The organism is Romboutsia lituseburensis, from assembly GCF_024723825.1.
GTDB lineage: Bacteria > Bacillota > Clostridia > Peptostreptococcales > Peptostreptococcaceae > Romboutsia_F > Romboutsia_F lituseburensis_A.
Genome location: NZ_JANQBQ010000001.1, coordinates 2,768,237 through 2,883,579, shown reverse-complemented (window position 1 = coordinate 2,883,579; position 115,343 = coordinate 2,768,237). Strand labels below are relative to the sequence as shown.

Here is a 115,343-nt window from a genome sequence, read left to right as displayed (position 1 = left end):
TATTTTTTGTAACCAATTGTTATTCGCATCTTTAGTTTTTAGCTATAATTTTTATATTTAATTTACATCTAATAATATAAATACATTAAATTCTTCATCATTATAGTCTACTCTTATATCTCCATTATAATTTTCTATACTATTTATTACACTATCTATACCTATACCATGGTTCTCTTTATCTTTTTTTATTGTTATAAATTTATTTCCACTTTTTATTACTTCTTTCATTAAACTGTTTTTTATGTTTATAAATAAATACTGCCCTTTTATACCACTTTTAATTTTAATATATCTTAAATCTTCATATTGTATATTTTCACATGCTTCTATGGCATTATCTAATAAATTTCCAAGTATAACAGATATATCAAAATCACTTATATTTATCTTTGATGGAATTTTTATATCTAAATCAACTTTAATACTTTTTAATTTGCAAACTTCAAGCTTAGATGTTAATATCGCATCAATAATCTTATTATTAGTAATCACTCTAGTTTGCGCATTTGTTATTTGAATATCTAGTTCATTTATATAACTTTTTACATCTTTATATTCTTTCTTATCTATCAATTCATAAAGTATGCTTATATGATTTTTCATATCATGCCATATACGTCTAGTTTTTTCCTGACATTTTTTTATATTTTCATAATAATTATATTGATACTCTAATTGATGATTTAAAATTTTCATATTTTCTTCTAAATGTTTTTTTCTTTTGTTTATACTTATGGCAAATAGTATAACTATCGTGGTCATCATGCCTAAAATAATAACTATATAATTAGAATTATATTTTTGGAGCTTTAATATCTCAATATTAGAATTTGCAACTTGCAAATCTGTGTCTATTATTTCACTCATTAAATACTGAGTATTTTTATAATCTTCTAAATCATTTACTTTGTCTCTATAAACTTTAAACCATTTAATAATTTCATCTTTATTATTTTCTTTAGTATAAACTTTAAGTATGTCATTTAGTACCACAAGTTGCTTTCTATTCATCGTGGTATCTTTTATTTCATTATATGCCATTTCTAAATACTTTATTTGACTTTCGGTTTGGCCATAGTGTTCATATATCATTGCATATAATGTATATAAATTACACCTATGATGTTTAGGAAGTTTATCATCTTCACTTTTTATCCCATTTGCAATTTGTATGCATTTATCAATACTACCTAATTTTAAATAGGCTTTAGCAAGTATAATATTAGTAGATATATACGTATTATATTGAATTACACTATCTTTAGTTAATTTTAATATTTTATTTGCATATTTTATCATTAAGTCAGCATTTTCTTTGTTTTTATAGTAAAGTAAAATATTGTAATATATATCAATTTTTTCCTTACCTTTGTATTTACTCCTTAAAATTTCTGCTTCTTTGAATACTTTATCAGCTTCATCCTCCATACCTATTTCATGTGCTATAGTAACCTTTAGGTATCTTATGGCTATAAGTTCAGATAACATATTTTCATTTTTATATTTTTCATAAAGTTCTTTTGCTAACTTTTCACCTTTATATATGAATATGTATGACTCTGTATATTTTTCATAGGTTACATATATGCCTGCTAGCATAGAATATAAATATAATAATTCTTCTTTCATCCCATATTTTAAAAAATAACGCTCTAAACTATCATAGTTTTCAATCACTTCCTGATAATTTTTATTAGCATAATTATAATGCTGATATAATAATAAGTTTCTACCATAATCATATTTACATAATCTAGTTTCATTTATTTCCTGTTCTAGTTTTTTTAATATTTGATTTATATCTTTATTATATTTCTCTTCTAAAATACCTATGTACTCTTTATATCTTATAAATTCATGTTTAGTGTCCGTATTTATAATCAAAATAGTTGCTATATAAATTATAATTAACAATATAATTTTTTTTATATTTATTTTCACATTATATCCTTTCTTAAAACCTGTAATTTCTCAATTAAAATATCTCTTTGCTAATACATTATATAATCTTTTTATTATATATTAAATTTTTAATCATTAGATTATAACTTTTCACTTAAAAAAGAACAAAGAGATATATTTTATCTCTTTGTTCTTTTTTCTTAATATAGATTAATTTTTATCCTGACAAATAATCCATGAAACTATATTTTATCTCTTCAATCTTACTTCGACTAATAGGTACTCTTTCTCCTGTAGATGTTACTATGTCTTTTGATTCTATTTTTTTTATAAAATCTTGATTTACAATATAACTTCTATGGCATTTTAAAAAGCCTTTATATTTTAGTGTTTGATATGAATCCTTTAGCTTCTCATACGTTTCATATTTTCCACTTAAAGTATTAATAATGATCTTTCTTTTATTCGACTCTATATATACAATTTGACTTAATCTTATTTTTTCAATTCCAGATTGATTACTTATAATAAAATATTCCTCTAATTTTTCATATGAATATTTTATTGCTTCCTTAATTTTATCTTCCATATTATCAGAGTTTTTAATTATATAATTAAATGCCTTTACATCATATCCTTCTAAAGCATATTCTTTGCTATTAGTCAAAAATATTATTTCTGATGTTATATTTAGCTCTCTTATTTTTTTAGCTGTTTCTATTCCATTCATGCCTTTCATGATAATATCTAAAAATATAATATCTACATTAATATATTTTTTACTCAAAGTATTTATTAATTCATCTCCAGAATAGAATTTTAATACGTCTATATCATAACCGTATATTTTTTTTATTCTAATCATCATATCATAATAATTGTTTAAATATATTTCTTCATCATCACATATTGCAATCTTTATCATACAAACTTATTTTATACAATAGTCTAAATAACATTATTGCATAAAACATACTCCTTTCTTATGATACGATTTTTAATACATATTTTCTAAGTATAAAAAACCTCAGACAAGATTTTAATTATAATAAATAATTTTAAATCTCTTTTTAAATTTTACGTATAATACAATAATTTTTTAATATGAAAAATAAAATTAATATTTATTTTCATTACTCTTCTCTATTTATACTGTCTTGCTGAGAAAATCCATTTGGATATCTATTTTTTAGTTTTTGAATATTTCCAAATGCAATATCTTCTAACTTTATATCTAATATATTGCATATATTCCCTAGGTACCAAAGTACATCTCCTAATTCTGATTTTACTTTTTCTTCATCTAATTCATGACCATGGAATAGGTGCTTTTTTATCAAATCTCCAAATTCTCCAGCTTCACAAACCAATCCTAATGTGTAATTAGCAAGCTCCGTTTCATTAAAACTTCTCGTTCTTTGTATTTGTTCTTGATAACTTTCAAATTTCTCTATATTCATTAGATCACCTCATATTAATTCAATATCTTACAATTTCACTTATTATATCATGAAATACGATTTAAAACATATTTATTCCACTGAATTGACTAATAATATAATCAAAAAAAATACATATATAAATACATGTATTTTTATTAATCTTTCTTATATAAAAATTTTAATTTTTTAATATATATACATACTAGTAATATATTTGATATTGGTATTGAAAAAAATATAGCAATCTGCGGTGTTAAATTCATAATATCGTATCTATAAAACAATTCAGGAAGAAGTATAACTAAAGGTATAAGGAATAATAGTTGTCTTACTAGCTCTAATCTACTCGCACTATTCTCATCTCCAGATACTTGCATGAATGTAATTAAAGTATATATTATACCTAAAAATGGAAATCCCGTTACTATTATTTTCATTATAGGTACTGATATATTAGCTAATTCAGTATTATCTGTAAATATTTTTGCTATGTTATAAGTAAATAAATATACTAAAACAGTTAAGGTTATAGAGTAAATCAAACTATATTTTACTATTTTAGACTTTACTATATGCTCTTTTTCTATATCATTTTTCCCAATAAAATATGCTATTAATGCCTGAACTCCTTGGGTTATTCCTATTAGCGGTAATAAAATAACCATATTTATATTGCTACAAATAGACCACGCACCTACATATGACATACTCCCATATCTTATCAAAACCTTATTAATAATAAATCCACTAACACTATTTAATGATTGCATCAAAAACTGAACAAATCCTATCTTAACTAAACATAATAATATTTCTTTTCCTTCTATCAGCTTTAAATTACTTTTTTGTATCCATAGTCCTTTATTTATTAAAAATATCATAGCAAATGTAAAATAAAATATTTCACTAACTAATGTAGATAATGCAATACCCTTTATTCCCATATTAAAAATAAAAGTAAATAATACATTAAATATTATATTAATTGCCGTTGATGAAACACCTACTATAATTTCAACTTTAGGATATCCAAAAGCTCTAATGTTATTAACTAGCATATATCCAACTGAACTAAAAATATTAAATATTATAGCTATATTTAAATAATCTTTTGCAAGCTCCATTACTAGCCCATTTGCCCCAAGTACCTTTAATATAATATCTTGAAATAAAAATATTATTATAGATATCATAGTGCTTGATATAAAACTTGCATACAGTCCCACTTTAAATGTATTATTTATCTTTTCTTTGTTATTCTCACCTAATTTTTTTGATATGACTATACTTGTAGATACTCCAAATATTAATTGCGCAGCAATTAGAAGTAATAGTACTGGACTTAATATTCCCATGGCTGACAAAGCTTCATGACTCATATTACCTAAATGACCTGCAAATGCAGTATCTATCATAGAAGATAGTGATTCAAGAACTAAAGAGCATATAGCTGGAAATGAAAATAAAATGATTAAATTAGATATTGATTTATCTTCAAAAATATTTGCTTTAATCATTCAAATTCTCCATATTATCTAAATTTATTACCATTACTTTTTCGCCTTTTAAATCAACGTCTCCATTAAAATCAAAGCCTATTTTTTTATATAAACCTATAGCATTTTTGTTTATATCATATACGCTTAGGTATATTTTTTTATATCCATATTCACGATATAATTGTTTTATTAAAAGTTTAATGCCATTCTCACCATATCCTTTGCCTTGATGTTCTTGTGAGATTAAAAATCTATCTAGCCATACCCTTCCATTTTTACCCTCATCTAAAAATAAAGCATACATAGCAAAACCTACTGCTATATCTTCATCATATATTCCAACCGTTCTCCATTTTGAATCTTCACTTGCTTCATCTAAACATTCTTCTATAGTTTCTATAAAATTCTCCTGTGATTTCAATACTTTTAGCCCTAAGATGTCTTCTCTATTTTTTTCATTAATATTTTTTATAGTTAAACTCATACTTTGAACTTCTCCTAATTTAGTTAATTATTCAATACTGCCTTCATGTTTTAAAAGCCATGATTTTCTGTGAAGTCCTCCACCATATCCAGTTAAACTTTTATTTGCTCCAATTACTCTATGACAAGGAACTATTATATTTATAATATTTTTACCATTAGTACTACCTACTGCCCTTACTGCTTTTTCATTACCTATTTTCGTAGCAATATTTTTGTATGAAACAGTCTCACCATATGGTATGTCCGTTAATGCAGTCCATACCTTTTTTTGAAATTCAGTTCCTTTTAATTTGAATTTTATATCAAAATCTTTTCTATCTCCATTGAAATATTCATCTAATTGTTTTATAACCTCTTGTAAAATCTCTGGACATTCTGAAGATTCGTTTGCATCCTCTACGTATAACACTGAAATCAATTCATTTTCTGTTGTACATATTTCTAAAATACCCACAGGTGAATCATAATAAGCAAAAAATTTTTTATCCATATCTATCCTCCAAAATAAATTAGTTTATACTCTATACCATTTTGTTCATTATATCATATCAGTGACATTACTTTTTTAATATATCCTATAAAATTATCTTTATAAACGTTTCTTGAGTATAATTCAATTTATATATCTTCAAATATATATAAAAGATCCCTTAAAATATTAAGGGATCTCTTTCTCTAATAAGCTATTTTTAGTTTAACATAAATCTATAACTTGAACTTGATATACTACTGTTATAATTTGACCTGGCGTCATTGTATTTAAGTTAAATCCAGCAGATGGATTGTAATCTGGGTATGCTACACCATTTATAGTTACTGATCTTAATACAAATATAGAGTTTTGAGGAGTTGGGTCTAAGAATACAACATTAGTTGCATTTATATTACCTACATTAGTAACTACAACTGTATAAGTTATCGTATCTCCTATCGTAGCAAATTGTTTGTTTACTGATTTATTTACGCTTAAATTACCATATGCAATATTTGTTGTTACAGTATTTGAATAACTTGTGCTACTGTACGGATTTTGTTTTGGATCAACTACATATTGGAAAGGAATAATAGCTTGGTTTGTTACTTGATTACTTGAAGGTACTGACTTCACAGTTACAGTAAATATTACAGTTACGACATTACCTATTCCTATATTACCAAGGCTAAATCCAGCTGTTGGATCATATGTTGGCTGGCTAGTTCCATTTACAGTTACACTTCCTTTATTAAATGTTACTCCGGTAGATGGTGTATCTTGGAATAATACATTATTATCTATAACATTCCCTACATTAGTCAATGTTACTGTATAAGTTAAAATATCTCCTAGTGTAGCTATTGGTTTATCTACAGCTTTTGTAGTATTTATCTTACCTAAAACAACGTTAGTTGTTACAGTATTACTGTTTTGAGTCTTAGTTATTATAGCTGTATTAGGGTTTATATAATAACTAAATTGAGCACTAGAAGTATTTGTTACATATGGTGGTGTTGGTAGCGAATTTATCTTAGCACTGAATACTACCGTTACTGTTTGACCTGGAGCTAAGTCTGACAATGAGAATCCAACTGTTGGGTCTAATGATGGATATACTACTCCATTTATAGTTACAGTCCCTGATACATAAGTCAATGCTGATTGTAATGAATCTATAAATTGTATACTGGTAGCATTTATGTTACCTGTATTAGTTATCGTTGAAGTGTAAGTTACTGTATCATTAACGCTAGCATACATCTTATCTACAGTTTTTGTATTAGATAAACTACCTAAGTTTATATTAGTAGTTACTGTATTTGATGTTGCACTTATCGGATAAGTTGATCCTTGAGGATTTACATAATATACTCCATTAACTAATGCATAATTCGTTACTTGTGGTGGTGATGGAAGTGCTGTTACTGTTGCTTGGAATTGAACCAAAGATGTATTTCCAGCTATAAGGCTATTTGGCAAATTAAATCCAACAGTAGGATCATAATTTTGATAACTTACTCCATCTATTACTAAAGTTCCTGATTTAAATACTGCACCATTAGATAAGAAATCTGTAAAGAATAATTGTGATATAGTTGTATTCCCTGTGTTTTGAACTGATACATTATAGTTTAGAGTATCTCCTATAGTTGCATACGCTTTATCTACTACCTTAGTTGCAGTTAAGCTAGGTATTACTATAATAGTTGATACTGTATTAGATTGAACTGAGTTGCTATAATATTGACCATTAGGATCTACCTTATAAGAGAATGTTCCTACTACAAAGTTTAGTACTGTGCTCTGAGTTGGTGCAGGTATAACAGTAACTGTAAATGATACAGTAGCATAGCCTAATGTTGATATTGTTCCTATGATAAATCCTTTAGTTGGATCATAAGTCGGCTCAGACTTACCATTAACTATTACAGATCCCTCATTAAATGTAACATCCATTTGTAAGTTATCTGTAAATATCACATTACTTGCATCTACGTTACCAGTATTATTTATTACAACTGTATAAGTCAATATATTACCCATAGTAGAATATGATTTGTCTACGCTCTTTGTAAGTGTTATTGTTCCAACATTTATTTGAGTAGTTACTGTATTAGAGTTAACTTGCGCTACTATAATAGATCCACTTGGATTTACATAATATGAGAAAGTTATATTTGCTGTATTGCTTACTAATGATGGAGTTGGTAAAGATGCTACAGCGGCATTAAATGTAACAACTACAGTAGCACCAGGTGATATATTACCTAATGTGAAACTTGCATAAGGATCATACGTTGTATAAAATGTTCCATTTATAGTCACTGACCCTGTTACAAAAGTTAATCCAGTTGGTATAACATCTCTAAAGTTTATAGAACTAGCCACTACATTACCTGTATTTACTATATTTACTGTATAAGTCAATATATCTCCTACTGTTGCGTATGCTTTACTAACTGATTTAGTAGCTGTAAGTAATCCTATATTTATCATTGTCGTTACTGTATTACTTGTTGATTGTGTTGTTATAATAGGGTTATTTGGATTTATATAGTAACTATAAGATGTTGTAGCTGCATTGTAAATAATGTAGCTTGTTGGTAAAGTCTGAACTGTTACTGCAAATGTTACCGTAGTAGTTCCATATCCAGGTATATCAGATAAAATAAATCCTTTATTTGGATCATAAGTTGATTGAGTTGTTCCATTTATTTTTACAGATCCACTAACAAATGTAGCATTTGATTGAATCATATCTTTGAATACTATATTAGTAGCATTAGCATTTCCTGTATTATTTATAGTTATACTATAGTTTAAAGTATCCCCTATCGTTGCATATGACTTATCTACTACTTTTGCAAGATTTAACATACACACTTCTATATATGTTTTAACAGTATTAGAAGGAGTTGTCGTTGTAACAGGACTATCTGATGGAGTTAACTGATAAGTGAACGTTACATCAGCAGTATTATCTATTTCTCCACTTGCTGGTAATGAGCTAACATTAACACTAAATACCACTGTATGAGATTGATTTGGTATCAAGTCACTTAAATTAAATCCTGTATTCGGATTAAATGTTGATTGAGATATACCATCTATAACTACTGAACTTGTGTTAAAAGTAGCTCCATTTGGTATTAAATCTTGGAATGCTAACTTAGTTGCATTTACTGAACCTGTATTTGTTATAGTTACGCTGTATGATAAGTTATCTCCAACTGTAGCATATATCTTATCTACTGATTTAGCAATTGTTAACTCTCCAACTGCAACATAAGTTTGAGTAGTATTAGTATTTATAGCTGCTTGTGTAGTTTGTTGACCTACAGTATATTCATAATTAATTACAGCATAGTTGTAAACTATATTGTTAGCCGGTCTGGTTTTTACTGTAGCCTCGAAAGTTACTGTTGTAGTTGAACCTGCCTCTATATCTTGTAATGAGAATCCTTTATTAGGATCATACCCTTTTTCTTGATTTCCATTTATATATACTGAATCAGTAACAAATGATATATTTAAATCTAATATATCTTCAAATAATACTTGTTTAGCTGACACATTGCCTTCATTACTTACATTAATTGTAAAGTTTAAAGTATCTCCAATTTTAGCTATTGATTTGTCTACTGATTTATTAGCAGACATTATAGTATCATAAACATAAACTGTCGTTTGGTTAGATGTTGCTGTCTTTGTTGTAGGGCTTCCTTTAGGATCTATATGATATGAGTAAGTTACACTACCAGTATTTAATAACTCATTATTTAATGGTATTGAATTAGCTGTTACTGTAAAACTAATTGTAGTTTGCTGTCCTACAGGTATATCACTTAAACTAAATCCATTGTTAAGATTTAAGCTTGGTTGATTAACTCCATTTATATATACTGATCCTGTATTAAATGAAGATTCTCCCTGGATTGTATCCTTGAAAGATAAATTAGTAAGATTTGTGTTACCTGTATTAGTTACCACAAAATTATAAGTTATAACATTATTTAATTTAACTATGCTTCTATCTGCAGCTTTAGTTATTGTCAAATTACCCATATTTATATAAGTTGTTACAGAGTTACTAGCTACATTTGCTGATATAGGTGGTAAATTTGGATTTAATTGATATTGGTAACTAATATTAGAGGTATTTGTTACATATCCATTACTTGGAACACTTGCTACTGTTACTTCAAATACTATTGTTGCTGATGATCCTGGAGTTATAGTTTCTAAAGTAAATCCAACAGTTGGATCATAACTCGAATAAGGTGTTCCGTTTATTTTTACCGATTCTTTTACAAATGTCGTATTACTCGGTATATTATCTATAAAATTAGTATTTGTTATATTTATATTACCATTGTTAGCTATTACTGAAGTATAAGTCAAAGTATCCCCAACCGTTGCATATGCTTTGTCTACACTCTTAGTATTGGTTACTGACATCATACTTATATTTGTAGTAACTATGTTACTTGTCAAGCTACCATTTACATAAGGTGATGTTGGAGTTAATTGATATACAAATGTCATATTAGCTGTGTTGTTTATTGTTGGAGGTGTTGGAACAGTTGTTACAGTTGCTTGGAATGTTATAACTTCACTACCTCCTGCACTAATATTACCTATAGAGAAACCTGTATTCGGATTAGCACTTGGGTTGTTTACGCCATTTACATATACTGAACCCGGCACAAACGTTGCACCATTAGCAATAATATCTATAAAGTTAACATTCGTTAAAGATACTGTACCAGTATTATTAACTGTGACAGTATAATTTAAAGTATCTCCTATCGTTGCATATAATTTATCTACACTCTTAGTTAATGTTGCTGAATAACTATTTATTGTTGTTGTGACAGTATTACTTGTTGCAGTTTTAGTTACAGGTTGTTGAGATGGATCTACATAATAGCTAAATGCTGTTGTAGCACTATTTTTAATAACATTAGGGTTTGGTAACTTATTTATAGTCGCTTGGAAACTGACAGTTACAACTTGACCCATATATATTGTTCCTAATGTAAAACCTTTATTTGGATCATATGAAGGTTGGCTTATTCCATTTACCATAACAGATCCTGTTGCAAATGTTGCTTCTGCTTGAAGTGTATCATTAAATAGAGTGTTAATTACAGTAGTATTTCCTGTATTTGTAGCTGTAAATGAGTAAGTTAAAGTGTCTCCTACTACTGAGTATGATTTATCTACACTTTTAACTAAATCTATTGTCCCTAGAGGGTCATACGTTACAACAGTATTAGAAAATATAGTTTTAGTTACTACAGGAGAAGTTGGATTAACTTGATATGTTATATTCGCTTCTGACATATTTGGTATATATCCAACTGGTGGTGTTTTGACTATCGTAGTTGCAAAAACTATGGTCGCTATCTCTCCAGGATGTAAATCCTCTATAGAGAATGATTGACTTGGATCATAGCTTGGATAATTAACACCATTTACATATACAGTTCCTGGATATAAATTCATCCAAGCACCAATATAGTCTGCAAATATAATATTTGTTAAATGTACTGTACCTGTATTCTGTATAGTTGTTGTATAAACAAGTATATCACCCAATTGTGCATAAGTTTTATTTACACTTTTTGTTATAGTATATAAGGCTTGATTTATAGTAGTTTGAACAGTATTACTATAGACTGTATTAATTAATGTACTAGCATTAGGGTCTGGCTGATAATTGTATAATAAACTTGCATGGTTATATACTATATTTGGATTAGGAACAGAATTAACTGTAACTTTAAAAGTTATTTCTACTATTTCACTTGGACATATAGTTCCTATAGTAAATCCTTGCGTTGGATCATAATTTGGATAGGATACTCCATTTATATATACTGATCCTGATACAAGTGATATCTGGGATTGTAAGCTATCTAAAAACATTGTATTAGTAGCATTTATATTACCGCTATTACTTACATTAATTGTATAGTATAAAGTATCGCCTATACTTGCATAAGCCTTATCTACACTTTTAGATATATTCATACATACATAATTTGCTATAGTATCAACTTTATTAGAATCTTTTTCTGAACTTATAATACTACTGCCTTGTGATATTTGATATTTGAATGGAACTTGAGCAATATTTTCTATTGTATTTGCAGGATTAAGTTGATTAACTAAAACTTGATAAGTTACAGTTGTAGTCTGCTGAGGGTTGATAGGATTTGTTAGCGTAAATCCAGTGAACGGATTTAAGTCTGATTGTGATGTTCCATTTATTTTAACACTACCTGTAACAAATGATACTCCTGGTATTGGTGGCTCTTGTACTTGAACATTAGTTGCAGACTCATTTCCTATATTTGATAAGCTTAATGTATAAGTCACTGTATCTCCTATATTAGGATAATTATTACTATTACATCTTTCTCCTATAACATCTACATAATTAACTTGTATAGACGTACTATTACTAAATATAGTTTGCTCTCTTAGATATCCATATTGATTATATATATATCCAAATGATACACAAGATAAGTTATTTACTTTTGTTGATGGAGATAGCGAATTTACTTTAGACTCAAATACTATCTGGGTACTTGCTCCAACATTCATATCAGGTAAAGTAACTCCTACTGTAGGATCATCATCTGGGTAATTTGTTCCATTTATATATAAACTTCCATCTACAAATGAACAATATTGATTAACTTTATCTTGGAACAATATATTTGTTGCTGATATTGAACCTATATTGTTTATATTTATTGTGTAAGTAACAGTATCTCCTACACTAAGAGATGTTGTAGAAGCTGACTTTGTAATGCTTAATAATCCTTCTTGTACTATTACTTGAACTGTATTAGTTGAATCATAGTTTGTAATAGTATTTTGGCCTGATGTAAATTGATAGCTATAGTTCACTGTTTCATATAATAATACTCCATTATACTCTATTGGCCCTGATGGTAATTTATTCACTATGACAGTAAACGTTACATCTACTATACCATGTGTAGGAACACTTCCTATATTAACACTCTTAGTTATATCCGCACCATTCATAACAGTTCCATTAACTACAACAGAGTTAGTAACAAATGTACAACTTTGATCTAATACCGTAGATAACATAACATTATTAGCTGCTACAGATCCATTATTAGTAATCTGAATTCCATATACCATCTGCTCTCCAACTTCAACATTATATTGACCATCACCATCTATATCATATAACATCAAAGAAGCTGTTAGGTCAGGAGCTTGAGCAAGTACTTGAGCACCTAATGCTACTAATTGAACTCCATCGCCCACGGTACCTTCAGTTATTTGTCCTGCTAATAATGTTTGATTCGGAATCAGCGTGCTAGATATATCTACATCTGTTATATCCCATTTATTTCTTCCTCCTAATGTTTGAATAGGAGCAAAACCATCGTTATTATTAGTCCCGTTAGTACCATTTATATTTAAAAGTCCATTACTAGAGTTAGTTTGGTCGGCTACATTTATTATCCCTGCAAAAAAGTTATTTCCTGGGTTGTTTGGAGCGGTTCCTGGGTTTATATTCGGACTATTTACAGTATTACCAATATTACTTAATTGTGCAAAAGATGGACCTAGTGATACACTCTCTATCCCACTTAAAGGTTCTCCATTTGCCGCAGCTATGAAAACATTTCCTTTTAAATTTGATGGAGTTGAAGGGGTTGTAAATCCTGATATTGTTGTTTGTAAAGGTGTACTTGGAGTTGCTACGGATATACCTGATTCATAAATAATTTGCTGTGGCTTAAATGAATCATTTCTATATATTACTGTTAATGACCATCCAGCTCTTGAATTACTTAATCCTGTACGAGGAACACTTATAGGAACACTAGCTACAGTGTAACTACCTGACAGTGCAGATTGTACATAAGTTGTTACATCAGCTGCTCTATATCTATCTATGGTTCCAGACGTACCAGTATAACTATCTGTATATTGAGGTGTTATTTGATAACTTCCTTTTGAAGTGGCAAATGTTATTGGATTATCTTGTATACTTCTAAGATCTAAAGAACCTGATACATTGCTATATACAGTAGAATACCATACAAGTTCTGCATAAAGAATTGTACTATTAGATAGTATATTTAAATTAGCTGTACTTCCTGATTGACTCCAATCTCTAGTTGTTGTACCATCTGTTTTTATAAGGTCAGAAGTATTTACATCTGGAGCAGTTGTACTTCCACATACTACTAAACTATTTCCAGTAGATACTAATATTGCCTTATCAATTGCTGAGAAATGTTGTGTTAGTGCCACTTTATTTCCTCCTATTTACTAAATTTAATAAGCCTAAGTCTTCCTATAAAAAGACCTTAGTATATAATACTAAATTTCTATTTTTTGGTTACTATTTTTAAATTAATATTTAAAATTTGTCTAATTTTGACGTAACACAATATAAAATTTTTAATATAATGTAGAAAGTAAATTTTAAGGAGCGATACTATGCCCTCTAGTATACTAAGTATGAGTATTGTTGAAACTCAAAATGTTCCAATTATAATAGGAAACACTTCTTCTTTTAATGTAAGTATCCAAAATCTTAGTTCTAGCCAAAGATTATATAATTTAGGTATTTCTCTAACATTACCTGATGGTATGGTTCTTTCATCATCTACTATTCCTCAAACTTCTAGCATTACAAATGTAGACAACAGCGTCACGTATTCCTGGATAAATATTAAGGACCTTGCTCCTATGGAAATAAATTTTAGCTTTAGTATAACAGTAAAATGTAATACTAAATTTAAAAATGGATCTACTATTCCTTTTGGATATAATTTTTCTGGAATAAATGTAGAATGCCAAGTGGACACCATGCCTAGGGGAGCCTATGATATAGGAAATGAAGTGATTACTCAACAAATATCCATGACTTACGTAACTGTTAGATTTGCTAGTACTATAACAACTTCTGAAAAAGTTTTAAAGGGTGCTGGAACTTCAGCTTCTTTAAATGATTATACTCAAGTAACTACTGCTACATGTAAAGTTTTAAATAACTCAATCTCAACTTCTTTAGTAAATATATCAATACTATTACAGGATGGTATAAGATATATTGGAAATATTACCATATATGGTACTGATGCCTCTAAATTTTCTAGTCCTACTATAAGTACAGTTAATATTAATGGCACTATATATACTCAGCTTTATTATGGAAATGTTAATCTATCTATAAATAGTAATACTACATTAACATTTAGCTACGCAGTGTGGAACCAGTATAATAACAATCAAGGAAGCTTTATAGTACATGGAACTATGCTAAATATGTTAATTAACATGACATCTGCTGATCCTCTCATTACTTCCTCTTCAAATAGTAGTACTAGTTTTGCTGCTATGGATTTAATAATAACAACTTCCACAAATAGGCCTACGGTAGATGTCCAAACAAGCTTCACTTACACCTATGTTTTTAAGGTTGGCCAATACTATAATATTCAAAACATTATAGTTAATTATTTCATCCCAGATGGTATACTTTATTTGTCTAGTGCTCCATCTCCAACTTCAGCTGTAAATAATCCTACCTTGCAAGGTTATTATTTAACGTATAATTTTTCTTTGGCAACTCAAAATTCTACTAAAACTGTTGCTATTTACGCTAAAATAGATAGCTACTATAGATATAAATTAGATATCCAATCTTTAAATTTACCTGTAGTAGCTTATGATCCATTTTTAGCTACAGCTAATATTTTAGGAACTCTTGTTGGCCCATTTACTCAAGTTAGCGATAGCTCTAGTGTTAGTTCCAACATAGGAGTAGGAACTATAACAAAACAATTTATAAAAGGGTATTATAAAGATGGAACTCCTAAAACTATAAATACGTTAGCTCCAGGTGATTTTGCAGAATATCTTCTAACTTATAATGCATCTACATTACAAGCAACGCAAAAAGGAATTTATATAGATGATTTTTTCCCACTATCTGCAGATCCGATTGATAGTCTTAACTATGTATACACTAATATTACCCCTATAAAGCCGCCACAATTGATTAGCCCTCATGGAGTAGATTTCTATTATGGAGATTTGTCAGGATTATCAACATGTACTATTGATTTTAAAATTCCTATAGCATCTCTTGGATCATCAGCTCGAAATGCTAATTTAATGAAATTAAAAGGGATAAATACTTATGGATATGCTTATAGTAACCGATCTCAAGTAAATATTAATATAGGAAGTCCAAACTTAAGTTTAACAAAATCCGTATCAGGTCCTAATAAAAGTGCTATTCAAGCAAATGAAATTTACACTTACACCGTTACTATAAGTAATTCAAATAATCTTGGTAGTGAAACAGATGCCTTTGATTTTACCCTAAATGATACTTTATCATCTTCTTGGTCCGCACTTAATCCTAACAGTATAAATGTGACTGGAACAGGAAGTTATAATTCTCCAATCATTCAAAGTAACAACATCGTTGTATATATAAATAAATTATCCCCAGGCCAATTTATAACATTAACATATCAAGTAAATATAAGCTCTATTTTAGCTCCTGGAGTTAATATTACTACTACCGCTACAAATACTAATCCCTATTCACAGATTTATAATGCAAGTTCAACTAACTTTCAATATAGTAATCTAAATAAAAGTGTTTCAGTTACTTTATCATCATCAGCTATAGATATTACAAAAACTAACTTTCCTAATACTTTCAAAGTTGGTTCTCCTATAACTTATACTCTTACAATTACAGTTCCTCAAGGGACTATAGCTTATGGACTATATGGAAAAGATATTTTACCAAGTGGAGGGCAATTATATTTAGGGCCTTCGTATAAAAATGGTATTCTTATTACACCTACAGTTTCTTCAAATACTATCACTTTACCAACTGAGGGAACTGTTGATGCTAGATTATCTGTTCAAACAATATCATATATAATTACAGCTAAAATAAATAATGCTAATAAAAGTATCAATACTACAACATCAACACAAACAAATACGTTCCAATGCTTATATCAGCAAATCCAAAGTGGAAGCTTTAGTACTATAAGTAAGAGCCTAACTGTAACAATAAATCATCCGAATTTATTAATGACACTAAGCGCAATAGATAAAACAACATCTACTTTATATACTAAAACAGCCACTATAAATACTAACTCTATAGTACAATTTAAATTAAATTTTCAAAATAACAGTTTAATTAATTTATCAAACGGAACTATACAAATTCCTATAAATAGCAACTTTTTATTTTATTCAATAGATACGACAGTACTATGTAGTGCGACATATAATATCTCTTCAAAAACAATTATTATAACTGTTCCTAGCTTAAATCCATCAGTTTCAGGTTATATTGCTTTCACTGTTATACCTCTATCAACATTGAATTCAGGAACTACTATAAACACCCAAGCAACAGCTATTTCATATTATAACGATATATCTCCTACTAAAGTCTATTCTGGAGAACAAAGTAATGTATTAAGCTGTTTATTGCAACCAGGTGTTTCCTTATTGCCTGATCCTTTATACAAGATAAATGACTCAACATCATTCTATGTCACACCTCCTGGAAATACAGCTATAATTTTGAATTATTTTAAAAATACTGGTGGTGGATATGATAGCTTTACTTTAGAAATACAAAAAGTTAATATTAATTATAGCCTATATATAAATGATATTAAGATAGCAGATATTCCATCAAATACACTCTATCAAGAAGACTTGCCTCAAATAGCAAATTTAGCACCTAATGAAACTGCTATAATAAAGATTACTGCTGCAATTCCTGCAGATCAACCATTAGGTATAGGATATAATTTTATTGTTACTGCCATATCTAAAACTAGTCCTTATCCAAGTCAAACTGTTTTAAATATAGATCCTAATCCATTTTAAATAAATAAAAAACATCGATTAATCTAAGATAATCGATGTTTTTTAATAATATAATAACAAACTTATATTCATAAATATTTTATTGTTATTTATTAAATTAGATGATGCATACTCAATCGTTCCTTTTATATCTTCTTTATTAGTAAAAGTTATGCCAATAGGTACCAACATATCTGTAGAGAACCCAAATACACCTTTTATAAATCTATTATTACATTTATACCTATAACATATTTCATATTCTATTTTTCCTATTATTAAGAGAGTAAATAAATTTAAATGTGGACTATTTATAAGCTTAATTTCAATTATTTGCAATTTATACCTATCATTTATTATTTCATCTATATTTATTTCTAGAGTATTTTCTAATAATACTTGTTTAAATAACTTATCTTCACATATTGTTTTAACATAATTACTTTTTTTTATATCTCTATATGGAGGTTTCTCTACATTATATATATAATCATACCCTACAGTAGAGTAGTTAATTATCGGCTTACAAAAGTATATCGGCAATACCAATACTTTAAAAGTTATTTTTATTTTTTCTTGTGATTTTAAACTTCCCAAACGAAAGCCATTTTCTGGATTTAAACATCTTTTTTTAACTTCATTCACTGTTATGGAATTTTCAATAAAGTCGGTACCCATTGGAATGTTATCTTGAAAGAATAAATTATTTGTAGTTACTTTTCCTATATTGCTGATAATAATTGTATATATTAGTACGTCAAATGGGTATGTCTGCTTTTTATTTACAGATTTACTAATCTCCAATGTGTCTTTTATAATCTGTGTAGACACAGTATTACTAAACATAGTCTTGCTGATTATAGGTGCTTGCGATGATAATCTGTATTTATAATTTATCCTGCATTCATTTATTACTTTCATAAAATCACCATTTAATATTTTTATATACTCTATCTAATGTTCTTCTAAATATTGAATCAATAAAGTAATGCTAACTATAGCCTTGCTGTTGTCCAGAGGAGCCGTACTTATATCTTCAATTAAATATCTTAAGTTTACTATTTCTTCATTACATGTATCCTTAGGTATTACTATAAATGTGCTAAAAGGGATTTTAACTTCTTTTACAATGTTATTACATTTATTACAATTGATATAGTAGGTTACTAATAAGCTCAAACTTATTTCACCTAAAACTACTAATTTTTTTCCAGTTAAGTGTTGACCTTCTAACGATGTTCCTTCCATTGTATTTATTATTTTTGTTGATACTATATTTAAGCTTGGAATAGTAGATTCTATTTTAGATATCCTTATTTCTTGATTATTGTAGTATGAATTTCTATATAAATTATTCCTATCATTTCCTTTTTTATATGCATCAATATTAAGGTTAACCGTTTCGTAAACATTAAACTGTTTAAAATACCTTAAAGCTTCTAGTTCTTCTGGGCAGGAAAAACTAGAGACCATTTTTTGTAAATCAACTTTCATATTTTATTTTCCTCCCTAAATTATTTATTTTATATAGTACAAGATGCTAATATGTAATATCTGTTATATATAATATGAAAATTTTTATTTAAAGTACCCTTTTGCTAAATTAAATTCATGCATTTTATAAATAAAGTAGGGAAAAATACTTTTAAACATTAAGTATAATTAATCCTTTGGAGGTATATATTTATGAGTTTAAAAACACCTATAAATCGTAGTTTTAATATTATCTGCCCCAAGTGTGAACATAAATATTTATATGATTTAAGATTAGATGAACTTAAAGAGTTAAGTCTTAATAAAACTTCTTCTGATTTAGAAAATCAATATGAATTTTTATCTTATGTTGTTTGTAAAAATCCTTTATGTAATTATGACATGGAATTAAAAGGACACATTTGTGAATATCCCGAAAATATAGTAAAGTCAGCTGAAATATTTTCTACAAAATAAAAACAAGTGAATTTATAATTCACTTGTTTTTATTTTGAATTCTCTATAAGATGTTTCATAGTCTCCTTATTCATTCCACCTGGAACATATTGAGTTATATATCCTTCTTTATCTATTATAAATGTCGATGGAAATGCATTAATTCCATATTGATAAACTAGGCTTCCACCTTCATCAAATAATATAGGAAAAGTATGATTCTCTTTTTCTAAAAACTTTTTTATATGCTCTTGATTTCCTTCTCTGCCTAGATTAGGTGATGCAACCCCAAGTATCACTACCTCATCATTATTTTTATTATATTCTTTATATAAATCTTCTATATAAGGCATTTCTTCTCTACATGGAGGACACCAAGTAGCCCAAAAGTTTAAGAATATAGTTTTTCCCTTGTAATCACTTAACTTATGCTCTTTACCATATTGATCATATAAATTAAAATCTAATGCTTTTATTTTTTCTTCCTTAGCTTCCTCTTTTCCTTCTGAATCAGATATACTTTGGTTGTTTTCTATTTTATTTTCATTTTGAATTTTAGAAAAATCAACTTTATTGTTAATTCCATTTATTATCATTATCAGTCCTGATATAACAAGGATAATTCCACTAATTTTTTTAATTTCTGTCATATAAGATTTGATTTTTTGTACTCTATTAATTAACTTATTATAAAATAGAGCAACTAATATAAATGGTAATATAAATCCTATGGTATATATCCCTATTAATAAATATGCTGTAGATGAATTATCTGCCGTTGATGACATTATTAATACAGATGCTAGCATAGGTCCTATACACGGAGTCCACCCAAAACTAAATGTAAATCCAAGTAAAAAAGCTGTTATTGGATTCATTTCTTTTGATTTTAATTGAAGTCTTTTTTCTGTATTTAATAAATTTGATTTTATAATATCTAAGCAGAATAATCCCATAAATATAATAATTATTCCACCTAATATCATTATTATATCTTTATTTGCATTAAAAAATGTTCCTAAAGCATTTAATGATGACCCTAGTATAAAAAATGTTATCGAAATACCTAATGTAAAGAATATTGTATTTTTAAATAAAGCACTTTTAGCAAAACTCCCTTTATTCAAGTTTTCTACACTACTATTAGATAACATACTTAAATATATAGGTAGTATAGGTAATATGCATGGTGATAAAAATGACAATAAACCCTCTACAAATACAACCATTAAGTTTATTTTTTCCATTGAACTCTCCTAACTATTTTTTCTATACTTCTTTTATCATTGATGGTGATAATATATCATTGAGAGCTTCTGTCATAGTTGGATGTGCATAAATTCTATCTCTTAAATAAGTATATTTGACCTCCATATCTATAGCTAATTGTATTAGATGTATAAGCTCACTAGATTCTTCACATATCATAGTTGCTCCTAGAATTTTTTCACTTTCTTTATCTATAACTATTTTTATAAATCCATCAGTTTTTCCTATTTGTTTAGCTCTAGGTATAGATTCTACTGCCATTTTTGCAACTAATATATTATACCCTTTTTCTTTTGCTTGTTTTATATTTAATCCAACTCTAGAAAATGCAGGATCTAAAAATAACACATTTGGAATATTTTTCCTATATGTTGTTTTTCTAGTCTTATCTTCAAACAAGTTATTTCTTATTATTCGGTAATCATCTAATGAAATATAAGTAAATTGAGGTCCTCCATTTACATCACCTATCGCCCAAATATTTTTAACTGTAGTTTCTAATACTTTATTAACTTTTATAAATCCTCTTTCATTTAATTCTATATTTGCTCTTTCTAAATTTAATCCTTCTATATTTGCTTTTCTACCTGTAGCTATTAATACTACATCACTGTCCAGTTCTCTATATTGATTATCTTCATTTTTTATATATATTAACTTAGCTAATTTATTTTCCTCTTTTATTTCAACTATTGATACATTATTTAAGAAATTTACATTCCTTTTTTGTAATATATTTATTACTTCTTCTGAGTCATCACTATCTTCATTTGGAAGTATTGTACTATGAGTGTTAACTACAGTTACTTTACTTCCAAATGAAGCATAAATTCCAGCAAATTCAAGTCCTATATATCCAGCTCCTATTATTGTTATATTCTTAGGCAGTTTTTTCAGTTTCATTAAAGTTTCATTTGTATAAACTATATTAGAGTTTTCTATCCCTTTTATACTTGGTATATTTGGCTTTGATCCTGTATTTATAAATATCTTTTCACCCTCTAATAAAACATTTTTTCCCTCTATAGTTTTTACTTCTATAGTTTTTACTTCTATAGTTTTTCCATTTATAAATGAACCCTCGCCTACAAATATAGTAATATTTTCATTACTATTTAATTTATTATAATTTGCACTTCTTAGTTTTGTTATTAAGTCTTCTTTCTTATTTATTGATTCTTCATATCTTAATTCTTTTTCACTAAACTTATTTAAACTTTCTCTTCTTATTTCACTTGCTTGATTTTCTAATATTTTAGTAGGTATACATGCTTGGTTTATACATGTACCACCGTACATTTCTTTTGATTTCTCTATTAACGCTACCTTTTGACCTCTGTTAGCTAAATCTGTAGCTAATGTTTTTCCACCTTTTCCGAATCCTATTATTATTGCATTAAATTTATTTATCATATTAACAGCACCTTTCTTTTCATCTTATATATATACTATATAATCAATATAAGATAATGAAAATTAGGTACTTTTTAGTAACCTGGTAATTTTGTACAACAACCAAAAAGCTGTAACACTAAATCTTAGTGTTACAGCTTTTTAATTACATTTATAAAATTCTTTTTGCTCCAACATAAGTATTTTTCCAATAGCTAGTGTTTACATCCACTTTTTTTACTACTCCTTTTGAATTTGGTGCATGTATCATTTTTCCATCCCCTACATATATCCCTACATGAGTTACACGACCGCTTGAGTCTGAGCTTGAAAATATCAAATCTCCAGATTGTAAGTTAGATTTGCTCACTGATTTACCTACTTTATATTGATCTCTTGATACTCTTGGAGTTTTTATTCCATTTTGACCAAATACATAGTGTACGAGTCCAGAGCAATCAAAGCTATTCGAACCTTCTGCCCCCCAAACATATGGCTTACCTAGCTGTTCATGAGCCTTTTTTACTATTGCTTGAACTTTACTAGATTAATCAACTGAATTAGTCGTTTGAGAATTATTTTGATTTGAGCTATTAGAGCTTGAACTATATTTATTTGAATTTATATACTTAGCACTTCCCCATCCAATTTTTCCGTTTGATAGTTTTATTTTATACCAGCTGCTACCTCTCTCTATTATTTGAACATTAGTATTTCTTTTCGCATTAGATATTATCTTATAAGAAGCGCTTGGCCCCGATCTTATATTTAAAGTAGTAGCAGTTATTACTCCTTGTGGATTATCTGCATACGTATTAGATATTGATATAGCTGCACTCATAATCGTTAATCCTGCTATCGTTTTTATACTCTTCCTCATAATAGTTCTCCTCTTTATTATTATATTTAATAATATATATTTTTTTCTTAAATTATTTGCTTCTTTATGTATAAAATATATCAATAAAAAAAAAGTACCTCAATTAGGTACTTTTTTGTAACCTACATATTTAATTATCACAGACAAGATTTTTATTACTCCAATATATCATTGTTTCCATGATAGGAAGCAATTTTAATCCAGCCTCACTTAAATAATAGGTAGATTCTACTGTATTATTTAAAATCTTTTTATCATTTATTACTATATCATTACTTATTAATAAGTCTAGTTGCTGAGTCAACATCTTTTTTGTACAGCCTTCTACAGCTCTTTGTAACTCTCCAAATCTCATTTTATTATCTTGAAGCTCCCATATTATTGCAGCAACCCATTTTTTCCCTAGTATGTTTGATAAAGCTTCTACAGGACAATCGTATATAATCTCATCTATATTATACATACTTACATCTCCTTTATATCGAGTACTTATTTATAATCAATAATTATATTTATTATAATTAATCAGTTATAAAATATAACATATTATTTATATAATTAAAAGCGTAGATTTCTCTACGCTTTTTATATAAATATAAAATTATAAATATTCTTCAACTTTTTCTTTCAAACTATCTTTAGGTATAAAACCTACTAATCTATCCATTTCCTTTCCATCTTTAAAAATAACCACTGTTGGAACAGTTGTTACTATAAATCTTTGGGCAAGTTCCATACTTTGGTCTATATCAACTTTTAAAAATTCTGCACTTTCCTTCATTTCATCTCCTAATGAATTATACACTGGAGACAACATTTTACATGGTCCACACCAAGTTGCAAAGAAATCTACTACAACTGTTCCTTTTTTGTTTTCTACACTATCAATAAATTCATTAGTTTTTATTATTTTTGACATAATCTTAATCTCCCTTTTTATACATATAGTTTATCTTTATTTATATAGCAATAATAACTTTTTTCATTTGTTTCTATACTTAATGAATCATCATTTATAATTACTTCGTTTATGCTTGAATCTTCAACCTCACACACTGTATATTCATCAGAATTTCCAAAACTTAAATATGCCTTATTAGCTTTTGCTTCATATCTAAATCTAACATTTGCGTTACTTATCTTTACATCGTTACCCTCGATTTTATGTTTTATTATTACATCAGTATATTCATTTTTATTTATTACATCCTTTATTTTATAAGTTAATTTGTTATTCATATTTATCTCAAATCCTTTCTAATTGATTATATAACTAATATAACAAACATAAATCAGCCCCTCAATTAGGTACTTTTTTGTAACCACTTATAAAAACTATCCCTATAGAACATTTCAGTCTATCTTATGCATATATAATAATAGTTAGTTTTATATAAAATTAATTAAATACATTAAAAACTGTTTTTATCCTATAAAGGAGAGTGTTTATATTGAAGAATGGTCCTGTTAATTATAGTAAGTTTATAGTTGGATTCATAGGTTTATTCTTAGGAATATTAGGATTTTCATTTACTCAGCTTTGGTTTATTTTAGGTATGGGATTGGCTCTATTTATAGCATCTATTGTAGCAGGCTAATATTATCTTTACATTAACCCCTCTACTAAAAATGATAAGGAGTAAGAATTTTACTTTCACTCCTTATTATTTTTATATTTGTATTTTATAAATTATCATCATCTAATTATTTTCAATATGTTTTAATATATAATCTCTAAATGATTTTATTATAGTAGATACATATTCACTTTTTAAGTAACTCATATAGATTATTCTTTCTTTGATAGGTTCCTTTATATTTATTTTTGATAATAAATTTGTATTGATGGTCGGAGAATTTGGAACTATAGATATGCCTGCTCCTGCAGAAACTAATCCCTCAACTACACTTCCTATATTTGCTCCTTTAGGCTCAATTGATATTTTAGGTGTATAACCTAACATATCTGTATATGAAAGTATCTTATCTTTACTACTTTCACAAAATGCAATAAAGGACTCATCTTCTAAATCCTTTAGTGATATTTCTTTTTTAGCTGATAGCTCATGATTTTTGGGAACTATAAGCACATATTTTTCTTTTTTTATTGGAACACATTCTATACTACTATCTAAAATTGGTTCGGTGTGATTATCATAAAATCCGATATCAATTTTTCTAGTTTTTAAATCATCTATTATCTCTGTTATAGATTGTTGATTAAACTGAAATTTTGTATTAGGATTCTCATTTAGAAAATCACTAATTATAAAATTCATAAAGTAAGCCCCCACTCTAGATGTAGATGATATGGATATTTTGTCTATGTTCTCACTAGCCATCTCATCTAATTCTTTTATTCCTTTTCCAATTTCCAATAATGCTCTCTCTGCATGAACCAAAAATATTTTTCCATATCTAGTTAATTTTACATTTCTTCCTCTTTTTTCAAATAAAGGAACATTTAATTCTTCTTCTAGCTTTGATATGGATTTACTTAATGCAGGCTGAGTAACTAATAATAACTTAGATGCTGTAGTAAAATTTTCAGTTTCAGCGATTACTTTGAAATATTCTAGTTGCTGTAAATTCATTGTATCCTCCTATTTATAAAATAAACCTATAACTAAAAGTTATTGATATATGATTTTTTTCAATTAGACATCTTTTTTACAAAGATGCTATAATTACTATCATTCACAATAAATATTTTTACATTTAATTATGAATTTTACTTATTAGTATATCAAATTTATTAAATTGCAGAAATAGAAATTAAAATCTAATATATAAATAAAAATAAAAGGAGTATTAGTTATGATGAAAGTTAATAAAGACCTTTGTATAGGTTGTTCTTTGTGTGTTAAGGATTGCATTGTAAGAGATATAGAGCTTATAGATGGAAAAGCTAACATTAATAATATCGCTTGTTTTAAATGTGGTCACTGTATAGCTATTTGTCCTAAAAATGCAGTATCAACTGATGACTATAATATGGATGAAGTAAAAAACTATAATAATGACGATTTCTCTATTGATCCCGATAATTTATTGAACTTCATTAAATTTAGAAGAAGTGTAAGACATTTTAAAACTCAAGATGTAGAAATAGAAAAGCTTACTAAAATTATAGAGGCTGGCAGATTTACTCAAACAGCAACAAATTCTCAAGATGTATCTTATGTAGTTGTTAAAGACAATATAGAAAAGCTTAAAGAAATGTCTTTAGAAAGATTAAGTGATATGGGTAATTATATGCTTGCCAATTTAACACCTGAAACAATGAAATATAAAAGATATGCACAAATGTGGGTAAGAATGTATGAAGAATTTAAATCAAATCCAACTGGTAGAGATAGTTTATTCTTTAATGCTCCAGCTATAATTCTTGTAGTTTCAGATAATCCTATAAATGCTAGTTTAGCTTCTTCAAATATGGAACTTATGACTAATGCATTAGGTCTTGGTACATTCTTTAGTGGATTTTTCACAAAAGCTGCTGAAGGCAACAAAAAAATTATGAACTTCTTAGGATTAGATGAAAATCAAAAAATTGTAACTTGTATGGTCATTGGATATCCTAGCGTTAAATATCAAAGAACTACTCCTAGAAAAGATGCTCAAATTTCTTGGAAATAATTAAAAATGCACATTGATATTTATCAATGTGCATTTTTACAAGTTTTAATAATATATTTATTCTCAAGATGCTATAACTACAGATTATCATATGCTTTGATTAAGAAAAATTTGATTAATCTAAGTAGCTTGGTATTTCTTTAGCTATAGATTTTATATATTTCATTTTTAATACTATAAAATACATAAAGTATATTACAAAGAATAGTACTGGTACTATTAAACCTTTTATCCCTACTGGAACATCAAATCCATATTTAATAATCCCTAAAGCAAAAATAGAATTTAAAGTTGCTATAATATATGGAATAAAGAATATAGATCCTATTTCTATATTTAAAACTCTCTTCATTTCGTTATAAGACAATCCTAATTTTAATAAATTTTTGTATTTTTCCTTATCAAATATTAAATCTGTATAGAATCTAAAATATAAGAAACTACAACTTCCTATAAAGAATATAATACCTACAAATGTTCCTATAAATAACATAATTTTTGAAGATATTAGTTCTATATTATAAACATCTGGTAAGTTAGAAAACATCTCATAATCAAATTTTTCATATTCACCATAAACTTTATCAGACTTAAGTTTTCTTTGTTCATCTAATTTATTAATTGTATTAAAACTATCTTCCCACCCATTATAATTATACCCATATCCTGTCCATACTTTATAACTATTATCATTTTTTAATTTATTATATAAATTATCACTAACAACAACCATGTCATTATAGTATCCTTCTGAAAGTAATGGACCAGACGCATTACCTGCTATAACTAAGTCTTTATTTACTATATTAAATGTATGTGTTTCTAACGTTTTAGATCTTCCTCTAGGTACTCTGATTGCTTCATTTTCACTTACGTTTAGCTTCTCATAACCTAACACATCCCCCACTTTATTAAATTCAGATGTGCTAATTACATAAGTTCTATCTGAAAAATATAAAACATCATAACTAGTTTTTTCATATTTATATTTATTTTCTTTTAATGTATTTTCAATTAAGCTAACTTGTAAATCTTTAATTTTATTATCTTCACTACTCATATAAAAAACAGCAAATGGAAATCCCTCTTTTGATTGCTCTAGCTGACTTTGTACAGAAGATGATAATGCACTTATTGATACTAGTGTTATTGATAATAAAATACTAGTTAAAAATAATAGTCTTGAATTATCTTTAACTTTATATACCATATTACTTATCCATAGCACATTAGTTTTGTTTAAATAAAGTTTTTTATTCTCTTTTAATTTCTTAAAGAATAACACACTAAATTGAGTGAAAAATATATAAGTTCCTATTGTTAGGGATGCAAAAATTAATAGTTCAACATCTTCTACTTGTAATATTATTGCTATATATCCACCTAATACTAATATAATACTTAATATGCTTAATATAATTGAGGCATTAGGCTCTTTTTTAGGTTTTTTATCTCCATTTAATAATTCAATTATATCTTTATTTTTTATAACTTTTATAATTACTGGGCTTGTTATAGTAAATAAAATAATAAATACTATTGAAGTTAACAATATTGGAATCGTAGGAATATATAAACTAGTTGCATTTACTTCAAATAAGTCACTTATTAACATTAAAAATGGCTTAGCAAGTAAAAATCCTAATACAATTCCTGATATTATAGATATTAATCCTATTATTAAATTTTCTAGTAAAAGAAGCTTCTTAAACTGTTTGTCAGACATCCCTAGAATCATAAGTGTTCCTAATTCTCTATATCTACTTTTAACGAAGGTTCCTAATGAATAAATAATAAACAACAAAGAAAAACATGTAATTATCGATTCTGTGAATGTAAGTGCAATCCCCATAGCACTATTTGATTCGATTCCCATATTTGCTACAGCAGGACGAAAGGCAGACATAGCGAACATAAAAAATAACATTACCGATACTGTACAACTAAAATAGTATCCTAAATAATATTTAAAATTTCTTGTCACACTATTGTATGCAAACTTCTTAAAATCCACTATCTACCACCTCCAATATGAAACAGTACAGATAGTATCTGTTCATAAAATTCTTCTTTATTTGTACTTTTATTTAGTTCTTTATAAACTTCTCCATCTTTTATAAATATTACTTTTTTACAAAAACTTGCAGTATACGGTTCATGTGTGACCATAAGAGTAGTTACATTCTTTTCATTATTTAATTTTGTAAATATATCCATAACATCATCAGTAGCTTTTGAATCTAAATTTCCTGTAGGTTCATCAGCTAGTAATATAGAAGGGGTATTTATTATCCCTCTTGCAACTGCTGTCCTTTGAGCTTGACCACCTGATATTTCAAAAGTTCTCTTATTTAGTATGCTTTCTATACCTAAATTCTTAGCAACTTCTATTACTTTTTTATTCATCTTATCTATAGATACACCTTCAAGTGTTAACGGCAATACTATATTTTCATTTATAGTTAATGTGTCTAATAAATTAAAGTTTTGAAATACAAATCCTAACTCATTTCTTCTAAATTTTGATAGCTCTTGGCCCTTTAACTTATGTGGATTTATAGAGTTTATTATTACTTCACCACTTGTTGGTTTATCTATTGTAGATATTACATTCAATAATGTTGATTTACCACTACCACTGGGTCCCATTACTGCTACAAAATCTCCTTTATTTATAGTTAAATTTATATTTTTTAAAGCTGTATGTGATACTTTACCTGTATAAACTTTAGATAAGTTATTTATTTTTAATAGCTCCATATATTAATCTCCTTTTATTTTATGTGAGTACATACTCTATTTCATTGCTAGATAAATTTATATTACTAATGGTATCATTTTTTATTTTTTATTTATATTGATTTGCCTTTCACTAGCATTACATTTTTGTAAGATTGATATATTTAATTAAAAATATATAATTTAGCTAAATTTCACAATAAGAAATTAAAAGTTTAAAATCAAGAAGATTTTTAAATTTATCTAATGTTAAAATGAAATATAGGAAAAATAAATCATATAAAATTTAATTTTGCATAGGAGAAAACACATTATGAAAAAAGTATATTTTAATCCAGGTTGTGCTCTAAGTATCTACAAACCTGATATGGAAAATCGTATCTTAAAATTTTTAAATGAAAACTATGGAGAAGTTAAACTTCATAAAATCTGCTGTCAACATGATCCTCAGCTTGAACCAGAATCATTAATTATAAATGTATGTGCTGGATGTGATAGACGCTTTAGAAGCTTATATGAAGGTATATCAACAATATCTATCTGGGAGATAATCGATAGTTTAGATGGATTTAATTATCCAGATTATAAAGGACTAAAAGTTTCTGTTCAAGATGCTTGTCCTATAAGAGAAAAATCAGGAGTTCACAAAGCTGTACGTAGTTTATTAAAAAAAATGAATATTGAAGTTATTGAGACTGAATTTTATGGATCACACTCAATATGTTGTGGAGATAGCCTTTATCCTGCACTTCCATTAGAAACCATCCATAAAAAAATGAATGAAAGAGCTAATTCTATGCCTTGTGATGATGTTTGTGTATATTGTGTTTCTTGTATAAAGTCAATGCACATTGGCGGTAAAAATCCTAGATATTTAATAGATCTTTTAATGAATGAATCAACTGATCCTCAGATATACGACACTGTTCAATGGCATGAACAGCTACAAGAATATATTGAATCACATTAATATCATGACATCTGAAGAAAAATGGAAACGTATTATCGAAAATGATATAGATAGTGATGGTAAGTTCTTTTATGCAGTAAAAACAACAAAAATTTTCTGTAGACCATCATGCAAATCAAAAACTCCATTAAGAGTTAATGTAACCTTTTTTGATACAAAAAATCAAGCTATAGCTGCCGGTTATAGACCTTGTAAAAGATGTCGTCCTGATCTTTCGCAATTTAATCCATCTGAGGATTTAGTATATAAAACAAAAAATTTAATAGATATATATTTTAGAAATTCGGATGAGCTTGAAAGAGAAATACAAGACCTCGGTATTAATAGAAATCATCTAAATAAGCTCTTCTTAATTTATTATGGAAAAACAATAACTCAATATTTACGTTTTGTTAGAGTTGAAAAATCCAAGCTTATGTTACTTGAAGGCTCAAAGATTATTGAAAGTGTATTTGAATGCGGGTTTGGAAGTGTATCATCTTTTTATTCAAGCTTTAAGAAAGAAACCGGATATTCCCCAAAGTTATTTATAAAAATTATGCAAAACAATAAATAATTTAACAGTACCATTGTTTAAAATAAAAAACACATTGATAAAGTTATCAATGTGTTTTTTATTTTAATAGTATCTATAAATCAGATTAGTATTTTAATAAAAGATAATTAAAATATTGGGGCTTGATTGTTCATTGAGTATCCATCATCTCTAACATCACTCATGTCTATTGTTTCTTCTTTTACTTCAACTTTACTAAGTTTTTTAACTGCTCCATAAGGCTCATTTAATGAAAGCTTATCTCCTCTTCCAGAAATCACCCATAAAATTTTATACCCTTTAGGCTTTACTTTTAAATTTGTCTCTCCTTTACCATCTGTAAAATACACCAATAAGTTAAATTTTTTATTATTAGCATATTCAAAAACAGGTTCAAATTTAGTTGCTCCTCTTATGTTGATTCTATCTTTCACATCTTTTACTGACCTTACTTTATATACGCGTCTAATTTCATTATCACATTCTATAATCGTAATCTCTTGATTGTAGTTTTTAACTATACTAAGTACTTCCTTAATTGCTTGTTTAAATTCTTCATCACTAATACTTCCACTTATATCAATAGCAACTGCTATTTGTGCTTTATGACCTCTAAGTTCTCCTCTTAAATCTAGTCTATTCGGCTGTCTTCTATTTCTTCTTGTTATAGTCTTTTTTTTGTTACTTTCAATAGTTCCCATTAGCCTTTTTAGATACAAGTTCCAAGGCAATTCTCCCTTACTATTTTTAAGTTGTGATATTAATTTATCTAAATAAGATGGAATACTCCCCTTGTGGGCACTATCAATAAATTTTTCTGTAAATTCTTTAAGAGTACTCTCATCTATTTCATTGTAATCTTCCCATATATCATGCGTTTTTTCTGGGCTATACTCCGTCTCTATATCTCCATTGTTATTACTATCATCCTCTACTCCTTCATCATCTGGTTCCATTAAATCTAATTCTGTTTGAATTTTTTCTACATAATATTCAAAAGTTTCATATGGCTCTAACTTTAAAGAGTAATCAAGATTTACTTGTTCTAATGTAGTTGCATATGGTGGCAAATTATTTAAATATTTATTTACTACTATATCCATAGCCATATTAATTGCTAAGGTACTATATCTGCCTTTTATTTCTTTTGATCTTACTAGATGCATCGAAACTACATGTAAAATTTCATGTTTAATTGTACTTTCCATTTGCCTGATATTAAGATTTAAAAAAATTATAGGATTAAAATATATAATATACTTTGCTTCTTTAAAGCTTATAGCCGTTGGGCTGCTTATATCAAATCTTATATCTCTTGCCATTTGAAATAAAAAATATCCAAAAAAATTATCTTTTTCTTCCATAAGGCTTAAATTAACTTTATCTACAAAGTGAAAAAATTCATCTTTAAAATCTTGTGGTACATCTATTTCAAGTTTTTCGCCAGCTCGATTTGCTTTTAACATATCATATGAATTTATAACATCATTTGCTTTATCATAAAGATATTTTGTTTGTTTTTCAAAATAATTTTCCATAATATTATCCTCTTATTAAGCTATAAGTTTGAAAATATGCTTCTACAAAATCTTCATTCTCTATAGCTAATCTGTAGACTTGAATATAATTATTTTTAATATCTTTCATAATACCTACCATTAAATCTCCAGGATATAGTTTTAAAAATTCAATAAATCTATTTATATAATAATTTGAGTTATTAATATCATTTTTAATATTCGATTCTAAAGCCTTTAAAATATTTGTTGCTGATAAATAAAGTCTTGTGTGACCTTCATTTTTTACTTTTTCTATTGTAGAATCACTTAATGTTTTACCTAAAAATACATCTTCATAAGATATTAATGGACTAGCCTCTGATTCAACAAAACTAATAAATTCCTCTGCAATAACTTTTCCAATATTACCTTTTAGCACATTTAAAAATACAGCTCTTGGTATTGAATCTTTTTGCTCTTTATAAACTTTATAACTTTTAGATACTCTTTCATAACTTCTTGGAGTTGCAGATACATCACTTTCATTTATCTTGTGTAAGTATTCCGGGAAAGTTGATATAAACTCTACAACTTTTTGTTCAATTCCTACACTTATAGCCCAATTTAGCCATTGCGTATAATCTGGCTCCATATTTAACCATACAAATCTATTTTCTTGAGCCGCATCCATATCAACAACTTGATAATCAAAGTCTGATCCATACTTGCTTGATGGATTCATTGCTGCTAATATTTTTACATCTTCGTTTAGCTTATATCCATTGATTTCTCTATTTAATATTAAGTTCATAAGTTCTTGTTGCACGGTATGTTCACAACGATTTATCTCATCTATAAATAATAAAACTATATTTCCTTTAGATATTTCTTCATCGATTTCTTTTAACTTATTATGAACAGCATAAACTGTTGTTTTCTTTTCGATTTGACTACCATTAGAGTTAACACCTACATAAGATTCTATAGTTGGAAGACCTCCTATTTCACCTTCTTTAAGTAAATTACCATCAATAACAATTAAACTCCATTTATTTTCTTTAGCAAGTTTTTTAGCTAAAGCTGTTTTTCCGATTCCACTCTGTCCAACTACTAGAGGCACTTCACCTGTTAATAATACTAAGTCAACGCTCTTTAATGTATCTATAAAATTCATATTATTATCTCCTATATCATCTTTAATTTTTCGTCTACAGCTATTTTTTTAGCTTTTTTACTTCCATACTTGTAAACAAACATTACTTTATCCATTGTCATAGTGTCATTTTTTCTATCTATAGTACTACAATTTAAGTAATCTCTAACATATTTTTCTTCAATATCTTCCTTTGACAGTACTTGTTTTAATGCATCTTCTACTTCTTCTTTTGTTATTTTTTTAGAAACATATTTAATAACTAAAATATTTGACTTTAAAAATTCTACTATTTTATCTTTATCTAAATCATTTATAAAGCTTATAGCCGCTTCATTCTCTTTTACAGCTTTAAGTTGTGTGCTAAACTTAGGTGATTTTATATATCTTAATGCATCATAACTTATTTTTACAGCTTGATGTTGAACACTTTCACATGGCTCTTTTATATATTTTATTGCATCATAGTTATTTGTTACTGCTAATAGCTGTAACTCTTCGTTTGGGTTTTTTACGTATTGAATAGCCCATCCCGATTTATTTAGAGCTAACTTTATTACCTTATCCGTTGGATTTTTAATATATTCTAAAATACTCCAGCCACCATTTATAGCCTTTAGCATCATTTCTTCTGTTGGATTATTTATATACTTAATAGCTCTAGCATTATTTTCTATAGCTAAATTTTTCATTTCTTCTGTTGGATTTTCTATATATTCTAATACAAGTCCATTTTTATTTATAGCTAATATCTTCATCTCATCTGTTGGATTATCTATTGTCGATATAATATTAGGATTGTTTTTTATCATTTGAATAATTTTTGCTTCTTCCATAACATGCCTTCCTATTTATCATTAATTTTAATTTTTATTTAAATATAATTATTACTTATTATAATTAATATACTTTTTGAACTAATTTAAACATAATAATTATACCAATTCTAATAAAAATAACTAATTTTTATTAGAAACTCATATAACAAATGTATTAAGAGTATGTATTACTAACAATTGTAAGGAAAATAATATTAAATTTTAAAATAAATTCATATAGATATAAATAATATAAGAATTTCATTATAATAATAAATTTTTTAAATAAATAAGTACATAAATAAAGAGTACATATCAATAAAAATATATACCCTTTATTTATGTAATATACTTTTTAAATTGCATTCTAAAAATAGAATTATATAGAACTACATATTCTCTCATCTATACTAAATAAAATAAGAGAAAAAATTAATATAAAGGCTGCAATCCATATTGATTTATTTCCTATATATATAGTCGCTCTACCTCCTATAAAAGCTCCAAATAAAAATGAAAAAATAATTGTAAAATATCGAATGGATCTTATAGCTGATTCACGATTTTTTTTTGTGATGGCAATATAAGCTTCATATGAAGCCGTCCTTAAATTACCTGTAGTCATTGTTGTGCTATATGGAGAGTCAACTAACTTACGAAATGTACATATTTGTACTGAAGATACAAATGAAATTACAACATTAACAAAACTGTCTGGAACAGTCTTAGGTAAAAAACCTATTATAAAAAGTAATATGATTTCAATAATTAATATTACACGCGCTGAATCCCTTATTAAAATTAGTGGTGACCTTTTCTTTATTATTTCAGTAACTATTACGCCTAATATAAAAGCTAAAATAGGTGGTACATACATTAATGCTTGTGCAAAATCACCTTTGGAAATCTCTACCCCCACTAATACAATATTCCCTGTTTGAGCATTTGCAAAAACTCCACCTCTACCTACAAATGTATATGCATCCAAAAATCCTCCAACAATTGCAAGAAATACCCCTAGATGTACGGATTCGGATGTAACACTATTCAGACGTGCTTTTATCTTATATCTCTGCATTACACCTTTAGTATCCAACTTTATAATACTTCCTTTCAATATAATATTATTTTGCCACTCCATTTTATATACTATTAATATTATATAGCAGTGTTGAATATTTTTTCAATTTAGAACCTTTTCTATAAATTATTTTTTATTATAAAAAACCAAGTTGAATTTATATTCCACTTGGTCTTTAGTTAATACTATCTATTCTATTTTTTATTATTTTCAACTTCATTAAATTGAGAGTTCATAATTATTATATCTACTCTTCTATTAGTTGACTTTCCTTCTGCCGTGCTGTTATCAACCTTTGGTCTATATTCTCCATATCCTGTTGCAGATAATCGCTCCGGCTTTACGCCTGCTTTATTAATTAAAATTTGAGCTACATTACTAGCTCTCATCACTGATAAATCCCAGTTCGATTTAAATATCTCATTGTGCATAGGAACAGAATCAGTATGACCTTCGATTCTTATATAACTATCACTTATTATAGACTGATTTATAATTTTACTTATTGTAATTAACTTATCAGTTTGTTCAGGTCTTACTTCAGCTTTACCACTATCAAAGAATAAAGAATCTTTAAAACTAACAACTAACCCTCTTTTTTCTATAGTTGTACTAACACTTGCTGATAAATTATTTTCTTTTAAATATTTATCTAAGTTTTCTTTTACTTTTTTTAATTTAGCATCTTCAGATAATCCATTTCCTATTTCTCCGCCCATGTTACTACCAGTATCTGCAATAGCAGTACCATCGCCCATTGCTTGGTTTAAAGCAGTTGTTAATTTCTCATATTTCTTTTGATCTAAAGTACTCATCGCATACATTATTATAAAGAAAATCATTAATAATGTTATAAAATCTGCATATGAAAGTAACCAACGTTCATGATTTTGATGCTCTTCTTCTTCCTCATGTTTTTTCCTTTTATGCAACGTCAGCACCCTCCTTATTTAAATTCTCAAGATATCTAGAGTCCAACTTCGCTTGATCTTTTCTATCTAAGAAACTTTTAAGTGTATCTGTTAAATTAGTCGAGCTTACCTTTTCTTGTACTAATGATAGAGCTTCTATTATTATTTCTTTTTGCAATTGTTCATCCTTTGCTAAATTTTTAAGCCTAGTTGCTATTGGAAGAAATATTAAGTTTGCACTACCAAGTCCATAAAGTGTAGCTAAGAAAGCAGCTGATATGCTAGCACCTAATGCGTTCATATCAGCTTTAGCTAATCCTCCAAGAACATGTACCAGCCCTAATACAGTCCCTACAATCCCCATAGTAGGTGCTGTTCCTCCAGCTGATTCAAACATAGATGCATAAGTTTTATGTCTCTTAAAACTCATTTCTGATTCGATTTCTAACATATTTCGGATATAATCAGGGTGTACTCCATCCACCACTAACTGAAGTCCCTTTTTCATGAATGGATCCATATTTTCATTTTCTTCTATTTCAGATTCAAGACTTAAGAAACCTTCTTTTTTTGCTTTATCTAACACGTGATTAAAATAAACAATTAACTCTACTAAGTCTGCTGACTTTCTAGTAAATGCTACACGTAGTACTCTACCTATATTTTTTATTTGTTTCAGAGTAAAAGATGTTCCCAAAGAACCAAAAGTTCCTCCAAAAACAATTACAAAAGAAGTCCATGATATAAGTGCTGCTGCATGTCCACCTTCACCTAAAAAACCTACTATTAAAAATACAAAACCTAGTATTAAAAAAATTAAACCAGACATAATCTTTTGTTCCTCCTTCTATATTAATTTATCTTAAAGCATTTTTAGATTCTTAGATTATATTATCGACCTTTTTATTTATATGTTAAGGGATTTTTATGTTATATTTTTTTAACATACATTTATTGAATTTACTAAATATACATTAAAAAGACCCTTATTTAAGGATCTTTTTCATACGTATATACTATCATAGTATATATTATATTTGATGAGCTTTAGTTATATTAAAGCTGGGTCTTTTTCAAGTAGTTTAACAGCCTTATCCACTCTTTCAATTGCATCTTGTACCATGTATCTTGGGCAAGCTATATTCATTCTAAAGAACTTAGAGTCTACATCTCCAAATGATGTTCCATTATTTAAAGCAACTTTTCCTTCCTCAATAAGAGCTTTTGATATTTCTTGGTTGCTTAAATTTAATTCTCTAAAATCAAACCATACTAAATATGTTCCTTCTGGCTTAATTATTTTTACTTTTGGTATATTTTTTTTTACATAGTCTATAACAAAATCAACATTTCCTTCTAAGTACTCTACAAGTTCATCTAACCATTCTTCACCTTTATTAAATGCAGCCTCCATAGCTACTAAACTAAATGGATTATTTCTTTTTATATCTAGCGCTCCCAGTTTAGAATCAAATAAATCTAATTCGTCTTTTCTTGGAAATACTGCAAATGACGCTTGTAATCCTGCTAAGTTAAATGTTTTTGTTGCTGAAAAACAAGTTATTGTAATGTTTTCTACTTCTTTAGATAATGATGCAAATGCTGTAAACTCATGTCCTCTATAAACTAAGTCTCTCCATATTTCATCTGCTATAACTCTTACGTCATACTTTAAGCATATATCTGCTATTTTTTGTAGTTCCTCTTTTTTCCATACTCTTCCTACTGGATTATGAGGATTACATAATATAAACCACTTTAAGTTTTCATCTTTAGCTTTATCCTCAAAATCTTCAAAGTCAATTTTCCAATTTCCATTGTCATCTTGTATAAGTTTATTTTCTATTAGTGTTTTGTTACTGTTTTTAACAGTACCTGCGAAAGGTGGATATACAGGCGTTTGTATCATTATTTTATCTGTATTTTTAGCAAAATTCTTTAATAATATAGATATAGTTGGAATTACACCAGGTGAATGTATTATTGATGTAGGTTCTATATCATAGTTATATCTTTTTTTTGACCAATCTATTGCACTTTGATAATATGAATCTGGTCTTGATACATATCCAAATATTTTTTGAGCTAATTTATTTTTCATTTCTTCTAATATTTCTGGAGCTGTTTCAAAATCCATATCAGCTATCCACATTGGAATTAAGTCCTTTTTACCGAAGTTCTTTTCCATCTCATTCCACTTAGCAGAATTGTTATTTATTCTATTTACTATTTTATCAAAATTATATTTCATTTTAATTCCCCCTTAATTATATTGCCTCTATTTTTTATATCTATATAATCTTTTCTAACTTACTTTTGATGCTTTTATATACTCTTTTTCTTCTTTTGTTCTTAATAATCCAAATTGGATGGTTATAACTGTTGATAGTAGCAGAAGAATTGGATAAAATGCATATTGTAATACTTCAATTGGAGATATACCTGCAAGTCCAGTTGTTATTAACATAGCTCCATCATGTGGACAAATTGAAAGTAATGCACAAGCAAATATGTCTAATAAACTAGCAAGTCTCTTTGGTGAAATATTAAATTTAAAACCTATTTCTTTAGCTATTGGAGCAGATATTATTATCGCTATTGTGTTGTTTACAAGAGACATTGAAAGTAATCCAGCAAGTAGACCAATTCCATACTCTGCCCCTTTTCTATCTTTTATGCTAGATGTTATTTTTTCAATTAACCAATCTATACCACCATAATGCTTAACAAGTCCTATCAATCCAGAAACCAATATTGCAAGTATAGTAATACTCATCATTTCTTCCATTCCAGTTCCTACTGCTTGAATAAATCCTAAAAAATTTATCGAGTTAGTTGCTAATCCTATAGCTCCACTCATTATAATTCCTATAATCAATACACCCACAACATTGAATCCTATCATCGCAGTTATAAGCACTACAATATATGGTACTATTTTAATTATGCTGTATGATAAGTCGCCCTCTATTTGACCAGATCCACCTATGAATGCGTATATTCCCATTGTAATTAATGCTGCTGGAAGTGCTATAAAGAAGTTCATCTTAAACTTATCTTTCATTTCACAACCAACACCTTTTGTTGCAGAAATAGTTGTATCTGATATAATGGATAAATTGTCACCAAAATAAGCTCCTCCTATTACAGCAGCGCATGCTATTGCAACATTTAAATCTGCTTTTGCGGCAACACCTATAGCTATGGGTGCCATCGCTGCTACAGTCCCCATTGATGTTCCTATAGATGTAGCTATGAAACTACTCATTGCAAATACACCTGGAATAAGTAGTGCAGGAGGTATGAAAGAAAGTCCCATATTTACAACACTATCAACTCCACCCATAGAACGTGCTGCACCCTGAAAACCTCCTGCTAGTAAATATATCAATCCTATAAGCATAACCCCTGAATTACCAGCATTTTTAGAGAAAACTTCTATTTTTTCATCTAACTTCATTGTTCTATTCATAAGTAAAGCAATTCCTATACCAATCATAAGTGCTACGTGTCTTGGAAATTGTTTAAATGCATCTTCAGCTCCTGTAAATGTAAAGTAAAGTCCACTACCTATATATAATGCTAAAAATATAATAAGTGGTAAGAATGCAATTGCACCGTATTGTTTTGTTATCTTTTTTTCATTCATATTTAATCCCCCTTCTGAAATCGTTATCCTAATGATTGTAATTTACCTATATTGATTAATTTTAAGACTTAATTTGCACAATATAAGTTTTAATTACTTACTAATATAAATAAGCAAATGTCATGCCAACTTTATATTTTTTTATTTCTCTTTTATTAAACCTATAAAATCCAGCTATTTACAGTCACTTATTTATATATTTTTATCTCTTAATCGATGTAATATAATAAATAGGTTGCTAACTAACCTATTTCTCATCCATTTGAACCATTTTATCAACCATTTCTACCCCTTTTAAAGTTAACTCAGTTCCTTTTCTGCCCCTTGAAACTTCAACTAGCTGCTTCTTTGCTAAATATGAAATTATAGTTCTAACCTCTTGTTCTGATAAAGGACACTGGCTATTTTGTGACGATTGAGAAATATTTTTTCTTCCTAAGGAAATATTTTCTTTTTTAGCATCATAAAGTGTTTTTAAGACATATATATACTTTTCTAATTTTTCATTTGGAAGTATCTTCATTAAAAGTGTGTTATCAAAATTTCTAGCATAAAAAATTTCATTAAAATTATTTTCCTCTAAGAATGTAGATGGTAAGTCTTCGATATCTATCAAAGGTTTGTCTACATAAGCTAAATACTCTATTACATTTCTTAATTCTCTTATGTTTCCTTCCCATTCATAATTTATAAATACATTTTTTACCTCATCAGATAACTTAAATTCAGTTCCTATACTTTTTTTTATTTCATCTGCAATTAATAAAACATCATCTTTTCTATCTCTAAGCGGTGGAATATTAATAGGTAAAGCATTTATTCTATAATATAAATCTTTTCTAAACTTCCCTTGCTCTACCATATCTTTTATATTTTCATTACTTGCTGCAATTATCTTAACATCTATATTAATAATTTTTTCGCTCCCAATTCTTATAACTTCTTTCTCTTGCAATACCCTTAATAACTTAACCTGTAAACTTTGACTCATATTTTCTATTTCATCTAGAAACAACGTTCCTGTATGAGCATATTCAAATAAACCAGCTTTTCCACCTTTCTTTGCACCAGTAAATGCACCTTCTTCATATCCAAATAATTCACTTTCCAAAAGATTTTCTGGTAGTGCTGCACAGTTTATAGCCACAAAAGGCATTTCACTTCTCGGTGATGCATTATGTATTGCATGTGCAAATAATTCTTTCCCTGTCCCACTTTCTCCATATATTAATATAGATGCATTTGATTTAGACATTTTTTCTGCAATTTGTTTTACCTTCTTTAATATAGGGCAATTACCTTTTATATCATCAAATTCATACTTTGCCTTATGACCTCTATTTAATAATTGAAGTCTTAGCTTTCTTTGCTTGTCCTCTTCATCCTTAAACCTTTCTATAATAGCGAAGTATCCCTTAAAATTTTCATTTTCTACAATTGAAGTTGTTCTTAGGGAAACTAAAACACCTTTTATAGTTATAAGCTTCACATCATTTGTTAGTAAGTTATCCTTATACACATTAAGAGGCATAAATGGTAGCGACTCATCTGTAGTCTTACCTAGAGCATCATCTTTTTTCATATGTAATATATTTTCTGCTGCTTTGTTAAACTCAAATATTCTATTATTAACATCTATACCAATTACTCCAATATCAATTGAATCTAATACTAAATCAAATTTAAGCTCTATATTTGATACTTTTCTACTTAATTCGTCTATTCCATAATCTCTTTCAGCAAGATCTTGTATATAAGATTTAAATGGTTTAGTACTCATTATTTCCGATATATCAAGCTTCAAAATCATCTCAACTAAAACTCTTTCTGTAAAAACCCTTCCTCCTAAATCAATAACCTCCTCTATGAAATCAGGAATATATCTACTTTCACCACATGTTACAGCTATTTTTATATCTTTATATTCATTAATATCTTTCATATTATCAATTGGCCCTAATGGAATAAAATTTATATCATTAATACCTATGCGATTTAATGTTGATATAGCTTCCATAGCCATATTTTTACTTAGATTAACCATTAAAGCATTTGAATCTTGTGGTATTTTCCTTACTTTTTTAATGCTATTTTTTTTAAAAGTTATACTTGATATTACTACATTGCTATTTTCTGGTATACAAGACATTGAATATTCAAAAACATTAGATGATGTTGAACAAACTAAATAAAGGTCTGCTTTTATCATATTTTCAAATCCATTTTCATCTAGGCTATAATAAAAAAACTCTATAGTTTTTGCAAATATATCTTCTAGATAATTTGAGTAAAATTCATTAGACTTTTTTGAAACACACATTACTGCAACTCTTTTTTTCATAAATATTCCCCCTTTTAAAATTAAATAATCTTAGTTAGTAATAGCATTAAGTTTAATTATTTTTATAAATTTTATTTACATAAAGTATATTTTCTATTATACTATTATCTAGTGGGAACTTGTACATATGTATAAGTATACGCTAGCCCAAATAAAGGCACCTATCTTTTGATAGGTGCCTTTCCGTTTTTATTTAATTTTATCATTTTTTAACTATAGTTTGTCTCTAATGATAATTCTCTATAATTTTGATATAATAATATTAAATTAAACTTAGGAGATTTATAAAATGAATAAAAATTTTAATAATAGCAGTTCTAGTAAATATGCCTGGAATGGTGCCATGATTTTAGATAAAGTACAAGAAATTTTAGACTGTAACAATATAGATGATTTAGAATTTAATGAAGAAACTCTAAAGAATCTAAAAGAAAGACTAAATGAAAATATCACTTTAAAAGAAATAAATGAGTCTGCATATTTAGTAGCTCAAAATATTGATGAACTAAAAATTTGCCCTGATGAAGAGATAAAAGATTATATATTAAAATTGAAAAATTATTTAGATAGTACTAATGTAACATTAATTAAAGGAGAATTTAAAGGAATTGAATTTGATGTTCATAGAGATTCATCTATAGAGGATGTGTTCAAAGAGTATTATTCTAAGTATGATGATATATATGGAATATCTGAAATGCTATCAGATTTAGGTTTAAAATAATTTTATATAATTGATACACTAATATTTTTAATATTTATATTATTGCTATCATTCTTAAATAAAAAAGTATCCCTTAAAAGTGATACTTTTTTTATACTTATTATTATTTTTATGTTTACCTTTTCCTAATTATCGTTATTAATCATATATCTTCACTTGCATAAAAAAATAATAACTTTGCATATATTTTTTTATTTTTTTCAAAAAAAAATTCACTCAATTATTTTCACTAGTTAAATCAGCTCCTATGTGTATTTATCCCGTCTCAAAGTTTTCTTTAATTTTCAGACAATTAACATTTAGTGATTCATTTCCGTTATTTTTCATCATTATCGCCTTTACTAAAATAAATTTTTAAGTTATTATATATATTATTGAACCATAAATCGACAAATCGACAAAGAAAGGAGATTAAACATTATGGAATTAAATTTAAACATATATGAAACTATGGCATTAGTTTCAGTCATATTTTATATAGGTAAATATATAAGAAATAAATTTTCTGTACTATCAAAATATTGTATTCCACCATCAGTGGTAGGTGGATTTATATTTGCGATATTAGTACTTATACTTAAATTAAATAATATAGCCACAATAAATTTAGATACATCATTACAAGAATTATTCATGACAGCATTCTTTACTAGTATAGGATTTACTGCTAGTTTTAAATTATTAAAGCAAGGTGGAATTAAAGTAATAACATTCCTCGGATTAGCTATACTTTTAGTAGTACTTCAAAATATAGTTGGTGTAAGTCTTGCATCAGTATTTAATTTAAATCCTTTACTTGGACTTTGTACTGGCTCAATACCTATGGTTGGAGGTCATGGGACGGCGGGTTCATTTGGACCAATGATTGAAAATATGGGTATCACTGGTGCGACTACAGTATCATTTGCATCAGCAACATTTGGATTAATTATGGGAAGTTTAATCGGTGGATTAGTAGCAAGATCATTAATAAATAATCACAAATTAAAAACTGTACATGATGAAAACTCAAGTACTCCTATAGATGAAGTTGGAGATTACAATGAGGAAAGTCACAATATATTATGTCATAAAACATTAATGACTGCAGCTGGGCTTTTATTTGTAGCTATGGGACTTGGTTCTATCATCTCTGATTTTATACAAAAATTAGGATTAACATTCCCTTCATATATAGGTGCAATGTTAACAGCAGCTATCATAAGAAATATTTATGATCTTATGAATAAGAAAATTTTAGAAAAAGAAATCGAAACTTTAGGTGGATTAAGCTTATCTTTCTTTTTAACTATGGCATTAATGGGGCTTAAGCTTTGGGAACTATTTGATTTAGCATTACCACTTGTAATTATGCTGATTGCTCAAGTTATGCTAGTAGGTTTATTTGCTTACTTTATAACATTTAGAGTGCTTGGAGGTAATTATGAAGCAGCGGTATTTGCATCTGCTACTTGTGGTTTTGCAATGGGTGCTACTCCGAATGCTATAGCTAATATGGATGAGCTTACAAATAGGTACGGATTCGCTCCTACTCCTTACTTTGTAGTTCCAATAGTTGGTTGTTTATTTATTGATTTTTTTAACTCGACTATTATAACACTTTTCATAAACTTTATACACTAAATCCGGAACTTAATGTATACAATAAACATATATTTTAAAACCCCAATACCTATAAAATTTATAGGTATTGGGGTTTTAACTAATTTTTACTTATATTATTTATCTAAATAAATTGGCGAATATTTTAGCGCTTTAAGTTCCTTAATATCTCTTACCTCTTGACCATCATTTAAATCATATATTTGTAGTAAAACATGATTTACACGTTGAGCATAATAATCATCACTATAAAAATATTGATATTCATATTTAGGTTCGTCTTTATAAGATAACTTATAAAGTATACCTTCATAACTTGCATTCCTTGCTTTTTCTTTTGTTATATTATCTATATCATCTTTTAAAACTCCTTGCTCTACCATATATTTGTTAATGTATTTTTCAGCTTCATTCCATGGCTTAAAGTAATTATTATATATAAAAAATCCCGTAAACCCTATAATTAATACTAATAAAATAGTTATATATTTTTTCATATAAATCTCCTTATTTTAATAAAAGTTGCAATATTTAAATTCATTGTAATGAGCTTTAGCCTCTATATAAATGTTTTAATGATCTAAGACTTCGCAATATCAAAATCATAGTTACAAATTAATTGTAAGGTTTTAATGTATTTTCCGTCTTTTTCAACTTGGACAACTTGAATCTGTATATAATTCTTATAAGGAAGTTCTACTAGACCCCCTTCTCCATTAAATGTTTTTTTTACTGCTTCAAATAACTCTTTCTCTGTTAATTTAGTATTTGTTAATGACTTAAATATGTTATATATAGCTTTGATATATTTATCATTCTCAGATAATTCCATATCCCCAAGATATTCCTTAGCACACAAAATATTTAGTGTCGCCTTACCCTTTTTATAATCTTCAGATATAGAATAATTTAGACTTTGAATAGATTTTGTAGGAGGGCTTTCGAATCCTCCTATGGACAATACAAAACTACCATCTGAAGTTGAATCTGCAACTATAAGTCCACTATCAGTTATAGCTTTAGAGAACTTTTTAGATAGATCTTGTTTAACATAATACACTCCATCTAGAGTATTCATTTTTTTTGAGTAGTATTCAAACAGCTTAACAGATTCACCTCCTTTAGTTACTTCAGTTTCAATTGAACCTTTTGATGAATTGTCAAAAGGTGTACATCCTACAATTAAACCTGCACTTATACTTGAAACTAACATCATAGCTAATATAGATTTTTTTACTTTCATATACTTCTTTCCTCCACTGTATCTAACCCATTTTAATAAATATCATAAAATTTATAAATTCTTATTATACAAAAATAAGGATGATATCTTTTGCAATTAAAAGATATCATCCTTACTTTTTAACATCAATATATATGACCCAACTAGTACTTTAATCGACCCAACTGTCATTATTTTGATTCAATGGTATAAATATATTTACTGTAAATTTTTCTTTATCATCTTCAAATAATATTTCCCCATTATATTTTTCTAAAGATGATTTAATGCTTTGAATTCCAATTCCATGTATAAATTTATCCATTTTATCTGTTAATAGTTTATTTTTATTAAATTTCAGAATATTAACTTTGCTATTTTCACATTTGATTACAAAGTAGGATTTTGAAATAGTTCCTTTTGTTATAATATATCTATTAACTTTTTCATCATGTATTTTATCACAAGCTTCTATTGCATTATCTAAGACATTAGCAAATATACTGGATACATCTATAGGTCTTATAAAGTTAACTTTCAAAAAATTTATGTCACAAATAAATTTAATTCCTTTTTTTGTACATATATCACTTTTTTCATTTACTATAATATCTAATATAATATTGCCCGTATTATATACTGATTTAAATTCTTTAATCTCATCTTTTAAGCTGCTTACATATTCATTAATTTCTACATTATTATTTTTAAGATTTTCTATGCAACATATATGATTATTTATATCATGGTAAAGCTTTTTAACTTTTATATGAGATTCCTGAATGCTTAAATAATGAGAATACTGCATATCTAGTTTATTTTTTATTATTTCATTTTGAGATTGTATTTTGTTCTCTCGGATTATTTTTATAAATAATACAATAATGACTAGACTACTGACTAGTATTAACTTTGGAGTTACAATATATCCCACTACATATAGTTCTGAATATCCACCAACTCTCTCCATCTTCTTATTTATATAAATTATAATTATCGTAATTAAATTTGCCATTAAAGCAATTGATAAATATATATAATTTATTTTATCATCTTTATATAACTGTAATTTGTTACTCAAAAACCTAAACGTTAAGTAGACTATTAAGTAGATAACTATCATTACTAAGTATGTATATGTCTCAACTTTAGCATTATCATAACTAGAAACCAATAGAGCTTTCTCTGATGAAATCACATTACCTGTAACTACAAAAAATAAATTTCTAGATATAACGTCCCTTATCAAAGAATAATATACATCAAATAAGAAAAAAGAAACTATGTATTTAATAATTCCTATTTTATAGAAATAATTATAATATACTCCCCACATAATAAACGTTAAGATATAAATAATATTATGGTCAAAAGTTTTATCTCTGTTAAACAATATAATCATTTTTACTGTAGAATAATTTAATGCTAATAAAATAAAAAAAGAAAACTTTTTACCACTACATGTGTCTTTATTATAAGTTAATATACTTTTTAATATAATCATTTGTGTAAATATTGATAATATCAACAATGCATCTGCTTTATAATTTAGCATATTCTATCACCAAGAAATTTCAAGAATTTTTCTTTTACATCTTTATATCTATATCTACTTATAGGCACTTCTTGTCCACATTCTAATATAGCAACATTTTGCTTTATATTTTCAACATAGTTCAAATTAATTAAAAAGCTTTTATGACATCGTATAAAGTTATCTAGATTTAAATCTTTCTCTATTTTTTCTAAACTATATCGTACATCAAAATTTTTATTTATTGTATGTATTAACATATTCTTTTTTTGAACTTCTACATACGTTATTTCATTTGAATGAATTTTGTATGTGTTAGATTTATTTTTTATTACAATATAATTCTTTTTATTAACTTCAATTTCTTTAATGCAATTTAATACATGTTTTTTTAATTCTTCTAATTCTATAGGCTTTAACAAATATCTATAAGCTCTTACTTCATATCCATCTTGTACATAGTCAATTAAAGATGTTATAAATATTATTTCCATTTTATTGTCTACCGTTCTAATTTTTCTTGCAGTATCCATTCCATTCATTTTTCCCATTTGTATATCAAGAAGTAGTATATCTATTCCTTTTAAATCACATTCGATCAATTCTTCTCCAGATCTATATTTTTGTATTTTATATTCTATCTCTATATCTTTTAATATGTTATTAATATACCTTTCTATTAAACATTGCATTTTTTCTTCATCTTCACAAATTGCTATATTAATCATAAAGTCTCCTTCTCATACTCCCTTTATTATACTCCAATAAATTTATAAATTTTCTGTACCTAACAACTCTAGGATAACACTTTTAAATTATTTTTATCAACATTACCAATTAAATAGTCACAAAAAAATGGCAGGTTAATTTTAAAATTAACCCTGCCATTATTAAGTTTAAATCTATAAATTTTATTAATTATTGCTGTGTTGTTTTGAATAAACATTAGTCATATATAAATATATTGGTACTACTAATATTAATCCTCCAAGCCCCCAAACTATCTTCATAGGAGCATCTATTCCCGCTTTTACTAGTAATATTAAACTTACTATTACTGCAAATATTGGTACAAATGCACCTCCTGGTATCTTGAAATTTACTTCTTTCCCTGCATATTTCTTTCTGAATACTAGTACAGCTAGGCAAGTAGGTATATATTGTATAAATCTAGATACAACACTTATTTGAGATAATGTTATAAACGATCCTGACCAAGCTATTAATAATGTTCCTATAATAGATACCGTTATTGCTACATATGGTGCTCCATTTTTATTAGTTTTGCTCATAGGCTTAGGAAGTAGGCCTTGATCTACTAAAGCTGTAGCTGATCTTGGTGTAAATATAGATGATGCTATATTTATACCACCTACAGATATTATTGTTCCTATTGTTATTATATAGCCCCCTATAGGTCCCATTATTTTAGTTGCAGCATCTGCAACTGGGTTAGTAGCTCCACTTAGTTGTGGACCTAAAACACCTATACTTATAGCAAGTACAAGGACATATACTACAGATACTATAAACATTACTGTTACTAAAGCTTTTGGTACATTTTTCTTCGGATTTTCCATATCCTTAGCTGCAACTGCTAAAGACTCAAATCCAGTAAACGCATAGAATAAAGATATAGATACTGCAACAAAAGCAGAAGAAGTTGTTTGACCTTCTGGTATTATCACAAATGGTTTAAAGTTCGAACCTTTTATAAAAAATATTCCTACAGCTATAAATACTATTAATGGAATTAATTTACCTACCGTCATTATATTATTTAAGTTTTTAGATTGCTTTACACCCATTAAATTTATAAGTCCAAGACCAACTACTAATATACCTATTATTATATTTTTAGTTAATGGTTCTGCAGCCTGTGGCCAAACTGAAGATAATGTAACTGCAAAAAAGTTAGCCATAGTTGCCCAAGCTATCATACTTACAGCCCACTTCATAAATCCAACTTCAAATCCTATAAAATCTCCAAATGCTTCCTTTGCATAAAGATATGGACCTCCATCTCCTTCAAACCAACTACCAGCTTCAGCAAAACATAAAGCTATAGATACTGCTAAAATCATACAAAATCCTAAAATTAATATACTCGATGGACCGATGTTTGAATACGCTTGTCCAGGAAGCCCGAATATTCCAGAACCTATAATTGCATTAATGCCTAATAATACAATACTCCAAAATCCTAATTTTGTTCCTTTTTCCATTTTTAACCCTCCAAGTTTTATGCCTTAATAATTATTTTTCTTTAGATGCTTCTTTAACTAATGCCATAAATAACTTCTGCATTTTAGGACAATCTTTTGTCATCATCTCAGGATGCCATTGAATACCTATTACAAAATGATCTCCTTTTTTTTCTATCGCTTCAACTACTCCATCTTTTGCTGTAGCAGATATTATATATCCTGGAGCTAATTTATTTACACCTAAGTGGTGGAAACTATTTATTAGGATTTCTTCCTCTCCTAGTATTTCATATAATTTTGTCCCTTCTTTTATATAAGCTGTATGTGTAGAAACGTTTGGTAAGTGTTGTTGATTATGCTTTATATAAGCTCCATCCATTAATGATAAATCTTGATACAGACTTCCACCTTCACCCACATTTATTACTTGTTCACCTCTACAAATACCTAGAATTGGTTTTTTCATTTCTAGTGCAATTTTTAATAATCTCATATCAAAAGTATCTCTTTTAGGCAATATGTCTCCTAACTTATTATGTGGTTCTTCTTTCCACAGTAGAGGATTAATATCATGACCACCTGATAATATTAAAGCATCAATATTAGCTACTTGATCTCTTATTAATTCTTCATCGTTAATAATTGGAACTATATATGGTATCGCCTTACACATAGCTACCGATTGTATATAGTCATTATTGACATAAGCTCTTTCATATCCAGGAAACATTCCACCTTGATCAATTATTAAACTCCCAGATATTCCAATTATAGGATATTTCTTGTTTTTCATACCTAATGTCACTCCTCTATCTAAGTTCTAGTAATAAATTTTTACATTTTTTATTAAAAGCAACTATCATGCCAAAAAAAATATTTTTGTATTTTTTTTATATTTTTTTAATTTAAACAGCTTTATAAATTCTACAAATAGTTTTTATATTTTTAGAATTTGTTTATATAGCTTAGCTTCATATATTTTCATTAGATGTTAATCTAATATAAATTTTTATAAATAAAAAAAAGAGGTAAGAAATCCTTATCCTCTTCATTCTATTTATAATATTTTTTTATTCATAATTCTTTATTAAAAAATTCAATTTATACTTTAAATAGGTTTATTAGGTTTCTGTTTTTACCTATTTATTTACCTATTTATATATTTTAGTAAGTAAATGCCTTTTTCACTTAGCTCACTACCTTTTCTTCCAACTTCAGATGCAACTAAATCTAAGTCTTTAAATATACTTAATATCTTTCTTACTTCTCCTTCAGTTATAAAATATCCAGATTCGTTTAATTTATTAACTATTCCACTTCTTCCAATAGATTTATTTAATATATTTTCTGCATTTATAACTTGCATAATCTTATTTACTTTATCTATAGATGTTTTCTCTTTCAATATATTTATTTCATAGCTATACTCTTTTTTATGATTCATAATATTATATGGTAAATCACATATATTTACTTTATTATCCATACACATTGTATCTATATACATAGCTGTATTTCTTAATTCTCTAATATTTCCTGGCCACGAATAACTATTAATTATTTCTTTGACCTTATTACTTATTTCAATTTTATTTTTCATAAAATATTTTAGCAGCTCAGCTATATCTTCTTTTCGATCCCTCAAAGGAGGGATATTTATAGGAAGTACATTTATTCTATAGTATAAATCAGCCCTGAACTTTTCATTTTTTATCATATCAAGTAAATTTTTATTCGTAGCAGCAATAATTCTAACATCAATGTCTATTACACTTTCTCCTCCAACTCTCATAACTTGATTTTCCTGAATTACCCTAAGAAGCTTGGTTTGTAAATACATCGGCATATCCCCTATTTCATCTAAGAATATAGTTCCATTATGAGCTTGTTCAAACAAACCTCTTTTACCACCTTTTAGTGCACCAGTAAATGCACCTTCCTCATATCCAAATAGCTCGCTTTCTAATAAATTTTCAGGCATTGCTGCACAGTTTATAGCTATAAACGGCTGATTGAACCTTAATGAGCCGTTATGTATAGATTGAGCCATTAATTCTTTTCCTGTTCCACTTTCTCCAGTTATTAAAACTGTATAATCTGATTTTGCTATCTTTTTTGCTAATTCCTTAGATTTTTCTAATTCTAAAGAGTTAGTTTTTATATCATCAAAATTATATCTAGCAACTTGTCCTTTATCTCTTAGTTTTTTAGATAAATTTTGCTCTAATTTTCTTATATACGTTATTTCCTGTATGCAGAAGTATGCTCCTGTAACTTTACCAAAACTCTCTATATTATATTTATTTACATTTATATATTTATTTTTAAACTTTATAACTTCATCCTTAGCTTTATCCAAACTAAAAATGATCTTGATGTCATTATTATCTATGTCATTTAATTTTTTTCCAACTATATCACTTTCAATATCTAGTATCCTCTTTACACTTTGGTTACAAATTAATATTTCTTCTTTATTTGATACCATAGCCATACCTACACTTGATAAATTTATTATAGAATTTAATTCTTCATTTTTTATAGTTAGTTCTTTATATTTTGTATTTATACCAGAGTATGAACTAATAACTTCATCTGAATATTTTATTAACCTTTCTGTTACTTGCTTATCATCTATATTTAACTTCGCTATTATTTGAAGAAAAGTTGAACTATCAATACATCTATGTCCAAGATCAATTACTTCTTCAATATAGCTAGGAACTAAATTTGATTCTCCAGGTGTGACCGCAACTTTAATATGTCTGTACTCTTTACTTGGATCATATTGTATAAAATTCAAGTGATTTATACCCATATCATACAAGCTGGATACAGTTTCTAATATAGTGTGTTCATTGTCATTTACAACTAACACATCTATTCCTTCCGGCAATGCAAATAGTTTATATACTTCCTTTTGTTTTATGCTTCTATTTATTCTTATTATCTTTTTTGTATCATCTATATATTCCTTTATTTTTATAGCTCTATTATCTATCATTGCAAGAACTACATCACCTTCAATTGACTGCTCTTTAGACATAGTATTTAAATAATAGTTTTTTATTTTTACTTTATCTTTAAAAATGTTTTCTAAGTTCTTATTTAAAAATAATTCTAATCTTGATATTCCATCCGTAACTACAGCTATAGTCTTCATTATCTAAACTCCTCTTAAACTTATAAAATTCAAGCTTATATTAAAAAAATCTAACTCACTCATGATCCATACATCAATTTGAAAATATAAAGGATCTAGTAAGTTAGATTTCACTCTAAAGTCATGTTCATTTTAAATAGTTTTATATGATTATTAAAAATCATATCTATAACTAAATTATATATTACATAAAAATATTTATTTTTTTCTACTTTCTAAAAACTTAGTTAAATTATTTACTGTAGCCATGTCGCTTCTTTCTAAATCTGTAGGTTGAAGTACTATTCCTAATCTTTCTTCTATCTCAAGTAAAACCTCTATTATTGCTAATGAGTCTAAAAGTTCTGCTTCAAATAAATCTAAATCTAAATCCTCTTTTATTTCATCACAATCTAAAACATCTTCAAAAATTGATATAACTGCTTCTTGCATTTTAACTCCTCCTCAAATTAAGCGTAGTGTCCTGAGAAAATTAACAATCCAAAACATGCTATATGGAATGTTACTACAATTTGTACAATCTCAAACCACTTCTCTTTTTTATGTTTTTTATAAAACTTTGATTTCTTTTGATATATATCAGTAAGTACAAGTACTACACCTTGATATATCCCATAAACTATATAATACCACGTTAATCCATGCCATGCACCCATTACTAACATTGTAATCATTTGAGCAACATGAGATGCGGTAGCTCTTTTTTTAAATCTTTTCTTTCTCATAGATGCTATTACAAATCTTGAGAAAATATAATCTCCGAACCATCTAGAAAGACTTATATGCCATCTTGTCCAGAATTCTTTCATGTCTTTACTTAAAAATGGTTTGTTAAAGTTATCTGGTGCTTGTATACCAAATATATAACTAGTACCTACCGCAAATAAACTGTATCCTCCAAAGTCAAAGAATAAGTATAAGCTATAAGTGTACATGTAACAAATTACACTCGTAAAGCTTACTTTTGAAGGTATTCTTGACATTAAAAATATGTTTATCATAAATGCTATTACAAATTTATATCCAATTCCCATAAATATCTTTTTAAATCCTGGAATTAAATAATCATTTATATATTCATCTCTAGGTATTTTCTTTTCTAGCTCTTTTTCAAATCTTCTTGATCTATCAATCGGACCAGAACTTAAAGTTGGGAAGAATAATATAAAGTAAAGCATCGTTGAAATTTTTACTTCTTTTATTGCTCCATCATAAATTTCAATTACCATTTGGATAGCTCTAAAATTCAAGTACGAAATTCCTATAAACCCTATAGTTCCAAATGATGTAAGTGGCGAAATTTTATTGATTATAATAGGAGACATTGAAGCTATTAAAAATAATCTATATATAAGTTTACTATCTGTTTTCTTTCTTACATACTCATACCCTTTAATCACTCCAACTTCCATTACTATAAATGCTATTAAGAACTTAAGGCTAACATTTACACCAACGATTAAAAATATCATGAATATTGTTGCTATCATTCCATAATATTTTATACTTTTTTCTCTTAACCCTAAGATTATCGCTGGAATCATAGTTAATAGTAATATATAAAGGTAAAAATAATCTCCATATTGTGAAAAAGTCATTAATTTTCCTCCATAAGTTTCTTTCTATCTATTTTCCCATTTATATTAGTAGGGAACTTCTCTATAGTTTTTATAGTTCTCGGTATCATATATGAAGGTATATATTTACCTAACTCTTTTTTTATTGCAATTCCAATTTTTATATCACTTAATGAACTACTTTCTTTTAACTCTACAATTCCTTTTAAGTAAGCAATTTTTTCATTTTTATAAACAGGTATAACCACTGCATTTTTTACATTTTCAACTTTTCTTAAGTTGCTTTCTATGTCTTCTATCTCTATTCTAAATCCATTTAATTTTATTTGGAAATCTCTTCTTCCACAGTAATATATATTTCCATCTAATATATAGCCACTATCTCCAGTTCTATAAGCTCTATGCTTAATTCCGTCTATCTCATCATAGAAGAATACTTCATCAGTTTTTTCTTTATTATTGAAATATCCTTTAGATACTGAAGGTCCTATTATTATGATTTCACCTTTTTCACCTTCTGGAAGTTCTTTTCCATTTTCATCTAATATCTTTATCTTACAGTTTTCCATAGGATATCCAACTGGAAGGCTCTTTTCATCATCTATCATTTCTTGTGATATATCATTTACGCTGACTCCAACTGTTGCCTCTGTTGGTCCATATCCATTTACAACTCTTGTATTTGGAAATCTCTCTAATAAAGTTTTAGATAAACTCTTCGGTAAAGTTTCACCTATAAATATCATTGATTCAAGCTTTGGTAACATTTCTTGATTAAAACTATTTTCCGTTACACAAACCCCTGCAAATGATGGAGTTGAAACCCAAACTGTCATATCTGATTTTTCAAATTGATTAAATAATTCTTTATAATCTGCTAAAACTTTCTTTGATAAAGAAAATAATGTAGCTCCATGTACTAAACCTGGATATATTGATGTAACTGAAAGGTCAAATGAGTATGCAGCTTGATTCATAACTACCTTCTCACTTCCATCAATTTTTAAATATGGACTCATCCAATCAACAAAACTATCTAAGTTGTTTGAACTTATTTGTACTCCTTTTGGTTTTCCCGTACTTCCTGATGTAAATAGGATATATGCATTTTCATCCTCTTTTACCCAGTTTTCCTTAGATATCGTCTTTCCTTCATACTCTTTGATTATTTCTTTAAGCTTCTCTTCATTTACAACATTTAAATCTCCAAATTCAGTTTCTTCACTAAAGTTGAAAAATACTTTTGGTTTAATTTCTTTAGTAACTTCAAATACTCTATCTATTGGGAAACTTATATCTAATGGAGCATAAGCTCTCCCAGATTTTAAAGCACCTATCATACATGCCATTATCATATTTTCTTTGTTACCGTATATAACTATAGGAGTATTTTCATCCCCATATATATCTTTTAAATATAATGCAATTGCTTCTGAATACTTATCTAAATTTTTATATGAAAGAGTTTCTTCATTACATTTTAGTGCTACTCTATCTGTATTTGAATATTTTTTTATACCTTCAATGATTTTCATATCTATTTCTCCTTATTAAAACTCATTATATATAAATGGTAATTCTTTAAATGGCGTAAATGTAAATACTAATATAGCCATAATTATTATTATCGTAATACATATACTCATAATTAAATATTTATTGCTGATTAAATTCTTTAAATAGCTTTTCACAAACATCTACCCAACCTTTCGTCCCCAGGTGCATTACATCTCTCAAGTAATATTTCTCAGTTTCATTTTCTCTAAGATCTATAACTTTAAAACCATGCTCTTTTGCAATGTTTCCTGCTTTATCATAAAATTCATGTCGTTCTTCTGTTGAAATTCCTGTCATATTATAGAACTTATCCATACCTGGTATTAATACAACTACAGGTTTTATTCCTAAGTCATTACATATATCTAGATTTAATTGGTAATCGTAAAACTCTTTTGATTCTAAAAGATTTACATATTTATATTTACCTTCTAATTTGTGTAAATTTTTCCCAAAATTATGTCTGTAATATCCCTTATCTATACATAATTCGTTATTTCCAACTCTCTTTTTAGCATCCATTATAGCTTTTTCTTCTTCATTTTTCCAATCTATAGGTTTACTTTTGACTGGAGCTTTTTTATCCTGTAAAATTAGTAATTTTTTAAATGTTGTACCTTTCTCTTTAAGGCTTACTATATATTTTCTAAATTCAAAATAAGGTTTTAATAACACTTTCTCAGTATTAGATAAAAATGTATCTGAACTATATAACTTAGCATATACAGATTCAGATTTATAATCTTCTGAATCAGCTAATAATTTACTTGATCTATCAGCAAACTTTATCTTATTTTCATTTGAAATACTTGGGTTATTTAAAAAGGCATAAAATTGAGTTGGTGAAAATCTAGTTTGGTAATGATGGGGTGTAACCCCTTCTCTATCCATAAACCACTGCATTGAAACTAATAAGACAACTTTCTTATCTTTTACACTTGAATCAAAACTTCCTAAAATAGTAGCATCTTGTAAGCTTTGAGTATATGCTCTACCTATTGTAATAACCTCATTTTTACTTCTACTGGTATTAAAATAGTAAGTTGGATGTTGCTTTGTTGAGTGGCTTAACTCTGATGATCCTAACATCATAATATCTTTATTTCTTAAAAAATGGTTATTAGCGATAACTCCCTTATCCTTTACATCACTTAAAGCATCATTCATTATTGGTATTAAGTCTTTTTCTTTAAGCATATAGTCAATTTTAGAGTCAAGGAATTTATTTAATCCAAATAAAAATATACCACCTACTACTAATGGCATAATTAAATAAATTGATTTTTTCATATTTAAATCTCCTATAAATATTTATAATTAATTTACGTCCGTATTTTAGGCGTAAATGATTGTATTTTAACTAGTTCATAGAAAAAATTTTTACTTTCATTAACTTATTTTTTATCACCAGTATATCGTAACAGTAAATTCTTAATATATTGTTAAGAATTTCTTAAGATTTCGAAAGAATATATACTTATTATCTACTTTTTTGTCATATTTTGTATTATTTAATCGTATTTACTAATTTATTGAATATTTTAATATATTTTACATAAAAAAGAGATAGTTACATTACTATCTCTTTACATAACTTTTAATTTTTCTATTTTAGTAATTATTAAAATATATTTATAATATCTTCCCATCAGCTATAGTTATAACTTTGTCTGCCATTTTTGCAATATCACTATTATGAGTTATCATGACCAGTGTTTGATTAAATTCTTTAACACAGACTTTTAAAATATCCATTACTTCATCTGTCGTCTTTGAATCTAAATTTCCAGTAGGTTCATCTGCAAATATCACAGAAGGTTTATTTGCAAGTGCTCTAGCTATTGCCACCCTTTGCTGTTGTCCTCCTGAAAGTTCATTTGGAAATTTTTTAATTTGATTTGATATGCCTAGCTTTTCAATTAAAGTATTTATATATTCTTTCTCTTCTTTTTTTCCATCTATAGAAACTGGTAGTGTTATATTATCATATACATTTATAACGGATATTAGATTATAGCTTTGAAATATAAATCCAAATTCGTCTCGTCTTATCTTTGATAGTTTTTCATCATTTAAAGTATATATATCCACATCATCAAGATAAACATTTCCTGAAGTTGGTTTATCCAGCCCTGCCATACAATGAAGCAATGTACTTTTTCCAGAACCACTTGGACCTATTATAGCCGTAAATTTATTCGGCTCTATCTCTAAATTTATTCCATCTAAGGCATGTACTTTATTTTCATCTTTTCCGTATGTCTTTTTTAGATTTGATATCTTTAATTTTTTCATATTTTACTCCTCCAAGTTTGCTTTAATTATTAATTAAAAGTTATTAGAAATTTTCTGAAATACCCTCTGTTATTGAATTACCTTCTATTTTGTCTTTAGATAAATATACTGCAACAATCCCCATAATGATAAAAATAGTAAATAGTATAATTATCTGAGTCCAAGGAATTTGATATTCTGCAACCCTAGTATATCCTCCTGCTAAAAGACCTTTGTTAGACCTTGCTATACCATAGTTGTGATAAATTGTTGCAATCACAGATCCTATTATAGAAGCGACTATTCCATATAATTCACTTTCAATAATTAAGATTTTTTTAATGTTTTTTATACTCAATCCAATTGCCCTTAAAGTTGCCAATTCTTTTCTTCTTGTAATAATATTACTTCTCATAATAAAAATGATATTTACTGAAAGTATTAATAAAGTCAAAATCTGATATATTATAGAAAGCTTTTCTTCAGAATTTTGTTGAGCTCCAATAAATTTTAACTCTTCTCCTTTTCCATTTATCTCTGTAGCTCCATAATTTTTCGTTAATTCTTTTAATTTTTGTTCTACAGAATATAACTTTCCTTTTTCAACTGTTACAAATAGCTTATTATACTCTTTTTGACCTGTTAATTCTTTATAGTCATCTTCTCTAAATATTACTTGAGCCCCTTGAGCTTGCATGTTACCATCCTGTCCTGCTGCATATGATTCTTTCATGATAGCTCCAACCTCTACTTTGAAATTTTCATATTTTTCAATGTCATCTTTATATACAGGGAGTTTTATTTCTATAATGTCTCCTATTTTCACATTATCAATTATCTTTGCATCAAAAGTGTTTGTAACCTGTGAATTTGTATTGTTAACTAAGATTATTTTCTTGTACTCACCTGATGTAGGCTTTATAATATTTTCCCCTTTTTCAATAAATTCTTGTCTTTTCTTTAACATATCATCACTATATCCTCTTATTAAAAGTGGATACTCATTGTTATATTCAACTTGATAAAGCGACTTTTTTCTGTTTAATTCATTTTGATAAGCCTTTGATAACTTATCTTTAGAAAGTATAATCTGACCATAAGGATTATTAAAATGTGGTTCTACATATCTTACGTTTTTCATATTATTAATTTTGTGTATTAAATCATTATCTAATTTATAAAATAGATATTCTGAATTTTGATTATTACCCTCAACAGTTTTATCTACACTACCATATGACATGGACCATGAACCACCAGTTATTCCTTCTTCCATATTATATTTTATAAAGCTTTTAACACCTAAATTTAATATAAACATTGTTCCAACAAAAGTAATTGCGAGTATTGTCAATATAGTTCTAGGTTTATTTCTCCATAAATTTCTAGTCGCTATATTTATAAGTACATTTTTATTTTTTTTATCTATATTTTTACTCTTTGATTTTTTTCTATATTTGTCGCTTACCCTCGTAGCCTCAATTATAGACATCTTCATAGCTTTTCTAATTACTATAAAACTAGAAAGAGATACTGATATAATTGAAACTGCAAAAGAATATATTATGCTAGGCATTTGTATTGTTAGCATAGAGCTATATCCATACACTACTCTTAAGCCAACATATGAAAAAATAATTCCAAATATTATTCCTATTAAAGTTCCTAAAATTATATAAATAAAGCTCATACTAATAAATAAGTTCTTTACCTTCTTCTTTGGCATTCCAATAGATCTCATAAGACCTACTTGATTAGTCATATTCTGAAAAATAATATTAAATATGTTGTATATTACAATAGTTGATACAACTACTAAAAGTATTGAGTTTATACTATTTTCTATGCTGTATTTTGAAATCGATTTATGAGATTTTGCCAAATCAACCTCAGCATTTTCATGCAAATTGAATATATTAGTATCTATTTTTTTTATCATTTTCGTTACAAATTGAGGTATATCTTTTTCTGATTTAAGATATATAGTTCCAGTATACGTATCTCTGGGTTTTATTGGCATCTTAAAATCATTATTTACAAAAGCTCTAAATGTACAATCATACTTAGATATATCATAATACTTATCTGATTTTTCTACTAAACCAACGATTTTAAATGTTTTATTTGCACTGTCTATAGAGTTAATTTCATTATCATCCATATAGTTGTTCAAAAGCATTAAGTCTATATTTTTATTTAAGGGGTTAGATATCCCCATCTGACTTGCAGCTTCTTTTTCTATGACTATTTCTCCGTCTTTTATCGGTTCTCTTCCATATATCTTATATCCTAAAGAACTTATAAAACCTTTATCAAATGAATTTAAATCAAGATTAACTCCACTTTTTTTATCTACTATTTTGCATAATTCTTTTGATATACTCGACTTTGATATATCTTTTTCCTTTTTTAAATTTTGTATTTGATTTTTACTAAGTGAATTAAACTCTACATGATAGTCACCATGTAAATCCTTCATCTCTTTTATTTGAGAATCATATCCTGAATCCCTAATTACAGTCATAGAAAAAATAAGCATTACTGAAAGTACAATACTTGATAATAATGCTATTGTTTTTCCTTTTTGCTTTTTCATATAAGATATTGCTAATTTAAATGTACTCAAAACTTTACCCCCTCATTCTTGTATTAATCCTAGCACAAAAAAATGCTACCTTCTTCGGATAAAAGGTAACATTTCTAAAATTTTGGTTCAATATAAGTCCGACAAGTGGTCTTTTTTTACCGACAACTATCATATTAAACGAATATATCTATTAAATTTCACTCAACTGGTATATGAATAGTAGCTATAAACTTAGACTCACTATCCTTAATTTTTAATTCTCCATTGTATTTTTTTATTGAAGATTTTATACTGTCTAAACCTATCCCATGAAGGAACTTATCTTTTTTAGAAGTAAAAATCTTATTATTTTTTATTATTAGCTCATTTGTCTTGCTGTTTTCACATCTAACTACATAGTACCCCTTTATAAAAGTACTTTTTATAGTTATATATTTATCTATATTATCTTCATCAATTTTATTGCATGCTTCTATTGCATTATCTATTAAATTTGAAAATATACTACTTATGTCAATCATATCTATAAATTCACAATTACTAAAATCTATGCCTGCATTAAAATCTATATTATTTTCCATGCAGCATTTACTCTTTTCATATAATATAATATCTAACAGTGCATTTCCTGTATTATAAATATTTTTATTATTTTTTACTTCATATTCTATATTATTAATATATGCATTTACATCTTCACTACTATTTTTTAATGATTTTATATTATTCATATGATTATTCATATCATGATATACTTGTCTCATTTTTTCTTGTGATTCTTTTACCATTAAATAATATTTATACTGCATATCTAATTTTTCATTTACAAGTTCCAATTTTGCTTTTTCTTTTTCTGATTTTATAGAATTCACAAAAATAAATATTAATATTGTATTTATTATAGCTAAAATATAAGGAAATACATGTTCTATAAAACTAGATATCTTACTCATATATAAAATATTATTATATTCAATGTTATTGTTTATTACTATTCTATATAAATCATGAGATTGTGAAGTTGAGATGTTTATAATTACAATTATAAATATATTAACTGCTATAGTTAAACTTACATATACTAAATATTTATTATCATTGTATATTTTTTGTACCTTCTCAAGAAAATATATACCTAGAAAAATAATTAAAAAATTTATTCCAAGATTAAATACATATATATAATTACCTATATAAGTAAACGTCATAAACAAAAACCAATAAATGCTACACTCTATCAATATATATACTAAACTGTATATTAAAGAATTAATTATAGACTTTTTTATATCAATTTCATAAATGCATTTGCAGATTAAAGTTAGTACTAATGCTGCGTTGATAAAAACTTCTAGTACTACAAATCCAAAAGGTATCCCCCTTAATGCTAACCATATAATTAATAATAAAATTACTATGGATTTAATATTTTTTTTCAATTTACATTTGCAAATATAACCTCTTTTATTCATTAGCATAAAAAAACAAAACATGAATATAAACATATTTACAATACATAAAGCTCTATGAATACCTAACATAGCTTATACTCTATTAAGTCAAAAAATTTATCTTTTGTTTCTTTAAATCTATACCTACTAATAGGTACTTCTTCGTTATTTTCAAGTATTGCTACATACTGTTTTATAATTTTTATATGTTCTAGATTCACTAAAAAACTCTTATGACATCTAAAAAATCTACTACAATCTATTTCTTTTTCAATATTACTCATAGTTCCACTTATTTTATAAACTTCATTTAAAGTATGTATAGTTATAGTTTCTTTCTGTACTTCTATATAAGTAATCTCATTTATGTCTAATTTAATTTGATTCCCTTGCTTCTTTATAATAATATACTTATTTTTTATTTCTACTTCTTTTATGCAATTTATAATATTTTCTTTTATATCATCATATTTTACTGGCTTTACTAAATATCTATAAGCCCTTACTTCATAACCTTCTAGTGCATATTCTATTAAAGATGTAATAAAAATAATTTCTACGTTATTATCTAAAATCCTTATTTTTCTAGCTGTATCCATTCCATTGATCTCACCTAATTGTATATCTAACAAAATTAAATCAATATATTTTGAATAATTTTCAAGCAATTCTTCACCGGAATTAAATATATCTAAGCTATATTTTATAGATAATCCTTCAAATATTTTTTCAATATAATTTTTTAATAATTCTTGTTGCTCTTTTTCATCTTCACAAATTGCTATTTTTATCACTAATTCCTCATCCCCATTAGATAAACTTTTATTAGATTATTATACCTTCAAAATGATCTACTTCATGCTGTATAATCTGTGCAGTAAATCCTGTAAATATTTGTTTATGCTTATTGAAATTTTTATCTAAATATTCTACTTCTATTGTTTCATATCTTGTTGTTTTTCTAGAACCAATTAAAGATAAACAACACTCTTCAGCCTCGTAAGGTTTCTCTTTTTTTAGTATAACTGGATTTACCATAGGAACTATCATATTACCTACACTAAATACTAGTATGCGCTTTTTTACTCCTATCATATTAGCTGCTAGCCCTACACAATGTTCTAAATTTGCCTCTAGTGTATCTATTAAATCATTGATAACTTCTATATCATCCTTTGTTGCTAATTCTGATTTTTGTTCTAAAAATAATACATCTTTTACAATTTCTTTTATCATTATTTATCTAACCCTTCTATTCTTTATATAAATTCATATCAATTTAAATTCTATCTTGTAATGCACTGTATTTATAGTCTACTTATTTTAGTAAACTAATAGATATTTTAAATTTTATCAAAGTATTATTCTTAAGTACAGTAGCCACATCATAATTAGCATTAACTCTAATAATATAAATACATGCATCAATAACATAATTTTTTGTTTAATCTAATATACACCCTATATTTTTAATAAATAATTATCAAATACAATGATTTATTTTAATATGCAAATCAAAAACTTTATTTAGAAACTTTAATTTTATCAGTCTTCTTATAAAAAAATGAATTTAAATTTTTTATATCTTCTTTTATATATCTATGATTCACATCAACTACATTAAAATTAAATGCTTTAAAAATAAACTGCATACAGTATCCTAACCCTATGCTAGTTATAATTGTTCCTATTCCAATAGTTCCTCCTAGTAAAACTCCGATAATAACTACTCCTATTTCTAAAAAACCTCTCACTATTCTAATTGGTTTACCACTTTTTTTTTGAAGTGCAACCATCATACCATCTCTAGCTCCACTACCTAATCCTACTCCAATATATAAATAACATCCTATACTTAGTAAAAGCATACCTATAATTAACATTAAAATTCCGGATATAAAATTATTTGCAACAGGTATTAAACGATTTAACATAATTATATCTATAAGTCTTCCGATAATAATCATATTAAGTATAGTTCCCCATCCTAAATTTTCACCCCAAAATACATTTAAGGCTAGTACTATGGTACTGACTAATATGTTTGCATTTCCCATAGTAATCCCTGCCGTTTTAGATATTCCTTCGTGTAATACATCCCAAGGAGATAAACCTAGTTTAGCATTTATAGTTAACACTATTCCTGCTGCACAAAGTATAAATCCAATTAATAATTTAGTAAGTTTAAATAATTTAGTTTTCATATTAACCTTCTTTCTCTAAATTTATATATAATATAAATTTTGATTATTATTTATAATTCATGGTAAAATAATATATATATAATGTTAGGATGTGATTTTTTGCCTGTAGATAGAACAAATAAGGTTAGTTGTAGCCATTATAGATGTGAAATTGAGGTTACACTTGAAGTTATAGGTGGTAAATGGAAATCCCTTATATTGTGGAACTTAGGTATTCACAAAGTTATTCGATATAATGAATTTAGAACCATAATACCAGATATAAGCCAAAAGATGTTAACTCAACAACTAAGATTTTTAGAAAAAAATCTTCTTATAAATAGAAAAATCTATAATCAAGTTCCCCCTATGGTTGAATATTCACTTACTGATTTAGGTGAAAAATTATTACCTATATTAAATCAAATGGATATTTGGGGTAAAGAATTTGTTAATGAATTCTCTAAATAAAAATAGAAGGATCTACCTTCTATTTTTATTATACAGACCAAATACTATTATAGTCAAAATTTCCCCCTATTAGAACTGACCTTAAAATTCCTACTGTATCAAAAAAATTAGATATTATAAATTTTATAAATCTAAGTCTTAAAATATTTGATTTATAATAACTTAACTGCTATTTTATAAAAAATTTATTTTAATTATTTCTCTTTGATTTTAAATAATTATCTATAGAATTTGCAACTTTTTTAGATGAAACTACTGCTTCTATAACAGTTTTAGGTCCATGAGTAACATCTCCACTAGAAAATACTCCTTCTCTCGATGTATTTCCTTCTCTGTCTATTATAATAAGACCTTTATCATTTGCTTTTACACTTTCATTATTTGAAATAATAGTATTTCTCGGTATCTGGCTAACTGCAATTAATATAGAATCGCATTCAAATAAGCTTTCGCTATTTTCTACCTTAATTACAGAGTTATTTCCATCTTCATTAGCAATCTTTTTTGTATCTGCAAGCACAATTCCATTTTCATATATTTCAACTGGAGCTTTATATGTTAAAAACTCTACACCTTCTTCTAATGCATCCATTATTTCTACCTTAGTTGCAGCCATATCTGAAAAATCTCTTCTATAAACTACATGAACTTCTTTTGCTCCATAATATTTTGCACTTCTTGCTGCATCCATAGCAACATTTCCTGCCCCTATTATAACTACCTTTTCACCTAGATCATACTTCTTTGGAGATTTTAAGTAATTTATTGCATAATAAGAGTTTCCTAGAGTTTCTCCTTTTATATTTAACCTCTTTGGGTTCCACACTCCTGTACCTATAAATACAGCATCATATCCATCTTCAAATAATTTATCTATAGTTATAACCTGACCTATTGAAGTATTTACTTTAAATTTAACTCCAGCTTTTTTTAATAAATTTATTAAATTATCTATTATATCTCTATCCAATCTAAATTCAGGGATACCATATCTAAGAATTCCACCTAGTTTTTCGTTTTTTTCAAAAACGGTCACATCATAACCTTTTTTTATAAGTTCTACAGAGATAGTAAGCCCTGCTGGACCTGAACCTACAACAGCAACTTTTTTATTATTTTTATTTGTCTGTACTAACTTTCCACCTTTTAAAAACTCAGTTGATATTTCTTTTTCTATTTTATAAAACTCTACAGGTTCTCCTTTTATTCCTTTTACACAATTACCTAAGCATTGATTTTCATGAGGACATACTATGCCACATATTGCAGATAATGGATTATTATCAAATAAAATTTCTCCTGCTTCTTTTATTTTTCCATCCTTATATAAACTGATAATAGTTGGAATATCCGTATTTATAGGACAATTTTGTTTACATCTTGGATTTTTACATAGTAAACATTGATTTGCCTTGTTTATTAGTTCTTTCATTTTACACCACCTTAGTTGAAAAATTTATAAAAATTTACTTGAAACTCTACTCCAAAAATTATAATTTGGCATTCTAAATAAATTTATTTTTTGATTAGTCATCTGTGTTTTTATTTTTATTACTCTTTCAAATTTATACTCTACTCCATCTACTACTATTAACATCGATTTTTCAAAACTATATTCAGGTACTACTTCTAGCTCAGATTGAAAAGAAAATAATATACTTGAACTAAAACTTCTATATACATTGGTGTTTAAATGGTTAATTGAAGTTAACTGTATTACGTTCATACTAGGATCTACAATACTCCCTCTAGCTGAGTAGTTGTGAGCTGTTGATCCTGTTGGAGTTGATATTATAATTCCATCTCCACTTATTTTTTGAATCTTATTTCCATCTATATTTATATTTGCATGAATGACTTTTGATTTATCACACTTTATAACCACTTCATTTATTGTATAAATATTTACTTCTCTATATTCTGTAATTATTTTAGTGTTAAGAATAGGTAAACTTTGTACAATATAACTTTTAGATATATATAAATCTATAAATTTATCTATTTCTTCTACAGTAACATCAGTAAAAAATCCAAGATGACCTGTGTTTATTCCTACAAATAATTTATCTGTAAATTCAAGTGTATTAACTATTTTTAGGAAAGAACCATCTCCACCTATAGAAATAATTAGTTCTGTTTTTTCATGAAGGTAATCAATAACTTTAAATCCTCTTTTTATTAAATTTTCACTTAAAATTTTTTTAGTTTTTATAGATTTCTCTATATCATTTGATTTTATTGTTACTATCCTATTCACTATAGTTCCTGTCCTTTCTATTTTTAATTGAAACAAAGCCCCCTATTTTCATAGGTGGCTTATTTCAATTAATAGTTATATCTTTATTAGAAGTTTACATCTTCTCCATAGTAAACTGCTTTAAATAATTCTTTCATTTCTTCTACTGATATCTCTCTTGGATTTGTACCTGTACATGGATCAGCCACTGCTGTTTCTGATATAGATTGTAAGTTTTTATTAAATATTTCTTCTGATAAACCAAATTCTTTTAATGAATTAGCCATTCCCATATCTTTTCTGAATTGTTTTACAACATTTACTAATGAGTTAACTAATTCATCTTCTGTATTTCCAGATAATCCTAATCTTCTAGCTATATCTGCATATGCATCTTTTGCTGTTTTAGCATTAAATTGTATTGCAGCAGATAAGTATATAGCATTTGCTAAGCCATGAGGTATATCAAATATCTTACCTGTTTTATGTGACATAGAGTGAACTATACCTAGTATTGCATTTGAGAATGCCATACCTGCTAAGTTTTGTGCTATGTGCATATCTTTTCTTGCTTGGTCTTCACCGTTGAAAGAATTAGCTAAGTTGTCATAAATCATTTCTATTGATTTCATAGCTAAAGCATCTGTTATTGGATTTCTAGCATTAGATACATAAGCTTCTATTGCATGTGTTAAAGCATCCATACCAGTATTTGCTACTAACGTTTTAGGCATAGTTTGAACTAAGTTAGTATCTACTATAGCTATATCTGGTGTTATATTATAATCCGCTATTGGGTATTTTACTCCTGTTTCATTATCTGTTATTACTGAGAATGAAGTTACTTCTGTCGCAGTTCCACTTGTAGTTGGTATTGCTATGAAATGAGCTTTTTGTCTAAGTTCTGGCAAGTTAAATGGTTTTGCTGCTTCTTCAAAAGTAAACTCTGGGTATTCATAGAATATCCACATAGCTTTTGCTGCATCTATTGGAGAACCTCCACCGATTCCTATTATTAAATCTGGGTTGAATTCATTCATCATTTCAACACCTTTTCTTACAGTAGCAACTGAAGGGTCATTTTCAACTCCTGTAAAAACTATTGTCTCAATATTAGCTTCTTTTAAGTTTTCTTGTATTTTAGGAACTGTTCCATCTTTTATTAATCTTTCTGAACCTATAACAAGCATTGCTTTAGTACCTTTTGCATTTTTTAGATAGTCTATTGCATCATCTCCAAAGTATAAGTCTCTTGGTATTGTAAATCTATTCATATTTGTTCCTCCTGTTTTTTTAATTTGTTGTTGATTACATTTATTAGTATATATAGCTTACATGCAAAAAAAAAGAAGGCACTTTTCGGTGTGGCACACACTAAAAGGTAGTATTTATGTAATTACAAATATTATATTTATAGAAATTTTTTAATTTAACTAAGTTTATTTTATTTTTAAGATTTGTTTAAGGTTAAATTTATACAATAAAGTCACAAAGATACAGAAATATTTTTAGGAGGTATTTTGATGGTAATCAAATCATTTAAGCGTTATGAAAAGAACTTTATTTTAATGCAAAAGTAGGTTATTTTATTATGAGCACAAGAGTACACTATTCACCAGAAATAAAACGGAAAGCTATAGATATGAAATTAAATGGTAGCACTACAAAAGAAGTTATGAATAAACTAGGAATAAAAAATAAATCTCCCTTTCTCCTATAAAATACAGGAAAAAGGGAGCATAGGTTGTTTTATATTGTTCCACACGAAGGGTGCAGTTCAAATTCATCAATGTGTTTAATAGTTTTAAATCTATAGTATGATATCAAAAAAATACAATAATAAACATCCTTAATTTATCCTCTATATTACATTTCTGCTTTAGTTACTTTTCGTGGCCTACCTTTTATATTTTTTGTTTGTAGTTCTTTTAGTACCATTTCACCTTTATTATTTAGAACCTCAACATAAGTAGATACATCAAGTACACTTATAACACCAATGTCCTGTGCAGTCATACCTTCTATGCTACAAAGTGTACCAACTATATCAACAGGTCTCATCTTAGTTTTTTTACCCGCATTTATGTGTAACTTCATGATTTCTTGACTTAAATTTGCACCTTTATCTTCTTTAAGCTTTTGTCTTTGCTCTAACTTTTTATCAAATTCAGGCTTTAAGCTCATAACAAGTCTTTTGCTTGGTTTCATTTTTATTGTTAATTCTTTGCCTGTGTATGAATGTATTTCAAAGATACGTCTTTCATCAGATCTCATAACAAAAGTAATCGCTCTACCTTCTTTACCTGCACGACCTGTTCTTCCGATTCTATGAACATAATTTTCTCTTAATACAGGTACATCATAATTTATTACATGAGTGATGTTGTCTATATCTATACCTCTAGCAGCTACATCTGTTGCTATTAAGTATCTAAAGTATCCTTTTTTAAAACTATTCATTACTTTAATTCTTTCATCTTGTTCCATACCACCATGTATTTTGTCACATGGATATTTAAGTTTTGTTAACTCGTTGTACAGAGATTCTACTTTAGCTTGAGTGTTACAGAAAATCACACAACTATCTGGATTTTCTACTGTAGTTACATCTTTTAATAAATTTAACTTACCTGTTTCTTCTACTCTATATCCATCTTGTTGTATTCTATCTACTGTTAAAGTTTTTGCTTTGATCTCTATTGTAACATGGTCTTTCATGTATTTTTGTGATAACGCATATATATCTTCTGGCATAGTTGCTGAAAATAACATAGTCACACGTTCAACAGGTAGTGCTGATATTATCTCTTCTACTTGTTCTAAAAATCCCATACTAAGCATTTCATCTGCTTCATCTAATACAAGATATTTTATATTATCCGTTACAAAATTTCCTTCTTTAATATGGTCTATTGTCCTACCAGGTGTTCCAACTACTATATGAGTTTTTTGTTTTAACTCTTTTGCTTGTAGTTCAAAAGATGATTTACCATATAAAGCTAGTACTTTTATTCTTTTAAATCTACCTATATTAAATACATCTTCCTTAACTTGTATTGCAAGTTCTCTTGTCGGTGTAAGTATTAGTGCTTGTGGTTTGTTCTCTTCCCAATCAACTAGTTCACATAGTGGTATTGCAAATGTTGCTGTTTTTCCACTTCCCGTTTGTGATTTTACTAGTATATCTTTATTTTCTAATGCAACTGGTATTACTTCTTGTTGAACTTTTGTTGGTGATTTATAGTTTAGCATATCAAGAGATTTTAATATTTCATTGCTTAGCTTGTAATCTTTAAAATTTGTTTTTGTCATTTATGTTGTCTTCCTTTTTGGCTTTGTAGTATTTTTGTTATTAGATCTATTACTGTTAGGTTTTCTATTCCCTCTATTGTTTCTTTTAGGTGCTACAGTTATATCCTCTGCACTAGATACAAAACTATGTTTTCCTACAACTTCAATTTTTTTATTTATAAGTTTTTCTATAGCCTTATAAAGGTCTCTTTCTTCCATTGAACAAAATGCTGTTGCTCTACCAGTTCTTCCAGCTCTTCCGGTTCTACCAATTCTATGAACATAAGTCTCCGCAACTTCTGGTAAATCATAATTTATTACATATGGTAATTCATCAATATCAATTCCTCTTGCTGCTATATCAGTCGCTACCAATACTCTAATTTTACCTTCTTTAAAACTATTTAATGCTAACTGTCTCGCATTTTGAGATTTATTACCATGTATTGCAGCTGCACTTATTGATGATTCCATTAAATCTCTAGTTATTTTATTTGCCCCATGCTTTGTTCTTGAAAATACAAGTACAGATTCTTTTGGGTTATTTTTTAATAATTCTATAAGTAAGTTAGTTTTTTGTTTTTTACTTACAAAATAAATATTTTGTTCAACCATCTCAGTTGTTGATGATACTGGTGCAACCTCTACCTTAACTGGATTTTTAAATATTGAATCTGCTAGTTTTGATATCTCTTTTGGCATAGTAGCTGAGAAGAATATATTTTGTCTAACTTTTGGCAGATAACTAATTATTCTTTTTACATCATGTATCATACCCATATCTAACATACTATCTGCTTCATCTAAAACAAAATGTTTAACATCATTTAATTTCAAGAATTTTTGATTATATAAATCAAGCATTCTACCAGGAGTTGCTATTAATATATCTACTCCTTCTTTTAATGCTTTAGTCTGAGGATTTTGAGATACTCCTCCAAATATAACTAAACTTTTTATATTTGTATGCCTTGCATAAGCGTTAAAGTTTTCTTGTATTTGTATTGCTAATTCTCTTGTTGGCGCTAGTATAACTGCTTTTATAGTTCTTTTGCCTTTTAATGATTTTTTATCATTATATATTTGTTGTATTATAGGTATTGCAAATGATGCAGTTTTACCTGTACCTGTCTGTGCACATCCTAATAAATCTCTACCTTCTAATAATGGTGTTATTGATTTTGCTTGTATTGGTGTAGGATTTGAATATCCCTCTTCTTTTAATGCCTTTTGTATTGGTCTAATTATATCTAAGTCTGTAAATTGCATTTATTTCTCCTTTTTGCTTCCTTTTATATTAATCTAAATTATTTACAAAATAAAAAGTCGCCTTGCTCATGTTGGCAATGACTTTGTACGTTGTTCAAAATTTAGCTTTGCTTAATCTACTTATTCGTAATTATAATATACTCATAATTTCCTTATACGTAAAAATAAACACTTTTAATGCCAGTTAATCTCTAAACATAAAAGTGCTTATCTTTTATATTATACACTATATTTTTTTAAATAAGGATATATTTATTATTTGCCACTTAAGTATTTAGTTTTTATTCTCCATATTCTTTGCTATATTTAACCTGTACATTTATATTTTTATGCTTTTCACAAAACTGGCTAATCACATGATAACAACTTGGACATGGCTCCCACTTACTATACAATGTAAGATTTCCATAATCTTTAATTTTTCCCGATTCTATTTGATTATGAATTTCTTCAAATATCTTTTTTTCACTATCATTTACTCGATTATATCCTATTCCTAACTTTCCTAACTTATTAACCTTGCTACTTTTAAAATTCGCATCCTTGTCTTTTGGTGCTGTACAAAATTCAGCTACATCATTGCTCCCACTTATTGCCTTGAATTCTTTATTATCATATATGGCTATTGCAATATTTATTGTGTCTTGTAGAGTTTTAGTTTGATTTATATTAAATATTTGATTGTCCTCTTCATTGACTACCATGTATTTATGGATATTTCTTCTTAATCGTTTCATTCTAGGTATATTATTTTTTATATGATTATGATATTCTATACTACCTAGCTTAGCTGGAATATATTCATAATTCATCTCATCAGGTATCTCTATTGATATTGTTTTAGTTTTAGTGTCGTGATTATACACTTCTATTTTATTTCCTCTTCCAGTACCAATCATCTTTTTTAGAAGTTCAATATCTTTTGCATAAATATAATCTTTGTCTAATTGTTTTTCTAAATTTTCTAGTTTATAAATATCTTTTGGATTTATTTTTTTAGATACGATAATTTTTATTTTTTCTATATCATTTAACATATGATCAACATTGTCTTGGGTACTTACAATTCTTTCATACTCAACTCTAGATATGTTTAATTTTCTTATTTTATTTATCTTTTTACTTAATTTAATGTGCTCATTTTGAAATAATTTTATATTTTTCATATACTCTATAAAATTATTAGCATTATCTGCTCTGTAAGTAATATCATTGTTATTTAGAGACTCATACATAATGTCTATTACTGGATTATCTATTTTAAAAATTTTAGCTATATTTTCTTTAAAGTTGATATCTTCTAAATTAATTTCTTTGTATCCTTCTTTTCTTAATGCATCTTTAAGATCATTTATATTATTAATTTTTAATCTTTGTTTTTTTCTATTATTTGATGTGTTACAAATTTCCGTCATAAATACCTCTTGTTTTTTAATTGTATAGGTTAGAATTTTAATCTTATTAAAGTTTTTTGTCAAATGTATTTATAGGATATTTACTTAATTTATATATTGTATACGTAGCATTTATTTTATTTAACAATAATACTTAAAATGTAAATTCTATCGAATAAACTCCTGATACTGTGACTTTTTTATCTCAATTTAATATCCATAATAGACTCATCATGCTATCAAATTTAGCCATGTAGCTTCACATCTTCGTATCCATGTATAAAATTATTATATAACTTATAGCTTGATGATTAGTTATATATAGTGGATTAGCTATATTATTAGTAAACTTATTCATAGTATTTTTTATTGTTCAATTATCTATTGACCTTGAAGTTACTTCACCCTTTATACTTCTAATTATAATTTGATTATGGAGGTATTGGTATGCAAGAAAACATATTAAAACAAGGTAGAATCTCAAGTCTATTTGTAAAGTTCTCCGTGCCAGCTATTATAGCAATGGTAGTAGCAGGCATGCAAACAGTTATAGATGGTTTATTTTTAGGTAATCTTATAGGTCCAAATGCTATGGCTAGCGTTAGTATAGGTGGTCCATATATACAGTTTGTCATAGGATTTTCAATGCTTATAAGTGTTGGTTCTTTAAGTTTTATGGGAAGAAGCTTAGGCGAAGGCAAAGAAAAACTAGCCCAGGACATATTTAAAACATCATTTATATTATTAAGCTTAGGTGCTATATTTTTCTCTTTTTTAGGTGTTGTATTTAGTGAAAATATTGGTTTAACACTAGGCTCTAATGATATTTTAATACATGATGTTTCAATATATATAAAAACAATCTCAGTATGTATATTACCAATGTGTTTAGGTTTTTTGATTGGCTTTACAAATAGACTTGTTGAAAAACCAGATTTATACTTTAAGGGTATGATTGTAAGTTTAATAGTAAATATTACTCTAAACTATATATTAATAAAAAAACTACAGTTAGGTATAGCTGGTGCGGCTCTAGCTACTGGACTATCTTATTCGTCTGTGTTTATAGTAGTTCTACCACCTATGTTAAAAAAGGAAAATATTATAAATTTATTTATAGGTAAATTTAAAAAAAGTACTATATTTCCTGTTATTTATAACGGTTCATCTGAAGCTATGTCTGCTCTTGCAACTGTTGTATCTGCATACTTATTTAATAATGCATTTATGAAAATTGCTGGCGAATCAGGCGTTGCTGCTTTTACAAGTATTAACTATATTGCTCAGTTTGGAATGTTAACAGTGTTTGGAATTGCTGATGGTATAACCTCTATAATAAGCTATAACTATGGTGCAAAAGAGTTTGGCCGAGTTAAGTCTATCGTAAAATTATCACTATATGTGTCTTCTGTAGTTTGCTTTGCTACATTTATAGTATTATTCTTTTTTAGTGATAATTTAATCAATATGTTTGTTGGTTCAGATGAATTTGTAGGTGAATTAGCTAAAACTGGGTCTAAATTATATGCATTTTCATTTATTTTTAATGGTTTTAGTATAATATATTCATCATATTTCACAGCTATAGGTTATGCTAAAGAGTCTATAATAATAGCTTTAAACAGAGGATTAATATTCATACTAATCGGGATTATTATTTTACCTAAGCTTATAGGTATACATGGAATTTGGCTTACAGTTCCTTTTGCTGAGCTATTAACCTTCATTATATCTTTATATTTAATGAATAAATATAGATTACCATCTACCCATGCTAATATAAAAGACTTAGAATATGCCAATACAAAATATTAATATAAATTATAGGTAATTATATTACAGGAGCCATCATTTATTATATATCGATGTCTCTTGTAATGTTTTTGTGAGGGAGTGATATATATGAAACTTTCAATAGGCGAAGTTAGTAAAATTTTCAATATAAGTAAAGAAACACTTAGATACTATGACAAAATAGGAATTTTAAAACCTGAAGTTAATTCTCAAAATGGATATAGATATTATTTGTTTAAGCATTTAGAAAAATTAAGTTTAATTCTGGGAATAAAGCTTTTAGGTATATCTTTGGCAGATATCAAAGACACTATAGAAAGTGAAGATTTAAACAAGTACAAAGACTTAGTCTTAAAGCAAGAAGAAATTCTTCAAGTAAAAAAGAAAGAACTTGAGCATCTAGAATATAATCTGAATGAAAGTAAAAAAGTTTTAGATATTGTAACTAGTTTTCAAAATGAGTATAATTTTGATAATTTAGAAATATCGGATAAAAACTATACACTTTATGCTCTAGATATAAAAAAATTATTAAGTTCAAATATTTCTCCTATCGATACACTTTCATTAGAAAAAGAATTATCGTATTTAAATGAAGAAATAAATGATACTTATATTTATTTATATACTATTGTTGAAAATAACAGTGTACGTGAAGACGAAAATGTTTTATTTATAAAAGAAAACTCTAGAAATATTAACTTACTAGAAAAATATTTAAATAAGGAATATTTAGATTCTCTAAAATTAAGAATGTATGGAAAATATGTTTCTGTTAATTTTTATGGTACTGTTAAAGAAATAAATGAGTATATATTATCTCTTAATAAATATTTTAATTGTCCTAAAAATAATAGTGCTTATGTAACATATGAATTTTATTTACCTAAGAAAACTGATGATGTAACCTATTTTGTTAATATAAGTTTAAATGTTAGTAGATAAACATTAAATCTTACACTATATATATGGGTATATCCCTATTTTGAGATATACCTATATTTTAATTGAATTATAAGTTACCTACAATAGATCTAAATAAAGCAAGTGTCTTTAGCTCATGATCTTTGTCCATAAATCCAGGATGTGCACTTGTTTTTACAATAATAACATTTTTACTTAGATTGATATATATCCACTGACTATATATACCTATAGCCATAAATTCTTTCTCATTCCCTTCTGGTATCCACCATTTGTAACCATATCCAAAAGTATTATATGAATCATTATTTACACCTGGTCTTAAATGATATTCTCTTATATCTATTGATTCTTCAATCCATTTAGAAGGTATAATCTGCTCATTATTAAACTTACCATTATTTAGATATATCTTAGCGAAACGTGCATAATCCCTTAACGATATACTTAATCCTCCCATTGCAAGCTCTTTATTATTACTTAAAGTCCAATACGCATCATTTTCTACACCTATGCGCTTCCATATTTTATTTTCTAGATAATCACTTAAACTACAACCAGTAGCATTGGTTATAACTTCACCTATTATTTCTGTATTGATACTTGAGTATTTTCTTAATGTTCCAGGTTGAATTTCTAATTTTAATTTTGATATATATTTAATAGCTGGTTTTCCAAGTAACATAGAGATCGACATTTTACTCATATCAGTATCTTCATCAAAATCAATCCCTGATGACATTTGTAAACAATCTTTTATAGATATTTTTTCTAGTTCAGTATTTTTTAACTCTGGTACATAGTTTCCTATAGGTTCATTTACGCTATTTATATATCCTTCACTTATTGCTATTCCAAGTAATGCAGATACAAATGATTTACAAACTGAGTTTGATGACAATAATGTATTTTCATTCGCTCCTAAAAAGTAATTTTCATACTTTATTTTGTCATTAGAAATGACTATTATACCTGTAGTATTTGTTTCCTCTATAAATTTGTCGGTACTAATTTTTTCTTCTTTAAATTTAAATTTTTTAGGTAATGATTCTAATTCTTTTTCAAAATAAAATACCTCTGACCCTTTATTAATTCTTTTAGATGGTTGAATCTGATACATTGTTTGAAAACTATTAGCAAGATTATCTCTTTTAAAAGCTGATAAAGAATTATACAGAAGTTTAATTTTTTTAGGTATTACATTTATCATTGAAATATTCCTTTCTATTCAAAATAATGTTAATTGAAATTTCTAGTACAACTAAAATTGTATAGGGTGAAGTAGCTTCAATGTCAAATATAATTTTTATGTTTTCATTATTTACTTAAATAAAAAAGCACATTGATAAATTTTAATTATCAATATGCTTTCATAGATTTTAATGATTTATAAATTTTTTTCTAAGTTACTATCACTATTATTTTTTATCTAGTTTGGCAACTAATCCATCAATTAATGCTCTCTCTTGTGTATGCTCTTTCCTTTGTTCTGGTGTAATTGATGTATTTACTAATCTTAAGTATTCATTTTCTATTTCCTTGCTGTATTTATTTATTGATTTTTTTATTAAGCTTATTTGATCGTTGTCTAGTTTTAAAGTTTTCATTATTTTTAATCTCCCTTAGATTTTAAAATTATTTATCTAACGTCACTCTATTAATGCATAACTTGCTAACCTAGTTTATATATGTATTCTTCTTTATGTATTTAAATACCTTCTTTATATCGTCTACTTATTCCTGTACCTGCAAATAAAATTGGCCTTATTCCACTATCATGCATACTTATTTTTAATTTATATAATACTTCATTTAAGTACTCTTTATAATACCCCATATATTATTTGATTATTTCATCAATTCTTCTTTTTTCATATCAAACTCTTCTCTTGTTATTAATCCTGCATCTAAAAGTTCTTTAAATTTTAAAAGTTCATCTGCAACACTAAATGAATTGCTACTTTCTTGTGTATATTCTGTAGTTATCGCTATATCTTCTATATCAACCTCTTTATAATCGACATCAACAATTTCATTTTCTATATCCCTCAAGTCTCTCTCTAAGTCTTTATCAGTATAATTTGTAATAGACTCATTTAAAACCTTATTTAATCTATTTCCCATAGGCTTCATAGATGCATATGTTATTCCACCTGAAACAACTCCTCCTAATATAGGAATTGCCTTTGATACACTCTTTGCGAAACTATCTTTAGTAACTTTAATCCCTATTATAGATGCTGTTTTCTTTATTATAGGATAATAAAATGTCTTTGTTAAAGCCTTCTGTGGTAATTTTTTTAATGCTTGTTTTGATAAATTACTTGAAACTAATCTTAATGCAGAAGCTGATCCTCCTACCCCAAACATAACACCTAAGAATAATGTTAATTCACCCTTTACCTTTTCATCATCTATTTCATTGCCTTTCCATAAATCTTCATATCCATATAAATAAGCTAGCTCTTGTGCCAGTCTAAGTGCAGTTCCAAAAAATTGTAACGTGTCCATTGGTATAGTAGCTGCCATAGCTAAACCTCCAGGTATCCCCGCTGCAAAAGATGCTGTTGTTGTTTGTGTAGTTCTTTTACTTATCAGTGATTTTGCTATTTTATTTAATGTATGTGCATCTATTCCTGCATCTATAGTGTTCTTATCTATAGCTAACCTCACTATTTCTTTATCTTTTATACTATCACTCAATAAGTTATTAAGAAACTTATCCCTATCAACTTTAACTCCCGGAACTTTTAATGCATTTAACAATATTACATCAAATTGATTATTACTTTCCACTGATACATTGCTCATATAAAATACCTCTTTTCATAAATACTTACTTTTCTTTAATATTACAATATCTACCATTATTTTTTTGTCGAATTTTGAATTTTTATCAAATATTTTGATATACAACTATTGGTAATATAAACCCTCTAAACTAAAAAAACTCTTATTTAACCACCTTTTCATATTATTATTTACAAAAATATACTGTAACTTATACGGTAGCTAAGAACTACAATTTATCATTTTTACTAGCTATTAACCCTATTATAAAGATAATAACTCCGCCTATTACTATCCATTTTAACAACCCTAAAACTATCCCTCCTAAACACCCTAAAATAGCATATGATGCTATAAAACATCCAAACAACATAGTGCCTATAGCTCCACATCCAAAGTATGTTATATCTAATATTGAATTTATTAAAAAAAATATTATTGTAGCTAAAATTATTACTAATACTCCAAATATCATTTCCTTCTTAAGCCTCCTACCATGCATAAACTTTACATCTATTTTATATCTGCATAAACATAAAATAAATAGACTATATGTACATAAATTAGTACACATAGTCTATAACTAATATATATTATTTAATTTTACTATCTCTTCTTTCACTAAATTTATTAAGTATTCTGGTTTTACTACGACACCATCAGAACCTAACTGTAATACCCATCTAACAAGGCCCTCACCTATATTCGCCATAAATCGCCCACTATAGCTATCAACATCATTGATATTAATAATAATATCCTCCCCAAATGAATCTATCATAAAATTTAATAGTTTTTTATTAAACTTTATAGTAACTTCTGATTCTATCCCTGGGAACATTTTAAAACTTTTTTTAGAATATATAACTGGGTTGAATCCATATTTGCATTCATCTATACAATCTATATTTTTTAAATCTTCATCAATAATTTTTATATTTTTCATTCTATCTATTCTATAATTTGATAAATTGCTGTGTTTATCCCCAAATAAAATAAGATAATAATTTTCATTTTTTAATATTATTGATACAGGATTTACTTTGTATAATTTAACTTTGCTTTCATTATCTAACCGAGGTAAAAGTTTTTTCTTATAATTGTAATCATAATAATTAAATGTTATTTTCTTTTTATTTATTATTGCTCTATTAATTTTATCTACATTTATAAAAATTTCTTCATTTATTGATTTACATCTACTATCAATAAATATAGTCCTATCTACATCTCTTTTACTATATATTGCTCTAAACTTTAATATCTTATCTATCAATTCTTCTGTTTTCTTTTTTGTTATAAATCTACTTGATGCTATTGCATCTGCAATTATTTTAATTTCATACTCTTCTAATCTATGTCCAATAAGCTTGTACCCTTTATCTTCATTATCATATCTACTTATATGGAATCCTAATTCATCCATATCATTTATGTATCTGTATATTGTTCTTCTATCTATCTCTGCACCAATATATTCCTTCATAAAAGTGTTAATATCACTCGTTGATAATGATACATTTTCATCAGAATATTTGCTTAATATTTTTATGAATGTATAAAATTTTACATTGTTGTTTGTTTTGTTCATTTGATTCCTTTCCTTAGTTTTAGATTATTTAAAGTAAAATGGTATAATAATTCTCTAAAAAATGTATTGACTATTTAGTGAGTACATTTTTCATGAATCGCAGAAATAATATCCACGATTAATTCACTAATGTGTAAGTTCTAAATACTGAATAAATCTTTATAAGTATTTACTACTCTATTATATAATACAACAGAAGAAACTACAGTCTATGAGTGGTGGTTTTATATAGCCCTAGTTCCTACCTTAATTAGGAAGGAGGTGTCATCTATATGGAAATAATTATGAATTTTATTGTAGGGTCTCTTAGCTCTGTCTGTATTGGTCTAAGTACTAATTACATATATGCTAAAATAAAAAACACTTATCTATTGTTAAAAAGCAAGGTTTCGTTTTACTTGCTATATATGTATCCTATATGACATACACAATAATTAGATAATTAAAAGAGAGTGCTTATAAATGATTTATTAAGTCATATAAAAAGCACCCTCTTACATCTATCTTCTTTTCTTTGTATCTATTTTTCACTAATAATCTTTAAACTTCCATCTCCAATAATATAAATTTCTTCACAAAGTTTTTTAATTAATTATTATGCATAATGACACGCAATTTTGTGCCCCTCAGATACTTCAACAAGTTTTGGAGAATTTTCTTTGCAAATATCTCTAGAATTTATGCACCTATTGAAATAAGGACATCCATCTATACTCTCACAGTTATTAACTTCTTCCATAACATCATCAACTTTACTTCTATATTGATATGATGATGCTAATAGCCTTCTAGTATAAGGATGCTTCATTTCATAAAAATCTTTTATATCTTCTATATGCTCCATAATCTTTCCCTTATACATAACGACTATTGAATCTGATAGATAATACACTGCTTCTAAATCATGAGATATCAAAATATAAGTTAAATCTAAATCCTTCTTAAGATCTGATAATAAATTTAGAATTTGTGCTTGTATTGAAATATCTAGGCTGCTTAAAGGTTCATCAAGAACTAATAGACTAGGACTCGATGCCAATGCCCTTGCTATACATATACGTTGTAACTGACCTCCGCTAAATTGGTGTGGAAATTTATTTTTATCACTTCTATTCATTCCAACTTTTTCTAGAAGCTCTTCTACTCTTTTTTTTGTATCTTCTTTTGATAATTTGTAAAAATTACTTAGTGGTTCTCCTATAATTTCTAGTACTGTACTTCTTCTATTTACTGCTGCTAGACTATCTTGAAAAACCATTTGTAATTCTTTTCTAAGTAAATCTCTTCTTTTAATATCCTGTACTTTTTTACCTTTAAAAACTATACTTCCATCTGTACTATCTTCTATTCCTAATATCATTTTGCCTAAAGTGCTCTTTCCACATCCACTTTCTCCTACTAGTCCTACACAATTACCTTTTTTAATATTTAAACTAACTCCATCAACTGCATATAATTTCTCTTTATTTTTTAGTTTATATACTTTTTTTACTTCATTTATATTAAGCAGTTCCACAACTATATGCCCCCTCCTCAAAATGAATACATCTTACCTCGTGATTTTGATTTACTTTAATATTAGAGATTATGTTATTTTTACATTTTTCATTTTTTCTATTACATCTATTATAAAATTCACATCCACCTCTTCTTTCAAATAAGTTTGGTGGTGTTCCATCTAATATAGCTAATCTTTCTTTAGAAAAATTAGGTCTAGATGATATTAATCCTTTTGTGTATGGATGTTTTGGATTGGTCATAATTTCATTTATGGGTGCTTTTTCTACTATACTTCCGCCATACATTACTAGTACTTCATCTGCTAATTCTGATATTACTCCTAAATCGTGGGATACTAGAATTATTGAAGTACCTAAATCCTTTTGCATTTTAGAAAGTATTTTTATTATTTCGTATTGAACTGTTAAATCAAGAGCTGTAGTTGGCTCATCAGCAATTAATACTTCTGGCTCAAGTGCAATTGCTATTGCTATCATTATACGCTGTAGCATACCACCACTTAGCTCAAAAGAATAACTATCTAATACATTTTTAGGATTTTGAATTTTCATCTTATTAAGAATATATATGGCTTTTTTTTCAATATCTTTTTTAGACATATTTTTATGAGTAGTAAGTGTTTCTATAAAATGATATCTTATAGTTCTAATAGGATCAAATGCACTCATTGGATTTTGTGTTATTAGTGCAATATGCTTTCCCCTAAATTTATTCATATCTTTATTACTTCTATAAGGAATTGGTGTTTCTCCAAAGTAAATATCTCCATTTATAATCCATTTTTTATCTTCTAAAAGTCCTAGTATTGCAGAACATGTAATAGACTTACCACTACCACTTTCTCCTATAATTCCTATCGTCTTTCCCGGGTCTAAGTCAAAGCTTACATCCTTCACTGCTATTAGCTTTTGATTTTTATGAATTAATTCAATTTTTAAATTATCAATTTTTAAAACTGAATTATCTCCCATGTTTAAAATTCCCCCTATAAAATTAATATTTACTAACTAACTACCTCTTCTAAAGTATCTCTTAATTTATCTCCTATTATATTTGTACTTAAAACTACAAGTAAAATCATAATACCTGGCCAAAACATTAGCATTGGGTTACTATGCATAAATGAACGTCCATCATTTATCATCATCCCCCACTCTGGCAGAGGTGCCTTAACTCCAAGTCCTAAAAAAGAAAATCCTGATACTGCTAATATTGTGTGCCCAAAATCAATTGTTATTATAGCCAACACCTGTGGAAAAATATTTGGCAAAATAGATTTAATTAAAATTTTTATGTTTGATGATCCAACTAATTTGCTACAATCTACATAACTTAGCTCTCTCTCCCTTATTGTCAAATTTCTTGATACTCTTGCATACCAAATCCATTGTACAGAAATCATAGCTATGATAATATTTTTTATACCCGGTCCTAAGAAACTTACTATTACTAAGGTTAAAACTAAACTCGGAAAAGAGTATAATACATCACATAATCTCATAATTATCATATCTATTTTCCCACCTTTAAATCCGGATAACATTCCTATAAATATTCCAAAAGTTGATGATACTGCACATGCAATTAAAGAAAATCCAATGGTTGGTCTAGTACCATGAACTATTCTAGAAAATATACACCTACCCATATTATCAGTACCCATAGGATATTCTATCGATATAGGCATAAATTTTTTTGTAAGCTCCATTTCCAAAGGATCATGTGGTGCTATAATTGGTGCAAAAATTCCTGTTATTATTACTATAATTATAAAAACAAAACATAATAGTGTTAACTTGTGTTTTAATAGATTCTGTGTAATTTCTTTTATATTCATAAATCTATCCTTCCAATCTTATTCTTGAATCAATGCTTGCACATGCTAAGTCAGCTAAAAGATTACTCAAAATAAATATTACTGCCATAAGTATTATGTATCCTTGAATCATAGGATAATCTCTTTGTGAAATTGACCCGACTATTACACGTCCAAGACCCGGCCATGAGAAAACGTTCTCAACTATTACACTTCCTGATAACATTCCTCCAAAATTCATTCCTAGAGAAGTTATTATTGGTATCAAAGAATTTCTTAAAACATTATTAAATAATATCTTTCTTTCACTTATTCCTCTTGCCCTAGCATAAGTGACTGATGGTGACTTCATATTTTCTAGTAAGCTATTTCGTAATATTCTTGAGTAAGTTGGAACATATCCAAAAGCTAGTGTTATTGATGGTAATATAATATTTGATAATTTCTCAGCTCCTGCCACTGGTAATATGCCTAATTTTATTGAAAAGAATTGTACCAATAAAAATCCTAGCCAAAATGCAGGCATGGACGAACCAATAAATGCAAATATACGACTTAGATTATCTACTCTTTTACCTGGGTGAGTTGCTGAGTACATACCTAGTGGAATACTAATAACAAATATCCACAATAATGATGTAACTGCTAACATCATAGTATATTTTAGACCTGATAATAACTCTTGAGATACTAAGTTTTTAGATATATATGATGTTCCTAAATTAAATTGTAGTACGTTTTTTATCCAATCAAAGTATTGAACTATTATTGGTTTATCTAATCCTAGGTTTTTTATTGCTATTTGTATGTTTTTTTCAGTTACAGGAATATTTGCATTAGTTAAATATGCTGTTGCTGCATCTCCTGGCATAATCCTAACTAAAAGAAATGCTACTACTGAGATTCCAATCAGTATGGGTACTAATGTAATCAGCCTTTTTAAAACATATTTCTTCATTATAAGTCCCCCTGTCTTATAATTACAATAAACTTAAACTCTAGTATTAATTTACTATAACTAGAGCTTAAGTTTATTTATACTTTAATCTAACTATGTATCTATCTTATTTAGACTCTCTAGTAACTTCTTCAATTGGTATGTAGTAAAGTGTATTAAACTTTATTCCGGTTAAATCTTTATCGCATGCAACCAATCTTGTAGTCTTAGAAATTGGTAAGTATACTGCTTGATTATGTAATGTTGTTAGTATATCAGTATATATATCTTGTCTAGTATTTTCATCATTTTCAACTATAACTTTACCTATTTTTTCATCTAATTCTTTCTTCATAGGAAGTCCCTTTTGAGCTTGATAATCTGCATACCCCTCATTTTTCATAGAAGCTACTAATGTATGTGGATCATATGGATCCCCCCATGTTTCAGTTATAGTTATGTCAAAATCGCCACTCTTAGTCTTATCAATTAAAGCTTGTCTTTCTTGAGATTCTAAGTTTATCTTTACACCCATCTTTTTATATTCACTTTGTAGTACTTCTCCTAAAGATTTGTATATGACATTATCCCCATCATAATAAAAACCTAATTCTAGTTCTTTTCCATCTTTAGATCTATACTCTTTACCTTCTTCTAGTTTCCAACCAGCTTCATCAAGCATTTTTCCTGCTTTTTCTAGGTCATATTCATATTTTACTAAATTGATATCACAATAAGGAACATTTTTATCAAATAATGTGTCTGCCGGTTCTTGCAATCCATAAAATACATGCTTTGAAATAACTTCTTTATCTACTCCGTGTTGTAATGCTTTTCTCACTTTTAAATCTTTTGTAGCTCCATTAGTAGCATTTACGATTAAAGAAACTGTACTTAAAGGCTGTGAAACTTGAGTTTTAAACCCACTTGATTTCAACTCATTAAATGCATCTGGTGATAGCCTACTTTCAACGTCAAATATCATATTAACTTCTCCAGCTTTTAGAGCATTTACTGCAGTGTCACCATCTGGAGTAACTACCATTTTAACTTCCTTAAACTTTGTTTTTTCTCCCCAATAATCTTCATTTCTCTCAAGAATAGCATACTCTCCTGCTTTATATTCTTTTAGCTTCCACATACCTGTACCTATTGGCTTTTTTATTTTTTCAGATGTATCTCCATCATCTGGAAATGATGCCTCAGCCATTATGCGAACTGGTCTAGATAAAGCAAGTTCTTGTAAAACTGGATAATATGACTCTTTATACTTTATTTTTACTGTATGATCCTCTACCACCTCTACAGATTCCATTAAATTAACTGACTCCAAGAAAGAATGCGCATCTTTATTTTTTAAAAATGCATCAAAATTCTTCTTAACTACTTTAGCATTAAGTTGTGAACCATCAGTAAATTTTACATTTTTTCGTAAATAGAAAGTGTATTCTTTACCATCTTCTGAAATATCCCATTTTTCTGCTAATGCAGGCTTTACTTCCCCTTCTTCAAAAGTAGTTAAGCCTTCATACAAAAAATTTTGACCATACATAGGACTATATCCATGTGCATTTAAGTCTCCAATGTCATTAGCCGTTGCTATTACTAGCATATCATTTTTTTTGCCCTCTTTATCTCCCTCACTAGTTGATGAACTGCATCCAATCATGCTCGCTGTCATTAAGCTTACTATTAAAAATAAACTAAGTTTCTTTCTAATACCCCTTATCATGATATACCCCCTTAATATATTTTTGCATAACAAAAAATACCACAAAAATATTATTCTACTTCATGTAGAAATTTCTACCTTCATGGTATTTTCTGTATATATATCTTATTAATTTAAGTATATTAAATATTTTATAATAAATCAATACGTTAAGTTAATAATTTAATTTTAAAATTACTTTTATGTGAAATCTTTCTAATTCTTCTTCATTTTTTTATCATTATAACATTATACTTTATATTTTCAATAATACCTAATATCACTCACAGTTAATAATTTATTTTATATTATTTAAATAATACTTATTTGGATTATTTAAAATTATATATAGTCCATCCTAATGAAAATATTCCTTTTATATCGCCTATATCTGATAGAACAGATAAAAAGTCTCTAATTTTTCCTATTGACACTGCTTTAGAATAGTTTTTGACTCAATTGCAACTCTATACGTTTCTCCTACTTGCTAAGGATTCTTACATATTGTTCCTTCATACTCATTCTAATAATTCTCCCTTATAATTTTTCTTTAATATTAAAAAACACATTGATAATTTACCAATGTGTTTTTCGTGGATTTAAATGGTGGAGACGATTCACAAGAATTATACCCACCATTGAATATTTATTGAGATACTTATCTAATTTATACTAAAATACAATAGAAATTACACTCTATTGTACTAGGTTGTAATTTCTTTTTATACTTATATTATATTAGAAATAAAAATAAACAATAAATTCAATATATATACTTAAAAGTTTTTTTCATTATATACTGACTCTTCCTTTACTTGTTCTTTTACTATTTCAAATCCTCTATTAATATAAAACTCTACTGATTTTTTATTATCCTTATATACTGCAAGATTTTTTATTATTATTTTTTCTTGGTATATATAAATATTTACCATAAATATATTCTTGTAACAGCTCTACTATATTTAATGGTAGTATCTCATTTGCATTTGCATATTTCACAATGTTTGCTCCTATCTACTTTTTATTTGTATATAGTCGAGCAAGATCTATTATGGATACATTAGCCGTCTCTGTATTAAATACGGCTCCAAGCAAATTTTTATTATAGACTTTACTCCGAGCCTTCTACATTTTCAAAATGTACAATATTTTTCATTATGTTTCAACCTCTTTATACTTTGTCTAATTTTCTTTAATTATATAGTGTATTATATATTAAATCTTCATGTTGTAACTCTTAAAATTTAAGTCTTAAAAATACAGGTTATTTATAATAAATTATTTTTAGTTCCTTTGTTTAATATATTTTCATAATCTATAAAATCATAGATATCTTTTTCAAATACATTACTAAACTTTAAAAATTCATATAGTTCTAAATCTTCGATAGCTTTGTTATTGTCCTCGCAATAAATAACGATACATCCAACAATGCCATGAGCATCTCTAAATGCAACTCCTTTTTTAACTAAATAATCCGCAACTTCTGTAGCATTTAAAAAACCATGCTTAACAGCTTTTTTCATATTTTCTTCATTTACTTTTAAAGTAGCAATCATTCTTTCCATAATAGAAATACACATTTGTATAGTATTTATACTATCAAAGAAACCTTCTTTATCTTCTTGCATATCTTTGTTATAAGCAAGTGGTAATCCTTTCATAGTAGTAAATAATCCGAATAAACTCCCATAAACACGACCTGTTTTTCCTCTTATTAATTCAGCACCATCAGGATTTTTCTTTTGTGGCATTATACTGCTACCTGTTGTATATAAATCATCTATTTCTATAAATTTAAATTCTTGACTACTCCATAATATAAGTTCTTCACTTAATCTACTTAAATGCATCATTATTATAGAAAAATCACTCATAAGCTCAAGTAAATAATCTCTATCACTTACTCCATCCATATAGTTTTCTACAATTCTACTGAATCCTAATTTTTCTTTAGTGATTTCTCTATCAATATTATGAGTAGTTCCTGCTAATGCACAACATCCTAAAGGACATTCATCTAATATTTCTAAAGCGTTAGTAAGTCTTTTTTCGTCTCTATCAAACATGCTATAATAAGCCATTAAGTGATGTTTAAATGTTACAACTTGAGCTCTTTGCAAATGAGTATATCCTGGCATAATTACACAATTTTTATAAGCAACTTCTTTTAAAGTTTTCTTAAAGCTTTTTATTAAATCTATTATTTCTATAGTACTTTCTTTAGCAAATAATCTCATATCTGTTGCTACTTGATCATTTCTGCTACGAGCTGTATGTAGTTTTTTTCCAACTTCACCAATTCTTTTAATCAAGTTTACTTCTATAAAACTATGTATATCTTCATAGTTACCTTCTAATAATAATTTTTTATTATCTATATCTTGATGAATTTCTATTAACCCATTAGTTATAGCTATGCCTTCTTCTTCCGTTAAAAGCCTACACTTTACTTGCATATATACATGAGCAATACTTCCTTCTATATCTTTTTTATATAATATTTTGTCGTAATCAAATGATTTGTTAAATTCTTCCATAAGCTTATTTTCTTCTTTTCTAAAACGTCCACCCCATAGCTTCATTAGCTTCACCTCGCAATATATTTTATATTTATTAAATAAAAAAGTCCCCTGGTTATAAAACCAAGAGACGAAATTTTCCGCGTTACCACTCTAATTGATAAGTTATACTTATCCACTTTATTCTCTTAAGGCGAGATATTCCTAATACCATACTACTAATTCAGGTATTATTCTCCAAAGCTCTCTTCAATATAAATATTGTTACTAGACTCACACCAACTCTAGCTCGCTGAAACTTAATTTATATCTACTCTCTTTTTCATAGAATTTATATTTATTTAATTAAACTTCATTTTATGAATGATATTTTAAATAGTTAATATATCATTTTATCTATACTTATTGGTTTTGTAATGCTTTTATTTTTAAAGGAAGTGTAAATAAATTTATAAATCCACCTGCATCTTTATGATCATATAATTCACTATCTCCAAATGAAGATATAGATTCATCATATAATGCATTTTCTGTAAATATACCTGCAGGTTTTATATTACCTTTGTATAGCTTTACTTTTACAGTTCCTGTTATATTTTCTTGAGTTTCTTCTATAAAAGCATCTATTGATTCTTTTAATTTGCTAAACCACATTCCGTTATATATAAGTTCTGAATACTTGTGAGCCATTACTTGCTTATAATGTAATGTGTCTTTATCTAGAGTAGCACTTTCTAATATATTATGTGCTTCATAAAGTATCGTACCACCTGGAGTTTCATATACTCCTCTTGATTTCATTCCTACTAATCTATTTTCTAAGATATCTACAACTCCTATACCATGCTTTGCACCTATATCATTTAATGTCTTGATTATTTCTACAGGAGAAAGTTCCTCATTATTTACTTTCTTTGGTTCTCCTTTTTCGAAATAAATCTCCACATATTCTGATACATCAGGTGCCTTCTCAATTGGCATACACTTTTTATATACTAAATCTTCTTTATGCTCATTTTTTAAATCCTCTATATCTCCACCCTCTGTTGATATATGGAATAAGTTTGCATCTACGGAGTAAATTTTTTCTTTTGTTACTGCAACTTCTATATTATTTTCATTAGCATAGTCTATTGCATCTTCTCTAGATTTTATATCCCATAATCTCCATGGAGCTATAATTTCTATACTTGGATCAAGGGATAATATTGATGCTTCAAATCTTACTTGATCATTTCCTTTTCCTGTACAACCATGGCATATATATTTTGCATTTTCTTTATGAGCTATTTCAACTAATTTTTTAGCAATTATAGGTCGAGCTAAAGATGTTCCAAGTAAATATTTATTTTCATATTTTACCTCTGCCTTTATAGCTTTAAATATTGCTTGTGTTACAAATTCTTCGCTTAAATCTTCTACATAAGCTTTACTTGCACCACTTTTTAAAGCTTTTTCATAGATTTCATCCATGTCTTCCTCTTGACCTACATTTGCACATACTGCTATTACATCTATGTCGTAATTTTCTTTTAACCAAGGTATTATTATTGACGTATCCAGTCCGCCAGAATATGCTAGTATAACTTTTTCTTTGATTTTCATTTTACATTTCCTCCTAATATGGTTTTAGAAGGTATATTTTAATTAGGCCTAAATAATCTATACTTCTTATAAATTTTGGTATAAAAAAAGCCTCTTAGCAAAACACTAAGAGGCGAATTTATCGCGGTACCACTCTATTTAATAAGTAAAACTTATCATCTTGTATCTTTAAGGTAGATTAATCCAACTACTTTACTAATAAATAAAATGTTCAAATAGCCTTCTCCAAAGCTCTCTTCATTTAAACTTCTTTGCTAAGCTTCCACCATCCTTAGCTCTCTATAAAATACATTTAAACTACTCTCTTCTTCACTGAATTTTAAATATTTAATTTTAAACAATAGTAGCATAACATTTAGATTTATGTCAATATATTTTTTAGAAATATTTCACATTAAAGAAAGCATTTATTAAGTTACTAGTTATTTTTTGAACTTTATCTTTTTAATAAATTTTTAAGATTTTATACATCCTTTAATGCAACCTACGTTTTTCATACAAATTGGCACCAAGATTTGTTCAAGCCATTCATTTTACTATGATTAATTTAATATTGGTATCTCTAAATATATTCAAGTACATAATTATTTAAATAATTTTGACTATAATCAATAAATATAAGATTTAGCAATTGATTGACCCTGTTTTAGAGTCCTTTTCAAAGATCTATATTTTTCTAACTTTTATAATCTGCTACTCAAAATATGGTCAAATATATCCATATTGAGATTTTTTCTTCTTCAACGAACCTCGCCTTGCCTAAGCTACTACGATTTGATGTGGCTCTCCAAAGACTTAAATTCCGAAGTTAGCCCTCCGTACATATATAAGTACTTGTTTTAGTTAAGCAATCTTATATTTTTTAGCATTTTTAAGATTATAGGTTGCGTTTAAATCCCTATCTATTACAAGTCCACAAGAACACTTATAAACTCTATCTGATAGTTTTAAATCCTTCTTAATATCTCCGCAACTACTACAAGTTTTGCTTGAAGGGTAAAACCTATCAACTACTCTAAGTTCTATATTATTTTGCTTAGACTTAGATGTTAATTTAGTTCTAAATTCAAAGAACTTTTGATTTGCAATAGCTTTAGATAAATGCTTATTCTTCATCAAATTAGAAACTGCTAAATCTTCTATAACTATATACGATGGTTTGTTTTTCACTATCTCATTTATAGTTTTATTAATATAATCAGTTCTTATATTAGCTAATCTTTGATGAAGTTTCTGTACTTTAACTACTTGCTTTTGGATATTTTGACGAGTAGCTATCCCTTCTTTTATATTTTTTTTTCTTATTTTTAAACTCTCATATTTCCTTGAAAGTTTTCTTTGTTCTCTTTTTAATTTCTTTTCTACTTTTTTTACAATAGAAGTTTTATTTATGTTTTTATATACATCTCCAGTGCTTAATATAGCAAAATCTTTTAATCCAACGTCAATACCTATACCTTCATTTATAGGTTTAGTAACTTCTGTCTCAATTTCTTCAACTAATATAGACAAATAGTATCTATCAGATTTTTGACTTACTGTGCCACTTTTAACTACCGAATTAGTTGATATATATCCAAACTCTTTAAGCCTTATCCAGCCAAGAGTAGGCACTTTAACTCTATGTCTTTCAATTGTCCAATCAGTTTTGTTGTTCTTAGGAAAATAAGCCTTTACATCTTGATTTTTCTTTTTCTTAAACTTAGGAAAGCCTTTGGTTTTCTTGAAAAAGTCTTTAAATGTTTTATCTCCATTCATAATAGCTTGTTTAGTAGCCTTAGAGGATACTTCTTTAATCCATTTCATGTCTTGATTGTTAGGGATATATTCATTGTTTAACCACTTAGAAAAATCTATACCACTAATAAACTTACCTTCCTTCTCATAAACTTCCTTGTTATGAGCTATATAAAAGTTATATATAAATCTCGACACACCAATAGTTTGATGTATTTTAGATTTTTGTTCTTGTGTAGGATTAATCTCTATCTTGTATGCTCTTTTCAACTTCTTCATCCTCTCTAATCTTCTTTTTGTACTTTCTTAAACCATATATGCGACAACTAAATATATGAAGTATTGAAATTATATCTTGAACTAATTCTTCTTGTGGTGAAAGGCTTTCATTATTAACTACTATAATATTTACATTAAACTTAGCTAAAAATCTTTCAAACCATTCATAACCAAATCGAATAAACCTATCTTTATGAGTTACTATAATTGTATTTACTTCATTAGTCATACAACTATCAATTAGCTTATTCCATTTTTTTCGATTATAGTTTAATCCACTTCCAAAGTCCTCAATAACTTCATCCACTATTATGCCTTTTGCATTAGCATATTGTCTAAGAAATTCCACTTGATTTTTTAAATAATCTTTTTGATTAGAAGTTGAAACTCTTGTGTAAATAACGGTTTTTCTATCACTTTCTTCTTTGTGAATACCCTTATATTCGAGATATTGTTCATAAGTATAGTATCTTCTATTTGTAGGACTTCTAAATGCTTTTAATTTATTATCGTTATCCCAACGTTGTAGAGTTATAACAGATACATTTAATAATTCTGCAAACTCCTTTGGTTTATAATGTTTACTCAATGCAATCACAACCTCTCTATGATTACATTGTACTATAATTGATTATATTTGCATATATTTTAATTAACTAAATATAACTCCTTTTTTATTATGTATATACTTTACTTTATATGTAGTTTTAAAACCATAACGTTAAACTTACAATAAAAAGACTAATCTTACTAAGGAGTAAGATTAGCCTTTTAGTTTATTTATTCTAGCTAAATTTAAAAATAAAAAACTATACTGATTTTAATCAATATGGTTTTCGTGGATTTCAATGGTGGAGACGATTCACAAGAATAATACCCACGATTATCTATTTAATTATTTTTATAATTTCAATGTATATTTATACTTAACATTATGTTATAATCTCAAATAGACTACAATCTATCAGAGTGTTGTTCACATACTAGGGCTTTAACCTACTTCCAAATAGGAAGGAGGTGGAAGTATGGACAATTTTCTTTTTAATATAATTATTAGTTTTCTAGTAGGTATACCTTCAAGTATAGTTGCTAGTTACATATCTGATAAATTAAAAAGACACTCTTGCCCGACCAAAAGTAAGAGTGTCTTCGAGCTTGATATAAAAATCAAGTTCCGCAAATAAAATTTACTTTTATGGAACATACACTCTACTTCCCAATAGATTGTAGTCCTTTTTTCTTTTTAATAATATTATTATAACACATTTACTATTTATTTAAACTGTTTTTATTAAGCATAGTTATTTAATTTAACTATCGTATTAAGACATATTTTTTAATATAGATAACTTAATTATTGTTGATTTATTACATACTCATAGCATTCATCTATTCCATTTTCATAATCCTCAAAAGTTTCTTCAATATACACATTAGGTCCTAAAGTACTTTTTAAATCTTCAGTCTCCTTGAATAACTTCAATGTATCTTCTTTAATGACTAATGTTTCATAATTAAAAGTTTTGTGTGAATATCCTAAGTATGCATCTAGATTTGGTAGTTCTATTTCCTTAATATCGCCATAACTATATTTAATTACACCTGTATTACTTCCTATTGTTGTAGAATCTAACCTATCAGCTAAGTTTATAGTTCCTAAAGCACCAGATGAAAATGTTCCATTATTAATAAATGTATATACTTTCATTTTATCTTCTCTATCAACAATCTTAATTGTATCTATCAAACTTTGTAGATATACTGAATTTCCTCCTCCATTATCTCTCAAGTCAAATACAATGCTATCAATATTTTCGTAATTATCTTTTAAAATTTTTATCACTTCATTTTTAAATCCAGTAAAGTCCTCATCTATACATGCTTTGTATGAAATAAATAATAAATTATCTTTTTCTACAAATTTATACCAATAACCCTCTCTAGATCCTTCAGGTTTCTGCTCTGATATAGGTATATTTCTATTTTTAAATTTATCAGGGTAATATATACGTTCTTTATCTAGATATTCGCCTTGTGATGAGATTGACTTTATTTTCTTATTTATTTTATTTCCATTATTATCTTCTAGATTTAATGTAATTGTATTCCCCTCTGCTACCCCTATATAATCTAAATAAGTATGTACAATTAGATATGAAGCGGAAAATAGCTTTTTACTTACATCATTGTCGTATCCATATAAACTAGAAAGTAATTCAATAACTTTATATATTTCAGTTCCGTTAATACCTAAAATTTTATATCCTAATATATCCTCATCTTCTTTAAATGTTCCCAATATTCTCAGGTCTTCTTCAAACCATTTCATATATAGTGGATAAATTTTATCTTTCTTCGATAATTGAAAATAGTAATTGGTATGTGCATCTGTTATATCTGCAACTATGTCTTTTAATTTTAGATTTATTTCTTCTTTGCTCATTCTATTGGCATTTTCTTTTAGCTCTTTGATATTTTTATCCCATTCTTCTTGACTGACAAATGTAAATGGGTTTGGATGTTTTTCTTTTACAGTTTGATTAACCACCTCTATATCGTTTATATATCCCTCTATCGCTTCTGGTATACTTGTATCTGTGCAACCAGATATCTGAAATAATACTAATATCGTTATTATTATTAGGTATATTTTTTTCATACTTACTCCTCTAATTTATTTTATTAAAATACGTATTCAATAGTTTATAAAATAAAAAAGATATTAACATAAATTTATGTCAATATCTTTTTCGTGGATTTCAATGGTGGAGACGAGGGGAATCTATTCTATATATATTACATAATTTTATATAAGTTTATAAACCAGTATATACCTATATTTTAAGCTTCTATAATTTTATATTATATTAATATTTATTATTTTATTGTGTGTTTATTGTGTGTTTAATGTGTGCTATTATTTTTTATTAAATACATGAGGATGAGATTTATATTTTATAATGATATAATTTTTTTTTAATAATTAATTGTTTTTTTACACAACTTTTTACCCTCTTTAGTGTCTTTAGTATCTTTAATTATTGTAAATACTCGGGTTTAGGGGTCTTTAGGTACTCTTTATAAATATCTCTAAAGAGTCTTTACTATCTCTAAAATAGTTTTTTCTTCTAAAAATACAACTATAAAATCTATTGTAAATTAATTCAGTAACCATGTACTTATCATATAGAAGCTTATAGGATTATGTTAATTGGTAAATACTCTTATTATTAAATTGATAAAGTAGGTGATTAAATGTATAAAGGATATGCCGTTTATAGGTTTCTTGATAGAGATAAAAATATAATTTACATAGGTATGACAAATAATGCCTGGCGAAGAATAATGAACCAACATTTTAAACCAAATGGCCATTTATCACAAGACTGTTATTCTCAAACGGCTAGAGTTGACATAGTTAAGCTAGATAATAATTTAGAATGTAAAAGTTTAGAAGAATATTTAATAGATAAATATAAACCTAAGTTTAATAAAAGAGATAAAAGTAAAAACCCTTTTGGTACTTATGGATCTATTAAACAATATGATGATATGGAAAAATGGAAGCCTTACAGAACTTTAAAAGATTTTAATAGTAAAATAGAAAAACCTAAAAATAGTAATTGGTTTGTGGCTTCTTATATTGCTATATTACTTTTAATTGGAATAATATATTTAATAAAGTAGGTGATTTAATGTATAGTGAATATTTAGAGGTTATGAAAATATATTTTACTTTTATAAGTGCTATGTATTACTTGTGGTATATTAAAAGTGGATAAACTAGCCCTTTTTTAGCTTCTTTTTTTAGGAAATTAGGGAAATTCAATTTATAAATACTAGGTTTTACAAGGTTTAAATGTCAAGTTTAGTTAATTTCTATTGTTAGCAAATGTTAGGATTTTTAAAGTAATGTTTAATGAGGTATTACCTAGCCCTAATCTCACCGTTACCTTAGTAAAACCTTAGGGTATCTTAGTATATAAATCTTAGCAAAACTTAGCATACCTCGTTAAAAACTCGGTGCACCTTGTTGTAATCTTGGGGTACCTTGTCCTAACCTTGACATACCTTACCCTAATCTTACCGTTACCTTATCATTTCCGAGTAACCTTGTGCTTATCTTGTGGTTAATATAAATCCATCTCCAATGGCTCCAATGATTCTAAATCTATATTTAATAAATCATCAAGCGTACTTGTATTAACTTCAAAGTTGTATTAATACATATTTCTACAAATTACAGCAAGTGATATATGATATAATTCTACTGCAATTCAAAAATATAGGGGGATGTTTTATGAAATTAGCAAAAGAATTATTAGTATGTATGATTTTAGTATCAGGAATGTCAGTAGTAGGATGTGGGTCTAATGGTAGTAACCAAGAGAGTCCAGGAAAAGAAGTTGCTACTGAAAGTAAGAAAGAAACTAAGCAAGAAAGTAACGAGTATGGAGTATGCATGGAAAGAATAAATGGAAATGATTCACACGAACATCAACAAGGTGAAAAAAGTTCACTTAGTGAAAATCACGATGTTTATTATGAAATATTAGAAGTCAGAAAAGCAGTAGACTATATGGGTGGAGAAATAAAAGATGCTTATACATTTGACATATTAATGACTAATCACACTGAAAATGATATACCAGTATCAACTGCGATGTGTTTTGAAGCTACTGATACAGAGTCAAGAAAAGCAAGTTTAACAATAACTGCTGAGCAAAATGGAAGCTTAGATGCTACATTACCGGCAAATGGAAAACTTAGGGGAGATATAACTTTCCAGGCTTCAGAAGGTGCAACTATAAAAGATATAATGATATCACTAGACTTAGGTGAAAATAAATCTTTACAACAAATAACTACTACATTTGAATAAATAATTAATGTAAACTAATGCTAGAGTAAATTAATACTCTAGTATTTTTATATCTCGACATATATTATTTCTATTTTATCTGTCATGTATTGTAACTATTTTTATAATAAATATAAAAAACTATTAAAACTTCTAATAATAGTTTATATATATCGCTCATGCTCATATCATGTTTTAATTTTACATTACGTTTTTCTTTTTATTTTTTAGTAAATTATGCTATACTTTTATTAGTTCATACATATGTATGTATTCTAATAGAGCATAATAAAAAGAGTAGGAGACCTCTTACCTTCTTCCTACTCTATATTAAATAAATATTATTTTATAGTTATTTGCTTAGCATTGATACAGTAACCATTTATCCAGTTACCAGTTTTTTTATCTTGGTAGTTGGATTCGAAAAACTCGCCATCTATTAGGATGGTTTTATTTTTGCTTTCTTTTATATCCACGAAATATTCTTCCTTAAAACAAGTTATTAGAGCCGTTTTCTTAGTTTTACCTATATTTTCCAGTTTGAATTTAACTATCTGATTATTGCTAAATGTTACGCCTTTATTTATTCCTTCAAATTTAACACTATTTACCATGTATTACATTACCTCCTTGTTATTTATCTTATATTCTTCTATTAATTGGTCTATTTTTAAATTATCATTTATCCATCTTGGTGGATTTATATTTAGTTCTCTTAGGCTTATATATAATGGAACCATCCTATCAAATAGATTACATAGGTCTATATATTCCCTTGAATCTGTATTACATTTACTCTTATTACCTAGAGCATTAAACCAATGGTCAGCTACTGTTATCCTAAACAATACATCCATATATTCATTTAATAAGTTTCTAGTATTTATATCCATGTTACCCCCATATATTAGAATGGTGAATCTCCAGTATTAGATGGTTTGAAGCTTACTTCCATAAAATTACTTTGTTTAGTTTCTTCAAATACCTTTTTATTATTTTCTACTGGTATATATACATTCTTTTTATAATTAACATTAAAGAATACTGTATTACCTGGTTTGCCTATATCATGAGCCATTCCAGTACTTTTTTTATGTCCATATGATGCCATTTGTCTACCAAATTGTGTTACATTCATTGGGCTATTTATATCCTCTGTAAAACACCAATCTTTGTAAGCTTGATATAAGGTTTTAGCATGAACATTATATCCTTGAACCCTAACAAGTTTATCTTTATAAAAAGCATATGACGAGTCGGCTTCTTCTTTGTATTCTTCCATCTCATTGATAGATGCTTCACTTTGAGTTATCTTCCAGTTATTAGATTTTACTCTTTTTAGTCCTTCGTATGCCCACATGAAAACTATATCCATTTCATTGGAGATAATCTCCTCTACTATTCCAGGTACTCCCACCTTGTCGGCTTCTCCTCGTTCTACTTGTTCCTTTGTTCCGAAACGAATTGTAAATGGTATAAATATTGGTCTCCTAAAGAATCCATAACTTTTATCATTGGTTACTGGCATCCTATTTAAACCATAGAACCAAGCCATGTTAAACTTCATTTGTACATGGTCTTTATTTTTCTTATTAACTGTTATTTCTTCACCACATACGGCACTTTTAAAAACTCCATTGATTTTACCTTCTACTGTATCATCTCTAACTATATTTACCCTTCTACCTTCTGCCATTGCCATGATAAACTCATCCCCAAACTTACCAAGACCTATACCGCATACTGATTTATCCTTATCATATAATAAAGCCGTTTGTATATCGAATAAACTAGATTTACCATTAGATCCTTCACCTTTATATATAAAACATTGTTGTACCTTTGTAGCATTAGGACATAACATAACTCCCCAAGCTTCTTGGAGTGTTAAAATCGTACCACTATCAAGTATGTTTTCTAAGAAGCTTTTAAACTTTGAATTATTATAATCATTTTTATATTTATCTATATCATTTGTATAGTTACCATTGAATTTAGTATCTAGTTTTATATCAGATGTAAACTCCAGTAGTTCTCCAGTATCGGTATCTACAACACCATTTAAACAATTTATATATCTATTCTCATAATTAAATAATTCTTTGTGATTTTCTGCTATTGAGTGAATTGTTTTAGCGAATTTATCTGCTTTACCTGGGTCTATATCCTCATCCATAACCACATGGTCATAATATAGCTTTAATTGGTCTCTAATCTCCATATATTCATATATTCCTAGTTCTTCATTGTAGATATATAACATATTACCTTTTACATATGATGGAGCCTTATCAAGTACATATTTAACCAAGGAACCATTTATAATTCTACCTTTATCAGTACAGTAGACTGGTTTAGCATAAGATAATATACTATTAACTTTTTCCTGGACTTGTTGAGGTTCTAAAGGTGGATTTATGTAGCATTGGTTATACATCATAGCTACTGGTAGTAACTCGTGGACACTTCTAAACATTGGTTGAGTTATAACCTTACCTAAATATTTAATTAAAGCATCATCCCTCCCACCTTCATTAGTAACTGTGTAAAAATCATTACTTTTAGATGGTCTACCTGGTTTCTTTTTAGCTTTTCTATTACCATCTACATTGGTTTTAGTTGCTCCAAAGTATTCAGTAAGTTTATCAAATAATGATGTAGGCATATTATAAACTGGATTATCTTTATAAACTGTGTACTCTTTAATCTCGTCTTTTACTTTCCTTAGTGAGCCTGGAGTAATTATGATACCTCCATCTGTTCTAATATCTATTGATAACTCACTATTACTATTATTTTTTAAACCTTCTCTATACTTAAAATATAGATGTAAACCACCATTTGGAGTCTTAACAGTAAATGTATTAAATGCTTGTTGTTGCTCATCCTCGGTCATTCCTAAACCTTCTACCATTTGTTTATAGGCTTCTACTCCATCCTTTGTACTGTCTCCATGGTTACGGTCTAAATCTAAAACCATTATATTACTAGATTTACCAGTTATTAATGCTCCTCCAGTTATCATACCTTTTTTAACTTCATCCTTATTATTAATATACTGGTACAACTCGCCCTGGTCTCTTAATTCCTCTTTAGTTTTTATCCAGTTAACTTCCTTTTTCCATGGTATAGTTGATTTATTAGTATAATTAAATACTGGTACTATTGGTAAAAGTTCTTTAGCTTCTACCACCTTAAATATGTCTAACAATTTACCACCTCCTAAAATGTAACTCCTATGTTCTTATATAAAAACTCGTCTACTCTATCTCTTATTACTAATATTTTTCTACCTAACTTTACTACTGGAAAGCCTTTAGAATTTACCATCTCATAAGCTTTATTAGTTCCTATACCATACTCCATGGCGAACTCCTTAACCGTAATTAATTTTTTACTATCCATTTACTCCTCCTATTTTACCTCTAATAAATCATTTATTGGTATTTCTAATATATTTACCAACTTATTTAACATATCTACTTTTAAAACTTGTTTACCAGTTTCTATACGGTTTATCGTTGATGATGATACTCCCACTAATTCGGCTAACTGTTTTTGAGTTAAGTTATTTTTAACTCTAGCTATTTTTAAATTTATCACTTTATCACCTCATTTACGTATTTTTGTTTCATATTTTGATTTCATTATACGACCTTTTTGTTCACAGGTCAATATTTTTTATATTTTTATGAACTTTTGTTTCACATTGTGTTATAATGCTAATATAAGTTAATAATAGATAATACAACTCAATACATGGAGGGTTTTAAAATGAATATAGGAGATAATATAAAAAAATATAGAAAGAAAAATAAAATAACTCAAACTGAGTTAGCCAATAAATTAAATAAATCATTAAGAACTATACAAAAGTATGAATCAAATCACATAGTACCATCATTAAAGGTATTAAATGATATATCAGAGGCTTTAAATATCAATGTAAATGATTTAACTGATAAAGGTAATCATGGTTTAAGTTCTATTACTAAGAGTCGAGAAGCTTCAAAACATTATAAAGAAAAACCAATAAATAATGATATAACTAAGTTGGATATATATAATTCAAAGGATATACAACTATTATTCGATAAGTTTGGTGAAAAATATATTGATGAAAATAATAAAAGTGATAATACATCTAAATATGATGAGATAATAAACAATTATACTGATAATATGAGTTATGAAGAGTTAATAACATCTAAATATAAAATAGACTTTAGCGAAGAACTTAATAACCAAATACCACTACATGACAAAATAAATCCTAAACAATTAGAAATGATATATATATCTAAAATCAATGATTTAAAATCTATAATAAAAGGACTAGAGACACAAATAGATACTTTAAAATCAATGAATAATTTACAAAAAGATATGATAGATACTTTAAAATCAATGAATAATATATATGGTGGTGGTACTGATGGCGAATAAAAGAGCCAATGGAGAGGGTACAATAGTTAAGAATATTAGAAATGGAGTCCAAAAAGGTTGGAGGGCTTCTATCATGATAGGTTATGATGATAACGGTAAACAAGTTAGAAAACAATTTACTGGAAAAACTCAAAGTGATGTTAAAAAGAAGCTTGAAGAATATAAAAAAGAAATGTTATTAGGTACCATATCTACTGATGATAAAATAACTCTAAGTGAATGGTACTATACATGGTTATATGATTATCGCATGGAGGACTTGAAGCCTAAATCATTTGAGAAATACGAGGGTATATATAGGAACTATATAAAAGATAGTGAACTTGGCAAAGTTAAATTAAAGGATTTAAGAGCCACACATATACAAAGGTATTATAACAAGCTTCAAAAACAAGATAATAAGCCACCATCAACTATAAAAGGATTAAATACCAGGTTAAAGCCATGTTTAGGTGAAGCCGAAAAGCAAGGATATATTCAAAAGAATTATTGTAAGATGGTTACATTACCAAAGGATGATACTAAGAAGGATATAAAAGTATTAAGCCAACAAGACCAACAAAGGTTTATACAAGCTATACAAGGTCATAAACTGGAAATATTATTTTTAATTGCACTTAGTACTGGTTTACGTTTAGGTGAGTTATTAGGCTTAAAATGGTCGGATATAAATATTAATACTGGGATGCTAACAGTTAACAGAACTTTATCAAGAGTTAAAAACCAGGTTACTGGTAACTATGAGATTATAGAGCAAATACCAAAAACTAAAAATAGTAATAGAGTTATACCAATACCAACTAATATACTAACTAAGTTAAAAGAACATAAAAAGGTACAAGGTAAACAAAGGTTATTTGTTGGAGAAGCTTATATCAATAATAACTATGTATTTACAGATGATATAGGCAATCCTATTGATGATAAAAGACCTGGAAGAAATTTAAAAACCATATTAACTAAGTTAGATATAGAGCCTATTAAGTTTCATGCACTAAGGCACACATATGCTACTAGGTTATTTGAAAACAATGTACCACCTAAGACAGTCCAGGTATTAATGGGTCATTATGATATTAGTATTACCATGGATATATATACTCATGTTATGGAAGATACTAAACTGGAAGCCGTTGAAAAACTTAATAATATATTTGTAATATAGAAAATAATAAAATTAATTTAGGTAATACAAATGGAGATATAAAAATGTTAGAAAGATTAACAAACCAAGAACTTATACAAATTATGAACAAAAAGGAGTTATCTGATGGACTAATTAGGTATAATTATATTCAAGATAATTTACATAAAGTTAATGTAATGGAAGATATAATATTCCAAGACATATTTATAAGGTTCTATCAAGTACAAGTACATAAATTTAGAGGTATAAAAGAATGTATATTTAGGATACTAGAAGAAAATAAAAACAATAAAGATATTAAATTCGAATATGTATTAAGAGAGTTGTATAGAGCAACAGGAACTATACAACCATCGTATGCAAGTAAGATAGTGGCTACAATCAATACTGATAAAGCCGTTATAGACTCTTGGGTATATAAAAATTTAGGATTGGTAAGAAAATATGGCACTGATAATATAACTTATACTATAGATCAATACTATCAAGTCAACAATATGCTCAATGAAATACTTAAAATCGATAGGTCAAAGTATATAGTAGATATATTTGATGCTTATTTCAATCATAATAATCTAACTGATATAAAGAAGCTAGATTTGATAATATGGCAGTGGAGATAATATAATAAATAAGATAATGAGGAGCTATATATGGCTTCTCTTTTTTTCTTGTACCATTTTAATAATAATGCTAATATATTCCTGGTTTTTAGGTTTTGAATAGATTTTTATATATTAAGGATAGTTTAAAGATACTAAAGATATTTATAAAGATACATAAAGATACTTGTATAATTCCTAGACCTTAGTATTTCCAATATATAAAGATACTTTAAAGACACTAAAGACACTTTTTTAACTTTTTCTAAAAAAATGAATAATTAATTATACTCACTCTATCAATTAACCAAGACCTGGATCCATTGCATCACTATTATAATTATGGTAAATATGCCCCAAAATAGGCTACTTTTTAACTGGATGTGTGTCTGATGTGTGTATTTTAACAAAATAAAAGGAACTACCAAAGGTTAAACCCTAGTAATTCCAATATATTTAGCCATTATATAGCTTTAATTGGTGGAGACGAGGGGAGTCGAACCCCTGTCCGCAAATCCTTTCCTCGTTGCATCTACGTGTGTAGCCAACTGATTTAGATTCTCGTCGCCCACATCGCCCAGCGGCAGGCTATGTGATTGACCAGTCCCAATTAGTCCACTTTAGGTCGAGACACCCAAAAAGTAGTTCCCTGCATAGTTGACGTCCAGGCCTAGCCGGCAGGAGGGCTGAGGCGGGACGAGCAGTACTAAGCTGCTAAAGCGTAATTATCGTTTGCGTTTATTTTAAGTCCCCAGTTTTTACGTGACCCAGAGTAACACGACACGCAGCCCCAAGTTCCAAACCCACGTCGAAACCTTTACGCCCCCGTGGTATTTTTAAGTCCTTGGACTGTAATTCTATCGCAAACTTGTTTTTCACCATCTGTATTAAGTTGTTTATCTTGATATATATATTAATACTTTTCATATTAAAAATCAATGTTATTTAGTGGATTATATTATAGTATTTGTAACTACTATTAATATTTTCCTCTTAGTTCTCTTTCTATATTTCTTTGTGCATCTTTTTTAGCTAAGTCTTGACGTTTATCATGTAACTTCTTACCTTTAGCTAATGCTAATTGTACTTTAACTTTTCCATTTTTAAGATATACACTTAAAGGAATTAATGAATAACCTTTTATAGTTGTAAGTCCAATAAGTTTTCTTATTTCATGCTTGTGAAGTAATAATTTTCTAGTTCTTAAAGGATCTACATTGAATCTATTTCCTTGTTCGTATGGGCTTATATGAACTTGTTTTAAAAATACTTCACTATTGTCTACAGATGCATATCCGTCAGTTAGGTTCATTTTACCTTGTCTTATTGATTTTACTTCTGTACCTTTTAATTCGATTCCACATTCATAAGTTTCTTCTATAAAATACTCATGTCTTGCTTTTCTATTTGTAGCTAATGTTTTTGTTCCTGCCATACTCTCACCTTCTTAACTTTAAAATTTCTTCACTAACATTTATAAGTAAAAATATACCATATCTATACTTACTAGTCAAGTTATAAGACCCTACTTAAATACCTAACAATTCATTTTGTAGGGTCTTATTATTTATTTGTTATTATTCTTCATCTTCTACTTGAGTTTCTTGATTGTCATCTTCTATTTTATAAAGTATTCTAAAGTCGATTTCTCTTAAATCAACATTTACATTTTCAACTCTAATTCTTACAGGATCACCTATTCTATAAGTCTTTTTAGTTCTTTCTCCTATTATAGTATATGTCATATCGTCATAAATATAATAATCATCTCCCATATTTGCAAGTCTGCATAATCCTTCTACTGTTGTATCTAATTCTATAAACATACCAAATGATGTTACACTTGATATGATACCATCGAATTCTTCTCCAACTTTGTCTAACATATATACAGCTTTGTAGTAATCTTTTACATCTCTTTCAGCAAGTTCTGCTGCTCTTTCTCTTTCTGATGATTGAACTGATGCATATTCTACTATATTAGTAAGTTGTTCTTGTCTCTTATTATTTATTTTGTTATTTAAATGTTCTTTCATTATTCTGTGTATTTGTAAGTCAGGATATCTTCTTATTGGTGAAGTAAAGTGACTGTAATACTGTGCAGCTAGACCAAAGTGACCACTACATTCTGGTGAATACTTAGCTTGCTTTAATGAACGTAACATTATTGTACTTATAGCTTCTTCTTCTCTTTTTCCTTTTATATTTTCTATTATAGATTGTAATGCTTTTGGATGAACTTCTTCTAAATCACCTTTTATAGTATATCCAAATGTAGATATAAATTTATTTAAATCTTGCATTTTTTCTGGTGATGGAGTCTCATGTATTCTATAAACAAATGGCATGTTTAACCAGAAGTAATGTTCTGCTACTGTTTCATTTGTTATAAGCATGAATTCTTCTATTATTTTATTAGATATTCTTCTTTCATAATGTTTTATATCTTTAACTGTTCCTTCTGGATTTAATATTATCTTAGCTTCTGGGAAGTCAAAGTCTATTGCTCCTCTTTTTGTTCTTCTATCCATAAGTATTCTTGCTAATATTTCTGAATTTTTAAATTCTTCTACTACATGAGCAAATTTAGCTTTTAATTCTTCATCATCTTTTTCTAATATATCTGAAACTTCTGTGTAAGTCATTCTAGCTTTTGAATTTATTACTGTTTCTTGTATATCATATTTCTTAACTGTACCTTTTCTGTCTATTTCCATAAATACTGATAATGTAAGTTTATCTTCATTAGGATTTAAACTACACATACCGTTAGATAGTGTCTTAGGTAACATTGGTATTACTGTATCTACTAAATAAACTGAAGTTGCTCTTTTTAAAGCTTCTTTATCTAGCTTACTTTTTTCTCTTACGTAGTGAGTAACGTCAGCTATATGAACTCCTAGTTTGAAGTTCCCATTAGGTAATACTTCTATAGATATAGCATCATCTAAGTCTTTTGCATCTTCACCATCTATTGTGAATATGTTTAAGTTTCTTAGGTCTACTCTTCTATCTAATTCATCCTCTGGTATAGCTATTGCTACATTTTCCGCTTCTTCTAATACTCTTTTAGGAAACTCTTCAGGTAATCCGTGTGCTTTTATTATAGAAAGTATTTCTACTTCTTTTGTACCTTTTTGTCCTAGTATTTCTACTACTTTACCTTCTGGCTTTCTACCCGCTTGTGGCCATACAGTTATTTGACATACTACTTTATCATTATCTCTTGCACCAGAGAAATATTTTTTAGGTATATATATATCTTGGTTAAATTTCTTTTCATCAGGTATAACAAATCCGAAGCTTTTACTTGGTTGGAATACTCCAACTACTTTAGTTACTTCTCTTTGTAATATTTTTATTATTCTACCTTCTGCTCTTTTTTCATCTGTAGCAGGTGTTACTATTTCAGCTACAACTCTATCATTATGCATTGCACTGTTTATTTCACTTGCTGGTATAAATAAGTCTTGTGTATATTCTTCATCAGACTCAACAAACCCAAATCCTTTTCTATGAGCTACAAATTTTCCTACAAAGTATCCCATTTGTTTAGCTGATGCTATTTTACCTTTTTTAGTTTTACATATATATCCGTCTTCTTCTAATTCTTCTAAAAAGTTATAAAACATCGGCATTTCTGTTGAATGTATATCAAATATAATTGCCAATTCTTCTTTTTTTAGAGGATTGTATGCTTCTTCATTTATTAGTCCTAATAAACGTTCTTTAAGTCCTGGTAACATTTAAGTACCTCCTATTTTTGTATTTTATATCTATATCAATTGCATAATATAAAAAACTATCTATACTGTATTTTATGTTTCTTTAAATATATAATTGATACTAATTTTTATTTCTTATTTTTTAGTTTAAATCTATCCGTTTCTTTTAGTTTAGTTACATATATAAACTAAACTTTTATAATACTATTTCCTTATTATACACCATTGCCATACATTGGTAAATTAAACTTATATATATTTAGTTTTTCCGTTATTCAAAAAAAATAGACATATTTTGATACATGTCTATTTTTGGTATTTAATAATAATAAATTTAATCATAAAGTCCGTTTAATACTCTACTTATAGTCGCTTTACTCCATCTTGTTTTTCTTGATATCTCACTATAACTAAGTCCACAAAATCTTAAATCTTTTATACTTTGTATATCAATATCTGAAATTTGTTTTTCTTTTGGTCTTAATGTATTTTTTCTATCTCTTAATCTTAGTATTTCTTGTTTTAAATTATCAATTTCATCTTGCTTCTTTCTTAATTTAGATTCATATGCATCTCTCATCTCATTAAACTCTAATATGTAACTTTTCTTCCACTCATCTTCAGTTTTCATTTTAAACATTGCCATAATTAATTCCTCCTTGTTTCAGTAGTGTTGTACCAATCATAACAATTGATTTCTTTAAAACTTTTTAAAATCCTTGTTGTTTATTACAACTTTATTACGTTAAATTTGTGTATTTTTCAACATTTATAACTAATAAGTCTGATTTTAACCTTATATATTTTTAGATTTTTATATTGTAATGAAAGTGTATATCGCAATATGCTTATAAATTATTTTTAAATCTACTAATTTATTTCCAAAAAATGGTTGACTATATTTATTTTTTGGAATATAATAAAAACAGTAATGATTACTATTATTAAATTAATGGAGGGTTTATTATGAATTTAAAAGGAACTAAAACTGAACAAAATTTAATGGCTGCTTTTGCTGGAGAGTCTCAAGCAAGAAACAAGTACACTTGCTATGCTTCTCAAGCTAAAAAAGAAGGATACAACAAAATAGCTGCTGTATTCGAAGAAACAGCTCACAATGAAATGGCTCATGCTAAGATGTGGTTTAAATTATTACATGACGGTGTTCCAACTACTGAAGAAAATTTAAAGGATGCTGCAAGTGGTGAAAACTACGAGTGGGTTGACATGTATGAACAATTCGCTAAAGATGCTGAAGAAGAAGGATTCAAGCAAATAGCATTCTTAATGAGAGCTGTTGGTAAAATAGAAAAGCAACATGAAGAAAGATACTTAGAATTACTTAAAAATCTTCAGGAAGAAAAAGTATTCGTTAAAGAAGAAAATGTTGAGTGGAGATGCATGAACTGTGGTCATATACATGTAGGTCCTAAGGCTTTAGAAGTCTGTCCTGTATGCGCTCATCCTAAGGCTTACTTCGAAATAAAAGCTGACAAATTCTAATAATATATGAAATTTTCAAAGCAAAGAGAATTAATATTAGACACTATTATGAAAAGTGATATTCATCCCACAGCAGATTATATATATAATTCTCTAAAAAAAGATAATCCTAACTTAAGTTTAGGTACGGTTTACAGAAACCTAGCTCAATTAGTTGAAAATGGATTTATTCATAAGGTTAGTATGCCTAATCAATCTGATAGATTTGATAAAAATATCAAACCTCACGCTCACATAATTTGTGATGTATGTAATGAAGTTTATGATATTGATTCAAGCTCTATAAAGTGCTTTATAAATAATCTATCAAGTGAACATGATGTAGATATTAGCTCTTATAATATAGTCTTTAAAGGTATCTGTAAATCTTGCAAAAAAGCTGACTTAAAAATCTAAGTCAGCTTTTTTATTTATTAAACTTTACTTTTTTTAATTTCTAGATGTTCAAACCAAGCACTTACAATATTTTTAACCAATACCCCAACTAAAAATATTATCCATGATACATCCCAGTTATCATAAGTAAAACTAACTATAAAGTATACTATCAAAGTTAATGAGACTACTATTGATCTTATTCTATATTCCATAGGTGTTTTTTTACTTCCTTTATCTTTCCACTGGATAAATTCTTCATATAATTCATCATTAATTCTAGATAATGGTCTATCATGATTATTATATCTAAATATACCAGTAGCTATTGCCACTATAACTAATAATATAACTACACCTAATATTTGAAATTTTTCAGTTGATTCTGCAAAGAGTAATAATGGTATTGGGCACATTATATATAGCATAGTGGCTATTGTTGTTCTTATGCTTGATTTTTTTCTATAATCTTCTTCTTCTTTTGTATAATTCCTAACGTCTTTTATCAATCCATTTATATCGCCAATGTTATCAACTGCTCTTGAATAAGCTTCTGCTTCATCTAATCCCATATCTAGTAAATCATTATACTTATCATTTATATTTGACAGTATTTCTTCTTTTAGCTCATATGATTTTCTAGTTTCAGGTGCATTTTTAAATAAATCGTCTACATACCTTTTAATTTTATTATTCATATTTTTCACCCCTATAGTTTTATATTCAACTATCTATTAATCCTTTCATTTTTTCAGTCATCCCTATGTTTTATATATATTTTTTTAATTAATATTGGTGCATATAAAAAAAGAGTATTTCTAGATGAACTAAATCACCTTGAAATACTCTTTTTTCTCTTAAAAACTAAATTTAATTTTTAAATATTAATCAGTTATATTAAATAATGGCCAATTATTTAAATTACTTAATTAAAAGCATTGCTAATGCATTTAAGAAAAATAATACTGCTGATATTTTTGTAACTCTTCCAAGAAAAGCTTCTTTTCCTTTTGGCTTGAAGTAACTTTGATTCCCTTCTCCACCAAATTGTGAAGGAACTGCACTCTTAGTGTCTTGTGGCATTATGCTCCCTATTAAAACAACAGCTAATACTACTTGTACACCCATTAATATTGTAGTTATATTCATAGTTACTCCTCCTCTCTTTTGTTTTTTCAAAAATTTTGCTTACTCTTTAATATATCACATAAACCTAGTGTATTCAAGCTATGTACCTAATTTTGCTTATATGTATAATTATTGCCATTTTATATTTTTTCTATTAATATTAGGCTTTTGTTATCTAATATTTTTTCTAAAATAAATTCTGAATAGCTAAAAAGCACCTGTCACATAGTAATTTATAATTATTTATGTGATAAGTGCTTTACTAAATAGAAAAATTAGATTTTATCATACTTATATACTATGAACTTTTATTAAGTTAGTTGTTCCACTTACTCCAACTGGTACTCCTGCTGTTATTACAACTAAATCTCCTTCTTTTAAGTAGTTCATATCTTTTACTGAATTGATTGAGTTATCGATTATCTCATCAGTACTTCCTGCATGACTTGTCTTAACTGGGTATACCCCCCAAGTTAATGCCAATCTTCTCATTACTCCTTCATCTTCTGTTGTTGCTATTATTGGACACTTAGGTCTAAATTTAGATACCATTCTAGCTGTATGCCCACTTGATGTAAATGTTACGATTGCTGAAGCACTTAAATCTACTGCTGTTGTACATGTTGCATGACTTATTGCATTTGTTACTGTTACTTCAGTTACTTTTCTTTCTTTTAACATTTCATCATAGTCTAATGTTTGTTCCGTTCTTTTAGCTATTGTTGCCATAGTTTTTACAGCTTCTATTGGATATTTACCTGCTGCTGTTTCTCCTGATAGCATTATTGCATCTGTCCCATCATATATAGCATTTGCAACGTCTGTTACTTCTGCTCTTGTAGGTCTAGGGTTTCTCATCATAGAGTCTAGCATTTGTGTAGCTGTGATAACTGGCTTTCCTACTTCATTACATTTTTTTATCATCATTTTTTGAGCTATTGGTATTTCTTCTGTTGGAATTTCAACTCCTAAATCTCCTCTAGCTACCATTATTCCATCAGATACGTTTAGTATATCATCTATATTTTCTACACCTTCATGGTTTTCTATTTTAGATATTATTTGTATATGTGTAGCATTGTTTTTTTCTAATACTTCTCTTATAGCTAATACATCTGATGCTTTTCTTACAAATGATGCAGCTATATAATCTATGCCTTGAGCTATACCAAATTCTATATCACTTATATCTTTGTCTGTTAGCGCTGGTAAGTTTATTTTTACTCCTGGTACGTTAACTCCTTTATGATTTTTAACTATTCCTGAGTTCTCTACTTTACAGTGTATATCTTTTCCGTGTACTTCTTTAACTCTTAGTCCTACTAATCCATCATCTATTAGTATAACGTCTCCTTCTTTAACATCATTTGCTAATTCTTTGTAGCTAACTGTACATATTTCTTTAGTTCCTACAACGTCTTCCATTGTTATAGTAAAGTTTTGTCCTTCTTCTAATAATACTTCTGGGTCTGCAAAGTTTCCTGTTCTTATTTCTGGTCCTTTAGTATCTAATAAAATTGCTATTGGCTTGTCCAAATCAGTTCTAACTTTTTTAACTAAATCCATTCTTGATTTATGTTCTTCATGAGAACCATGAGAGAAATTAAATCTACATACATTTAATCCGTTTAATACAAGTTCTCTTAGTATTTCTTCTTTATCTGTCGCTGGTCCTAATGTACATACTATTTTAGTTCTTTTTATATTTTTTAACATTGCTTTGCCTCCTAAGTATTGCTGTTTCTCGATGTCTCTATTAATAATTTTTACTATTTATTACATTATTATGCCCCACATTATTGTAGATACTATTGTCATTGATAAACCTATTAATGATTCATATGGTATTAATTTTAATCTATCTCCTATGCTCATATTTGTTGCTCCTGCTGTTGCATGGAAGAATGAACCATGTGGTAAATGATCAAGTACTGTTGCTCCTGCATGTACCATTGCTCCACCTGCTAATGGTGATACTCCAGATGCTATTATAGCTGGTGCAAATGTAGCTGATGCTATTGTTGCTCCTGCTGTTGTAGATGCTGTTGCTGCTGACATTAATACTCCTGATATTGGTGCTAATAAAAATGCTGGCATATTCATTGCATCAAGTAATCCTATTGTTGTTTGTTGTAATGTTGATGCTTTTATTATTCCTGCTACTGTACCAGTTCCTATTAAAAGTATTGCAACTGGCATCATCTTTGAAAGTCCAAATGTTATATATTCATTAAGATTTTTAGCTTTACCCATTACTAAACATCCAACTATACCTCCAACTGGAAGTGCTATTAATGGATCTATTGCTATGCCTGCTATTGGTCTTAGTGCAAGTAATACTATTGCTACTACTGGACCTATTATCGCTGCAAAGAATGATGGTAACTGTTCGTTTTCTTTGTCTTGTTTTACTTCTTCTATTTTAGTACCTTTAATTTTTTTAGCTAACATTGACGCTAGTATTACTGTAACTGTAAGTCCTACTAATGCTGGTATTATGTTAGCTGCCATTAAAGATGATAATTCTACTCCAAAGTTTTCTGCTGCTGATATTGTGTTAGGGTTTGGTGATATTATATTACCTGCTTTTCCTCCACCTATCATTGCTAGTAATATTACCATTGGTGCATATCCTAATTTTTTAGCTATTGCTAGTGCTATTGGTGCTACTGTTATTACTGCTACGTCTACGAATACTCCAACTGATGTTAGTATCATAGTTGATAGTGCTAATGCAAATAATGCTCTTTTTTCTCCTAAAGTCTTAATAATCTGGTCTGCTATTTTAGCTGCAGCTCCTGTTTGTATAAGCACTCCAGCTAGAACCCCTGAAGTTACTATACGAAGTATTGCTGGCATTATATCTTTTGCCCCGCCCATCATTACGTCTACTGTACCAGTGAGTCCTGCTCCACCTACTAATCCTCCAACTACAGCTCCTAAAATTAAACTGTATGCTGGATGTATTTTTTTGATGATTAAAATGATAGCTACCGCAAGTCCTAATAGGGCTCCTAATGTTGTTATTTGTACATCCATTTATTCCACCGCCTATTCTCCATTGTCTATTTTATTTTTAAGTAGATATATTTCATTAATATTTTCTTTTGTTTAGTATCAAATTTATTGCATAGCTTTTATTAAATTAAATATCTGAGTTGTTGTTTCTATCATATTTGCAGTTGCATTTTCTTTTTGCATAGCTTCTTCTAAAGACATTGATCTATTTACTATTGAGAAATATGCATCAATTCCTTCTTCATTACATTTAACTGCATCTGAAGTTGTACATCCTGCTATAGCTATTACCTTAGCTCCATGCTTTTTAGCAAGTTTAGCTACTCCTATAGGCGCTTTACCCATAGCTGTTTGGTTATCTAGCCTTCCCTCTCCTGTTATAACTATATCTGCATCTTTTATTTCATCTTCTAGTTTTATCTCATCTAGTATTATCTTTATTCCTGATTCTAATTTAGAATTTAAAAATCCTAAAAATGCAAATCCTAGTCCTCCTGCTGCTCCAACTCCAGGTACTTGAGCTATATCTTTTCCTAAATCTTTTTTAACTACCTCAGAGAAGTTTATTAATCCTTTATCTAGTTCTTCAACTATCTCTTTAGTTGCGCCTTTTTGTGGTCCATATATATGTGCCGCTCCATTTAATCCAAATAATGGGTTGTTAACGTCACATGCTATTTTAAAGTTACATTCATCTAACTCTTTTAATCTATTATCTATTTTTATACTTTTTATTTCATTAAGTACTTTTCCACCTAATCCAACTAAGTTATTATTTTCATCATAAAACTCAAATCCTAATGCTTGAAGCATTCCTACTCCACCGTCATTAGTAGCACTTCCACCTATACCTACTATAAAGTTTCTACATCCTTTTTCTATAGCTTCTTTGATTATTTCTCCTACTCCATAAGTTGTTGTATTTAAAGGATTTCTAAGTTCTGTTGGAACAAGTGGTAATCCTGATGCTTGAGCCATTTCTATTATTGCTGTATTTGTTTCTTTTAATATTCCGTAAGTTGCATTTACTTTTTCATTTATAGGACCTGTAACTGATATTACTTGTTCTTGACCATTCATACCTTCTACAAGTGCTTCTACTGTACCCTCTCCACCATCTGCTAATGGCATTATTTTTATATCTGCTCTATTATAAACATTTAATATTCCTGTTTTAATTGCATTTGCTGCTTCTATTGAAGATAAACTTCCTTTTAACGAATCTATCGAAATTACTATTTTCATATCTTTCGCCTCCCTTTGTTAACATTGTACCAAATACATTTTTCGACATATATATTATATATACTAAATTAATACGTTTTCAAAACTTATTTTTTATTATATATAACATTGATTAATACTATTCTTTTTTAAATTAAATTATAGTTTATTTTATGCAAAAAAATAAACTTATTCTTAATTATTTTTTTGACAAAACAATTTAAAAATAAGTTTATTTAACTAGCTCTTTACTTATAAAGATAGTTTTATAGATACTGCAATATAAAGTATCACTGATTCATTAAAACATCTTGGATTTAATCCGCATTTTTGTTGGATCTTTTCTAGTTTATATTGCAATGTATTTTTATGAATATATAAATCTTCTGATGTTTGTTTCAAAGACATGTTGTTTTTATAATAAATTTCTAATAAATCTATTTCATTATCATCTAAGTTTTGAAGTGTTTTTTCTACATATTGATTTTTTATTTCATTATCTACACTTTCTAATATTAATTCTAATTGTAGTGAATCTATATATGTTAATATTTTATTATTTTTGCTAGAATGTTTTAGAGCTATTCTTGCTTCTTGATAGGACTTATGACTTTCATATAAATTCTTTAGCCTACCTACTCCGCCACTTAGCTGACCCTTATATTTTTTTAATATATCCATATATACAAATTTAAGCTTTTCATATCTTTCTTCATTGACTAATGCTATAAATTCATTTGGATAAATATAAATTTTAAATATATTTCCTATAGTATCAAAAACTCTTTTTATATCACTTTCTATA

Annotated in this window: 99 protein-coding genes, 1 other RNA gene, 1 pseudogene and 2 other annotated features (1 of these 103 cut by a window edge); of the genes and pseudogenes, 19 read left to right on the top strand and 82 right to left on the bottom strand. The window is 27.4% G+C overall.

Annotated elements, in window-relative coordinates; all coding sequences use genetic code 11:
- Positions 1–57: 57 nt before the first annotated feature.
- The 7 genes from NWE74_RS14045 to NWE74_RS14015 form a co-directional block, all read right to left on the bottom strand.
- Positions 58–1,944 carry an ATP-binding protein gene (locus NWE74_RS14045; protein ID WP_258243620.1) on the bottom strand — a complete coding sequence of 629 codons (1,887 nt, stop codon included), beginning with the start codon at positions 1,942–1,944 and terminating at the stop codon, positions 58–60.
- A 178-nt stretch (positions 1,945–2,122) separates the two neighbouring features.
- Positions 2,123–2,830, bottom strand: a complete 708-nt coding sequence (locus NWE74_RS14040; protein ID WP_258243618.1) for a LytR/AlgR family response regulator transcription factor — start codon at positions 2,828–2,830, stop codon at positions 2,123–2,125.
- Between the two features lie 208 nt (positions 2,831–3,038).
- Positions 3,039–3,365, bottom strand: a complete 327-nt coding sequence (locus NWE74_RS14035; protein WP_258243617.1) for a nucleoside triphosphate pyrophosphohydrolase family protein — start codon at positions 3,363–3,365, stop codon at positions 3,039–3,041.
- Positions 3,366–3,502: 137 nt separating this feature from the next.
- Complete coding sequence (locus tag NWE74_RS14030; protein ID WP_258243616.1) at positions 3,503–4,864, bottom strand: MATE family efflux transporter; 1,362 nt, start codon at positions 4,862–4,864, stop codon at positions 3,503–3,505.
- The gene (locus tag NWE74_RS14025; protein WP_258243615.1) at positions 4,857–5,330 is read right to left on the bottom strand and encodes a GNAT family N-acetyltransferase; all 474 of its coding nucleotides are present in this window, start codon (positions 5,328–5,330) and stop codon (positions 4,857–4,859) included. The genes NWE74_RS14030 and NWE74_RS14025 overlap by 8 nt, the downstream gene beginning before the upstream one ends.
- A gap of 27 nt (positions 5,331–5,357) precedes the next feature.
- On the bottom strand, positions 5,358–5,822 hold the full coding sequence (locus NWE74_RS14020; protein WP_258243614.1) for a methylated-DNA--[protein]-cysteine S-methyltransferase: 465 nt from the start codon (positions 5,820–5,822) through the stop codon (positions 5,358–5,360).
- A gap of 204 nt (positions 5,823–6,026) precedes the next feature.
- Positions 6,027–14,123, bottom strand: coding sequence for a DUF7507 domain-containing protein (locus tag NWE74_RS14015; protein ID WP_258243613.1), 8,097 nt, complete (start codon positions 14,121–14,123; stop codon positions 6,027–6,029).
- Between the two features lie 189 nt (positions 14,124–14,312).
- Between NWE74_RS14015 and NWE74_RS14010 the strand changes: the two genes are divergently transcribed.
- A complete protein-coding gene (locus NWE74_RS14010) occupies positions 14,313–17,753 on the top strand; it encodes an isopeptide-forming domain-containing fimbrial protein (protein ID WP_258243612.1) in 3,441 nt (1,146 codons plus the stop codon).
- Positions 17,754–17,795: 42 nt separating this feature from the next.
- Here NWE74_RS14010 and NWE74_RS14005 read toward each other — a convergent pair whose 3' ends face one another.
- Positions 17,796–18,653, bottom strand: coding sequence for a DUF11 domain-containing protein (locus NWE74_RS14005; protein WP_258243611.1), 858 nt, complete (start codon positions 18,651–18,653; stop codon positions 17,796–17,798).
- A gap of 33 nt (positions 18,654–18,686) precedes the next feature.
- A complete protein-coding gene (locus NWE74_RS14000) occupies positions 18,687–19,226 on the bottom strand; it encodes a hypothetical protein (RefSeq protein ID WP_258243610.1) in 540 nt (179 codons plus the stop codon).
- 192 nt (positions 19,227–19,418) lie between these two features.
- Between NWE74_RS14000 and NWE74_RS13995 the strand changes: the two genes are divergently transcribed.
- The gene (locus NWE74_RS13995; RefSeq protein WP_258243609.1) at positions 19,419–19,682 is read left to right on the top strand and encodes a hypothetical protein; all 264 of its coding nucleotides are present in this window, start codon (positions 19,419–19,421) and stop codon (positions 19,680–19,682) included.
- Positions 19,683–19,711: 29 nt separating this feature from the next.
- Here NWE74_RS13995 and NWE74_RS13990 read toward each other — a convergent pair whose 3' ends face one another.
- From NWE74_RS13990 to NWE74_RS13960, 7 genes are all read right to left on the bottom strand, one after another.
- Positions 19,712–20,908 (bottom strand): cytochrome c biogenesis protein/redoxin, encoded by a 1,197-nt coding sequence (locus NWE74_RS13990; RefSeq protein WP_258243608.1) that lies wholly within the window; start codon positions 20,906–20,908, stop codon positions 19,712–19,714.
- A gap of 22 nt (positions 20,909–20,930) precedes the next feature.
- Entirely contained in the window at positions 20,931–22,343 is a 1,413-nt protein-coding gene (locus NWE74_RS13985) for a dihydrolipoyl dehydrogenase family protein (protein WP_258243607.1), read from the bottom strand.
- Positions 22,344–22,494: 151 nt separating this feature from the next.
- A complete protein-coding gene (locus NWE74_RS13980; RefSeq protein ID WP_258244465.1) occupies positions 22,495–22,851 on the bottom strand; it encodes a C40 family peptidase in 357 nt (118 codons plus the stop codon).
- Positions 22,852–22,869: 18 nt separating this feature from the next.
- Positions 22,870–23,202 carry an SH3 domain-containing protein gene (locus tag NWE74_RS13975; protein WP_258243606.1) on the bottom strand — a complete coding sequence of 111 codons (333 nt, stop codon included), beginning with the start codon at positions 23,200–23,202 and terminating at the stop codon, positions 22,870–22,872.
- A gap of 130 nt (positions 23,203–23,332) precedes the next feature.
- Positions 23,333–23,665, bottom strand: coding sequence for a winged helix-turn-helix transcriptional regulator (locus NWE74_RS13970; protein WP_258243605.1), 333 nt, complete (start codon positions 23,663–23,665; stop codon positions 23,333–23,335).
- A 138-nt stretch (positions 23,666–23,803) separates the two neighbouring features.
- Entirely contained in the window at positions 23,804–24,121 is a 318-nt protein-coding gene (gene trxA / locus NWE74_RS13965; protein ID WP_258243604.1) for a thioredoxin, read from the bottom strand.
- 17 nt (positions 24,122–24,138) lie between these two features.
- Positions 24,139–24,441 carry a hypothetical protein gene (locus tag NWE74_RS13960; protein WP_258243603.1) on the bottom strand — a complete coding sequence of 101 codons (303 nt, stop codon included), beginning with the start codon at positions 24,439–24,441 and terminating at the stop codon, positions 24,139–24,141.
- Between the two features lie 212 nt (positions 24,442–24,653).
- Between NWE74_RS13960 and NWE74_RS13955 the strand changes: the two genes are divergently transcribed.
- Positions 24,654–24,800, top strand: a complete 147-nt coding sequence (locus NWE74_RS13955) for a hypothetical protein (RefSeq protein ID WP_170139049.1) — start codon at positions 24,654–24,656, stop codon at positions 24,798–24,800.
- 102 nt (positions 24,801–24,902) lie between these two features.
- Here NWE74_RS13955 and NWE74_RS13950 read toward each other — a convergent pair whose 3' ends face one another.
- Positions 24,903–25,796, bottom strand: a complete 894-nt coding sequence (locus NWE74_RS13950) for a LysR family transcriptional regulator (protein WP_258243602.1) — start codon at positions 25,794–25,796, stop codon at positions 24,903–24,905.
- Between the two features lie 223 nt (positions 25,797–26,019).
- Between NWE74_RS13950 and NWE74_RS13945 the strand changes: the two genes are divergently transcribed.
- The gene (locus tag NWE74_RS13945; RefSeq protein WP_258243601.1) at positions 26,020–26,841 is read left to right on the top strand and encodes a nitroreductase family protein; all 822 of its coding nucleotides are present in this window, start codon (positions 26,020–26,022) and stop codon (positions 26,839–26,841) included.
- 115 nt (positions 26,842–26,956) lie between these two features.
- Here NWE74_RS13945 and NWE74_RS13940 read toward each other — a convergent pair whose 3' ends face one another.
- The gene (locus NWE74_RS13940) at positions 26,957–28,855 is read right to left on the bottom strand and encodes an ABC transporter permease (RefSeq protein ID WP_258243600.1); all 1,899 of its coding nucleotides are present in this window, start codon (positions 28,853–28,855) and stop codon (positions 26,957–26,959) included.
- Complete coding sequence (locus NWE74_RS13935; RefSeq protein ID WP_258243599.1) at positions 28,855–29,601, bottom strand: ABC transporter ATP-binding protein; 747 nt, start codon at positions 29,599–29,601, stop codon at positions 28,855–28,857. The genes NWE74_RS13940 and NWE74_RS13935 overlap by 1 nt, the downstream gene beginning before the upstream one ends.
- 292 nt (positions 29,602–29,893) lie before the next feature.
- On the opposite strand from NWE74_RS13935, the gene NWE74_RS13930 reads away from it, so the two are divergent.
- Together NWE74_RS13930 and NWE74_RS13925 are read left to right on the top strand one after the other, a co-directional pair.
- Positions 29,894–30,550 carry a (Fe-S)-binding protein gene (locus NWE74_RS13930; RefSeq protein ID WP_258243598.1) on the top strand — a complete coding sequence of 219 codons (657 nt, stop codon included), beginning with the start codon at positions 29,894–29,896 and terminating at the stop codon, positions 30,548–30,550.
- On the top strand, positions 30,516–31,106 hold the full coding sequence (locus tag NWE74_RS13925) for a bifunctional transcriptional activator/DNA repair enzyme AdaA (RefSeq protein WP_258243597.1): 591 nt from the start codon (positions 30,516–30,518) through the stop codon (positions 31,104–31,106). The genes NWE74_RS13930 and NWE74_RS13925 overlap by 35 nt, the downstream gene beginning before the upstream one ends.
- 107 nt (positions 31,107–31,213) lie before the next feature.
- Here the strand turns inward: NWE74_RS13925 and NWE74_RS13920 are convergent, their stop codons facing one another.
- The 9 genes from NWE74_RS13920 to NWE74_RS13880 all read right to left on the bottom strand — a co-directional run bounded on the left by NWE74_RS13920 (position 31,214) and on the right by NWE74_RS13880 (position 42,537).
- Positions 31,214–32,623, bottom strand: coding sequence for a VWA-like domain-containing protein (locus NWE74_RS13920; protein WP_258243596.1), 1,410 nt, complete (start codon positions 32,621–32,623; stop codon positions 31,214–31,216).
- 4 nt (positions 32,624–32,627) lie between these two features.
- Positions 32,628–33,758, bottom strand: a complete 1,131-nt coding sequence (locus NWE74_RS13915; RefSeq protein WP_258243595.1) for an ATP-binding protein — start codon at positions 33,756–33,758, stop codon at positions 32,628–32,630.
- An 11-nt stretch (positions 33,759–33,769) separates the two neighbouring features.
- Positions 33,770–34,573, bottom strand: a complete 804-nt coding sequence (locus NWE74_RS13910; RefSeq protein ID WP_258243594.1) for a hypothetical protein — start codon at positions 34,571–34,573, stop codon at positions 33,770–33,772.
- A gap of 361 nt (positions 34,574–34,934) precedes the next feature.
- Positions 34,935–35,651: a YoaK family protein gene (locus NWE74_RS13905; protein WP_330666383.1), complete on the bottom strand. Its 717-nt coding sequence runs from the start codon at positions 35,649–35,651 to the stop codon at positions 34,935–34,937.
- A gap of 179 nt (positions 35,652–35,830) precedes the next feature.
- Positions 35,831–36,568: a flagellar motor protein MotB gene (locus tag NWE74_RS13900; protein WP_258243593.1), complete on the bottom strand. Its 738-nt coding sequence runs from the start codon at positions 36,566–36,568 to the stop codon at positions 35,831–35,833.
- A complete protein-coding gene (locus NWE74_RS13895; protein WP_258243592.1) occupies positions 36,561–37,376 on the bottom strand; it encodes a motility protein A in 816 nt (271 codons plus the stop codon). Before NWE74_RS13895 ends, NWE74_RS13900 begins: the two co-directional genes overlap by 8 nt.
- Before the next feature lie 222 nt (positions 37,377–37,598).
- Positions 37,599–38,798 (bottom strand): MalY/PatB family protein, encoded by a 1,200-nt coding sequence (locus NWE74_RS13890; protein WP_258243591.1) that lies wholly within the window; start codon positions 38,796–38,798, stop codon positions 37,599–37,601.
- A gap of 54 nt (positions 38,799–38,852) precedes the next feature.
- A complete protein-coding gene (locus tag NWE74_RS13885; RefSeq protein WP_258243590.1) occupies positions 38,853–40,196 on the bottom strand; it encodes a Na+/H+ antiporter NhaC family protein in 1,344 nt (447 codons plus the stop codon).
- A gap of 247 nt (positions 40,197–40,443) precedes the next feature.
- On the bottom strand, positions 40,444–42,537 hold the full coding sequence (locus tag NWE74_RS13880; RefSeq protein ID WP_258243589.1) for a sigma-54 interaction domain-containing protein: 2,094 nt from the start codon (positions 42,535–42,537) through the stop codon (positions 40,444–40,446).
- Between the two features lie 289 nt (positions 42,538–42,826).
- On the opposite strand from NWE74_RS13880, the gene NWE74_RS13875 reads away from it, so the two are divergent.
- Together NWE74_RS13875 and gltS are read left to right on the top strand one after the other, a co-directional pair.
- The gene (locus NWE74_RS13875; RefSeq protein ID WP_258243588.1) at positions 42,827–43,261 is read left to right on the top strand and encodes a hypothetical protein; all 435 of its coding nucleotides are present in this window, start codon (positions 42,827–42,829) and stop codon (positions 43,259–43,261) included.
- A gap of 420 nt (positions 43,262–43,681) precedes the next feature.
- On the top strand, positions 43,682–44,884 hold the full coding sequence (gene gltS, locus NWE74_RS13870) for a sodium/glutamate symporter (protein ID WP_258243587.1): 1,203 nt from the start codon (positions 43,682–43,684) through the stop codon (positions 44,882–44,884).
- A gap of 95 nt (positions 44,885–44,979) precedes the next feature.
- Here the strand turns inward: gltS and NWE74_RS13865 are convergent, their stop codons facing one another.
- From NWE74_RS13865 to NWE74_RS13785, 17 genes are all read right to left on the bottom strand, one after another.
- On the bottom strand, positions 44,980–45,360 hold the full coding sequence (locus tag NWE74_RS13865; RefSeq protein WP_258243586.1) for a DUF3139 domain-containing protein: 381 nt from the start codon (positions 45,358–45,360) through the stop codon (positions 44,980–44,982).
- A gap of 83 nt (positions 45,361–45,443) precedes the next feature.
- Positions 45,444–46,106 carry a hypothetical protein gene (locus NWE74_RS13860; RefSeq protein WP_258243585.1) on the bottom strand — a complete coding sequence of 221 codons (663 nt, stop codon included), beginning with the start codon at positions 46,104–46,106 and terminating at the stop codon, positions 45,444–45,446.
- A gap of 151 nt (positions 46,107–46,257) precedes the next feature.
- Positions 46,258–47,640: an ATP-binding protein gene (locus NWE74_RS13855; protein WP_258243584.1), complete on the bottom strand. Its 1,383-nt coding sequence runs from the start codon at positions 47,638–47,640 to the stop codon at positions 46,258–46,260.
- A complete protein-coding gene (locus NWE74_RS13850) occupies positions 47,634–48,347 on the bottom strand; it encodes a LytR/AlgR family response regulator transcription factor (protein ID WP_258243583.1) in 714 nt (237 codons plus the stop codon). Before NWE74_RS13850 ends, NWE74_RS13855 begins: the two co-directional genes overlap by 7 nt.
- 186 nt (positions 48,348–48,533) lie before the next feature.
- Complete coding sequence (locus NWE74_RS13845) at positions 48,534–49,844, bottom strand: APC family permease (protein WP_258243582.1); 1,311 nt, start codon at positions 49,842–49,844, stop codon at positions 48,534–48,536.
- A gap of 31 nt (positions 49,845–49,875) precedes the next feature.
- Positions 49,876–50,619: a gamma-glutamyl-gamma-aminobutyrate hydrolase family protein gene (locus NWE74_RS13840; RefSeq protein WP_258243581.1), complete on the bottom strand. Its 744-nt coding sequence runs from the start codon at positions 50,617–50,619 to the stop codon at positions 49,876–49,878.
- 354 nt (positions 50,620–50,973) lie between these two features.
- On the bottom strand, positions 50,974–52,989 hold the full coding sequence (locus NWE74_RS13835; RefSeq protein WP_258243580.1) for a sigma 54-interacting transcriptional regulator: 2,016 nt from the start codon (positions 52,987–52,989) through the stop codon (positions 50,974–50,976).
- Between the two features lie 198 nt (positions 52,990–53,187).
- Positions 53,188–53,421, bottom strand: a complete 234-nt coding sequence (locus tag NWE74_RS13830) for a phosphopantetheine-binding protein (RefSeq protein WP_258243579.1) — start codon at positions 53,419–53,421, stop codon at positions 53,188–53,190.
- Between the two features lie 17 nt (positions 53,422–53,438).
- The gene (dltB, locus tag NWE74_RS13825) at positions 53,439–54,587 is read right to left on the bottom strand and encodes a D-alanyl-lipoteichoic acid biosynthesis protein DltB (RefSeq protein WP_258243578.1); all 1,149 of its coding nucleotides are present in this window, start codon (positions 54,585–54,587) and stop codon (positions 53,439–53,441) included.
- On the bottom strand, positions 54,587–56,101 hold the full coding sequence (dltA, locus tag NWE74_RS13820; protein WP_258243577.1) for a D-alanine--poly(phosphoribitol) ligase subunit DltA: 1,515 nt from the start codon (positions 56,099–56,101) through the stop codon (positions 54,587–54,589). Before dltA ends, dltB begins: the two co-directional genes overlap by 1 nt.
- 121 nt (positions 56,102–56,222) lie before the next feature.
- Complete coding sequence (gene dltD, locus NWE74_RS13815) at positions 56,223–57,413, bottom strand: D-alanyl-lipoteichoic acid biosynthesis protein DltD (RefSeq protein ID WP_258243576.1); 1,191 nt, start codon at positions 57,411–57,413, stop codon at positions 56,223–56,225.
- A gap of 342 nt (positions 57,414–57,755) precedes the next feature.
- Positions 57,756–58,418, bottom strand: coding sequence for an ABC transporter ATP-binding protein (locus tag NWE74_RS13810; RefSeq protein ID WP_258243575.1), 663 nt, complete (start codon positions 58,416–58,418; stop codon positions 57,756–57,758).
- Between the two features lie 43 nt (positions 58,419–58,461).
- Complete coding sequence (locus NWE74_RS13805; protein WP_258243574.1) at positions 58,462–61,023, bottom strand: ABC transporter permease; 2,562 nt, start codon at positions 61,021–61,023, stop codon at positions 58,462–58,464.
- 158 nt (positions 61,024–61,181) lie between these two features.
- Positions 61,182–62,525 (bottom strand): sensor histidine kinase, encoded by a 1,344-nt coding sequence (locus tag NWE74_RS13800; RefSeq protein ID WP_258243573.1) that lies wholly within the window; start codon positions 62,523–62,525, stop codon positions 61,182–61,184.
- Positions 62,519–63,229, bottom strand: coding sequence for a LytR/AlgR family response regulator transcription factor (locus tag NWE74_RS13795; protein WP_258243572.1), 711 nt, complete (start codon positions 63,227–63,229; stop codon positions 62,519–62,521). Before NWE74_RS13795 ends, NWE74_RS13800 begins: the two co-directional genes overlap by 7 nt.
- Before the next feature lie 31 nt (positions 63,230–63,260).
- Positions 63,261–63,671: a peptide deformylase gene (locus NWE74_RS13790; protein WP_258243571.1), complete on the bottom strand. Its 411-nt coding sequence runs from the start codon at positions 63,669–63,671 to the stop codon at positions 63,261–63,263.
- A 287-nt stretch (positions 63,672–63,958) separates the two neighbouring features.
- Entirely contained in the window at positions 63,959–64,639 is a 681-nt protein-coding gene (locus tag NWE74_RS13785; protein WP_258243570.1) for a YczE/YyaS/YitT family protein, read from the bottom strand.
- Positions 64,640–64,738: 99 nt separating this feature from the next.
- Here NWE74_RS13785 and NWE74_RS13780 point away from each other — a divergent pair, with 99 nt between their 5' ends.
- The gene (locus tag NWE74_RS13780) at positions 64,739–65,089 is read left to right on the top strand and encodes a helix-turn-helix domain-containing protein (protein WP_309137286.1); all 351 of its coding nucleotides are present in this window, start codon (positions 64,739–64,741) and stop codon (positions 65,087–65,089) included.
- Between the two features lie 190 nt (positions 65,090–65,279).
- On the opposite strand, the gene NWE74_RS13775 is transcribed toward NWE74_RS13780, so the two are convergent.
- The 6 genes from NWE74_RS13775 to NWE74_RS13750 form a co-directional block, all read right to left on the bottom strand.
- Positions 65,280–66,521 carry an NAD(P)-dependent oxidoreductase gene (locus tag NWE74_RS13775; protein WP_258243568.1) on the bottom strand — a complete coding sequence of 414 codons (1,242 nt, stop codon included), beginning with the start codon at positions 66,519–66,521 and terminating at the stop codon, positions 65,280–65,282.
- Between the two features lie 24 nt (positions 66,522–66,545).
- Positions 66,546–67,382: an NAD(+)/NADH kinase gene (locus NWE74_RS13770; RefSeq protein WP_258243567.1), complete on the bottom strand. Its 837-nt coding sequence runs from the start codon at positions 67,380–67,382 to the stop codon at positions 66,546–66,548.
- A 50-nt stretch (positions 67,383–67,432) separates the two neighbouring features.
- Positions 67,433–68,599, bottom strand: a complete 1,167-nt coding sequence (locus tag NWE74_RS13765; protein ID WP_258243566.1) for an iron-containing alcohol dehydrogenase — start codon at positions 68,597–68,599, stop codon at positions 67,433–67,435.
- Between the two features lie 592 nt (positions 68,600–69,191).
- Positions 69,192–70,637, bottom strand: coding sequence for a DEAD/DEAH box helicase (locus tag NWE74_RS13760; RefSeq protein WP_258243565.1), 1,446 nt, complete (start codon positions 70,635–70,637; stop codon positions 69,192–69,194).
- Complete coding sequence (locus tag NWE74_RS13755) at positions 70,638–71,885, bottom strand: DEAD/DEAH box helicase (protein WP_258243564.1); 1,248 nt, start codon at positions 71,883–71,885, stop codon at positions 70,638–70,640. It abuts the gene before it with no gap.
- Positions 71,886–72,166: 281 nt separating this feature from the next.
- Complete coding sequence (locus NWE74_RS13750) at positions 72,167–73,300, bottom strand: deaminase domain-containing protein (protein ID WP_258243563.1); 1,134 nt, start codon at positions 73,298–73,300, stop codon at positions 72,167–72,169.
- Positions 73,301–73,726: 426 nt separating this feature from the next.
- Between NWE74_RS13750 and NWE74_RS13745 the strand changes: the two genes are divergently transcribed.
- Together NWE74_RS13745 and NWE74_RS13740 are read left to right on the top strand one after the other, a co-directional pair.
- Positions 73,727–75,094 (top strand): MATE family efflux transporter, encoded by a 1,368-nt coding sequence (locus NWE74_RS13745; RefSeq protein WP_258243562.1) that lies wholly within the window; start codon positions 73,727–73,729, stop codon positions 75,092–75,094.
- An 87-nt stretch (positions 75,095–75,181) separates the two neighbouring features.
- Positions 75,182–76,018, top strand: coding sequence for a MerR family DNA-binding transcriptional regulator (locus NWE74_RS13740; protein WP_258243561.1), 837 nt, complete (start codon positions 75,182–75,184; stop codon positions 76,016–76,018).
- 67 nt (positions 76,019–76,085) lie between these two features.
- Here NWE74_RS13740 and NWE74_RS13735 read toward each other — a convergent pair whose 3' ends face one another.
- The 15 genes from NWE74_RS13735 to NWE74_RS13665 all read right to left on the bottom strand — a co-directional run bounded on the left by NWE74_RS13735 (position 76,086) and on the right by NWE74_RS13665 (position 93,098).
- Positions 76,086–77,207, bottom strand: a complete 1,122-nt coding sequence (locus NWE74_RS13735; RefSeq protein ID WP_258243560.1) for a serine hydrolase domain-containing protein — start codon at positions 77,205–77,207, stop codon at positions 76,086–76,088.
- 208 nt (positions 77,208–77,415) lie between these two features.
- A complete protein-coding gene (locus NWE74_RS13730; RefSeq protein WP_258243559.1) occupies positions 77,416–77,604 on the bottom strand; it encodes a hypothetical protein in 189 nt (62 codons plus the stop codon).
- A 241-nt stretch (positions 77,605–77,845) separates the two neighbouring features.
- The gene (locus NWE74_RS13725) at positions 77,846–78,808 is read right to left on the bottom strand and encodes an SHOCT domain-containing protein (protein ID WP_258243558.1); all 963 of its coding nucleotides are present in this window, start codon (positions 78,806–78,808) and stop codon (positions 77,846–77,848) included.
- Positions 78,809–79,016: 208 nt separating this feature from the next.
- Complete coding sequence (locus tag NWE74_RS13720; protein ID WP_258243557.1) at positions 79,017–79,262, bottom strand: hypothetical protein; 246 nt, start codon at positions 79,260–79,262, stop codon at positions 79,017–79,019.
- Between the two features lie 108 nt (positions 79,263–79,370).
- Positions 79,371–80,378 (bottom strand): helix-turn-helix transcriptional regulator, encoded by a 1,008-nt coding sequence (locus NWE74_RS13715; RefSeq protein ID WP_258243556.1) that lies wholly within the window; start codon positions 80,376–80,378, stop codon positions 79,371–79,373.
- 595 nt (positions 80,379–80,973) lie between these two features.
- The gene (locus NWE74_RS13710) at positions 80,974–81,894 is read right to left on the bottom strand and encodes an ABC transporter ATP-binding protein (RefSeq protein ID WP_258243555.1); all 921 of its coding nucleotides are present in this window, start codon (positions 81,892–81,894) and stop codon (positions 80,974–80,976) included.
- Positions 81,881–82,870, bottom strand: a complete 990-nt coding sequence (locus NWE74_RS13705; protein WP_258243554.1) for an ABC transporter ATP-binding protein — start codon at positions 82,868–82,870, stop codon at positions 81,881–81,883. The genes NWE74_RS13710 and NWE74_RS13705 overlap by 14 nt, the downstream gene beginning before the upstream one ends.
- A 32-nt stretch (positions 82,871–82,902) precedes the next feature.
- Complete coding sequence (gene nikC / locus NWE74_RS13700) at positions 82,903–83,736, bottom strand: nickel transporter permease (protein WP_258243553.1); 834 nt, start codon at positions 83,734–83,736, stop codon at positions 82,903–82,905.
- Positions 83,737–83,740: 4 nt separating this feature from the next.
- On the bottom strand, positions 83,741–84,673 hold the full coding sequence (gene nikB, locus NWE74_RS13695) for a nickel ABC transporter permease (RefSeq protein WP_258243552.1): 933 nt from the start codon (positions 84,671–84,673) through the stop codon (positions 83,741–83,743).
- Between the two features lie 106 nt (positions 84,674–84,779).
- A complete protein-coding gene (gene nikA, locus NWE74_RS13690; RefSeq protein WP_258243551.1) occupies positions 84,780–86,384 on the bottom strand; it encodes a nickel ABC transporter substrate-binding protein in 1,605 nt (534 codons plus the stop codon).
- 855 nt (positions 86,385–87,239) lie between these two features.
- Positions 87,240–87,365 (bottom strand): hypothetical protein, encoded by a 126-nt coding sequence (locus NWE74_RS13685; protein WP_258243550.1) that lies wholly within the window; start codon positions 87,363–87,365, stop codon positions 87,240–87,242.
- A gap of 269 nt (positions 87,366–87,634) precedes the next feature.
- A complete protein-coding gene (argH, locus tag NWE74_RS13680) occupies positions 87,635–88,951 on the bottom strand; it encodes an argininosuccinate lyase (protein WP_258243549.1) in 1,317 nt (438 codons plus the stop codon).
- 60 nt (positions 88,952–89,011) lie between these two features.
- Positions 89,012–89,223: a binding site (T-box leader), on the bottom strand.
- A 67-nt stretch (positions 89,224–89,290) separates the two neighbouring features.
- The gene (locus tag NWE74_RS13675) at positions 89,291–90,487 is read right to left on the bottom strand and encodes an argininosuccinate synthase (RefSeq protein ID WP_258244463.1); all 1,197 of its coding nucleotides are present in this window, start codon (positions 90,485–90,487) and stop codon (positions 89,291–89,293) included.
- A gap of 111 nt (positions 90,488–90,598) precedes the next feature.
- Positions 90,599–90,815, bottom strand: a binding site (T-box leader).
- Positions 90,816–91,336: 521 nt separating this feature from the next.
- Entirely contained in the window at positions 91,337–92,500 is a 1,164-nt protein-coding gene (locus NWE74_RS13670; RefSeq protein WP_334304168.1) for a transposase, read from the bottom strand.
- Complete coding sequence (locus NWE74_RS13665; RefSeq protein ID WP_258243547.1) at positions 92,472–93,098, bottom strand: IS607 family transposase; 627 nt, start codon at positions 93,096–93,098, stop codon at positions 92,472–92,474. Before NWE74_RS13665 ends, NWE74_RS13670 begins: the two co-directional genes overlap by 29 nt.
- 436 nt (positions 93,099–93,534) lie before the next feature.
- Between NWE74_RS13665 and NWE74_RS13660 the strand changes: the two genes are divergently transcribed.
- Positions 93,535–93,693, top strand: a complete 159-nt coding sequence (locus NWE74_RS13660) for a hypothetical protein (protein ID WP_258243546.1) — start codon at positions 93,535–93,537, stop codon at positions 93,691–93,693.
- Positions 93,694–93,863: 170 nt separating this feature from the next.
- On the opposite strand, the gene NWE74_RS13655 is transcribed toward NWE74_RS13660, so the two are convergent.
- Complete coding sequence (locus tag NWE74_RS13655) at positions 93,864–95,168, bottom strand: hypothetical protein (protein ID WP_258243545.1); 1,305 nt, start codon at positions 95,166–95,168, stop codon at positions 93,864–93,866.
- Between the two features lie 596 nt (positions 95,169–95,764).
- Between NWE74_RS13655 and NWE74_RS13650 the strand changes: the two genes are divergently transcribed.
- Positions 95,765–96,196: a GIY-YIG nuclease family protein gene (locus tag NWE74_RS13650; protein WP_258243544.1), complete on the top strand. Its 432-nt coding sequence runs from the start codon at positions 95,765–95,767 to the stop codon at positions 96,194–96,196.
- A 613-nt stretch (positions 96,197–96,809) separates the two neighbouring features.
- Positions 96,810–97,391: a DUF4352 domain-containing protein gene (locus NWE74_RS13645; protein ID WP_258243543.1), complete on the top strand. Its 582-nt coding sequence runs from the start codon at positions 96,810–96,812 to the stop codon at positions 97,389–97,391.
- Positions 97,392–97,711: 320 nt separating this feature from the next.
- Here the strand turns inward: NWE74_RS13645 and NWE74_RS13640 are convergent, their stop codons facing one another.
- Genes NWE74_RS13640 through NWE74_RS13620 form a run of 5 tightly spaced genes read right to left on the bottom strand, consistent with a single transcriptional unit; the run spans position 97,712 to position 100,973 of the window.
- Positions 97,712–97,984, bottom strand: a complete 273-nt coding sequence (locus NWE74_RS13640; protein ID WP_258243542.1) for a hypothetical protein — start codon at positions 97,982–97,984, stop codon at positions 97,712–97,714.
- 3 nt (positions 97,985–97,987) lie between these two features.
- Positions 97,988–98,263 (bottom strand): hypothetical protein, encoded by a 276-nt coding sequence (locus tag NWE74_RS13635; RefSeq protein WP_258243541.1) that lies wholly within the window; start codon positions 98,261–98,263, stop codon positions 97,988–97,990.
- Positions 98,264–98,277: 14 nt separating this feature from the next.
- Complete coding sequence (locus NWE74_RS13630; protein ID WP_258243540.1) at positions 98,278–100,581, bottom strand: phage/plasmid primase, P4 family; 2,304 nt, start codon at positions 100,579–100,581, stop codon at positions 98,278–98,280.
- A gap of 11 nt (positions 100,582–100,592) precedes the next feature.
- On the bottom strand, positions 100,593–100,775 hold the full coding sequence (locus NWE74_RS13625) for a helix-turn-helix domain-containing protein (protein WP_258243539.1): 183 nt from the start codon (positions 100,773–100,775) through the stop codon (positions 100,593–100,595).
- A gap of 9 nt (positions 100,776–100,784) precedes the next feature.
- Positions 100,785–100,973 (bottom strand): helix-turn-helix transcriptional regulator, encoded by a 189-nt coding sequence (locus NWE74_RS13620; RefSeq protein WP_258243538.1) that lies wholly within the window; start codon positions 100,971–100,973, stop codon positions 100,785–100,787.
- A gap of 171 nt (positions 100,974–101,144) precedes the next feature.
- On the opposite strand from NWE74_RS13620, the gene NWE74_RS13615 reads away from it, so the two are divergent.
- Genes NWE74_RS13615 through NWE74_RS13605 form a run of 3 tightly spaced genes read left to right on the top strand, consistent with a single transcriptional unit; the run spans position 101,145 to position 103,586 of the window.
- The gene (locus NWE74_RS13615) at positions 101,145–101,816 is read left to right on the top strand and encodes a helix-turn-helix domain-containing protein (protein ID WP_258243537.1); all 672 of its coding nucleotides are present in this window, start codon (positions 101,145–101,147) and stop codon (positions 101,814–101,816) included.
- Entirely contained in the window at positions 101,806–102,981 is a 1,176-nt protein-coding gene (locus NWE74_RS13610) for a tyrosine-type recombinase/integrase (protein WP_258243536.1), read from the top strand. The genes NWE74_RS13615 and NWE74_RS13610 overlap by 11 nt, the downstream gene beginning before the upstream one ends.
- Positions 102,982–103,025: 44 nt before the next feature.
- Positions 103,026–103,586 (top strand): hypothetical protein, encoded by a 561-nt coding sequence (locus NWE74_RS13605; protein ID WP_258243535.1) that lies wholly within the window; start codon positions 103,026–103,028, stop codon positions 103,584–103,586.
- A gap of 457 nt (positions 103,587–104,043) precedes the next feature.
- Here the strand turns inward: NWE74_RS13605 and ssrA are convergent.
- From ssrA to NWE74_RS13585, 4 genes are all read right to left on the bottom strand, one after another.
- Positions 104,044–104,392: a transfer-messenger RNA gene (gene ssrA, locus NWE74_RS13600) on the bottom strand.
- 152 nt (positions 104,393–104,544) lie between these two features.
- Entirely contained in the window at positions 104,545–105,000 is a 456-nt protein-coding gene (gene smpB, locus NWE74_RS13595) for an SsrA-binding protein SmpB (protein WP_258243534.1), read from the bottom strand.
- 142 nt (positions 105,001–105,142) lie between these two features.
- Positions 105,143–107,311, bottom strand: coding sequence for a ribonuclease R (gene rnr / locus NWE74_RS13590; protein ID WP_258243533.1), 2,169 nt, complete (start codon positions 107,309–107,311; stop codon positions 105,143–105,145).
- A gap of 313 nt (positions 107,312–107,624) precedes the next feature.
- Positions 107,625–107,936 carry a DNA-binding protein gene (locus NWE74_RS13585; RefSeq protein WP_258243532.1) on the bottom strand — a complete coding sequence of 104 codons (312 nt, stop codon included), beginning with the start codon at positions 107,934–107,936 and terminating at the stop codon, positions 107,625–107,627.
- Between the two features lie 320 nt (positions 107,937–108,256).
- Here NWE74_RS13585 and rbr point away from each other — a divergent pair, with 320 nt between their 5' ends.
- Together rbr and NWE74_RS13575 are read left to right on the top strand one after the other, a co-directional pair.
- Positions 108,257–108,793, top strand: a complete 537-nt coding sequence (gene rbr, locus NWE74_RS13580) for a rubrerythrin (protein ID WP_309137285.1) — start codon at positions 108,257–108,259, stop codon at positions 108,791–108,793.
- A gap of 6 nt (positions 108,794–108,799) precedes the next feature.
- A complete protein-coding gene (locus NWE74_RS13575; RefSeq protein ID WP_258243531.1) occupies positions 108,800–109,189 on the top strand; it encodes a Fur family transcriptional regulator in 390 nt (129 codons plus the stop codon).
- A 17-nt stretch (positions 109,190–109,206) separates the two neighbouring features.
- On the opposite strand, the gene NWE74_RS13570 is transcribed toward NWE74_RS13575, so the two are convergent.
- The 6 genes and pseudogenes from NWE74_RS13570 to NWE74_RS13545 all read right to left on the bottom strand — a co-directional run.
- On the bottom strand, positions 109,207–109,866 hold the full coding sequence (locus tag NWE74_RS13570; protein ID WP_258243530.1) for a permease prefix domain 1-containing protein: 660 nt from the start codon (positions 109,864–109,866) through the stop codon (positions 109,207–109,209).
- Positions 109,867–110,089: 223 nt separating this feature from the next.
- Positions 110,090–110,311: a preprotein translocase subunit SecG gene (secG, locus tag NWE74_RS13565; protein ID WP_309137311.1), complete on the bottom strand. Its 222-nt coding sequence runs from the start codon at positions 110,309–110,311 to the stop codon at positions 110,090–110,092.
- A 279-nt stretch (positions 110,312–110,590) separates the two neighbouring features.
- Positions 110,591–112,012 (bottom strand): annotated as a pseudogene (pyk, locus tag NWE74_RS13560) (pyruvate kinase); the annotation flags it as partial.
- Positions 112,013–112,072: 60 nt separating this feature from the next.
- Entirely contained in the window at positions 112,073–113,335 is a 1,263-nt protein-coding gene (locus NWE74_RS13555; RefSeq protein WP_258243528.1) for a GntP family permease, read from the bottom strand.
- 84 nt (positions 113,336–113,419) lie between these two features.
- Positions 113,420–114,559 carry a glycerate kinase gene (locus NWE74_RS13550; RefSeq protein WP_258243527.1) on the bottom strand — a complete coding sequence of 380 codons (1,140 nt, stop codon included), beginning with the start codon at positions 114,557–114,559 and terminating at the stop codon, positions 113,420–113,422.
- A 231-nt stretch (positions 114,560–114,790) separates the two neighbouring features.
- Positions 114,791–115,343: the 3' portion of a CdaR family transcriptional regulator gene (locus tag NWE74_RS13545; protein ID WP_258243526.1), read on the bottom strand. The gene runs 542 nt beyond the window's last position; only the last 553 of its 1,095 coding nucleotides appear in the window; its start codon lies beyond the right edge, outside the window — the gene reads right to left on this strand; its stop codon occupies positions 114,791–114,793.

What these genes read in the sequence shown, in the direction of transcription:
- NWE74_RS14040 (WP_258243618.1), bottom strand. Translation starts at nt 2,830, where the DNA reads ATGATAAAGATTGCAATATGTGATGATGAAGAAATATATTTAAACAAT.
- NWE74_RS14035 (WP_258243617.1), bottom strand. Translation starts at nt 3,365, where the DNA reads ATGAATATAGAGAAATTTGAAAGTTATCAAGAACAAATACAAAGAACG.
- NWE74_RS14030 (WP_258243616.1), bottom strand. Translation starts at nt 4,864, where the DNA reads ATGATTAAAGCAAATATTTTTGAAGATAAATCAATATCTAATTTAATC.
- NWE74_RS14025 (WP_258243615.1), bottom strand. Translation starts at nt 5,330, where the DNA reads ATGAGTTTAACTATAAAAAATATTAATGAAAAAAATAGAGAAGACATC.
- NWE74_RS14020 (WP_258243614.1), bottom strand. Translation starts at nt 5,822, where the DNA reads ATGGATAAAAAATTTTTTGCTTATTATGATTCACCTGTGGGTATTTTA.
- NWE74_RS14010 (WP_258243612.1), top strand. Translation starts at nt 14,313, where the DNA reads ATGCCCTCTAGTATACTAAGTATGAGTATTGTTGAAACTCAAAATGTT.
- NWE74_RS14005 (WP_258243611.1), bottom strand. Translation starts at nt 18,653, where the DNA reads ATGAAAGTAATAAATGAATGCAGGATAAATTATAAATACAGATTATCA.
- NWE74_RS14000 (WP_258243610.1), bottom strand. Translation starts at nt 19,226, where the DNA reads ATGAAAGTTGATTTACAAAAAATGGTCTCTAGTTTTTCCTGCCCAGAA.
- NWE74_RS13995 (WP_258243609.1), top strand. Translation starts at nt 19,419, where the DNA reads ATGAGTTTAAAAACACCTATAAATCGTAGTTTTAATATTATCTGCCCC.
- NWE74_RS13990 (WP_258243608.1), bottom strand. Translation starts at nt 20,908, where the DNA reads ATGGAAAAAATAAACTTAATGGTTGTATTTGTAGAGGGTTTATTGTCA.
- NWE74_RS13985 (WP_258243607.1), bottom strand. Translation starts at nt 22,343, where the DNA reads ATGATAAATAAATTTAATGCAATAATAATAGGATTCGGAAAAGGTGGA.
- NWE74_RS13975 (WP_258243606.1), bottom strand. Translation starts at nt 23,202, where the DNA reads ATGAGGAAGAGTATAAAAACGATAGCAGGATTAACGATTATGAGTGCA.
- NWE74_RS13970 (WP_258243605.1), bottom strand. Translation starts at nt 23,665, where the DNA reads ATGTATAATATAGATGAGATTATATACGATTGTCCTGTAGAAGCTTTA.
- trxA (WP_258243604.1), bottom strand. Translation starts at nt 24,121, where the DNA reads ATGTCAAAAATAATAAAAACTAATGAATTTATTGATAGTGTAGAAAAC.
- NWE74_RS13960 (WP_258243603.1), bottom strand. Translation starts at nt 24,441, where the DNA reads ATGAATAACAAATTAACTTATAAAATAAAGGATGTAATAAATAAAAAT.
- NWE74_RS13950 (WP_258243602.1), bottom strand. Translation starts at nt 25,796, where the DNA reads ATGAATTTACAGCAACTAGAATATTTCAAAGTAATCGCTGAAACTGAA.
- NWE74_RS13945 (WP_258243601.1), top strand. Translation starts at nt 26,020, where the DNA reads ATGATGAAAGTTAATAAAGACCTTTGTATAGGTTGTTCTTTGTGTGTT.
- NWE74_RS13935 (WP_258243599.1), bottom strand. Translation starts at nt 29,601, where the DNA reads ATGGAGCTATTAAAAATAAATAACTTATCTAAAGTTTATACAGGTAAA.
- NWE74_RS13930 (WP_258243598.1), top strand. Translation starts at nt 29,894, where the DNA reads ATGAAAAAAGTATATTTTAATCCAGGTTGTGCTCTAAGTATCTACAAA.
- NWE74_RS13925 (WP_258243597.1), top strand. Translation starts at nt 30,516, where the DNA reads ATGAACAGCTACAAGAATATATTGAATCACATTAATATCATGACATCT.
- NWE74_RS13920 (WP_258243596.1), bottom strand. Translation starts at nt 32,623, where the DNA reads ATGGAAAATTATTTTGAAAAACAAACAAAATATCTTTATGATAAAGCA.
- NWE74_RS13915 (WP_258243595.1), bottom strand. Translation starts at nt 33,758, where the DNA reads ATGAATTTTATAGATACATTAAAGAGCGTTGACTTAGTATTATTAACA.
- NWE74_RS13910 (WP_258243594.1), bottom strand. Translation starts at nt 34,573, where the DNA reads ATGGAAGAAGCAAAAATTATTCAAATGATAAAAAACAATCCTAATATT.
- NWE74_RS13895 (WP_258243592.1), bottom strand. Translation starts at nt 37,376, where the DNA reads ATGTCTGGTTTAATTTTTTTAATACTAGGTTTTGTATTTTTAATAGTA.
- NWE74_RS13890 (WP_258243591.1), bottom strand. Translation starts at nt 38,798, where the DNA reads ATGAAATATAATTTTGATAAAATAGTAAATAGAATAAATAACAATTCT.
- NWE74_RS13885 (WP_258243590.1), bottom strand. Translation starts at nt 40,196, where the DNA reads ATGAATGAAAAAAAGATAACAAAACAATACGGTGCAATTGCATTCTTA.
- NWE74_RS13880 (WP_258243589.1), bottom strand. Translation starts at nt 42,537, where the DNA reads ATGAAAAAAAGAGTTGCAGTAATGTGTGTTTCAAAAAAGTCTAATGAA.
- NWE74_RS13875 (WP_258243588.1), top strand. Translation starts at nt 42,827, where the DNA reads ATGAATAAAAATTTTAATAATAGCAGTTCTAGTAAATATGCCTGGAAT.
- gltS (WP_258243587.1), top strand. Translation starts at nt 43,682, where the DNA reads ATGGAATTAAATTTAAACATATATGAAACTATGGCATTAGTTTCAGTC.
- NWE74_RS13865 (WP_258243586.1), bottom strand. Translation starts at nt 45,360, where the DNA reads ATGAAAAAATATATAACTATTTTATTAGTATTAATTATAGGGTTTACG.
- NWE74_RS13860 (WP_258243585.1), bottom strand. Translation starts at nt 46,106, where the DNA reads ATGAAAGTAAAAAAATCTATATTAGCTATGATGTTAGTTTCAAGTATA.
- NWE74_RS13855 (WP_258243584.1), bottom strand. Translation starts at nt 47,640, where the DNA reads ATGCTAAATTATAAAGCAGATGCATTGTTGATATTATCAATATTTACA.
- NWE74_RS13850 (WP_258243583.1), bottom strand. Translation starts at nt 48,347, where the DNA reads ATGATTAATATAGCAATTTGTGAAGATGAAGAAAAAATGCAATGTTTA.
- NWE74_RS13845 (WP_258243582.1), bottom strand. Translation starts at nt 49,844, where the DNA reads ATGGAAAAAGGAACAAAATTAGGATTTTGGAGTATTGTATTATTAGGC.
- NWE74_RS13840 (WP_258243581.1), bottom strand. Translation starts at nt 50,619, where the DNA reads ATGAAAAACAAGAAATATCCTATAATTGGAATATCTGGGAGTTTAATA.
- NWE74_RS13835 (WP_258243580.1), bottom strand. Translation starts at nt 52,989, where the DNA reads ATGAAGACTATAGCTGTAGTTACGGATGGAATATCAAGATTAGAATTA.
- NWE74_RS13830 (WP_258243579.1), bottom strand. Translation starts at nt 53,421, where the DNA reads ATGCAAGAAGCAGTTATATCAATTTTTGAAGATGTTTTAGATTGTGAT.
- dltB (WP_258243578.1), bottom strand. Translation starts at nt 54,587, where the DNA reads ATGACTTTTTCACAATATGGAGATTATTTTTACCTTTATATATTACTA.
- dltA (WP_258243577.1), bottom strand. Translation starts at nt 56,101, where the DNA reads ATGAAAATCATTGAAGGTATAAAAAAATATTCAAATACAGATAGAGTA.
- dltD (WP_258243576.1), bottom strand. Translation starts at nt 57,413, where the DNA reads ATGAAAAAATCAATTTATTTAATTATGCCATTAGTAGTAGGTGGTATA.
- NWE74_RS13810 (WP_258243575.1), bottom strand. Translation starts at nt 58,418, where the DNA reads ATGAAAAAATTAAAGATATCAAATCTAAAAAAGACATACGGAAAAGAT.
- NWE74_RS13800 (WP_258243573.1), bottom strand. Translation starts at nt 62,525, where the DNA reads ATGTTAGGTATTCATAGAGCTTTATGTATTGTAAATATGTTTATATTC.
- NWE74_RS13790 (WP_258243571.1), bottom strand. Translation starts at nt 63,671, where the DNA reads ATGATAAAAGAAATTGTAAAAGATGTATTATTTTTAGAACAAAAATCA.
- NWE74_RS13785 (WP_258243570.1), bottom strand. Translation starts at nt 64,639, where the DNA reads ATGAAAACTAAATTATTTAAACTTACTAAATTATTAATTGGATTTATA.
- NWE74_RS13775 (WP_258243568.1), bottom strand. Translation starts at nt 66,521, where the DNA reads ATGAAAGAACTAATAAACAAGGCAAATCAATGTTTACTATGTAAAAAT.
- NWE74_RS13765 (WP_258243566.1), bottom strand. Translation starts at nt 68,599, where the DNA reads ATGAATAGATTTACAATACCAAGAGACTTATACTTTGGAGATGATGCA.
- NWE74_RS13760 (WP_258243565.1), bottom strand. Translation starts at nt 70,637, where the DNA reads ATGACAAAAACAAATTTTAAAGATTACAAGCTAAGCAATGAAATATTA.
- NWE74_RS13755 (WP_258243564.1), bottom strand. Translation starts at nt 71,885, where the DNA reads ATGCAATTTACAGACTTAGATATAATTAGACCAATACAAAAGGCATTA.
- NWE74_RS13750 (WP_258243563.1), bottom strand. Translation starts at nt 73,300, where the DNA reads ATGACGGAAATTTGTAACACATCAAATAATAGAAAAAAACAAAGATTA.
- NWE74_RS13745 (WP_258243562.1), top strand. Translation starts at nt 73,727, where the DNA reads ATGCAAGAAAACATATTAAAACAAGGTAGAATCTCAAGTCTATTTGTA.
- NWE74_RS13740 (WP_258243561.1), top strand. Translation starts at nt 75,182, where the DNA reads ATGAAACTTTCAATAGGCGAAGTTAGTAAAATTTTCAATATAAGTAAA.
- NWE74_RS13735 (WP_258243560.1), bottom strand. Translation starts at nt 77,207, where the DNA reads ATGATAAATGTAATACCTAAAAAAATTAAACTTCTGTATAATTCTTTA.
- NWE74_RS13730 (WP_258243559.1), bottom strand. Translation starts at nt 77,604, where the DNA reads ATGAAAACTTTAAAACTAGACAACGATCAAATAAGCTTAATAAAAAAA.
- NWE74_RS13725 (WP_258243558.1), bottom strand. Translation starts at nt 78,808, where the DNA reads ATGAGCAATGTATCAGTGGAAAGTAATAATCAATTTGATGTAATATTG.
- NWE74_RS13720 (WP_258243557.1), bottom strand. Translation starts at nt 79,262, where the DNA reads ATGATATTTGGAGTATTAGTAATAATTTTAGCTACAATAATATTTTTT.
- NWE74_RS13715 (WP_258243556.1), bottom strand. Translation starts at nt 80,378, where the DNA reads ATGAACAAAACAAACAACAATGTAAAATTTTATACATTCATAAAAATA.
- NWE74_RS13705 (WP_258243554.1), bottom strand. Translation starts at nt 82,870, where the DNA reads ATGGGAGATAATTCAGTTTTAAAAATTGATAATTTAAAAATTGAATTA.
- nikC (WP_258243553.1), bottom strand. Translation starts at nt 83,736, where the DNA reads ATGAATATAAAAGAAATTACACAGAATCTATTAAAACACAAGTTAACA.
- nikB (WP_258243552.1), bottom strand. Translation starts at nt 84,673, where the DNA reads ATGAAGAAATATGTTTTAAAAAGGCTGATTACATTAGTACCCATACTG.
- nikA (WP_258243551.1), bottom strand. Translation starts at nt 86,384, where the DNA reads ATGATAAGGGGTATTAGAAAGAAACTTAGTTTATTTTTAATAGTAAGC.
- argH (WP_258243549.1), bottom strand. Translation starts at nt 88,951, where the DNA reads ATGAAGCTATGGGGTGGACGTTTTAGAAAAGAAGAAAATAAGCTTATG.
- NWE74_RS13660 (WP_258243546.1), top strand. Translation starts at nt 93,535, where the DNA reads ATGGACAATTTTCTTTTTAATATAATTATTAGTTTTCTAGTAGGTATA.
- NWE74_RS13655 (WP_258243545.1), bottom strand. Translation starts at nt 95,168, where the DNA reads ATGAAAAAAATATACCTAATAATAATAACGATATTAGTATTATTTCAG.
- NWE74_RS13650 (WP_258243544.1), top strand. Translation starts at nt 95,765, where the DNA reads ATGTATAAAGGATATGCCGTTTATAGGTTTCTTGATAGAGATAAAAAT.
- NWE74_RS13645 (WP_258243543.1), top strand. Translation starts at nt 96,810, where the DNA reads ATGAAATTAGCAAAAGAATTATTAGTATGTATGATTTTAGTATCAGGA.
- NWE74_RS13640 (WP_258243542.1), bottom strand. Translation starts at nt 97,984, where the DNA reads ATGGTAAATAGTGTTAAATTTGAAGGAATAAATAAAGGCGTAACATTT.
- NWE74_RS13635 (WP_258243541.1), bottom strand. Translation starts at nt 98,263, where the DNA reads ATGGATATAAATACTAGAAACTTATTAAATGAATATATGGATGTATTG.
- NWE74_RS13625 (WP_258243539.1), bottom strand. Translation starts at nt 100,775, where the DNA reads ATGGATAGTAAAAAATTAATTACGGTTAAGGAGTTCGCCATGGAGTAT.
- NWE74_RS13615 (WP_258243537.1), top strand. Translation starts at nt 101,145, where the DNA reads ATGAATATAGGAGATAATATAAAAAAATATAGAAAGAAAAATAAAATA.
- NWE74_RS13610 (WP_258243536.1), top strand. Translation starts at nt 101,806, where the DNA reads ATGGCGAATAAAAGAGCCAATGGAGAGGGTACAATAGTTAAGAATATT.
- NWE74_RS13605 (WP_258243535.1), top strand. Translation starts at nt 103,026, where the DNA reads ATGTTAGAAAGATTAACAAACCAAGAACTTATACAAATTATGAACAAA.
- smpB (WP_258243534.1), bottom strand. Translation starts at nt 105,000, where the DNA reads ATGGCAGGAACAAAAACATTAGCTACAAATAGAAAAGCAAGACATGAG.
- rnr (WP_258243533.1), bottom strand. Translation starts at nt 107,311, where the DNA reads ATGTTACCAGGACTTAAAGAACGTTTATTAGGACTAATAAATGAAGAA.
- NWE74_RS13585 (WP_258243532.1), bottom strand. Translation starts at nt 107,936, where the DNA reads ATGGCAATGTTTAAAATGAAAACTGAAGATGAGTGGAAGAAAAGTTAC.
- rbr (WP_309137285.1), top strand. Translation starts at nt 108,257, where the DNA reads ATGAATTTAAAAGGAACTAAAACTGAACAAAATTTAATGGCTGCTTTT.
- NWE74_RS13575 (WP_258243531.1), top strand. Translation starts at nt 108,800, where the DNA reads ATGAAATTTTCAAAGCAAAGAGAATTAATATTAGACACTATTATGAAA.
- NWE74_RS13570 (WP_258243530.1), bottom strand. Translation starts at nt 109,866, where the DNA reads ATGAATAATAAAATTAAAAGGTATGTAGACGATTTATTTAAAAATGCA.
- NWE74_RS13555 (WP_258243528.1), bottom strand. Translation starts at nt 113,335, where the DNA reads ATGGATGTACAAATAACAACATTAGGAGCCCTATTAGGACTTGCGGTA.
- NWE74_RS13550 (WP_258243527.1), bottom strand. Translation starts at nt 114,559, where the DNA reads ATGAAAATAGTAATTTCGATAGATTCGTTAAAAGGAAGTTTATCTTCA.